This window comes from Streptococcus infantis, from assembly GCF_000963255.1.
Lineage (GTDB): Bacteria > Bacillota > Bacilli > Lactobacillales > Streptococcaceae > Streptococcus > Streptococcus nidrosiense.
Map to the genome: position 1 here is coordinate 56,351 of NZ_JYOV01000012.1, position 115,343 is coordinate 171,693.

Sequence of the window (115,343 nt, forward strand, 5' to 3'; positions counted from 1 at the left end):
TATGGTCGACGAGATGGTACTGGGGCAGAATTCTATGCACGTGGAATCTTTGAAAACTCCTACACTCCGGAAATGGATAGCTACTTTAACTTGAACTTTGTCTATGACGAGAGTGACAAAGACAGTTTCTACAACAAGACACCTGAGCGCTTTAAATCAGTCACAGATTTGAAAGAATATATGCACGGTAGTTTCGATGTCCTCTATACTTTAGATTATCTAGAAGCTGAGGCAAGTAGAGGATTGTCAGCAGCGGATAAGGCAGTCTACTTCAAGCAACTCTTGCCGAGTGCGACAAGTGGTTCAAGAACTCCTGTTTCTTATCCAAATCCATCGGTCAAACCAACTCACCAGAGTGAGGAAATCAATGCTTTAACTGAGGCGGATGCAAGCAAGCTAGGAGATGTTCATAGTTTGATTGACAACCACATCGTAGTAAATCGCTATATCATTAAAGGATTCACGGCTACAGGGAAAGTAGATGCCAATGGTTATTATACCGTTGATATGTTTGATACGATTTATGGTGTCAACGAAAATGACAAGGGGATGAGTGGTGATATCAGCTTTAGAAAACAAGCCTTTGAACTCATGGCAGCTCTTGGCTATTACGAAGGTTTCGTTCCTTATGTCTCTAATCAGTACAAGCAAGATGCAGAAAAAGAGAATCGTCCCTTGTCAGACCAGTACATCTTTGAAAAGATCTTGGCTGGTAAGACCTATGCTCAATTCAAGAAGGAACAAATGGATGAACGGATCGCGAATATCAGTAAATTAAAACCGATTACCATTGACTACAAAGGTAAGCAGGAAGTGATTTCCAGCCCTGAACGAATGAAGCAATTGATGGAAGAAGCGGTAAAAGAAGAACTTGCTCAGATCAAAGCAGGAAATATCAGCCAAAAACAATACCGTTTCATTGAAACTCCTGTTCAGACGTTGAAAAAAGCTGTATATAAAGCCTATCTCAAGGAATCAAATGAGTTTAGAAATTCCATCTATACTTCTTAAGGGAAAGATAAGTCTATCATTAGGAGTTCATAGCAATTTTGCTACTCGGTAAGATTAACTAGTTAGCTAGGTTCGAGACAGAAAAACACCTTTTGAATTGCAAGTTTTCGCAGTTCAAAAGGTGTTTTGTTTATGATGATAGATTGCTTTTTTCTTCAGAATAGCGTTGATAGAAGTCAACTTTCAGTTGGATAAAGTTTTCCAATTCGCGCAGGAGTTGAAGTAAGGTTGCGCGTGTTTCAAATTCTTCCCTTGTTTTAGGGAGATTGCGATTGCGAAATACTTGCAGGTAGCTTTCAATATCATTTAATAAATCGTTGGCAGGATTGGTCTGGCTGAGTTGATCCGCAATTTTAGCAAATAGCTGGGCAAGGATTAGGCTTTCGCTTGCGGCTAGATTACAGGTGTTGATTTGCTGGGCCATATTACGAAGAATGCGACTCTGTCTCTGTCTCATTTCGAAATAGTGGATATGATAGTCGGTCTGATGAAAGAGATGGTCAGAGTGATCAAGATAGACCAGTTTGAGAGCTTCTTCAAGAAGCTGATCCAATTCTTCAACGAGTTGGGCACGGTTACGACCATCGCCCTTTCCAAGATAATATTCAAAACGTTGTAAAATGTGTTTGAGTTTTTCTTCTACCTTGAGATGATAGAGATGGATTTCTTCTTGCCGAGAAGGCATGTAAAGATTGACAATCAAGGCAAATCCCGTACCGATCAGAAATAGGAGGAGCTCGTTCACTAGCAGATCTGGTGAGGTAGACTCTTGAACTAAGAGATGACTGACCAGGACACTACTCGGGGTAATGCCAATCTCCCAGCCAAATTTATAGGCAAGGGGAACATAGAGAGCCAAATAGAGACCGAAACTCCAGATATGGTAGCCAGTCAGGTGAAAGGAAAGGACACCAATGAAAAGAGCAAGAAGGGTAGAGAATAGACGATTGCGAGCTAGTTTTATAGTGCTTCTACGAGTATCAGACAAGCTCAAAAGGGCAATGATACCAGCTGACACTGCTGAAGATAAATCGAGAAAGTAGGCTAGAACACAGGCCAAACAGGTTGCCAGAACGAGTTTAAAAGTACGTTGGGTGATAGACATGAGACATTTCCTATAATGAATGATAGAAACCAGACAAAACAAGCCCTAAAAAGGCTTGTCTAGATTATTTTTTGTGAGCAGAGGAAAATTCTGCTACTGCTGTAAAGAGGACATCTGTTGAAGAGTTGAGGGCTGTTTCGCAAGAGTCTTGAATAACACCAATAACGAAACCAACACCCACAACCTGCATAGCAATATCGTTGGTAATCCCAAAGAGACTGCAGGCAACTGGGATAAGTAGGAGTGAACCTCCGGCGATTCCTGAAGCACCGCAGGCAGAGATGGCTGCAACGATACTGAGTACAAAGGCTGTTGCAAAATCAACTGAGATTCCTAGAGTATTGACAGCTGCTAGGGTTAAGATGTTGATGGTAACAGCAGCTCCAGCCATATTGATGGTTGATCCCAAGGGGATTGAGACAGAATAGGTATCTGGATTAAGACCTAGATCCTCACAGAGTTTCATATTAACAGGGATATTAGCAGCGGAACTTCGAGTGAAAAAGGCTGTAACGCCACTGATACGCAAGCATTTCCACACCAAGGGATATGGATTTTTCTTGATAAAGAGAAAAGCAATCAGAGGATTGATCACTAGGGCAACGAAAACCATAGTGGCAATCAAAAGTCCGAGTAGGATTCCGTAATTTGCTAAACTAGCGATACCTTGGTCTGAGATGGTTTTGAAGACCAAACCCAGGATACCAAAGGGCGCCAGGTTAATAATCCATTCGACAATTTTTGAAGTAACACTTGCCATTGTTTTGAGGAGCTCTTTACTCGTCTTGCTAGCTTCTCTCATGGCAATCCCGAAAACTACAGCCCAAGATAGAATCCCGATATAGTTAGCTTGAATAAGCGCATTGACAGGATTGTCTACGACTTTTAGTAGGAGATTGCTAAGGACTTGACCGATACCATCTGGAGGAGAAACTTCAGTGCTAGCGCTACTTAAGACAATCTGAACAGGAAAGAGAAAGCTGGTCATAACCGCCACAAGAGCCGCAGCAAAAGTTCCAAGTAAATAGAGGAAAATGACCGTTCTCATATTACTATCTTGGCCTTTTTGGTGTTGAGAGAGGGCGTTAGCAACGAGGGCAAAGACCAGGATAGGAGCAATAGCCTTAAGGCCTCCTACAAATAAATCTCCAAGTAAACCGATTCCGGAGACATTGGGAACGAATAGGCCGAGGATAGCTCCGATGGTCATTCCGATCCCTATTCTTTTGATCAAATTTGTTTTGTTCCAAGCACGAATGATTCTTTTCATAGAGGTCTCCTTTTTTGTGTATTGTTTATGATTATAGTATAAATATGCTTGAAAAGCAAGTGAGTTATAAGTTTCATTAGAATAAATGAATATTTATGAAAAGGATGGCTGGGAAGGATTTATGGTATAATGGATAGAAAAGGAGTTTTATATGCAAGAATTTTTTCAACGTTATTTGGATAAATTAGATCTAACAACTGTATTAGAAAATCTCTTGACCAAGGTGATTTCTCTTCTACTTCTTATCCTTCTATTTTATATAGCTAAAAAGTTCCTCCATGTTGCTGTAGGAAAGATTGTTAAACCGTCACTTAAGTTTTCAAATCGAGATGCAGGTAGACAAAAGACTATTTCTCGTTTGCTTGAAAATATTTTCAACTACACGCTTTATTTCTTCTTGATTTACTGTATCTTGTCTATTTTAGGGTTGCCTGTTTCTAGCTTGCTTGCAGGTGCGGGGATTGCTGGGGTGGCTATCGGTATGGGGGCACAAGGTTTTCTATCAGACGTCATCAATGGCTTCTTTATTCTCTTTGAACGCCAGTTGGATGTCGGAGATGAAGTTGTTTTGACCAATGGGCCTATTACTGTATCAGGAAAAGTAGTTAGTGTCGGAATTCGAACGACTCAACTGAGAAGTGACGACCAAGCCCTTCACTTTGTTCCTAACCGTAATATCACCGTCGTTAGCAATTTTTCAAGAAAAGACGAGGACTGAAATTTTACCTGATTTATGGTACAATAGAAAGAGTTTGGTAAAGGAGAAACGATGTTTTTAGATAAGCAGTTAGGAAATGGTTGTACCTGGATTAATCTAGATGTGGAAATCATCAAAAATCTTGAAGATTTATCTGAAATCTATGGATTGGATAAAGAAACCATCGAGTATGCGCTGGATAGAAACGAACGGGCCCACATGGATTATAACCGTGAAAATGGGACAGTGACCTTTATCTACAACGTTCTTGACTTAGAAAGGGACAAGGAATACTATGAAGCCATTCCTATGACCTTTATCGTGGAAAAGCAACGAATGATTACCATCAGCAATCATAAGAATGCTTATGTCATTGATCAGATGCTAGGCTATCTTGAAAATCATGAAATCATTTCAATCTACAAGTTTCTATTTGCCGGTTTAGAGCTTATCAGCAATGCTTATTATCCTGTCATTGAACAGATGGATAAAAGCAAGGATGAAATCAGTGCCTTGTTACGTCAAACAACCACTAAAAAAAATCTCTTTGCCCTCTCTGACTTGGAAACTGGTATGGTTTACTTGACAGCTGCGGCTAAACAAAATCGTCTCCTCTTGGAACATATCCAAGGACACGCGCTTTATCGGAACTTTAACGAAGTGGAGAGAGAGCAGTTTGATGATGCCATGATTGAAGCCCATCAGTTGGTGTCCATGACAGATTTGATTTCTCAAGTCTTGCAACAACTCTCAGCTTCTTACAACAACATCCTAAACAATAACCTGAATGATAGTTTGACAATTTTGACTATTATCTCAGTCTTGTTAGCAGTCCTTGCGGTTATTACAGGTTTTTTTGGAATGAATGTTCCTCTACCATTTACAGAAGAGCCCAATGCTTGGATTTATATCTTAATAGCTAGCTTGATTTTATGGGCAGCCTTATCTCAATGGCTGAAGAAAATTACTAGAAAATAAAAGAGAAGGAGCCAGAATGGCGATTGAAAATTACATGCCAGATTTTGCTGTGGAAGCAGTTTATGATCTGACAGTTCAAAGCCTGCAAAAACAGGGAATCAAAGCTGTTTTGGTGGATTTGGACAATACCCTGATTGCTTGGAATAATCCAGATGGAACAGTAGAGATGAAGCAATGGTTGCATGATCTGCGTGATGCTGGGATACGTATCATTGTGGTATCTAACAATACTCCCAAACGTGTCAAACGAGCAGTTGAAAAATTTGATATTGACTATGTTTACTGGGCACTGAAGCCCTTTACTTTAGGAATTAACCGTGCCATGAAACATTTCCACTATAAAAAGAACGAAGTGGTCATGGTAGGCGACCAGCTGATGACGGATATTCGAGCAGCCCACCGAGCAGGCATTCGCTCGATTTTGGTTAAACCCTTGGTTCAACACGACTCTATTAAGACTCAGATTAACCGAGCGCGTGAGCGTCGTGTCATGAGAAAAATCGCTGAAAAGTACGGCCCTATCACTTATAAAAAAGGAATCTAATTATGGAAGAAATTCTCTGTATTGGTTGTGGAGCAACCATTCAGACGGAAGATAAGACTGGTTTAGGTTTTACACCTCAGTCAGCACTTGAAAAAGGTTTGGAAACTGGAGAAGTTTATTGCCAGCGTTGTTTCCGTCTTCGTCATTATAATGAAATCACAGATGTGCAGTTGACGGATGATGATTTCCTAAAACTCTTGCACGAGGTTGGAGATAGCGATGCCTTGGTGGTCAATGTCATTGATATTTTTGACTTCAATGGCTCTGTTATCCCAGGTTTGCCACGCTTTGTGTCAGGTAATGATGTGCTTTTGGTTGGAAACAAAAAAGATATCCTACCTAAGTCAGTGAAACCAGGTAAGATTAGCCAGTGGCTGATGGAGCGTGCCCATGAAGAAGGACTTCGTCCAGTCGATGTCGTCTTGACTTCTGCCCAAAATAAGCATGCTATCAGAGAAGTAATTGATAAGATTGAGCACTACCGTAAGGGACGTGATGTTTACGTAGTTGGTGTGACCAATGTCGGGAAATCAACCCTCATCAACGCTATCATCCAGGAAATCACGGGTGACCAGAACGTCATCACAACGTCACGCTTCCCAGGAACAACTCTAGATAAGATTGAGATTCCACTTGATGACGGTTCTTATATCTATGATACGCCGGGGATTATCCACCGTCACCAGATGGCTCACTACTTGACTGCTAAAAACCTCAAGTATGTCAGCCCTAAAAAGGAAATCAAACCAAAAACCTATCAGCTAAACCCTGAACAAACCCTATTTTTAGGTGGATTGGGACGCTTTGACTTTATTGCAGGAGAAAAGCAAGGTTTTACAGCCTTCTTTGACAATGAACTCAAACTTCATCGTACCAAGCTAGAGGGAGCTAGTGCCTTTTACGACAAGCACCTGGGAACTCTCCTCACACCACCAAATAACAAGGAAAAAGAAGATTTTCCAAAACTAGTCCAACATGTATTTAACATCAAGGACAAGACAGACCTAGTCATCTCAGGACTAGGTTGGATCCGTGTAACAGGCACCGCCAAAGTCGCCGTCTGGGCACCAGAAGGCGTCGCCGTCGTCACACGAAAAGCAATTATTTAAAATAAAATCACCGAGCGAACAAAGTGAGCTCATAAAAAGATAGTTATTGCCGTGGTGTGATTGCCAATCTTTAGATTGGCAAGGGGCACAATTGAGACCTAGGCTCAATTGTGAGGTCAGGAAATCCATTTTTCAAAGATGAAATCATTGAAAAATTAGTTCCGACCGTCCCTCATCACCTAAAATAACTATCAAAAAAGGAAGAAAGAATATGTCACTAACATCAAAACAACGTGCCTTCCTCAACAGCCAGGCACACACCCTCAAACCCATCATCCAAATCGGGAAAAATGGTCTCAACGATCAAATCAAAACCAGCGTTCGTCAGGCTCTTGACGCTCGTGAATTGATCAAGGTTACTCTCTTGCAAAACACAGATGAAAATATCCACGAAGTAGCTGAAATCTTGGAAGAAGAAATTGGTGTGGATACAGTCCAAAAAATCGGACGTATCTTGATTTTGTATAAACAATCAAGCAAGAAAGAAAATCGCAAGATTTCTAAAAAAGTTAAAGAAATCTAAGAACGATACTCCCAAAAGCTGTTTTTACAGAAGAGTAAAGGAGATTAACCTATGGCAATTGAATTATTAACTCCCTTTACAAAAGTGGAGTTAGAGCCAGAAATCAAGGATAAAAAACGCAAACAAGTAGGTATTTTGGGTGGAAATTTTAATCCCGTTCATAATGCCCATCTGATCGTGGCAGACCAAGTGCGCCAACAGTTGGGATTGGACCAGGTTTTGCTCATGCCCGAATATCAACCACCTCACGTAGATAAAAAGGAAACCATTCCTGAACACCACCGTCTCAAAATGCTTGAGTTAGCGATTGATGGAATCGAGGGTCTAGCTATTGAAACCATCGAGCTAGAACGTAAGGGTATTTCTTACACATACGACACCATGAAGCTTCTAACAGAGAAGAATCCAGATACAGATTATTATTTCATTATCGGTGCAGATATGGTAGACTATCTGCCTAAGTGGTATAGAATTGACGAATTGGTCGATTTGGTTCAGTTTGTGGGGGTTCAGCGTCCACGTTACAAGGCAGGGACTTCTTATCCAGTTATCTGGGTGGATGTGCCCCTCATGGATATTTCATCCAGCATGGTGCGTGATTTCATCGCCCAAGGACGCACACCTAACTTTCTCTTGCCAAAGCCAGTGCTAGACTATATCGAGAAAGAAGGACTTTATTGATGGCATACCAGGACTATATCAACTGTTCCCGTGAAGAATTGTTAGAAAAAATGGCGGAGCTTCTACCTGAAAAACGCCTAACCCATTGTCTGGGTGTGGAGCGTGCAGCTATTGAGCTTGCAGAACGATTTGGAATTGATGTTGAGAAAGCTGGTCTAGCAGGCCTTCTTCATGACTATGCTAAAAAGCTATCAGATCAAGAGTTTCTAGACTTGATTGATCGATATCAACTAGATCCAGACCTCAAAAACTGGGGTAATAATGTTTGGCATGGTATGGTCGGTATCTACAAAATTCAGGAAGATTTGAACTTGCAAGACTCTGAAATTCTGCGTGCAATAGAAATTCATACAGTCGGAGCGAGTCAGATGACAGATTTTGACAAAGTTATCTATGTTGCAGACTACATCGAACATAATCGTGCCTTTCCAGGAGTAGATGAGGCGCGTGAAATTGCTGAACTATCGCTAAATAAGGCGGTGGCCTACGAGACAGCCCACACAGTAGAGCATTTAGCTCACCAAGGATTTCCCATCTATCCCCAAACCCTTGAAACCTATAACGCCTATGTGCACTATTTGAAAGAGGACTAAATGAAGACGGCTTTTATAATCATTGATGTTCAGAATATTTTAGTGGAAACTGGGTTTCAGACAAAAAGTCTATTGGAAAAAATTTCTTATTTACAAAACCAGGCTAGAAGCAAGAATATCGAAATTATCTATGTTCAACATATTGAGAGCCCTGAAGCCCAAACATCAGAAGATTGGCAGTTATCTGAGTTTTTAAGTCGAAAACCTAATGAAAAGGTCTTTCAGAAGAAGTATAACAGTATTTTCAAAGAAACTGGTTTAAAAGAATACTTGGATAAACAGGGGATTGAAAAATTAGTTTTATGTGGTATGCAGACAGAATATTGTGTGGATACCTCTGTCAAGGTTGCCTTTGAATATGGCTATCAGCTTATTATTCCAGAAGGAACTTGCACGACGTTTGATGGCGATGACATTCCAGCAGAAACGATAAATGAATTTTATGAGGGCATTTGGGAGGGGCGCTTTGCAGATGTCCTAGATTACAAACATATTTTCTAGAAAGAGGATTAAATGAACGAAAAAGAATTACTAGAACTAGTCGTGAAAGCGGCTGATGAGAAACGTGCTGAGGATATTCTTGCACTTGATGTACAAGAATTAACCAGTGTGACAGACTACTTTGTTATCACTAGCTCAATGAACAGTCGTCAGTTGGATGCTATCGCTGACAATATTCGTGAAAAAGTAGCGGAAGCAGGCTTTAAAGGCAGCCATGTCGAAGGTGATGCAGCTGGAGGCTGGGTCTTGCTAGACCTCGGCAGTGTCGTTGTGCATATCTTTTCAGAAGAAATGCGTGCCCACTATAACCTAGAAAAGCTATGGCATGAGGCTAATTCTGTAGATCTCTCAGAAACTTTATAGTCTTTTCCTTTATCTTTTATTACGGCGTTAACTCATTTTGCCTAACTCTAGTTATGCCTGCAATTCGTTGCCTAGTACTAAAAGCAAACGAAAAGACTATAGCGTTACAATTGAACTCAGTTGCAGTCAACTGGGTTTTATTTGCTTATTTTAGAAGAAAATTGATTGAAAGGTAAAGGGCGAGTGGTGTTTGCCATGGACGCTCTTGGTATCATGATTATGGCAACTTATGAAACTTTTGCGGCGGTATATGATGCGGTCATGGATGATAGTTTATACGACAAATGGACGGACTTTTCGCTACGCCATTTGCCTAAAACCAAGGACAGAAAGAAACTCTTGGAATTGGCTTGTGGGACAGGGATTCAGTCTGTGCGCTTTTCTCAAGCTGGCTTTGATGTGACTGGGCTTGATTTGAGTGCGGATATGTTGAAGATTGCTGAGAATAGAGCTACTTCAGCCAAGCAAAAGATTGATTTTATTGAAGGCAATATGCTGGATTTATCTAAGGCTGGTAAATACGATTTTGTCACTTGTTATTCGGACTCTATCTGCTACATGCAAGATGAAGTGGAGGTTGGAGACGTCTTTAAGGAAGTGTACAATGCCCTCAATGAAGATGGCGTCTTTATCTTTGATGTGCATTCGACTTACCAGACAGATGAGGTCTTCCCAGGTTATTCTTATCATGAAAATGCGGAAGACTTCGCTATGCTTTGGGATACCTATGAGGACGATGCTCCTCACTCTATCGTGCATGAACTGACCTTCTTTGTCAAGGAGACAGACGGTTCCTTTAGCCGTCATGATGAAGTCCATGAAGAGCGTACTTATGAAGTCTTAACCTATGATATTCTGCTGGAACAGGCTGGCTTTAAATCCTTTAAACTCTTTGCAGACTTTGAAGACAAGGAGCCAACAAAAACCAGTACCCGTTGGTTTTTTGTGGTGCAGAAGTAGGAGATGGATATGGTTCGATCAAAATATTCTTGGGAAGAAGTTTCGCAGTTTAATCGTATCCGTCAAAATGGAACGCTTTGGGAAAAAGATGGGCAGTACTTCTATGTTCAGGAAGAAGGGACCGTGTTTTCAGAGTTAGTCGTTTACGATATGTCTAAGAAACTTTTTGATATGTTAGTAAATGGAATAAAATCAGAGGATGATATCCGACATATGCTGATGTATGGAACATGGCCAATGACGGTTGCTGGATGCCATAGACCAACAATGTTGATAGCTTATCCTGAGTTACAAAAAAATTATAGCAACGAACAACTGGCAGAAATCCTTCCAGTAGGAGAAAAACAATGGCTTAACTGGAGAGGAAGATTGCCTGAGCGGTATCGTAGATTTCGTCATTAGATAGGGAGAACATCATGACTATCACAGGTATTATCGCGGAGTTCAATCCTTTTCATAATGGCCATAAATACTTGCTGGAACAGGCAGATGGCCTGAAAATTGTGGCCATGTCTGGGAATTTTGTTCAACGTGGCGAACCTGCTATTGTGGACAAGTGGACACGGGCTCAAATGGCACTAGAGAATGGTGCAGATTTAGTTGTAGAATTGCCCTTTTTAGTCAGTATTCAGGCGGCGGATTTTTTCGGCCAAGGTGCAGTGGCTATCTTGGCTCGTTTGGGAATTGATACCTTAGCCTTTGGGACAGAGGAAGTTCTGGATTATCAGAAAATTGCTGACCTATACTCAGAACGTGGTCAAGAGATGGAGAAATTTGTGGATAATTTACCTGATTCTCTTTCTTATCCCCAGAAAACCCAAGCTATGTGGAAGGAATTTGCAGGTCTTGATTTTTCTGGTGATACGCCCAATCATGTCCTTGCTCTTGCCTATGCCAAGGCAGTCGCGGGGCGCAACATCAAACTTCATCCAATTCAACGTCAGGGAGCGGGTTACCATTCGGTGGATAAGGATGTTGACTTTGCCTCAGCGACAGCTCTTCGTCAGCATCAAAATGATCAAAATTTCTTAGAACGTTTTATGCCTTCGGTTGCTCTTTTTGAAAATGCTAGCAAGGTAAACTGGGAAGATTATTATCCTTTGCTTCGCTATCAAATCTTGTCAAATCCAGATCTAACAACCATCTATCAGGTCAATCAAGAAATGGCGGTGCGCATCAAGGAGGCTATTAAGATGTCACAGAATTTGGAAGAATTGGTAGAGTCAGTTGCCACTAAACGCTATACCAAAGCACGTGTCAGACGCCTCTTGATCTATATCTTAGTGCAGGCAAGAGAAAGTAATCTGCCAGAAGCCATTCATGTCCTTGGATTTACTGAAAAAGGCAGGCAACACCTCAAGTTTCTGAAAGGGCAGGTTAGTCTAGTCAGCCGAATTGGCAAAGAACCCTGGGATGCCATAACCCAAAAGGCAGACCAAATTTATCAACTGGGACACCCAAGTATCGCAGAACAAAATTTTGGTCGAGTGCCAATTAAAATTGAATCAAACTGAGTCTACTTTGAGGTAGGCTTTTTTAGTTTTTTTCGAATAAAATAAATAGATAGAAAAGGAAAAATCTTGTACAAGTTCCTGACAATTTTATTCTTTTCGTGTATAATAATGGAAAAGAGGTAAAACGAGGTATGGTTATGGAAGCAGTTCTTTACTCAACATTCCGAAATCATTTAAAGGACTATATGAAGAAGGTAAACGATGAGTTTGAACCTTTGACAGTGGTCAACAAAAATCCTGACGAGGATATTGTCGTCCTTTCAAAGAGTGAGTGGGATAGTATTCAAGAAACCGTGAGAATTGCTCAGAATAAGGAGCTTTCTGACAAGGTCTTGCGAGGAATGTCCCAAGTTCGTGCAGGACATACTCAGGTTCATGTGATTGAGGAGTGATGGATGCTACTCAAGTTTACAGAAGATGCCTGGGCGGATTATTGCTACTGGCAAACTCAAGACAAGAAAACGCTAAAAAGAATCAACAAACTAATCAAGGATATTCAACGCGATCCTTTCACAGGCGTAGGTAAACCAGAACCGCTTAAATATGACTATCAAGGAGCTTGGTCACGTCGTATTGACGCAGAAAATCGCTTGATTTACATGATGGATGGTGATAGCATTGCTTTCTTATCCTTCAAAGACCATTATTAAGTCTACTGTCAAGTAGGCTTTTTAACTTATTTTTTTCTAAAAAAATCTTTAAAAATTTACTTAGGGAGAATAGCCTATTTTATTAGGGAAAATAAGGATTTTTAGCCTTAAAATGACCAAAATAACTTCAAATTAAGGTTTGTTAAAAATGATTTTTTATGGTAGAATGTATAAGAATGCATATCATTCGGATAAACAAATAAATTGAGGTAAAAACATGGAAATTATGGCGATTGTTATCGTTGTTTTTGCCGTCATCATTGGTTTAGTCATTGGATATGTCAGCATCTCAGTCAAGATGAAATCATCACAAGAAGCTGCAGAGCTGATGCTTTTAAATGCTGAACAAGAAGCAACTAATTTACGAGGACAAGCTGAGCGCGAAGCGGATTTATTACTCAATGAAGCTAAGAGCGAAAGCAAGTCTCTTAAAAAAGAAGCACTATTGGAGGCCAAAGAAGAAGCCAGAAAATACCGTGAAGAAGTGGACGCTGAATTTAAATCAGAACGTCAAGAACTCAAGCAAATCGAAAGTCGTTTGACCGAACGTGCTAGCAGTCTTGATCGTAAAGATGACAATTTGACGAACAAAGAAAAAACACTTGAACAAAAAGAACAAAGTATTTCTGATAGAGCAAAAAACCTTGATGTACGTGAAGAACAACTAGAAGAAATTGAGAAACAAAAGCAAGCTGAACTAGAGCGTATCGGAACTTTGACTCAGTCGGAAGCAAAAGACATTATCTTGGCTCAGACAGAGGAAAACTTGACTAAGGAAATTGCTAGTCGCATTCGTGAGGCTGAGCAAGAAGTTAAGGAACGTTCAGATAAACTGGCTAAGGATATCTTGGCCCAAGCCATGCAGAGAATTGCTGGTGAGTACGTGGCTGAGTCTACCAACTCTACGGTTCATCTGCCTGATGATACCATGAAAGGTCGTATCATTGGTCGTGAAGGGCGTAATATCCGTACTTTTGAAAGTTTGACAGGGGTTGATGTTATCATTGATGATACGCCAGAAGTGGTAACCTTGTCAGGTTTTGATCCTATCCGTCGCGAGATTGCCCGTATGACGATGGAAACCTTGCTTAAGGATGGACGTATCCACCCAGCTCGTATCGAAGAGTTGGTTGAGAAAAATCGTCAAGAGATTGATAATAAGATTCGTGAATATGGTGAAGCCGCAGCCTATGAAATTGGTGCACCAAACCTTCACCCAGACTTGATGAAGATCATGGGTCGCTTGCAGTTCCGTACTTCATACGGACAAAATGTCTTGCGTCATTCGATTGAAGTTGCTAAGTTGGCTGGTATCATGGCTAGCGAACTTGGTGAGAATGCTACCCTTGCTCGTCGCGCGGGATTCCTTCACGATATTGGTAAAGCCATTGACCGTGAGGTAGAAGGTAGCCACGTTGAGATTGGTACTGAGTTGGCTCGCAAGTACAAGGAGCATCCAGTCGTGATTAACACCATTGCCAGTCACCACGGAGATGTAGAACCTGAAAGTGTGATCGCAGTCATCGTTGCTGCAGCGGATGCCTTAAGCGCAGCCCGTCCAGGAGCTCGTAGCGAATCGCTTGAAAGCTACATCAAACGTCTCCATGATCTTGAAGAAATTGCTAATAGCTTTGAAGGGGTTCAAAATAGCTTTGCCCTTCAAGCTGGTCGTGAAATCCGCATCATGGTAAACCCAGGTCAAATCAAGGACGACAAGGTCACAATCTTGGCTCACAAAGTTCGTGAGAAAATCGAAAACAATCTCGATTATCCAGGAAATATTAAGGTAACCGTGATTCGTGAACTTCGTGCAGTTGATTATGCAAAATAAATAAGAAAGAGCAGTTGAAAAATTACTGCTTTTTTGTTACACTAGATAGAAAGATTGTAGCGAGCAGAAATGGCTTTAGATATATAATCTTACAGAAATTTTCAAGTCATTTCACAAACTATCCAAAGGAGATATAATGGCAGACCGAGGCTTACTAATCGTTTTTTCAGGTCCTTCAGGAGTTGGAAAAGGAACGGTTAGACGAGAAATTTTTGAGAGTTCTGAAAATCAATTTCAATATTCTGTATCTATGACAACGCGGGCACAACGTCCAGGTGAAGTAGATGGTGTTGATTATTTCTTCCGTACACGGGAAGAATTTGAAGAATTGATCCGTCAAGGGCAAATGTTAGAGTATGCAGAGTATGTGGGTAACTACTATGGAACTCCTCTGACTTATGTCAATGAAACGCTTGATAAGGGAATCGATGTCTTTCTTGAAATTGAAGTGCAGGGAGCTCTTCAGGTCAAGAAAAAAGTTCCAGATGCTGTCTTTATCTTTTTGACACCACCAGATTTGGAAGAATTGCAAGACCGTCTCGTAGGCCGAGGTACAGATAGCGCAGAAGTAATTGCTCAGCGTATCGAAAAAGCCAAGGAAGAAATTGCTTTGATGCGTGAGTATGACTACGCTATTGTAAATGACCATGTTCCTCTTGCCGCAGAACGTGTCAAACGTGTGATTGAAGCAGAACATTTCCGTGTAGACCGCGTGATTGGTCATTATCAGGATATGCTACCAAAGTCTCCGACTATTCGATAAACTATAGAAAACAGGTACAAACAAATGATGCTTAAACCCTCTATCGATACCTTGCTTGATAAGGTACCATCAAAATATTCACTCGTAATCTTGGAAGCAAAACGTGCTCACGAATTAGAAGCTGGAGCACCTCCAACTCAAGAATTTAAATCTGAGAAATCTACTCTTCGTGCCTTGGAAGAAATTGAATCAGGGAATGTAACCATCCATCCAGATCCAGAAGGAAAACGCGAAGCTGTTCGTCGTCGTATCGAAGAAGAAAGACGATTGAAAGAAGAAGAAGAAAAGAAAATCAAAGAGCAAATCGCGAAAGAAAAAGAAGAAGGTGAAAAAATTTAAGGTTGGGGGGACTCAATCTTATTTTTTCTATTGCAAGAATACTCAATTAATTAAAAGGATTTAAGAAGAGAAGGAGGTGAGGATATGGCTATTGCAAAAATCATTGTAGATGTTCCCTTGATGCAGACAGACCAGCCCTATAGCTACAAGATTCCAGAGGAATTTGAGGGGATGCTGGAAGTTGGCATGCGAGTTCATGTACCTTTTGGGAAGGCCAATCGCTTGATTCAAGGGATAGTACTTGGAATGGAACAAGAAAATGATGCGAAAGTGGCAGACGAGGACTTGAAAGAGATTGCCGAAGTGCTGGACTTTTCTCCTGTTTTAACGGAGGAACAACTCTGGCTAGCTGAAGAACTACGTAAGTCAGTTTTTTCATACAAGATTTCCATTCTAAAAGCTATGCTCCCTGGATTTTTGAACTCTAGCTATGATAAGATCCTCTATCCTCTGGAAGGCTTAAGTCAAGAAGATAGAGAACGCTTATTCGGTTCACAGGAGTCTCTAGCATTTTCATCTCTAGACTTAGAAAAGCAGGCTGAGATGATGCGATTGACTCGAAAAGGGCTTTTAAAACTAGAGTACCAGGCTGTGGATCAGAAGAAGGTTAAGACGCAGTCTTGGGTTGAAGTTCATCTTGAACAGTTAGAAAAGCTAGAAATTTCAAATCGTGCCAAGAAGAAATTGGAACTGCGAGAATACTTATTAGTACATCCTGAAAGTACTCCTTTGGCTACTTTGTTAGAACATTACTCACGAGACCAAGTTAACTTCTTTGTAGAACAGGGTGCTTTAACGATCCTTCAAAAAGAAGTCCAACGTTCAGCTGCTTACTTTGAAGGGATTGAGTCGAATCAAGCTCTAGAGTTAAACCCAGAGCAAAAAGAAGCCTGTGAGGCAGTTGTTGGAGCGATTGGAAAGAAACATCCTCCCTTTCTTCTTCAAGGAATCACTGGAAGTGGGAAAACGGAGGTTTACTTGCAGATTATCCAAGGAGCCTTGGATATGGGGAAAACAGCAATCGTTTTAGTCCCAGAAATCTCTCTGACACCTCAAATGACAGAGCGTTTTATTGCTCGTTTTGGTGATAAAGTTGCCATTCTCCACTCTGGCTTGTCCAATGGTGAAAAGTACGATGAATGGCGCAAGGTGGAGCGTGGAGATGCCCAGGTAGTCGTTGGGGCTCGATCTGCCGTTTTTGCACCTTTGAAAAATCTAGGGGTTATCATTATCGATGAAGAGCACGAGGCCAGCTACAAGCAAGACAGCAATCCTCGTTATCATGCTAGAGATGTGGCTATTTTACGAGCTCAGTACAATCAAGCTGCCTTAGTTCTTGGTTCTGCAACACCGAGTCTAGAAAGTCGTGCGCGTGCTGGAAAAGGTGTCTATCAACACTTACGTCTGACCCAACGTGCCAATCCTCTAGCAAGTATTCCTCAAGTTCAACTGATTGACTTCCGTGATTATATCGGGCAAAATGAAACATCAAACTTTACACCACCACTAATTGAGGCCGTTCAAGATCGACTGGATAAAAAAGAGCAGGTTGTTCTCATGCTCAATCGCCGTGGCTATTCTAGCTTTGTCATGTGTCGGGAATGTGGTACTGTGGATACCTGCCCTAATTGCGATATTTCCTTGACGCTTCACATGGATACCAAGACTATGAATTGTCATTATTGTGGTTTTTCTAAGGAAATTCCACATGTCTGTCCAAACTGTCAGAGTCGCAGCATTCGATACTATGGAACGGGAACTCAAAAGGCCTACGATGAGCTGGCTGAACTCTTTCCAGAGGCTCGCATTCTGCGAATGGATGTGGATACAACTCGTAAAAAAGGCAGTCACCAAGCTCTACTTGAACAATTTGGCAATGGTGAAGCGGACATATTGCTAGGAACCCAGATGATTGCCAAGGGCTTGGATTTTCCAAATGTGACCTTGGTTGGTGTTCTCAATGCGGATACAGCCTTGAATCTGCCTGATTTCCGTTCTTCTGAGAGAACCTTCCAACTCTTGACCCAGGTAGCTGGACGAGCAGGTCGAGCTGAGAAAGCAGGACAGGTCTTGATTCAGTCCTATAATCCTCAGCATTATGCCATTCGTTTTGCCAAGGATCAGGACTACGAAGGTTTCTATGCCTATGAAATGGGTATCAGACGTCAGTTGGGTTACCCGCCTTATTATTTCACTATTGGGATTACCTTGTCTCATAAAAAAGAGGAAGAGGTTCTTAGACGTGCTTATCAAGTCATGGGTATTTTGAGGTCTGGTTTGTCGGATGCTAGTAAAATCCTAGGACCGACCCCTAAACCTATCGCTCGTACTCATAACCTCTATCATTATCAGATTTTAATTAAATACCGTTTAGAAGATGAGCTGGGTCCAACCCTTAACCAGGTCTTGGCCTTGACACAGGAACGGGAAAATAGCGAACTTCGTCTCAGTATTGACCACGAACCGCAACAGTTTTTATAAGAAGGAGAAGATATGACAAAATTAATCTTTATGGGGACTCCCAATTTTTCAGCAACCGTTTTGAAGGGACTTTTGTCAGACGATCGCTATGAGATTCTAGCAGTTGTAACTCAGCCAGACCGTGCTGTCGGACGTAAAAAAGTTATCCAAGAAACCCCAGTTAAACAAGCTGCCAAAGAGGCAGGACTTCCTATTTACCAACCTGAAAAATTATCAGGTAGTCCAGAAATGGAAGCTATCATGAACTTGGGCGCTGATGGGATTGTAACAGCAGCTTTTGGACAATTTCTCCCAAGTAAACTCCTTGATAGCATGGATTTTGCAGTCAATGTTCATGCTTCGCTCCTTCCTAAACACCGTGGTGGTGCTCCTATCCATTATGCCTTGATTCAGGGTGATGAGGAGGCAGGAGTAACCATTATGGAAATGGTCAAGGAAATGGATGCAGGAGATATGATTTCTTGTCGTAGTATTCCGATTACCGATGAGGACAATGTCGGAACCTTGTTTGAGAAATTGGCGATTGTTGGTCGTGATTTGCTTTTGGATACTTTGCCTGCATACATTGCTGGCGAGATTCAGCCTCAACCACAGGACCCAAGCCAGGTTACATTTTCGCCTAATATCAAACCTGAAGAAGAAAAGTTGGACTGGAACAAGACCAATCGTCAACTCTTTAACCAAATTCGTGGGATGAATCCTTGGCCAGTTGCTCATACTTTTCTAAAGGGCGAACGCTTCAAAATCTATGAAGCTCTGCCTGTAGAAGGTGAGGGGAATCCAGGTGAGATTATCTCGATTGGTAAGAAAGAATTGATTGTCGCAACAGCAGAAGGAGCCCTGTCTTTCAAACAGGTTCAACCAGCAGGAAAACCTAAGATGGACATTGCTTCCTTCCTCAACGGTGTGGGACGAACTTTGGCAGTAGGAGAACGATTTGGTGACTAAAGTAGAAACGGCTAGAAGTTTAGCCCTAGAGGTATTGGAGGATGTCTTTATCCAACAAGCTTACTCCAACATCGCCTTAAATAAACATCTTAAGGGAAGTCAACTGTCAGCGGCAGATAAAGGCTTGGTGACAGAGCTTGTTTACGGAACCGTAGCTCGAAAACTCACTCTGGAATGGTACTTGTCTCATTTTATCCAAGACAGAGAGAAGCTAGATAGTTGGCTCTATGTTCTTCTTCTCATGAGTGTCTATCAACTCCAATATCTAGATAAGCTACCTGACCATGCAGTGGTCAATGAGGCAGTGGAAATTGCAAAATCTCGTAAGAAGGGTAGTGAAAAACTGGTCAATGCTGTTCTTCGTCGTATTTTGCGTGAGGGCTTGCCAGATATTGCCAGTATCAAGCGTAAAAATAAGCGTGATTCCATTGCCTACTCTTTACCAGTTTGGTTGATTTCGAAGCTCAAGGAAGAGTATGGAGAAGAGCGAGCGCAAGCGATTTTTGAGAGTCTATTGAAGCGTAATAAAGCCAGTATCCGTGTGACAGATTTGAGCCGAAAAGAGGAAATTAAAGCTCTGCTTGGTGCAAGTGATTCTCATTTATCTCCTGCTGGTCTGGTTAAGGAACAGGGGCATTTTGCTAGTCATGACTTGTTTTCAGAAGGACTTATTACTATCCAAGATGAGTCAAGTCAACTGGTTGCACCGACACTAGAGCTACAAGGTGACGAGCAGGTTTTAGATGCCTGTGCAGCCCCAGGTGGGAAAACAGCCCATATGGCATCCTATCTGACGACAGGTCAGGTAACGGCTCTAGATCTCTATGACCACAAACTCACTTTGATTCAAGAGAATGCTCAGCGTTTAGGTGTAGCGGACCGTGTCCAAACGCAAAAACTGGACGCTCGAAAGGTCCACGAGTTTTTTGGTAAGGATCAATTTGATAAAATTCTAGTCGACGCCCCTTGCTCAGGGATTGGTCTATTGCGTCGGAAACCAGATATCAAATACAACAAAGACACTGCTGATTTCGCGTCATTACAGGAAATTCAGTTGGAAATATTAGGTAGTGTTTGTCAAACGCTACGTAAAGGTGGTATAATAACGTATAGTACCTGTACTATTGTCTCGGAAGAGAACTTTCAAGTGGTTCAAGCTTTTTTAGAAAGTCATCCCGAGTTTGAGCAGGTTAAACTAGAACATGAATGTAAGGATATCCTAAAAGATGGCTGTATCCTCATTACTCCGGAATTATACGGAAGTGATGGATTCTTTATCAGCCAATTTCGCAAGATATCCAATTAGGAAGGAACTGACACAATGGAGATTTCATTATTAACAGATGTGGGTCAGAAACGTACAAATAATCAAGACTATGTCAATCTTTTTGTCAACCGTGCCGGTCGTACAATGATCATCTTGGCTGATGGGATGGGAGGACACCGTGCAGGTAATATTGCCAGCGAGATGGCAGTAACTGATTTAGGTGTTGCCTGGGTTGATACGCAGATTGACACCGTTAATGAAGTTCGTGAATGGTTTGCCCACCATCTAGAAGTTGAAAATCAAAAGATTTATCAAATGGGGCGTGATGAAGCCTACAAGGGAATGGGGACAACTCTAGAAGCCCTTGCAATCATTGATCATCAAGCTATTTACGCTCATATTGGAGATTCTCGTATCGGTCTCATTCGAGGAGAAGAGTACCGTCAACTGACAAGCGATCATTCCTTGGTTAACGAATTGCTCAAGGCGGGTCAATTGACACCTGAAGAAGCTGAGGCACATCCACAAAAGAATATCATCACACAGTCTATTGGGCAAAAAGATGAAATTCAACCTGACTTAGGAATTGTCAGCTTGGAAGCAGGTGACTATCTGGTCATGAATAGTGACGGTCTAACCAATATGATTTCAGGTAGTGAGATCTATGATATTGTGACTAGCGATATCTCTCTAGATGATAAGGCAGCCACTTTGGTACGCTTTGCCAACAATGCCGGAGGGCTTGATAATATTACAGTTGCCCTTGTTTCGATTGAGGAGGAGGCGGCACTATGATCCAGATCGGCAAGATTTTTGCCGGGCGGTATCGGATTATCAAACAAATTGGCCGTGGAGGTATGGCAGATGTCTACCTGGCCAAGGATTTGATTTTAGACGGGGAAGAGGTAGCTGTAAAGGTCCTGAGGACTAACTACCAGACTGACCCGATTGCTGTTGCGCGTTTTCAGCGTGAAGCGCGTGCAATGGCTGACTTAGATCATCCCCATATCGTTCGGATAACGGATATCGGCGAAGAGGACGGCCAACAGTACCTGGCTATGGAATATGTAGCTGGTCTTGATCTCAAGCGCTATATCAAAGAACACTATCCCCTCTCAAATGAAGAGGCTGTCCGTATCATGGGTCAGATTCTCTTAGCGATGCGCTTGGCACATACTAAAGGTATTGTCCATCGTGACTTAAAACCTCAAAACATTCTTTTAACTCCGGATGGGACGGCTAAGGTAACGGACTTTGGGATTGCCGTAGCCTTTGCAGAGACCAGTTTGACTCAGACCAACTCTATGTTGGGTTCTGTTCACTACTTGTCACCTGAGCAGGCTCGTGGTTCTAAAGCAACGTTCCAAAGTGACATCTATGCCATGGGGATTATTTTCTATGAAATGCTGACAGGGCATATCCCTTATGATGGCGATAGTGCAGTAACCATCGCTCTCCAGCATTTTCAAAAACCTCTTCCTTCGGTCATAGCTGAAAATCCATCTGTTCCCCAAGCTTTGGAGAATGTGGTCATCAAAGCAACTGCTAAAAAGCTAACAGATCGATACCAGTCGGTTTCAGAGATGTATGTTGATTTATCTAGCAGTCTATCTTATAACCGCAGAAATGAACCTAAACTTGTTTTTGATGATGCTACTAAGGCGGACACAAAGACATTGCCAAAGGTTTCTCAAACAACCTTGACCTCTATTCCTAAGGTTCAACCACAGACAGATAGCCATCAGGCAACTAAAGCTAGCCCAGAAGTAAGCGCTAAAAAATCTGTGGAAAAACCAGTGAAAAAACGTCGTTTTAAAGCACGTTATCTAGTTCTACTAGCAAGTTTCGTACTGGTTGCGGCTTCTCTGGTATGGATTTTATCCAGAACACCAGCTACTGTTGAGATTCCAAAAGTTGCAGGTCAAACTGTCGCTGAAGCAAAAGAAAATCTGAAAAAAGCGAATTTTGAAATTGGTGAGGAAAAAACGGAAGCTAGTGATACCGTAGAGGAAGGTCGGGTTATCCGAACAGATCCAGATGCTGGCTCAGCTCGCAAAGAAGGAACTAAGGTTAATCTCATTATTTCTTCAGGTCAACAATCCTTTAAGCTTGGAAATTATGTTGGTCGTAAATCTACAGATGTCATAGCAGAATTGAAAGGGAAAAAAGTTCCTGAAAATCTGATTAAGATTGAGGAAGAAGAATCCAACGAATTCGAAGCCGGTACAATCATGAAACAAAGTTTACCGGAGGGAACAACTTATGATCTTAGCAAGGCAACTTCTATCGTTTTGACTGTTGCTAAGAAGAAAAAGGTGACGACGATAACTATGCCAAACTACATTGGCTCAAACCTTGAATTTGCTAAAAATAATCTTAAAAGTATAGGTATTAGTGAAGATAGAATTGAAATTAAAGAAGTGGAGACAGCACAAGAAGGAATTAAAGAAGGTGAGATTGCGAAACAAAGTCCCGCGCCGGATGAAAAACTTGATTTAAGCAATCCGATAGTTAAACTATATATTTATAAACCTAAAAAAACTTCACCATCAATTAGTCAACCTTCGTCAGAACATAATTCTGGTCAAACTGACACAACAAACCCTACAAACCCTACGCAGGGTAACCATCCAACAACACCTACACAAGATGGAAATGGAAGTCAACGAAATTAATAAACTCCATATACATAATTCAATCTTTGTCACAGTTTTTGTGACAAAGATTTTTTTTCCTTCAAATTTATGATAAAATAAAAAGGAGTTTTAGAAGGAGGAAAACATGGACGAAGTCAAACAACTGAATGCAGTGATCGATGTCATTATGCTAGCAGGAACGATACTGCTTCGAAACGGATCTGAGATTTATCGTGTTGAAGATACCATGATTCGGATTGCTCATTCACAGGGTATTATGGATTGTAATGTTTTAGCCATGCCTGCCGCCATTTTTTTCTCCATTGAAAATACAAATATCTCTCGTATGAAGCGAGTGACCTCCTCTGCTTATAATATTGAGAAGGTATGTGATGTCAACCAGATTTCACGTCAGCTTGTATCAGGACAGCTGGATCTGGATACAGCCTTTATCCAACTAAAGGAATTAAATAGCAAACCATCTCCCTATACCAATTTTCAACTAACTGCTGCAGCGACCCTCAGTGCTCCTTTCTTTTCAATCATGTTCGGTGGGAATGTCTACGATGCCATCGGAGCAGGAGTGGCGACCTTGTTTGCTTTTACTTTCTCTCTCTATGTGGAAAAGTTTATTCGTATTCCTTTTATGACAGCTTTCGCAGGAGCTCTTGTCTTTGGTTTGATTGCACAATTTTGGGCGCGCTATTCTGGTTTGCCGTCGACAGCTGATCTGGTGATTGCGGGTGCGGTTATGCCTTTTGTACCTGGAATTGCCCTGACTAATGCTGTTCGAGATATTATGACCAATCACATTAACTCTGGTATGAGCAAGATGTTTGAATCCTTGCTGATTACCCTTGCCTTAGGGGCTGGAACATCAGTTGCCCTCGTACTCATGAACTAATATGACACTAACAACATTTTTATTGCAAGCTCTGGCAAGTTTGCTTGCCATTATCACCTTTTTAATCGTCTTAAATGTCCAGCGTTCCATGCTCATCCCTGGTGGAGTTTTGGGAATGTCTATTTGGCTACTCTATCTGATACTCAAGGAACCAACAAATGTTATTTTGGCAACCTTTATTGCTGCGGTGATTGGTTCTTGTGTCAGCCAGATTATGAGTATCCTCTATAAGACACCAGCAGTTGTTTTTGCTCTGGCAATATTGGCGCCACTAGTGCCAGGTTATCTGTCCTATCGAACCACTTCCTTCTTCGTTACAGGTGACTACAGTCATGCCATTTCTAGTGCCATGTTAGTCATGATGTTGGCTCTCGTTATCTCCATTGGAATGGCCAGTGGGACAGTTTTGTTGAAATTGTATCATTATCTCAAAAAGAATCGAGCTAGCTAAGACTCGATTTTTTGTAGCCCTAAAGTTCTGTTTGTTGGACTAGTCTAAAAATGAGATAAGGTTTTTAAAATGAACTTGATTTGGTGAATCAAGTCTTTTTTCGCTCATTTGACCTCAATTGTGATAAAATAGAGGTGAACGATTTTTTACAATGAATGATAAAAATAGAGGTAAATATGACAATCGGTATTGATAAGATTGGTTTTGCGACCAGTCAATACGTTTTGAAATTACAAGATTTAGCAGAAACCCGAGGAATTGATCCTGAAAAATTGAGTAAAGGACTTCTTTTAAAAGAATTGAGTATCGCTCCTTTAACAGAGGATATTGTTACCTTGGCTGCTAGTGCAGGAAATTCTATCCTGACTGAAGAAGATAAGCAAGAGATTGATATGGTTATCGTAGCGACAGAGTCTGGAGTCGATCAAAGTAAGGCGGCTGCAGTCTTTGTACACGGTTTATTAGGAATCCAACCATTTGCTCGTAGTTTTGAAATCAAGGAAGCTTGTTATGGTGCAACGGCGGCCCTTCACTATGCTAAGTTACACGTAGAAAATTCTCCAAAATCAAAAGTTTTGGTACTAGCCAGTGATATTGCAAGGTATGGTGTTGAAACTCCTGGAGAACCAACTCAAGGAGCCGGCTGTGTTGCTATGTTGATTAGCCAAAATCCACGAGTTATGGTATTCAACAACGATAACGTTGCGCAGACTCGTGATATTATGGACTTCTGGCGTCCAAATTACTCGACAACACCATTTGTAAATGGGGTTTACTCAACGCAGCAATATCTTGATAGCTTAAAAACGACTTGGGAAGAGTACCAAAAGCGTTATGACTGTAACTTGGACGATTTTGAAGCTGTATGTTTCCACTTGCCATATCCGAAACTAGCTCTCAAAGGATTGAAAAAAATCCTAGACAAATCCTTGCCTCAAGAGAAGAAGGACTTGCTTCAAAAGCACTTTGATGAATCTATTATTTATAGCCAAAAAGTTGGAAATATCTATACAGGTTCACTCTTCTTAGGTCTCTTGTCTCTTCTTGAAAATTCTAACAGCCTAAAAGCTGGAGATAAGATTGCCCTCTACAGCTATGGTAGTGGTGCTGTATCTGAGTTCTTTAGTGTGGAATTGGTTGAAGGCTATGAAAAACAATTGCAGAATAATCGCTTAGACTTGCTAGACCAACGTCAAGCTTTGAGTGTTGCTGACTATGAACGAATCTTCTTTGAGGAAGCAAACTTAGATGAGTCTGGATCTGCAACGATGTCAGGTTATGAAGGGCAAGACTATGCCCTTGTTGAGATTGTAGACCACCAACGTCGCTACAGCAAGGTTGAAAAATAATGAAAAAAAATTGGAATGGATTTGCTAAAAAATCAATTCAAGAGCGCCTAGAGTTCGTTAAGTCTCAGGCGCTTACTACTATTGAAGCCCAAGAAAGTCTTGAGCAGAATGAAAATCTCAGTCTAGCAGTTGCGGACCAATTAAGTGAAAATGTGGTAGGAACCTTCTCGCTTCCTTACTCAGTAGTTCCAGAAGTTCTGGTAAATGGTCAGGAGTATACCGTTCCCTATGTGACCGAAGAACCATCTGTAGTTGCTGCAGCCAGTTTTGCCAGTAAGATTATCAAACGTGCTGGAGGTTTTACAGCTCAGGTTCATCAACGCCAAATGATAGGTCAGGTTGCTCTTTATCAGGTTCCGGATAGAGAGCGAGCTTACCAGGCTATTTTGAGTCAAAAGTCGGAACTGATGGAACTGGCAAATCAAGCCTATCCCTCTATTGTCAAACGTGGTGGTGGAGCCAGAGAGCTAACAGTTGAAAAAATTTCTGGTGAGTCTGACTTTTTAGTGGTTTATCTCCATGTAGATACTCAGGAAGCAATGGGAGCTAATATGCTCAATACCATGCTTGAGGCCCTAAAACCTAGTCTAGAGGCTCTAAGTCAAGGGAAAAGTTTAATGGGAATTCTATCCAACTATGCCACAGATTCTCTAGTAACTGCAACTTGTCGCATCGCCTTTCGTTATTTGAGTCGCCAGAAGGATGAAGCGCGTGAACTAGCTGAAAAAATGGTTTTAGCTAGTCAGTTTGCCCAAGCAGATCCTTATCGTGCAGCGACTCACAACAAGGGAATCTTTAACGGAATTGATGCTCTCTTGATTGCGACAGGAAATGATTGGCGTGCTATCGAAGCAGGAGCGCATGCCTATGCCAGTCATGATGGTGCTTATCAAGGTCTCAGTCGTTGGAGGATAGATTTGGAAACAGAAGAGTTAATCGGAGAGATGACTATGCCGATGCCAGTTGCCACCAAGGGTGGTTCGATTGGTCTCAATCCTCGAGTCGTACTCAGTCATGAGTTGCTAGGTCATCCATCTGCCAAAGAATTGGCCCAAATTATCGTTTCGATTGGTCTTGCACAGAATTTTGCAGCCCTTAAGGCTTTGGTCAGTACAGGGATTCAGCATGGACACATGAAACTTCAGGCAAAATCGTTAGCACTTTTAGCAGGTGCGACTGAGGCAGAAGTACCTAAGCTAGTAGAAAACTTGATTGCTGAAAAAACCTTTAATTTAGAAAAAGCGCAAACGCTATTGAAACATTTAAGATCATAAGAAAAACTCAGACGAATCTAGTCTGAGTTTTTTGTTTATATTCAATGAAAATCAAAGAACAAACTAGGAAGCTAGCCGCAGGCTGCTCAAAACACTGTTTTGAGGTTGCAGATGGAAGCTGACGTGGTTTGAAGAGATTTTCGAAGAGTATTAAATACTTTTACCTGGTAAGAGGCTGACTGGTAAGAAATAACCAGTCGTGGCAACTTCTTTCCCCTCGATTTTTTGGAGTAGTAAATCAACTGTCAGGCGAGCAATTTCTTCCAAAGGTTGTTTAATGGTAGTAAGGTGAGGATAGAAATTCTCGATAAAATAAGTTCCATCATAACCAATAACCTTAAGTTGTTCTGGAACAGAGATACCAAGTTCCTGAGCAATCTTCATTACCAAGATGGCAGTCAAATCATCCGATGCGAAAATAGCATCTGGTTTTTGTTTGGTCAGGATACTTTTGATTTCCATTTCCTTGCGGAGGGGTGAAAAGTCACTGGAAATATTGATAATGGGAGCTTTTGGGAAGATAGAAGCAAAGCCTGCATGGCGAAGTCCAGTTGGTGAATTGGAGTTGTCATTACCTGTAATCATAATAACAGACTTAGCTCCAGTTTTCTCTAAAGTTTGAGCTGCAAGGACTCCACCAGCATAGTTATCAGAGGAAACGACAGGAATGTCCGGCGATAGGTTTCGGTCAAAAGAAATGATTGGTGCTGTGACGCGATTGTAGTCTTCAATTCCCAAGTTATGACTACCAGAGATGATTCCATCCACTTGGTTGGCTTCTAGCATTTCAAGATATTCACGTTCTTTTTCTGAATCGTGCTCACTGTTACAGATGATTGTCTTGTAGCCTTTTTTGAAGAGTTCGTGTTCCAATTTGTCAATCAATTCAGCATAGAAAACATGGCTGATTTTTGGGAAGATCAACCCAATTAACTTGGCTGATTTCCCTTGGAGGCTACGAGCAAGGTTGTTGGGTTTGTAGCCTAACTCCCGCATAGCTTCATTTACCTTTTGAATGGTTTTTTCTGACAGATAACCTTTTTTATTGATAACACGTGAAACAGTAGTAGGGCTGACGCCAGCTAATTTTGCGACATCAGTTAGTTTTGCGACCATATTCTAATTCGTAGTATGTTCCAGTTGGGTTTCCAGAATTAATGAGGATTCCATTTTGATCTTTGTGAGGGAAGACACGACCAGAAAATACTTTTTCTCCTTTATTGATGAAAATTTCAAAGACTGAATTATCGATGAAGATATTTACAGTAGTAGCTTGGTTGTCAATTGAACATGAGCGAGTAGTTCCGAATTCTTGAGCATATTGCTCACCTGCTTGACTGCGGTCAACAGTAACTTGACCCTTGACAAGGTCGAAATTGATAGAGAGTCCCTTACCTTCTTTATCAGCAAGAAGGATGATTTCACTTTGGCTATTAGCCTCTAAGTTCAGTTCAAGTTCGTAGGTGTTTTTAGTTTCAGAACGATTTGAAAATTCCTCTTCTGAAGCACGGAGTTCCTTGATAGCAGATACAGGATACTGATAGAGTTTGCCATCTTTAATAGTTAATTCTTTGATCGATGAGAAAGTTCCTTGGTGATCAAAGCGATCAGATGGATAAGAAACATCTGGTAAACCAAGCCAACTAACAGCAAGAGCGCGTCCATCAGGGGCATTGAAGGCTTGAGTGGCATATGCTTCGAAACCATAGTCTAGATTGTGTAGTTCAGAAACATCTACCATACGAGCATTTTCAGGATCAAAGGAAGCACCGATTTTATACATATTTGGATAGATGTTGTCATAGTTAAGAACCTTTTTATCCAAACCTTGTGGGCAGTAGAGAAGGACAGGCTGTTCTCCAACAAAGACGAGGTTCGGGCACTCCATCATATAGGCAGTACGGTCATTGTTGAAGTCCAAATCACCAACTTCTTGCCAGTTTGTATAATCGTTATCGACCGCTTTGTAGAGACGGACAAAACCTTTTTTCTCCAAGTCTTGACCACCAACGATAGCGTAGTATTGTCCTTTAAAGTTGAAAATCTGTGGATCGCGGAAGTGGTCGGTAGCATCAGCTGGTTGATCAATCAAGATCTTATCAATCTTTTTAATATTTCCATCCTTATCCATCAAGGCACCAATCTGATAAGGGTGGCGAACCCAATTTTCATCACGGACATTTCCTGTATAGAATAGGAACAATTGATCACCAAACTGCATAGCAGATCCTGAGTAAGCGCCGTGGCTATCCAGTGGAGTATCAGGTAAGATTTTTACACCTGTTTCAGTAAAGTGCACCAAATCGTCACTCTCAAGTTGAACCCAAGATTTCAAGCCGTGGGCTGCTCCAAAGGGGAAGTTTTGGTAAAAGACAACCCACTTGCCATCAAAGTAAGAAAAACCGTTTGGGTCGTTGAGGAGTCCTTCCTTTGGTTCAATGTGATAGCTGACATGCCATGGGGATTGCGCCATCTTTTCTTGGATTTCTTTTCTTTCTTCTTGTGTCCAATCTTCGTAACGTCTGTAACGACGTTCAGTAGTCCATTCCATTTCTATTTCCTCCATAAAATTCTACTATCTTTATAGTAAACGTTTCCTTATAAAAAAGCAAGTCTTTTACACTAAATCAACGAAAAAAATGTCAAACGTTTGACAGAATGTAGAAGCACTATTTTATGAAAAACAATGAAAAAAATGAAAGTTTTTGAAAATTTTAAAGTGGAAACCTTGAGTTTAGAGGGTATTTATTGCTGTATTGATGAAAAAAATAGCAAAAACAATCAAAAAATACAAATTAGCAAAATTTTTTCTGCAAAACGCTTGACATATTTTTTAAACGTGATAGAATAATATTCGTAGGGCGGATAAAATCGCTTTCAAACAAGAAAAAATTTTTATAAGGAGATTTTTGCAAATGACGAATACAGAAATTGCAAAAAAAGTCATCGAAGCCTTGGGCGGACGTGAGAATGTTAACAGTGTAGCCCACTGTGCGACTCGCCTTCGTGTTATGGTGAAAGATGAAGCGAAGATTAACAAAGATGCTATTGAGAACTTGGAAAAAGTTCAAGGTGCTTTCTTTAACTCAGGTCAATACCAAATCATTTTTGGTACAGGTACAGTTAACAAGATGTACGATGAAGTCGTAGCTCTTGGTTTGCCAACGACATCTAAGGATGAGATGAAGGCAGAAGCTGCTAAACAAGGAAATTGGTTCCAACGTGCCATCCGTACTTTCGGTGATGTTTTTGTACCAATTATTCCAGTTATCGTAGCAACTGGTCTCTTCATGGGTGTTCGTGGACTCTTGAATGCTCTTGGAATGACACTTCCAGAAGATGTGACAACTTACACTCAAATCTTGACTGACACAGCCTTCATCATCTTGCCAGGTTTGGTTGTTTGGTCAACCTTCCGTGTATTCGGTGGTAACCCAGCCGTTGGTATTGTTCTTGGTATGATGCTCGTATCTGGTTCACTTCCAAATGCCTGGGCTGTTGCTTCTGGTGGTGAAGTGACTGCTATGAATTTCTTCGGATTTATCCCAGTTGTTGGTTTGCAAGGTTCAGTTCTTCCAGCCTTCATCATCGGGGTTGTCGGAGCTAAGTTTGAAAAAGCTGTTCGTAAAGTGGTTCCAGATGTACTTGATCTCTTGGTAACACCATTCGTAACACTCCTCGTAATGTCAATTCTTGGTTTGTTTGTGATCGGACCAGTCTTCCACGTTGTTGAAAACTATATCCTTCTTGGAACAAAAGCTATCCTTAACTTGCCATTTGGTCTTGGTGGTTTCTTGATTGGTGGAGTTCACCAAGTTATCGTCGTATCAGGTGTTCACCACATCTTTAACTTGCTTGAAGTTCAATTGCTTGCTGCTGACCATGTTAACCCATTCAACGCTATCATCACAGCTGCCATGACTGCTCAAGGTGCTGCAACAGTAGCCGTTGGTGTGAAAACTAAAAATCCTAAACTTAAAACACTTGCTTTCCCAGCTGCTCTTTCTGCCTTCCTAGGTATTACTGAGCCTGCTATCTTCGGGGTTAACTTGCGTTTCCGTAAACCATTCTTCCTTTCATTGATCGCTGGTGCAGTCGGTGGTGGACTTGCTTCAATCCTTGGTCTTGCTGGTACTGGTAATGGTATCACAATCATCCCAGGTACAATGCTTTACATTGGTAACGGACAACTCCCACAATACCTTCTTATGGTAGCTGTATCATTCGCTCTTGGTTTTGCTCTTACTTACATGTTTGGTTATGAAGATGAAGCAGAAGTGACTTCAGAAGCTACAACTGAACGTTTGGCTGACGAAGCAGTAACTGGTACTGTTGTTGCACCTAGCGAAGGTGTCATCCAAACACCAATCGTTGGTGACGTAGTTGCCCTTTCAGACGTTAATGACCCAGTCTTCTCAAGTGGAGCTATGGGACAAGGTATTGCTGTTAAACCTAATCAAGATGTTGTTTACGCACCAGCTGATGCTGAAGTGACAATCGTTTTCCCAACAGGACATGCTTATGGTTTGAAAACTACAAACGGAGCTGAAATCTTGATCCACGTGGGTATCGACACTGTTTCAATGAACGGTGAAGGATTCGACCAAAAAGTTGCTCAAGGTGACAAGGTTAAAGCTGGAGATGTTCTTGGAACATTTGATTCAGCTAAGATTGCTGCTGCAGGCCTTGATAATACAACAATGGTTATAGTGACAAACACTGCAGACTTTGCTTCAGTAAATCCAGTTGCTTCTGGATCAGTTGCTAAGGGTGATGCAATCATCGAAGTTAAAGCTTAATACTCTTCGAAAATCAAATTCAAACTGCGTCATACTCGCTTTGCCGTATGTATGTGTTACTGACTTCGTCAGTTCTATCTACAACCTCAAAGCTGTACTTTGAGCAACCTGCAGCTCGATTCCTGGTTTGTTCTTTGATTTTCATTGAGTATACTACTGTCGATTTAATAAAACAAAAAAACGAACAAATGTCATGTTTGTTCGTTTTTGATTGAATGGTAAAATTTACAGAGGAAAAACTAAAATATAGAGCAACTTTCCTCCTTGAAATATGCTATAATAGAGAAAATAAAAACTAGAGGTTTATCATGACAAAATTATATGGAAGCTTGGAAGCGGGCGGTACAAAATTTGTCTGTGCTGTCGGTGATGAAAACTTTAACATTGTAGAGAAAACACAATTCCCAACAACAACTCCTATCGAGACAATCGATAAAACTATCGAGTTCTTTTCAAAATTTGATAATCTTGCAGGTCTTGCAATTGGTTCATTTGGTCCAATTGATATCGACAAAAATTCAAAGACTTATGGTTTTATTACAACTACACCGAAACCTCACTGGGCAAATGTTGATTTGCTTGGTGCTCTTCGGCGCGCTCTAAACGTGCCAATGTACTTCACAACAGACGTAAACAGTTCTGCCTACGGTGAGGTAGTTGCTCGTAATAATGCTGGTGGCCGTATCGAAAACTTGGTTTACTATACAATCGGTACAGGTATCGGTGCAGGCGTTATTCAACGTGGGGAGTTTATTGGTGGTGTTGGTCACCCTGAGATGGGGCATTATTATGTGGCTAGACACCCAATGGATATTGAAAAAGAATTCAACGGTGTTTGTCCATTCCACAAGGGCTGTTTGGAAGGCTTTGCAGCTGGTCCAAGTTTGGAAGCTCGTACAGGTGTACGTGGGGAAAATATTGAACTCAACAACCCTGTTTGGGATGTTCAAGCCTACTATATCGCTCAAGCCGCGGTTAATGCTACCGTAACTTTCCGACCAGATGTCATCGTCTTTGGTGGTGGGGTTATGGCTCAACAACACATGCTTGACCGTGTACGTGAGAAATTCACATCTCTTCTCAATGGTTACCTACCAGTTCCAGATGTACGTGACTATATCGTAACACCAGCTGTAGCAGGTAATGGTTCGGCTACACTTGGAAACTTCGTTCTTGCTAAGAGCGTTGCAAAATAAACATGAAAAATGAGGTCGGGAATTATCCCGGCCTCATTTTTTAGTCTTTTTCTATCTTTGTTTCCTGATGGAAAATATTTTGCCAAGTTTCGTGGCGGCGCCAGATGCTTGTGTGGATGGTATCACCAATCTGGTAGCGAATGAGTTTTGTCTTCTGACTAATGGACGTTAGGTGAAGCTCTTTAATGGCAGATGTCAGTTCTTTTTCGGACTTATAGGCATCCTTGTCCAGTTCTTGTCCGTCCTGGCGGATATAAATGAAGTCTTCTGCAAGTAACTCTTCTAGTTGATTTCCTTGGTCAATCAATTGCTCTCTCATGAGCAATTTTTTATAGACATTATCTAGGATTTCATCCTCAGTGATTGGTGCTGGTTCGATATGAATGTCTGTATCAAAGACACCAAAGCGTTCGGATAACATGGATTCAACCTGATCCGCAATTTCGTGGCTTTCGAAAACGGAGAGATCTGGATTCATCTCGAGAGTGATGTCCAGATAGATATTACTTCCGTAAGTACGACCGCGTTGAGATTTGACCTTGCTAATCTTAGGAATTTCCATGATAGCTTTTTGGTAATCTTCGAGCAAGTGTTCATCAAAACCATCAGAAAGGCTGAAGGATGACTCGATAAAGATATCATAGGCAGTCTTGAGGATAAAGAAGGTAATGACGATGGCAACCAATTTATCCACGAGAGGGAAGTTAAAACTGCTGGCTAGGATAGCGATAGTGGTTCCGAGTGAAGTGACTGCATCTGATAGATTGTCCTTGGCAGCCGCTTTAAGCGCCTTAGATTTGGACTGCTTGCTGAGGTGGGTGTTGTAGAGATAAACAGCAAACATAATCACAGCAGAGATCACTCCTAGAATCGCTCCCAGTGGGTCAATCACTGTTTCTTCGCGACTAATAATCTTTTGAATCGTATCTCGCAAGACATCAAAACCAACATAGAACATGATGATTGAAGTGATGAGGCTTGCCAAGTCCTCGATTTTCCAGTGACCGAAACGATGGTCTCTATCTGCTGGTTGGCGGGCCAAACGAATCCCAATGAGGAGGGCAACATTTCCGATGATATCAGAAACGTTGTTGAAACCATCCGCCACCAAACTGGATGAATGGAGCAAGTGTCCGGTTGCTAGCTTAGCTGCAGATAAGAATAGATAGGTCAAAATGCTGATAATGGCACCACGCTCAGCTAATTTTAAGTTTGAAACCGATTGATTCATCTAACTCCCTTTCTAGAACTATCGTATGTTTTCATTATACTGGTTTTCCAAGGAAAATTCAAATGGAGCGCGACTAATCCCACCCCAGCACTTGAAAACTCTTGAAATTCTGATATAATAGAACTACTCAAGGGAGTAGCTGGCGGGAAACCGCGATAGTGTCGTCATTCCGAATTATTTCCGGCACTATATTAAACAGCGAGACTTGTTTTTTTAAAAAACAGGTCTCTTTTTTTGTAAAAAGAGGCCAAAAAGGAGGAGACTGTTTTGTCAAAAGAACAAAATAAAGACTTGTTTTACACACAAATCTCAGAAGAAGTCCTAAAGAACTTGGACTCATCTATCGAGGGTTTGTCAACTGCTCAAGTTCAAGAACGCTTAGCGACTTATGGTCGTAATGAGTTGGAAGAGGGCGAAAAACGTAGCCTACTAGCTAAATTCCTTGATCAATTTAAGGATTTGATGATTATCATCTTGCTAGCAGCAGCCGCACTTTCTGTCATTACAGAAGGGATGGATGGTTTAACAGATGCCATTATCATCTTGGCCGTTGTTGTCTTGAATGCTGCCTTTGGGGTTTACCAAGAAGGGCAAGCAGAAGCAGCCATTGAAGCTCTGAAAAATATGTCTAGCCCGATGGCCCGTGTTCGTCGTGATGGTCATGTTATTGAGATTGACTCGAAAGAATTGGTACCTGGGGACATCGTCTTACTAGAAGCAGGAGATGTCGTGCCTGCAGATATGCGTTTGTTTGAAGCAGCTTCTCTTAAAATAGAAGAAGCAGCTCTTACAGGGGAGTCTGTCCCAGTTGAAAAAGATGTGACAGGACTTGTTGAAGCAGATGCAGGTATCGGGGATCGTGTCAATATGGGTTACCAAAACTCAAACGTAACATACGGTCGTGGGATTGGTGTCGTAACCAATACTGGTATGTATACAGAAGTTGGTAAGATTGCAGATATGTTGGCTAATGCCGACGAGACAGAGACACCATTGAAGCAAAGCTTGGAACAATTATCTAAGGCCTTGACTTACTTGATTGTTGTGATTGCTGTTATTACTTTCTTGGTTGGTGTATTCGTTCGTGGTGAACATCCGTTGGAAGGCTTGATGGTTGCGGTTGCTCTTGCGGTTGCTGCGATTCCAGAAGGTCTCCCTGCCATTGTAACCATCGTTCTATCTTTGGGAACAACAACCCTTGCCAAACGTAATTCGATTGTTCGTAAATTACCAGCGGTTGAAACTCTTGGTTCAACAGAAATCATCGCGTCTGATAAAACAGGTACCTTGACTATGAACCAAATGACTGTTGAAAAAGTTTATACCAACGGTCAATTGCAAAGTGCAGCAACAGAAATTGGAGCTAGCAACAATACCCTTCGTATTATGAACTTTGCCAATGATACAAAGGTAGACCCATCTGGCAAGTTGATTGGGGACCCAACGGAGACTGCCTTGGTACAGTTTGGTCTGGACCACAACTTTGACGTTCGTGAAATCTTGCAGGATGAGCCACGTGTGGCTGAATTGCCATTTGACTCTGATCGTAAGCTCATGTCTACCGTCCATAAGGAAGCAGACGGTTCTTACTTTATCGCTGTTAAGGGTGCCCCTGACCAATTGCTCAAGCGCGTGACTCGTATTGAGGTCAATGGGGAAGTTCGCCCAATCACAGAAGAAGATAAAAATGCTATCCTTGCTATCAATAAAGACTTGGCTAAACAAGCTCTTCGTGTCTTGATGATGGCTTATAAGACAAGCAATGAAATCCCAACCTTGGAATCTGAAATTGTTGAATCTGATCTCATTTTCTCTGGTTTGGTCGGCATGATTGACCCTGAGCGTCCAGAAGCAGCAGAAGCTGTTCGTGTCGCTAAGGAAGCGGGTATCCGTCCAATCATGATCACGGGTGACCACCAAGATACAGCGGAAGCTATTGCCAAACGTCTTGGAATCATCGATCCAAATGATACAGAAGACCATGTCTTCACGGGTGCTGAGTTGAATGAACTCACTGATGAAGAATTCCAAAAAGTCTTCAAGCAATACTCTGTATATGCACGTGTATCACCTGAGCACAAGGTTCGTATCGTGAAAGCATGGCAAAAAGAAGGTAAAGTTGTTGCCATGACTGGTGACGGGGTTAATGACGCGCCATCACTTAAGACAGCTGATATCGGTATCGGTATGGGGATTACTGGTACAGAGGTTTCTAAGGGAGCTTCTGACATGGTCCTTGCTGATGACAACTTCGCAACCATTATCGTAGCGGTTGAAGAAGGACGTAAGGTCTTCTCAAATATCCAAAAATCTATCCAATACCTCTTGTCTGCCAATATGGCTGAAGTCTTCACCATCTTCTTTGCAACCCTATTTGGTTGGGATGTGTTGCAACCAGTGCATCTTCTCTGGATTAACTTGGTAACAGATACTCTTCCAGCCATCGCTCTTGGTGTTGAACCAGCTGAGCCAGGCGTGATGACCCACAAACCTCGTGGACGTAAGTCTAACTTCTTTGATGGTGGTGTCTTCGGAGCTATCATGTATCAAGGTATCTTCCAAACCATGCTGGTTCTTGGTGTTTATGGTTGGGCAATTCTCTTCCCAGAGCATCAAGTTCAAAGTGAAATCCACGCAGATGCCCTTACAATGGCTTTTGCAACTCTTGGTTTGATCCAATTGCTCCATGCCTTTAACGTCAAGTCTGTTTACCAATCAATCTTTACGGTTGGACTCTTCAAGAACAAGACCTTTAACTGGTCAATCCCAGTTGCCTTCATCCTCTTGATGGCTACGATTGTGGTTCCAGGATTTAACAGCCTCTTCCATGTTTCACATTTGAGCTTGACTCAATGGATGGCGGTTATTGTAGGTTCACTCATGATTGTTGTTCTTGTTGAAATTGTCAAAGCAGTTCAGCGTGCACTTGGAAAAGATAAAAACGCCATTTAAGCATTGAAAAGTCATCTTCGGATGGCTTTTTTGCTTTTATATAAGATAAATGTCAATAGATTTTGTGCTATAATCAAGTAGAGAAAAAGATGGAGGAAAGAAGACTTGGAAAAGAAAATCGTAAGAGATATGATATTTTTATCGCAGGTATCCCAGCCTGCTAGTCAGGAGGATTTACCTCTAGCAAAGGATTTACAAGATACTCTAGAGGCCAATCGTGAGACCTGTGTTGGACTAGCGGCCAATATGATTGGGGTGCAAAAGCGCGTGATTATTTTTAATATCGGCATGATTCCCATGGTCATGTTTAATCCCGTTCTCAAGTCTTTTGAAGGGCCATATGAAACGGAGGAAGGATGTTTGTCTTTGACAGGAGTAAGACCGACAACTCGGTATGAAAAAATTACAGTAAGCTACAGAGATATTCATTGGAAAGAACAGACCATTACTCTGACAGGTTTTCCGGCTCAGATTTGTCAGCATGAACTAGATCATTTAGAAGGTCGTATTATTTAGGCTCAAATCCTTGGTGCTCCTAGAAAAATATGCTACACTAAGACTATGAAAATTCTAATCCCAACTGCAAAAGAAATGAACACTGAAATCCCAAGTTTAGAGGCAGAACCTTTGTCTCCTGAGAGTCAGGCTGTTCTAGATGAATTAGCTAGATATTCTGCCCAAGATTTAGAGAGTTTTTATAAAATCTCTGCCGAAAAGGCGCAAGAGGAGTATGACCATATCCAAGCCTTGAAAAATGGAACTGCAACAAACTATCCTGCCTTGCAACTCTTTGATGGGCTCATGTATCGCAACATCAAACGGGACAATCTCACCAAGGAGGAGCAAACCTATCTGGAGAAACACCTCATGATAACGTCAGCTCTTTACGGTGTGATTCCAGCCTTTGCACCGATTGCACCTCACAGACTAGACTTTTTGATGAAGCTTAAAATTGCTGGGAAAAGCCTGAAAAGTCACTGGAAGTCAGCTTATGAAGAGTCGGTGAAGGGTGAAGAACTAATCTTTTCACTCTTGTCTTCGGAGTTTGAAACTGTCTTTCCAAAAGATATCCGTGAAAAATTGATGACCTTTAAGTTTATGGAAGACAGAGATGGAAAACTTAAAGTCCACTCAACCATTTCAAAGAAAGCTAGAGGTACTTTCTTAACAGCCTTGATGGAAGGTCAGGTAACTTCGGTAGAAGAGATTAAAAAGCTCAGTTTTGCAGGTTTTACCTATCGAGACGACCTGTCTAGTGACAAGGAAATGGTCTTTGTAAAATAGATTGAAAATAGCGTCTGCTCTTGATTGAATCAGGGCAGGCTTTTTTATGATTTGATGCTTCTATTTTTAGTTCAGAATGGTAGGAATTTTCTCACAATTTTGGTATAATAGGACTATTAGAAAATTTCAAGGAGACAAACATGTCAGTTAAAATTGCTTTACTTGGATTTGGTACAGTAGCCAGTGGCGTACCATTCTTGCTAAAGGAAAATGGAGAAAAAATTGTTCAAGCAGCACATTCAGAAATTGAAGTAGCCAAAGTTTTGGTCAAAGACGATCAAGAGAAAGCACGCTTGCTTGAAGCAGGAAATGATTTTAATTTTGTAACAAATATTGACGAAATTTTGTCAGATAAAGACATCGCGATTGTTGTTGAGTTGATGGGACGTATCGAACCGGCAAAAACATTTATCACTCGTGCCTTAGAAGCAGGGAAACATGTCGTGACAGCCAACAAGGACCTTTTGGCTGTTCATGGTGCAGAATTGCTTGAGATTGCCAAAGCTCATAATGTTGCTCTTTATTATGAAGCAGCTGTTGCGGGAGGAATCCCAATCCTTCGTACCTTGGTTAACTCACTTGCATCAGATAAAATCACTCGTGTTCTTGGTGTTGTCAATGGAACATCTAACTTCATGATGACCAAAATGGTAGAAGAAGGCTGGTCTTATGCTGATGCCCTTGCTGAAGCTCAACGACTTGGCTTTGCTGAAAGTGATCCTACAAATGATGTTGATGGTATTGATGCAGCCTACAAGATGGTCATCCTCAGCCAGTTCGCCTTTGGAATGAATGTTAAATTTGAAGATGTTGCCCACCAAGGAATCCGCAATATCACTCCAGAAGATGTGGCAGTTGCCCAAGATCTTGGGTACGTGGTTAAATTAGTAGGTTCTATCGAAGAAACACCTTCTGGAATCGCTGCCGAGGTTACTCCAACCTTCCTTCCTAAAGCTCATCCACTTGCAAGTGTTAACGGTGTTATGAATGCGGTCTTTGTGGAATCTATCGGTATCGGCGAGTCTATGTACTATGGACCAGGTGCAGGTCAAAAACCAACTGCAACAAGTGTTGTAGCTGATATTGCCCGTATCGTTCGTCGTTTGAATGACGGCACCATTGGCAAAGCCTTTAACGAATACCATCGTGACCTTGTTTTGGCTCAGCCAGAAGATGTCAAAGCCAACTACTATTTCTCAATCCTGGCTCCAGATTCAAAAGGGCAAGTCTTGAAATTGGCAGAGCTCTTTAATGCGGAAGATATTTCCTTCAAGCAAATCCTTCAAGATGGTAAGCAAGAAGGCAAGGCTCGTGTTGTCATCATCAGCCATAAGATCAACAAGGCGCAACTTGAAAATATTACAGCAGCTTTGAAGGGTGTAGCTGAATTTGAACTTCTCAACACCTTCAAGGTTTTAGGAGACTAAGATGAAGATTATTGTACCTGCTACAAGTGCCAATGTGGGTCCTGGCTTTGACTCTGTTGGTGTAGCTGTAACCAAGTATCTAGAAATTCAGGTTTGTGAGGAACGTGAAGAATGGATGATTGAGCATCAACTAGGCAAATGGATTCCACGTGATGAACGTAATCTTTTGCTGAAGATTGCTTTACAAATTGTTCCAGACCTACAACCAAGACGTCTGAAAATGATCAGTGATATTCCACTTGCGCGTGGACTTGGTTCTTCTAGTTCAGTCATCGTTGCAGGAATTGAGTTGGCAAATCAATTAGGGAACCTAAAATTAACGGATCACGATAAGTTGCAATTGGCGACTAAGATTGAAGGACATCCTGATAATGTTGCACCTGCTATCTATGGAAATCTCGTCATTGCAAGCTCAGTCGAGGGTCAGGTTTCAGCAGTAGTGGCACCTTTTCCAGAGTGTGCCTTTCTAGCCTACATTCCAAATTATGAATTGCGTACTCGAGATAGTCGTGGTGTCTTGCCTAAGAAACTTTCTTATAAAGAAGCTGTTGCAGCAAGTTCTATCGCCAATGTGGCTATTGCAGCCCTACTGACTGGAGATATGGTCAAAGCAGGCCAGGCGATTGAGAGTGACCTTTTCCATGAGCGTTACCGTCAAGAACTGGTGAGAGAATTTGCGACGATCAAGAAAGTTGCTAAGAGAAACGGTGCTTATGCGACCTACTTGTCTGGTGCTGGGCCTACTGTCATGGTTCTAGCTGAGCCTGATAAGATGCCTAAAATTAAGGCTGAGCTTGAAAAGCAACCGTTCAAAGGCAAACTTCATGATTTGCAAGTAGATACACAAGGCGTTCGCGTCGAAGCAAAATAAACAGAGCAATGGGATGGGGAAACTCTCTATTAGAGGCTTCCTGTCCTTTTTTTGAAAATGAAACATGGGAACTGATACTCAATGAAAATCAAAGAGCAAACTAGGAAGCGAGCTGCAGGTTGCTCAAAGCACTGCTTTGAGGTTGTAGATAAGACTGACGATGTCAGTTACATATATCTACGGCAAGGCGAAGCTGACGTGGTTTGAAGAGATTTTCGAAGAGTATGAAATGTTTCCCGTGTTTATCGACCGATAGACGGTCAAGGAGGATTTGAAATGGCAGAAATATATCTAGCAGGTGGTTGTTTTTGGGGCTTAGAGGAATACTTTTCCCGTATTTCTGGAGTGTTGCAAACCAGTGTTGGCTATGCCAATGGTCAGGTAGAAACCACCAATTATCAACTGATCAAAGAAACAGATCACGCAGAGACTGTGCAAGTTGTCTACGATGAAAAGGCGGTCTCGCTCCGTGAGATTTTACTCTATTATTTCCGAGTCATTGACCCTTTATCTGTCAACCAACAAGGGAATGACCGTGGTCGTCAATACCGCACAGGGATTTATTACAAAGATGAAGAGGATTTACCGACTATCAATACAGTAGTTCGTGAACAAGAACTCCTCATCGGTTGTAAAATTGCAGTGGAAGTGGAGAAGCTTCGCCACTATATCTTAGCTGAAGACTATCACCAAGACTATCTCAAGAAAAATCCTGGTGGCTATTGCCACATTGATGTGAGAGATGCTGAGAAACCACTCATAGATGCCGCCAACTATGAAAAACCGAGTCAGGCAGTTTTAAGAGAAAATTTGTCAGAAGAGTCTTATAGAGTTACCCAAGAAGCTGCTACGGAAGCTCCCTTTAGCAATGCTTATGACCAAACTTTTGAGGAAGGAATTTATGTCGATATCACGACTGGTGAGCCCCTCTTCTTTGCCAAGGATAAGTTTGCCTCAGGCTGTGGTTGGCCAAGTTTTAGCCGTCCTATTTCCAAGGAACTCATTCATTACTACCAGGACTTGAGTCACGGTATGGAGCGTATCGAAGTTCGTTCACGTTCAGGAAATGCTCATTTGGGACATGTCTTTACAGATGGCCCTCGTGAACTAGGTGGTCTCCGTTACTGTATCAATTCTGCATCCTTACGTTTTATCGCTAAGGATGAAATGGAGGAAGCTGGCTACGGCTACCTGCTTCCATATTTGAGTAAGTAAAAAGATGGTGGTTTTTCCACCTTCTTCATTTTGGAAATAGAAGGGACACATGAAACACTTACTTTATTACTTTAAACCTTATATCAAGGAGTCTTTCCTAGCGCCCTTGTTTAAGTTGCTAGAAGCCGTTTTTGAACTCTTGGTTCCCATGGTGATAGCTGGGATTGTCGACCAATCTATCCCCAAAAAAGATCAGGGTCATCTCTGGATGCAAATGGGGCTCCTCTTTATTTTTGCGGTTATCGGTGTTTTGGTAGCCTTAGTTGCTCAGTTTTACTCAGCCAAGGCAGCAGTAGGATTTGCCAAGGAGTTGACCAATGACCTCTATCGTCATATTCTTTCCTTGCCCAAGGATAGTAGAGACCGTTTAACGACCTCGAGTTTGGTGACGCGTTTGACTTCAGATACCTATCAGATTCAGACAGGGATCAATCAATTTTTACGCCTATTTTTAAGGGCTCCTATTATTGTTTTTGGTGCCATTTTTATGGCTTATCGTCTCTCGCCTGAATTGACCTTCTGGTTTTTGGTCATGGTTGCCATTTTGTCCTTTGTCATTGTCGTGTTATCACGCTTGGTCAATCCTCTCTATAGTATTTTGAGAAAGAAAACAGACCAGCTGGTTCAGGAAACACGCCAACAGATACAAGGTATGCGTGTGATTCGTGCCTTTGGCCAAGAAAAACGAGAAATCGAGAACTTCCAAGTACTCAATCAAGTCTATACAGCTATTCAAATGAAAACAGGCTACTGGTCCAGTCTCTTGACCCCCTTGACCTATTTGATTGTCAATGGAACTTTGCTGGTGATTATCTGGAATGGTTATATTTCTATCCAGGGAGGCTGGCTCAGTCAGGGTGCCTTGATTGCTCTGATTAACTATCTTCTACAAATTTTGGTAGAGTTGATTAAACTAGCCATGCTCATTAATTCACTCAACCAGTCTTATATTTCTGCTAAGCGGATTAAAGAAGTCTTTGCAGAAAAGCCTGAAGATATACTGGCAGAAATTGCTCAAAAAGAAACTTCCTCGAACCAGCCCTTACGAGTTGAACACTTGAGCTTTACCTACCCAGATGCTGCCCAACCTTCTCTGAGAGATATTTCTTTTAGACTGAAAGAAGGGGAAATTCTTGGAATCATCGGGGGAACTGGTTCTGGTAAGTCAAGTTTGGTACAGGTCCTACTTGGCCTTTATACGGCAGATAAGGGAAGTATTTCCTTTTATCGAGATGGACGTAGTCCTCGCAATCTTTCTGAATGGCGGTCCTGGATGGCCTATGTTCCTCAAAAAGTTGAACTCTTTAAGGGAACCATTCGTTCTAACTTGACTCTGGGTATGGAAGAAACAGTCTCTGACCAAGAACTCTGGCAGGCTTTGGAAATTGCCCAGGCCAAGGATTTTGTCAGTGACAAGGAAGGTCAGCTGGACGCAGAGGTTCAAGCAGGCGGTCGTAATTTTTCAGGTGGGCAAAAGCAACGCTTGTCGATTGCCCGAGCAGTTTTGCATCGAGCACCATTTCTCATCTTGGATGATGCGACGTCAGCCCTTGATACCATCACCGAGTCCAATCTTCTGAAGGCCATTCAGGAGAACTTGCCAGATACTAGCTTAATCTTGATTTCCCAACGGACTTCGACCTTGAAGATTGCAGACCAGATTCTCCTTTTGGAGAAAGGTCAGCAATTAGCGCTTGGAAATCATGAGGAATTGATGGAGACTAGCCAAGTCTATCGTGAAATCAATGCATCCCAACATGGAAAGGAGGACTAGAATGAAAGGCAAACATGCAAGTCAAACCCTTAAACGATTAGCAAAAGATTTAGCTGGCCATCCTGTCCTTCTTTTCCTGGCTTTCTTGGGTACTATTGCTCAGGTAGCCCTATCAATCTATCTACCAATCTTGATTGGACAGGTGATTGATCAAGTTCTAGTCGATGGTTCATCTCAGCTATTTTGGCAGATTTTTCTCCAGATGATTTTGGTGGTCATTGGGAATACGCTGGTACAATGGGCCAATCCCCTCCTATACAACCGCCTCATTTTCTCCTATACCAGAGATTTACGCGAAAAAATCATTGAAAAGCTCCATCGTCTTCCGATTGCCCTTGTAGATAGACAAGGTAGTGGGGAAATGGTCAGCCGTGTAACGACAGATATCGAGCAGTTGGCAGCGGGTCTGAATATGATTTTTAACCAATTTTTCATCGGAGTTCTGATGATTTTGGTCAGCATCCTTGCTATGCTCCAAATCCATCTATTGATGACTCTCTTGGTTTTGCTCTTAACACCTCTGTCTATGGTCATTTCACGCTTTATCGCTAAGAAATCTTACCATCTCTTTCAAAAGCAGACAGAGACTAGAGGGATTCAGACTCAGTTGATAGAAGAATCGCTCACCCAACAGACGATTATCCAGTCTTTTAATGCCCAGGAAGAATTTATCGAGAGACTTCATGAGGCAAATGATAGCTATGCAGGTTATTCTCAGTCGGCTATCTTTTATTCTTCGACAGTCAATCCTTCAACCCGTTTTGTCAATGCCCTCATTTATGCCCTACTAGCTGGTGTTGGAGCCTCGCGCATCATGGCGGGTTCAACTTTGACGGTTGGTCGATTGGTAACCTTTTTAAACTATGTGCAGCAGTACACCAAGCCTTTTAATGATATCTCATCAGTCTTAGCAGAGCTGCAAAGCGCCTTAGCTTGTGCAGAACGTGTTTATGCTGTTCTAAAAAGTCCAGAGGTTACAGAAACTGGTCTTAAAGAATTGAACAGCGACCAAGTCAAGGGAGCTATTTCCTTTAAGCATGTTTCTTTTGGTTACAATCCTGAAAAAATCTTGATCAAGGATTTGTCTATTGATATTCCAGCTGGTAGCAAGGTTGCCATCGTTGGACCAACGGGTGCTGGTAAGTCTACCCTCATCAATCTCCTCATGCGTTTTTACCCGATTAACTCAGGAGATATTTTGCTAGATGATCGCTCCATTTATGACTATACCCGAGCATCTCTTCGACAGCAGTTTGGGATGGTACTTCAAGAAACTTGGCTCAAGCAGGGAACCATTCATGACAATATTGCTTTTGGCAATCCTGATGCTAGCCGAGAGCAGGTCATTGCAGCAGCCAAGGCAGCAAATGCGGATTTCTTTATCCAACAATTGCCACAGGGATATGATACCAAGCTTGAAAATGCAGGGGAATCCTTGTCTGTTGGTCAGGCTCAGATTTTAACCATTGCCCGCGTCTTTCTAGCCATTCCTAAGATTCTGATCTTAGACGAGGCGACTTCATCCATCGATACCCGGACAGAGGTGCTGGTTCAGGATGCATTTGCCAAACTCATGAAGGGGCGGACAAGCTTCATCATTGCCCACCGTTTATCGACCATTCAAGATGCTGATTTGATTCTTGTCTTGGTCGATGGAGATATTGTCGAATATGGCAATCACCAGGAACTGATGACTAGAAAAGGCAAATACTATCAAATGCAAGAAGCAGCGGCTTTTAGTCCAGAATAGACTTTACCTAGTTTCTTAAGCAAATACAAAATAAAAGTTGCCTTCGGGTGACTTTTTTGTTACAATAGCTAGAAAAATTATCTGGTATGAAAGCTAATACTCAATGAAAATCAAAGAGCAAACTAGGAAACTAGCCGCAGGTTGCTCAAAACACTGTTCTGAGGTTGTAGATGGAACTGACGTAGTCAGTATCCTACACATACGGCAAGGTGACGTTGACGCGGTTTGAAGAGATTTTAGAAGAGTATAATTTAGAAAAGGAGCCTATTGATGAAAGTCTTTCAGCATGTAAATATCGTGACTTGTGACCAAGATTTCCATGTTTACGTGGATGGTATCTTAGCTCTTGAAAATTCTCAAATCGTCTATGTCGGTCAGGAAAATCAAGAAATTTTCAAGCAAGCAGATCAAATCATAGACTATCAGGGTGCTTGGATTATGCCTGGTTTGGTTAACTGCCATACCCACTCTGCCATGACAGGCTTGAGGGGGATTCGTGATGATAGCAATCTACACGAATGGCTGGAGGACTATATCTGGCCAGCAGAAGCAGAATTCACACCAGAGATGACTACAAAAGCCGTCAAAGAGGCGCTGACAGAGATGCTCCAGTCAGGAACGACAACATTCAATGATATGTACAATCCGAATGGAGTAGAGATAGAGAAGATTTATGAAGCAGTCAAGGCATCCAAGATGCGTTGCTATTTTTCTCCAACTCTCTTTTCTTCAGACATGGAGACCACAGATGAGACTATAGCAAAAACTCGTGCTGTCATCGGGACAATCAAAGGCTATCAGGATCCCAATTTCAAGGTTATGGTGGCTCCTCATTCGCCCTACAGTTGTAGTCGAGAATTGTTAGAGGCTAGTTTGAACCTAGCAAAAAAAGAAGATATTCCACTTCATATTCATGTGGCAGAAACAAAAGAAGAGTCAGGGATTATCCTGAAACGTTATGGCAAACGTCCAATAGCCTTTCTAGATGAACTTGGCTATTTAGATCATCAGGCTGTATTTGCCCACGGTGTGGAGTTAAATGAAGCAGAAATTACCCGCTTGGCAGATTCGCAAGTCGCTATCGCCCACAATCCTATCAGCAACCTCAAACTAGCTTCAGGGATTGCACCAGTCATCCAACTTCAAAAGGCTGGAGTGCCAGTTGGTATCGCGACGGACTCGGTTGCTTCTAATAACAACCTTGATATGTTTGAGGAAGGACGCACGGCAGCCCTTTTACAGAAAATGAAGAGTGGAGATGCTAGCCAATTTCCAATTGAAACTGCCCTCAAGACTCTTACGATTGAAGGAGCTAAGGTGTTGGGAATGGAAGATGAGATTGGTAGTCTGGAAGTCGGCAAGCAAGCAGATTTTCTCGTTATCCAACCCCAAGGAAAAATCCATCTCCAACCTCAAGAAAACATGCTGTCTCACCTAGTATATGCTGTTAAATCCAGTGATGTTGATGATGTCTACATTGCAGGTGAGCAAGTCGTGAGAGCTGGGAAGGTACTAACAGTAGATTTGTAAGTGATACTCTTTCTAAATTTTTTAAAGCTAGGTCGGTGTTGTCTTGACTTCGTATGCTCTAACAAGTTTATTGAGTGAGTATTTATTGTGTAGGCCGTAAAGAAAAAAGAAGACCTTACAGAGTCTTCTTTTTGTTACATAATATTTAATTTGAACATTTTTGAGAAGGCTAATGACCTCTATCCTCTTTTAATCCTTGCACGAACTAGGTCAAGTATATCTGATAGTGTTTTGTCTATGATAATAAAAAGGGTGATAGCGTAATAAGTATTCTATACTAGATAGTAATCGATAACCCAACGCCATTTTTTTTGATAAAATTTTTGAAATCTTGTATAATAGATAGAACTGAAAGTATGAGGTTACGAACTATGAAAATGAAACAAATCAGTGATACGACTTTAAAAATCACCATGTCTTTAGAAGATTTGATGGATCGTGGAATGGAAATCGCAGACTTTCTCGTTCCACAAGAGAAAACAGAAGAATTTTTCTACGCAATCTTGGATGAGTTAGAGATGCCAGATAGTTTCTTGGATACAGGTATGCTTAGCTTCCGAGTGACTCCTAAGCCAGATAAGGTTGATGTCTTTGTAACCAAGTCTAAGATTGACCAGAATTTGGATTTTGACGATTTGGCAGATCTTCCTGATATGGATGAGTTAGCTAAAATGTCTCCAGATGAGTTTTTGAAAACCTTAGAGAAAACCATGGCAGAAAAAACGAAAGACGATATTGAAGCTATTCAATCTTTAGAACAGGTTGAAAAGGAAGAAGAAGCAGCGCTTAACGAAGCACTTGAAGTAGAAGAAGGAAAAAGAGAACCGTATATCTACTACATCTTAAGTTTTGACAATTTAGCTAGTTTGGTTTCTTTTGCTAAAATGGTTGACTACCAAATGGAAACTTCAGAACTCTATAAGATGAATGACCAGTACTATCTGACAGTCTTAGTTGATGTAGAAAATCAACCTAGCCTTTATCCAGCTTGGTTGTTGGCACGTATGCGAGAATTTGCGGATGATAGTGATATCAGTCGTTCTGTCCTCCAAGAATATGGGCAACTACTCATCAATCATGATGCTGTCCAAGGACTCCAAAAAGTTTAATCTAGAAAAAGAGGTTGGGACAAAAGATCCCGACCTCACTTTTTATTAGCAATCAAACTTTGACGCGGTAGTTGATTGAACTTTTTGTTCGTCTTTCAGACTCCAAAAATCTCCTAATCATCCTCGCGGGGCTGGGACTACGAAATCGAGACTTTGTCTATCGATTTCTGTCCCACCGCCTTTTGTTATCTTCTCTGTAAAATCTAGTTTTTAAAATATTGGATACAGTTTGTATTCAAAAAACCGACATATTATAATTTGAGGATAAAATTAAAGTTTTAGCATAATTTCATGAAAATTTTCTGAATCATCATCTAAACCTACAAGGACAAAAAAGTGGCTAAAAAATAAGCAAAGTAGTAGCTTTAATAGAAGAAATGGGGTAGAATGGTAGAAGTTGCTTTTCGGTAGCTTATAATCGAATTGACAGACAAATCTTTTAGGTGTAAATATTGTTACATCAACGATTTTGCTAAACTATTATATTTTTTTTGTTTTCAAAGTATAATTTATCTTATATTTGAAACTAGATGAATTTGAATCAGTTTTTAAAAAGAGCCCTCATATAGTTTTTGAATCCTAGCAAATGGTATTCCTATGCCTTCCAATCTTGCTAAAATTGATGAAAAACGATATGATAGAATGAAAAAAAGCGAGGTGAAATATGGACCAAAGACGGATTCAAACAGAAACACAGCAGATACTTGAAGATGTATTAGACAAGGCTTCTTTACAGGAGGGAGCACTATTTGTCTTGGGTTTGTCTTCGAGTGAAGTGCTGGGAGGACACATCGGAAAAGATTCGAGTCAGGAAATCGGTGAACTTATTGTCAAGACTATGTTGGAACTGTTGGCGGCTAAGGGAATTCACCTGGCTGTTCAAGGTTGTGAACATGTCAATCGGGCTTTAGTTGTTGAACGAGAAGTAGCTATAAAACATCAGTTGGAGATTGTGAGTGTACTCCCGACCTTACATGCAGGAGGTTCTGGTCAGTTGGCCGCCTTTCGCTATATGAAGGATCCCGTGGAGGTCGAATTTATCAGGGCAGATGCTGGTCTGGATATTGGTGATACAGCTATCGGTATGCATATCAAACATGTTCAGGTACCCATTCGACCAATCTTAAGAGAGATTGGTCAGGCTCATGTGACGGCACTTGCAAGTCGACCAAAACTCATTGGAGGGGCGCGTGCTCACTATCCAATAGATCATATTAGGAAGATATAAAATGAATACTAGAAAAATGCAGTTTGAGAGAGTCATTAAATACTCTATTCGGAAGTTCTCAGTTGGTGTCGGTTCTGCGGTTATCGGGACATTTCTTTTGGGGGCAAATAACTTTTTAGTTGAAACTGTTTCAGCTAACGAAGTGGCAACTCCCAACCAAGTTCATTACCGTTATTTGGCTGAACAAGAATTGACAGAAGCAGAAAAAGCCTTGATCCATCACGAACTTCCTTCTGATTTAAAGCAAGATGATGTTGTCTATCTTGTTTACAGAAAGAAAGAAATGAATTCTCAACAATTGCCGAACACTGGAAGCAAGGAGTTGGCGCTAGCAACTCTTGGATTTGCAACAGCGTCTATGGTTGTTGTGGTGATGTCTAAAAAGCACCGCAACAAAATGCTTGGCCTTCTCTTTATTGGAGCTCTAGGTGGCAGTTACTTTATCCCTCAGTCAGCTCAAGCATTTGAGAATAAAATCTTAGTGTCCTACAATCAAACGATTGCAGCAAGCAGTCAAGAGGACTTGGCAAAAGGTGTCATTCAAATCGAAGGATACGAATACGTCGGTTACTTTAAAGCATCAGACTTCCAAGAACAACCAGAGCAAATGACGACTGCTAAGGGAACTCAAGAAGCAGGCCACGAAGGCGAATCTTTGGTTCAACCAGAATTGCCAGCCTACACCGGCAAGATTACAGCCAAAGGAACCCAAGAAGAGGGTCACGAAGGCGAATCTTTGGTTCAACCAGAGTTGCCAGCCTACACCGGCGAGCTTACAGCTAAAGGCACGCAAGAAGCAGGCCACGAAGGTGAATCTTTGGTTCAACCAGAGTTGCCAGCCTACACAGGCGAGATTAGTGCTAAAGGAACTCAAGAAGAGGGTCATGAAGGCGAATCTTTGGTTCAACCAGAATTGCCAGCCTACACCGGCAAGATTACAGCCAAAGGAACTCAAGAAGAGGGTCATGAAGGCGAATCTTTGGTTCAACCAGAATTGCCAGCCTACACTGGCGAGATTACAGCCAAAGGCACCCAAGAAGCAGGCCATGAAGGCGAATCCCTGGTTCAACCAGAATCCCCAGCCTACACCGGCGAGCTTAGCGCAAAAGGTACTCAAGAAGTAGGTCATGAAGGTGAATCTTTGGTTCAACCAGAGTTGCCAGCCTACACCGGCGAGATTACAGCCAAAGGCACGCAAGAAGCAGGTCACCAAGGTGAGTCTTTGGTTCAGCCAGAGTTACCAGCCTACACCGGCGAGCTTAGTACCAAAGGCACCCAAGAAGAGGGTCATGAAGGCGAATCCTTAGTTCAACCAGAAGCTCCAGCTTATACAGGTGAGATTACAGCCAAAGGCACGCAAGAAGAAGGTCATGAAGGCGAATCTTTGGTTCAACCAGAATCCCCAGCTTATACCGGAGAGATTAGTGCCAAAGGCACGCAAGAAGCAGGTCACGAAGGTGAATCCCTAGTTCAGCCAGAATTACCAGAGTATACAGTAGCTGAAGCAACTATCACGGAAACTGAAACTGTAGAAGTTCCATATACAAAGGAGTATGTAGCTGATGATACTCGTTACACTGATGAAGAAACAGTGATTCAAAACGGTCAAGCAGGAAGTCAGCTAATTCACCGCGTTTATAAAACTGTTAATGGTCAAAAAGTTGGGGACCCAATCAGCACAAGTACAGAAACTGTTAAGGCTCCAGTAAACGAAAAAATTAGTCGTGGTACCAAGGCTATTGAAGGTCAAGTTGAAGAAGTTTCGTTTGAAGAAATTCCTTTCGAGACAAGAACAGAAGTAGACAGCACTCTTCCGAAGGGAACAGAAGTTGTTGCTCAAGCTGGTCAGAACGGTAAGAAAAAGATTACCAAAGTCTATAAGACTCTTAAAGGCGTGAAAACTGCAGATGCTCCAACGATTTCAGAGGAAGTTGTTGAAGCAGTTCAAGATCGTATCATCAAGAAAGGTGATCAAATCCTGACTGCGCCAACGTTGACACTTACTCAAATTGATAAAGAAGAGTTAGAGCGTAGTGCCAAGGCTCGTTACCAATTGGTCAAACCAACAGGTGTAACCATTAAATCTCTTGAAGTTGTTTTGAAAGATGGAGACACTAGCCTTCAAACAGTCAATATGTCTGAGGGAGATTTGACCGCTAATCTTACAAACTTGAAGTATTACAAGGACTACAAGATTGCGACCAAGATGGTTTACGATCGTGGAAATGGGAACGAAGAAGTAGTTCTTGCGGAAGAACCACTGAGACTTGATTTAAAGAAAATCGAGATTAAAGATATTCTAAGAACGGATTTGATCAAATATGAAAATCAAATCGAAATGGATGAAACTCGACTGACTTCAGTGCCAACCGACTTGTCAAACTATTATCTGAAAGTTACCTCTAATGACCATAAGACCAATCTACTAGCGGTTCAAAAAATCGAAGAGTCAACAATTGATGGAAAACAAGTCTACAAGGTAACAGCAGTAGCGGAGAACTTGGTTCAACGTAATGTCGATAATCGCTTTAATGAAACTTATACCTACTATATTGAAAAACCAAAAGCTAGTCAGGATGGTGTTTTCTACGACTTTGGAGAATTGATCCAAGCCATTCAGGCAAATCCTGCTGGTGAATTTAAACTGGGTCAAAGTATGAGTGCTCGTAACGTTGTTCCTCAAGGTAAATCTTACATTACTTCGGAGTTTACTGGTAAACTATTGAGTGATGGTGACAAACGTTTTGCTATCCATAATTTGGAACATCCCCTCTTCAATGTCATTAATGGTGGGACTATTAAGAACATTAACTTTGAAAATGTAGATATTAATCGTTCTGGTCAAAATCAAATTGCGACGGTTGGATTTAACCTTAAAAATAAAGGTCTGATTGAAGATGTTAAGGTGACTGGTTCGGTTACTGGTAACAATGATGTTGCAGGTATTGTCAATAAGATTGATGAAGATGGTAAGGTTGAAAATGTCGCCTTTATTGGTAAAATCAACTCTGTAGGAAATAACTCGACAGTTGGTGGTATTGCTGGTTCAAACTATATGGGCTTTGTCAATAGAGCCTATGTAGATGCGACTATTACGGCGCAAAATGCAAATGCAAGTATGCTAGTGCCATTTGTCACTTACATGCTAAATAGTTGGAAATCAGGTACAAAAGCAAGATTAACAAATTCTGTTGCCAAGGGTATCCTTGATGTTAAAAATACTAGAAACGTTGGTGGTATTGCCTCTAAAACATGGCCATATGGAGCTGTACAAGATAACGTAACATATGCTAAAGTAATCAAAGGTCATGAAATATTTGGTTCTAACGATGTTAACGATGAAGATGGTGGCCCACATATTAAAGACCTTTTTGGCGTAGTTGGCTATAGCTCAGCTGAGGATGGTACTGGTAAAGATACCAAGAGTCCTAAAAAACTCAAACATTTGACTAAGGAAGAAGCTGATAAGCGTGTTGCTGGTTACAATATTACAGCCGATAAATTCATAAGTGAACCTTATGGATTGAACAAGTTGAACAATGTAAGCACCCGTGAAGCAGCTTATGAGTCTATTCAAGACTACAATCCAGACTATAAACTTGCTTATAAGAATATTGAAAAAATACAACCATTCTATAACAAAGATTTTATCGTTAATCAAGCTAATAAACTAGATAAGAACCACAAGTTAAATACTAAAGAAGTTATTTCTGTTACTCCAATGAATGATAATAACTTTGTAACAGATTTAAGTGTTGCAAACAGAATTATTGTTCACTATGCTGATGGAACAAAAGATTACTTCAACCTATCTTCTAGTGATGAGGGTCTAAGTAATGTTAGAGAATACACCGTAACAGACTTAGGTATTAAATATACACCTAATATCGTTCAAAAAGATCATAGTGCTTTAATTAACGGTATCGTAAATATCTTAAACCCTATCGAGCTTCAATCTGATCCAATTTACCAAAAACTTGGCAGAACAGGACCTAATAAAGTAAATGCGATTAAAAATCTATTCTTAGAAGAAAGTTTCGACTATGTAAAAGCTAATCTTAATACATTAGTAACTAAACTAGTTGAAAATGAAGATCACCAACTTAATAATTCTCCCGCAGCTCAACAAATGATTCTTGATAAAGTTGAGAAAAATAAAGCTGCCCTATTATTAGGTTTAACATACTTAAACCGTTACTACGGCGTTAAATTTGGTGATGTTAATATTAAAGAATTAATGTTATTCAAACCTGATTTCTATGGTAAAAACGTTGATGTTCTTGATAGATTAATTGAAATTGGATCTAAAGAGAATAATATCAGTGGTTCAAGAACATACGATGCTTTCGGTGAGGTTCTAGCGAAATACACTAAATCTGGAGATTTAAATGGTTTCTTAGACTACAACAGAGGATTATTCACTAATATCGATAATATGAATGATTGGTTCATTGATGCGACTAAGGATAAGGTCTATGTAGTAGAAAAAGCTTCTCAAAATCCAGGCGTTGGCGAACATAAGTATCGTGCTTATGACAATTTGACTCGTGGTCTTCATAGAAAAATGATTCTACCTTTGTTGAATCTAGATAAGACAGAAATGTTCCTCATTTCTACTTACGATACGATGTCTTATGGTACAGCTAATAAGTACAATACTACTTTGGAAAAACTTAAACCGGAGATTGATTTAGCCGCACAACGTCAGATTAATTATCTTGATTTCTGGCATCGATTGGCCTTGGATAATGTGAAGAATAGATTGTTCAAAGATATCGTCTATCCAGTTTGGGAAGGATTCTATGTTTGGGGTCACGGTTGGCCAGGCTGGCCTGAACGCTATGGCCAATTCAAAAATAGTACGGAAGTATATGCCCCAATCCGTGAAATCTATGGACCTGTAGGAGAATACTACGGTGATAATGGAGCTGTTGCTGGAGCTTATGCAAGTATTTACGATAATCCAAATGATAATCGTGCTAAAGTAACTTTCGTTATGTCTAATATGATTAGCGAATACGGAGCTTCTGCGTTCACACACGAGACTACACACTTAAATGACCGTCTTGTTTACTTCGGTAATTTTGGTCGCCGTGAAGGTACAGATGTTGAAGCCTTTGCCCAAGGTATGCTTCAATCACCTGCTACACAAGGCCACCAAGGTGAATATGGAGCTCTAGGATTAAACATGGCATTTGAAAGACCTAACGATGGTAACCAATGGTATAATACGAATCCAAATGATCTTAAATCACGTGAAGCTATCGATAACTACATGAAAGGTTATAACGATACTTTGATGATGTTAGACAATCTTGAGGCTGATGCAGTTCTTGGACAAAATAGTCAAGAATTGAATAATGCTTGGTTCAAGAAAGTTGATAAGCAAATGAGAGGAAACTCTAAGAACCAATACGACAATGTTCGTGCTCTAAATGATACTGAAAAAGCTATTCAACTTCATTCCGTGAACGACCTAGTAGATAACAACTTTATGACTAACCGTGGACCAGGAAATGGTATCTATAAACCAGATGACTTTAGTTCTGCATATGTCAACGTTCCTATGATGACAGGTATCTATGGTGGTAACACAAGTGAAGGTGCTCCTGGAGGAATGTCATTTAAACATAATACATTCAGATTATGGGGTTACTACGGATATGAAAAAGGCTTCCTAGGCTATGCTACTAATAAGTATAAACAAGAGGCTAAGGCTGCAGGTAAGAACACCCTAGGTGATGACTTTATTATCAACAAGATTTCTGAAGGAAAATTCAACAATCTTGAAGATTGGAAGAAAGCTTACTATAAAGAAGTGAAAGACAAGGCTACAAATGGTTTGACAACCTTTGAAGTAAATGGAACTAGCATTTCATCTTACAGTGATCTTCTTCGCTTATTCAAGGAAGCTGCTGCTAAGGATGCTGCAACCTTAAAAACAGAGAAGAATGGTAATAAGTCTGTGTCTACAAATAATGTAACCAAACTCAAAGAAGCTGTTTACAAGAAACTTCTTCAACAAACAGATAGCTTTAAAACTTCTATCTTTAAATAATCCAAAACTCTCATCTGCTTAGCAGGTGGGAGTTTTTGTAATCAAGAAGCTTAATGATTTTCCAAACAGATTCTAAGTATTTTTAGCAAGGTAGGTATATAATAGAACTACAAAGTAAATATCTATATTCATATGGTAATGAGGAAGGTGATGAAGATGAAAAAATGGCAAGCAACTGTATTGGTCTGCGCTAGTCTGGTCTGTTTATCAGCTTGTAAAAATCAGATGGAGAGCCAAGCTGATAAGCAAAATGGAGACAAAAATGCACAAGTTAGTTCTCAAATGGCAAAACAAGGGGAAGCAGTTCCAGACTTTTCACTGACGGGAGTTGATGATAAAACCTATCGCCTATCAGATTATAAGGGCAAAAAGGTCTATCTCAAATTTTGGGCATCTTGGTGCTCTATTTGTCTAGCTAGTTTACCTGATACCGATGAGCTGGCAAAAGAAGCAAGTGATGACTATGTCATCTTGACAGTGGTTTCTCCTGGTCAAAAAGGAGAGCAAGCAGAAGAAGCCTTTAAAAAATGGTATCAAGGATTGGACTATAAAAATCTCCCTGTCCTTCTAGACCCTTCGGGAAAACTCTTAGCAAGTTACGGAGTTCGTTCTTATCCGACTCAGGCCTTTATCGATAAAGAAGGCAAACTAGTTAAGACCCAGCCAGGCTTTATGGATAAGGAAACTACTTTACAGACACTAAAAAACATAGATTAGAGGCTACTCATGAATGATAAATTAAAAATAATTGTATTCATAGGAATCATCATTTGCATTATTATTGGAATGTTATTCCTTTTGGAAAAAAGAAACGCTGTCTACACCGATACCTCTCAAATTGAGAAGGCAGCTGTTAGCCAGGGTCAAGGTGCTAAGAAAAAAACGGAGCCAGATAAAAATGCCGACTTACATGATATCTATCTAGCTGGAGGTTGTTTCTGGGGAGTCGAAGAGTATTTTTCACGAGTGGCAGGTGTGACAGATGCTGTTTCTGGCTATGCGAATGGCAGAGGAGAAACAACCCAGTATGAATTGATCGGCCAAACCGGGCATGCTGAGACTGTTCATGTGACCTATGATGCCAATCAAATTTCTCTAAAAGAAATCTTGCTCCATTATTTCCGCATTATCAATCCAACTAGTAAAAATAAGCAGGGAAATGATGTGGGGACTCAGTACAGAACGGGAGTTTACTATAAGGATGAGCAGGACCTAGAAGTCATCAATCAAGTCTTTGAACAAGTTGCTCAGAAGTACGACCAGCCTCTAGCAGTTGAAAAAGAAGCCTTAAGAAATTTTATCGTGGCTGAAGATTACCACCAAGACTATCTCCAGAAAAATCCTAATGGATATTGCCATATCAATGTCAATCAAGCAGCCTATCCTGTTATTGATGCGAGTAAATATCCAAAACCGAGTGACGATGAATTGAAAAAACTCCTCTCTCCTGAGGAGTATGCAGTGACTCAAAATAGTCAAACAGAACGTGCCTTTTCAAATCGTTACTGGGATAAATTTGAAGCAGGCCTTTATGTAGATGTAGCAACTGGAGAACCACTCTTTTCTTCGAAAGATAAATTTGAATCGGGTTGTGGTTGGCCTAGCTTTACCCAGCCTATCAGCCCAGATGTTGCAACTTACAAGGAAGATAAGTCTTATAATATGGTCAGAACAGAAGTCAGAAGCCGAACCGGGAATTCTCACCTAGGCCATGTCTTTACAGACGGACCTCAGGACAAGGGAGGGCTACGCTATTGTATCAATAGTCTATCCATCCGTTTTATTCCTAAGGAACAAATGGAAGAAAAGGGTTATGGTTATTTGTTAGATTATGTTGAGTGAACGTGATATTCTTAAAAAGAGTTTACTAAAAATGTTTTAATTCATAAAAAGTGTAGAATTTGGATTTTAGAAGCGGTTGGGCAATTTAATAGAACATGTTGGTAGTATTCTTGCAAATATTTCGATATTGAAAATAAGTAAGGCGAAAGTTATCCGTTTTTCAATGCTTGAAGCTATCTACTAATAACTAGGTCGCTAGCCAGATGATTTATTGGAATATCTACCAAATTAAAAATGTTCGATTTATCTCGAAAATATTTTGTAAAAAAATCAACAAAATATTATAATAAGATTATGAAAACGGAATAAAGGAGATGTCTTTAAGGACAAGAACAAAGCTGACATGGAAGATAGAAAAAAGCTACAAAAATTTGCCATTCGTAAACTGAGCATGGGAGTGGGCTCGGTATTGATTGGACTTGCCTTCATTGGAGGAACACTTGAACCGAAACTGGTTCAGGCTGATGAAACCAAGCAAGTTTCCTTTCATTACTTAGCAGAATCGGAGTTGACAGCTGCTGAACGTGAACTCATTCATCATGAATTGCCACAAGATTTGAGCCAAGATAACTATTATTTAGTTTATCGCAAGCAGGGACAAGCCGTCTTACCTCAAACTGGATCTATCAGCTTCCCCTTGGCTGGTGTTGGTCTTTTGACTGCTAGTTTGGTGGTTTTCCTATTTTCAAAGAAAAAACCTTCTAAGATAGTTGGAGTGTTATTGATTGCTTCTGTAGGTAAGAGTTTATTACTACCTTATCAAGTATTTGCTTTTGAACACAAGGACTTGCTAGCTTATGATCAGACTAAAACCCTTGTGTCTGCAGATGGTTTCTCTCAAGGGATTATTGACATTAAAGGCTATGACTATATTGGCTATTTATTAGAGTCGGATTTAAGAGGAACAGGGCAAGATCTAACATCTAGTGAAAATTCAGAAATTCCTGCAAAACCAGTAAATCAAGCAGCTATTCATGAAATTCCTGAATTCATAGGTGGTGTATCAGGCGAATCCTTAGTCGAGCCAACTAAACCAGCATTTGAAGGTGGTGTTAATGGTCCAGGAGCAGTAGCTGAAGCCTTGCCTGAGTATAAAGCAGAATTGACTAGTCAAAGTGGCGTGCCAGAAGTCCATGACAAATCAGACTTTACAGGTGGCGTATCAGGCGACTCCTTGGTTGAACCGTCTAAACCATCATTTGAAGGTGGAGTCAATGGTCCAGGAGCAGTAGCTGAAGCCTTGCCTGAGTATAAACAAGGATTTAGCAGTCAAAGTGGCGTGCCAGAAGTCCACGACAAACCAGACTTCACAGGTGGTGTATCAGGCGAATCTTTAGTCGAGCCGTCTAAACCAGCATTTGAGGGTGGCGTCAATGGCCCAGGAGCAGTAGCTGAAGCCTTGCCAGAGTATACTCCAGAATTGAGTAGTCAAAGTGGCATCCCAGAAGTCCACGACAAAGCAGACTTTACAGGCGGAGTATCCGGCGAATCCTTAGTTGAGCCAACAAAACCAACATTTGAAGGTGGAGTCAATGGCTCAGGTACAGTAGCCGAAGCCTTACCAGAGTATGAAGGAGGCGCAGTCCCAGTTGATACTCTGAAACAGGAGCACCCAGAGTTCACAGGCGGAGTATCCGGCGACTCCTTGGTTGAGCCAACAAAACCAACATTTGAGGGTGGTGTTAATGGCCAAGGAGCAGTAGCTGAAACCTTACCAGAGTATGAAGGTGGTGCAGTTCCAGTTGAAACTTTGAAACAGGAAATTCCAGAGTTTACAGGTAGTGTATCCGGCGACTCCTTGGTTGAGCCAACAAAACCAACATTTGAAGGTGGAGTCAATGGCCCAGGTACAGTATCCGAAGCCTTACCAGAGTATGAAGGTGGTGCAGTTCCAGTTGATACTCTGAAACAGGAACACCCAGAGTTTACAGGTGGTGTATCCGGCGATTCCTTAGTTGAGCCAACAAAACCAACATTTGAAGGTGGAGTCAATGGCCAAGGGGCAGTAGTCAAAGCCTTGCCAGCTTATGAAGGCGGCGCAGTTCCCGTTGATACTCTGAAACAGGAAATCCCTAGCTATAGTGGTGGTGTGAATGCTGCTGAAGCGCTGATTCAGGATACAAACCCGACTTTACATATTGAAGTCCGAAAAGAGTTGATTCCTAAACAAACCAGGGAAAAGATTGATCCAGACATGCTTGTCGGTGAAACAAGAATCGAGCAAGTCGGTCAAGATGGTGAGAAAGAGATTGTTACCAGCTATGAGGAAAAAGATGGGAAACGTATTTCAGAGCCGAAAGAAACAACACGGATTTTAAGAGAAGCGAAAGATCAGGTTATCATCCGCGGCAGTAAGGAAAAGGAAGAAATTAAACCTGAACCTGTCCTAACTCTTTCAAATATTACTGGAAATTCGATGGGTCGTTCAGCTCGCTTAAGTTATAATCTGAACAAGGCAGATGGCGTTACCGTCTCAAAAATTAGTGCCACTATCAAAGCCAAGGGGGTAGAGGATCAGACCATTGACTTAACGAGTGATCAGCTGGAAGCAACAGTTGACAATCTAAAACTTTATACGGATTACACCATATCTACAAGGCTGGTCTTTAATCGTGGTAAGGGTGAGGAGAGCGCTCTACTTGAGGACAAGAAGCTTCGTTTAGAACTTAAAAAGCTGGAAATAAAAGATATCAAGGAAACAAGTCTTATCAAGGTTAACAATGGCAGAGAGACTGAGATTCAACAATTTGCGGAAGCACCAAGGAATTTGGAAAACTACTATCTCAAGGTCAGCTCTAAAGATCATAAGACCAGCCGTTTAGCCATCAAGTCCATCCAAACTGAGAGAATAAACGGAAAAGAGTATTACAAGGTGACTGCTGAGGCAACTGACTTGATTCAACGTAATGCTCAGAAAACCTTTGAAGAAGGCTTTAGCTATTACCTGGCTAAGTCAAGTGCTGATACTCCTACGATTGCTGGTGTAAAAGATACGCTTATCAGGATATCCAAGATTATGATAGTCGCCATGATCAAGCCTATCGCAACCTTGAAAAATTACAGCCTTTCTACAATAAAGAATGGATCGTTAATCAAGGAAACAAACTGGATCTTGATCACAATCTAGCCAAGAAAGAGGTAGTCTCTGTTATTGCCATGAAGGGACAAGACTTTGTGACGGACCTGTCAGTGGCAGATCATATCATGGTTCATTATGCAGACAAGACCAAGGATGTATTTGCAATCACCTCACAAAATTCTGGCTTGACTGCCATCAAGGAATACAAGATTGCTGACTTGGATGTGCTGTATACTCCAGATATGCTGGTTAAGGACCGTTCAGCCCTAGCCAAGGACCTGACCTCAATCTTGAAAACAGTGGACTTACAGTCTGAAGGAGTTTATCAAGTTCTAGATGATCAAACCACCAGCCTTGATAAGAAGGTTGAGGCCGTGAAAAATTGGTATCTAGAAGAAAGCTTTGCAGAGGTCAAAGCGCAGCTGGGAACTCTGGTTGATAAGTTACTTACAAATCTAGACTACCAGTGGAATGATTCACCTGCTAGTACCGCTGCTCTGAAGCAAAAAGTTCAGGATCATCAGTCTGCTATCATGCTGGGACTTGCTTATCTTAATCGCTATTACGGTATCCGATTTGCCGATTACAATCTGAAAGAACTCATGCTCTTTAAACCAGATTTTTATGGCCAAAATGTGGATGTTTTGGATCGGTTGATTGAACTTGGTTCAAGAGAAAGCAACCTAAAAGGCGACCAGACTCATGAAACTTTTGCCAGAGTCTTAGCCAAGGATACAAAATCTGAAGATTTACATGCCTTCTTAGACTACAACAGACAGTTATTGACGACTGACAAGGATATGAATGACTGGTTTGTGAATGCCACTAAGGGCCATGTGTACATAGCAGAGCGAGCTTCGAAGAATCAAGAAATTGCAAATCGGAAGCATCGGGCTTATGACAATCTGAATAACTGGTTGCATCGCAATATGATTCTGCCTTTGTTGAATGTGAAGAAGGCACAGATGTTCCTGATTTCCAACTACAATACCATTACCTTCGGGTCAGCTGATAAATCTGGCAAAACCATAGACCAGATGAAAGCTGACATTGATCTAGTAGCGGACCGTCAGTTGACTTACTTGGACTTTTGGTATCGTCTTGCCGCTGATGATGTCAAAGACCGTATGGTTAAGAGTGACTTTAATGTAGCTACACCAGTTTGGGAAGGCTATCGCGTTGATGGACGTGGCTGGATAGAGCGTTATGGACATACTAGTGGTATGGCAGACTATGCGCCAATTCGTGAAGTATTTGGGCCAGCAGGTCGCTATTATAAGGACAATAAACTAGGAGCCTATGCCTCTATCTATCCTAAGATCAATGCCAGAGATGCTGTTCACTTTGTGGAAATTGATATGATGAGTGAGTATGGCTTGTCTGTCTACACCCATGAGACAACGCACGTCAACGATCGTATTGTCTATCTGGGTGGCTACAAACATCGTGAAGGAACCTATGTAGAAGCCTATGCTCAGGGCATGCTCCAGTCACCGGCTGAGGAAGGCCATCAGGGTGAATATGGCGCTCTCGGGCTCAACATGGCATACATGCGACCAAATGATGGGGATCAATGGTACAATCCTGATCCGACCAAGTTGCAAACACGCCAGCAGATTGACCACTACATGAAAGGTTATAACGAAGCCTTGATGCTTCTAGATTATCTGGAAGGAGAACGCGTTCTCGCTAAGAATGATCTGGCTTTGAAGAAGGCTTGGTTCAGCAAGATGACCAAGCAAATGCGCTATCAGGACCAAGATAATAAACTCCTTGCTCCAAACCAGTGGGACTATGTTCGTCCATTGACGGATGAGGAAGCCAAGACTCAGCTAAATTCTGTAGATGACCTAATCAAACATAACATCATCACCAATAGGCATTATCAGGGAACTTACAGACCAGAAGAACTCAAGACAGCTTATGTCAATGTCAAGATGGTAGATGCTATCTACGGTGGAAATACAAGTCAGGGAGCTCCTGGAGCCATCTCCTTCAAACATAATGCCTTCCGTATGTGGGGTTATTATGGTTACGAAAATGGTTTCCTAGGCTATGCTTCTAATAAATACAAGGATGAGGCCTTAAGCGAGGGACGTGACACCCTTGGGGATGATTTCATTATCCAGAAGGTTTCGAAAGGCAAGTTCCAGAACTTAGAAGAATGGAAGAAGGCCTGGTTTGACGCTATTATTACCAAGGCAAAACGAGGAATCCATAGTTTTGAAATTGATGGTCAGCAAATTGATTCTTATGAGAAATTGCAAGACTTGTTTGACCAAGCAGTAGAAACGGATTACCGAAACTTCAAGTATGGAGGCTCAGTTGCCAATTATACAGTAGCTCTGAAGAAAAAAGTCTTCCAAAAACTATTGCAGGTGACAGATGCCTTTTCATCCGAACTCTTTCCTAAAGGATAGATAAAAAGTCGGTGTGATAAAAGAGGATGCTATGTTCATATTTTCTTAGAAAGTCACATCTACTTTATCATTCTCAAAGAATAAAATTGCCAGATTTCCTGTTGGGGTCTGGCTTTTATGGTATACTTAGGATATGCATAGAAAAACAGTGATTGATTTTAGGGCTTTGGGAGAGCGATATACCTTTACCCAGCCTATCAAAGAGTTAAAAACCAGAGATTTAGCAGAAGTAACAGACTTGTTAGCTCAAGTGGAAAGCTACCAAAAGCAAGGCTATTATGTAGTTGGTTATGTTAGTTATGAAGCAGCACCTGCTTTTGAGGAGAAGTTGGCGGTTCACGAGGGTCCCTTGTTAGGAGAGTATCTCCTCTATTTCACTATTCATGACAGCGTTGAAAAATCTAGCATTCCTCTGACTTATGAGGAGGTGGCTTTGCCATCAAACTGGCAGGAAGTAACATCTGCAGAGGACTATGAAAAGGCGATTGCTCAGATTCACCATCATTTACGACAGGGCGATACTTATCAGGTAAATTATACTGTTCAACTCAAGCAGGAGTTGTCTGCCGATCCTTTTGCTATCTACAATCGTATGGTGGTAGAGCAGGAAGCAGGTTACAATGCCTATGTTGAACATGATGACATGGCAGTGATTTCCATGAGTCCAGAACTATTTTTTGAGCAAAATGGGCGTGAATTGACAACTCGTCCTATGAAGGGAACGACTAAACGTGGTCTGACTGATGCTGAAGATTTGAAAGAAGCAGCTTGGTTGGAGCAGGATCCCAAAAATCGTTCAGAAAATATGATGATAGTGGACCTCTTGCGCAATGACATGAATCGTCTGTCTGAGGTGGGAAGTGAGCATGTGGAACGTTTATGTCAGGTGGAACAGTATTCAACGGTTTGGCAGATGACTTCGACCATCAAGAGTCAGTTACGACCAGATATTGACCTAGTAGAAATCTTCCGTTCACTCTTTCCATGTGGTTCCATCACAGGAGCTCCCAAGATAGCGACTATGGAAATTATCAAGAATTTGGAACCACAAGCTAGAGGAGTTTACTGTGGAACTGTTGGACTCTTGCTTCCTAATGGACGACGGATTTTCAACGTAGCTATTCGAACCATTCAACTGCATCGAGAGCAAGCCATCTATGGAGTCGGTGGAGGCATCACTTGGGATAGCACTTGGGAGTCAGAATACCGTGAAGTCCAGCAAAAGGCTGCTGTTCTTTACCGAAAACAGCCTCGTTTTCAATTAATAACGACAGGGAAAATCAGCCAGAAGAAATTACTCTTTGAAAAAGAGCATCTAGAAAGACTACAAAAGGCTAGTCGTTACTTTGCCTTTCCATTTGATGAAGATAGTTTGAGACAAGAGATAGAGAAAGAGTGTCAAGCTTGTGACCTCCACCAAGACTATCGTTTGCGAATCAGTCTCAATAAGTCTGGAGAAATAGACATTGATCGACAAGTATTGACACCACTTAGTTCTGGCTTCTGTCAGGCTATACTTTGTCGGCAAGAATCTGATTTGCAGCAGGCCTTTACCTACTTTAAGACGACACACCGACCACATTTGACAACGGGAGAGCAGGAAATCATTTATCACACTGCTGATGGAAAATTGCTTGAAACCTCTATTGGCAATCTGGTCTTAAAAATTAATGGCAAGCTCTATACACCACCTAGCACTCTTGGTCTTTTACCAGGGATTTATCGTCAACACTTGCTTGAAAGCGGACAAGTAGAAGAGAAGATATTGACCATAGAAGATTTGAAGCGAGCAGATGTCATCTATGGCTGTAATGCAGTCAGGGGCTTGTATGAATTGTCAGTAAAGGAGAACTAATTGAAACTTATATTTTTACATGGCCTAGGTCAGTCAGCAGATAGTTGGAAAGAAGTTCAGGATTTACTGGCAGATTATCCTTCTGAAGCCATAGAGTTATTTCCTACTGGAGTTGGGACTTATCAAGAAGCCAAAGAGCGTATTTATCAGCACTTATCAGAGGAGACAGAACATTTTGTCTTAATCGGTTTGTCTTTAGGGGCTGCACTTGCATTGGAGCTTTCAAGTTATGAGATACCATATCTTCAGGCCTTGGTTTTGTCAGGATGTCCACTGAAATTAGCAGGTAACATTCCTTTTTACATTCAGTTGCTGATATTCAAATTGCTTCCTAAGAGGATATATGAGAAGCAGGGGGCAGATAAGGCTCTTATGGTTGGAGTTTCTGAGGAATTAAAAACACTTGATTTAAGAGAGATTGCACGGAATTGTCCCTATCCAAGCTTGTTAATTTGTGGTAGTCAGGATAAGCCTAATCTCAGTTCAATGAAAAGTATTCATGAACTGATGCCAGATTCTCAGTTTGAGATCATCTTTGACGGCCCTCATGTCTTGAATAAGGCAAAACCAAAAGAGTTTGCAGAATTAACCAGAAGTTTTCTTGAATTGCTGAAACAAGTTTGATAAAATAATATTGAGATTGATATTATAATTTTAGGAGAAAATCATGAACAAACGTCATTTAATAAAACTAGGCCTAGCTTCTTTACCTGTCCTAGCTTTGTTTTTACAACCTGTTGTGGCAGATGAAAGTATCCATTTTTCAAGCTGTAAGGAAGCTTGGGAGAATGGATATGCAGATATTCATAAGGGAGAACCAGGTTATTCTGCCACTCTGGATAAGGATCATGATGGAATCGCTTGTGAATCGAAGAATGCGCCTCAGGGAGTTTTAAAAGAGAAAAAGACGAGTGCATCTCAAGCTAACAACAATGTAGCACCTACCCTAAGTGTAGCAGCTGAAAGTGGCTGGGTTCGTCAGAATGGATCTTGGTACTATTTTTCTGAAAATGGGAAACCAGTAACAAATACTTGGCAGGGGGCCTACTACCTCAAGTCAGATGGAAGAATGGCTGAGAATGAGTGGGTATATGATAACTATTACCAAGCTTGGTATTACCTCAAATCAGATGGATCTTATGCCCGCAATACTTGGCAAGGAAGTTACTACCTCAAATCAGATGGTAAAATGGCTCAGGGTGAATGGATTTATGATTCTTACTACAAAGCCTGGTATTATCTGAAATCAGATGGATCTTATGCGCATAATACTTGGCAAGGTGCATACTACCTCAAGTCAAATGGTAAAATGGCTCAGAGTGAATGGGTCTATGACTCTTCTTACCAAGCCTGGTATTACTTGAAATCAGATGGATCTTATGCTCGCAATGCATGGCAAGGAAATTACTATTTGAAATCGGATGGTAAAATGGCTAAGAATGAGCGAGTGGATGGCGGACGCTATTATGTAGATGCTTCTGGTTTGTGGAAACCATAGAATAGAAAAAAATTCTGGAAAGTTAATGCAAACCTTTGCACTGATGGTCAGATTTTGTTATACTAGTACTGTAAGCATTTTCAATTAAGGATAAGGAGAAGACGATGAGTCAAAAGATTATTGGGATTGACCTTGGTGGAACTTCTATCAAGTTCGCTATTTTAACGCAAGAAGGAGAAATCCAAGAAAAATGGTCTATCAAGACTAACATTTTGGATGAAGGAAGCCATATCGTAGACGATATGATTGAAACTATTCAACATCGTCTGGGCTTGCTTGGATTGTCTGCTGAAGATTTCCGTGGAATTGGTATGGGATCACCTGGTGTGGTTGACCGCGAAAAAGGGACTGTTATCGGTGCCTACAACTTGAACTGGAAAACTCTTCAACCAATCAAAGAAAAAATGGAAAAAGCCTTGGGTATTCCATTCTTCATCGACAATGACGCTAACGTGGCAGCTCTTGGTGAGCGTTGGATGGGTGCTGGTGAAAACCAACCAGACGTTGTCTTTATGACACTTGGTACAGGTGTTGGTGGCGGTATCGTGGCAGAAGGAAAATTACTCCACGGTGTTGCTGGTGCTGCAGGTGAACTTGGACACATCACAGTTGACTTTGATCAACCAATCGCATGTACTTGTGGTAAAAAAGGCTGTCTTGAGACAGTAGCTTCAGCAACAGGGATTGTCAACTTGACTCGTCGTTATGCAGATGAATACGAAGGCGATGCAGAGTTGAAACGCTTGATTGATGACGGAGAAGAAGTAACAGCTAAAACTGTCTTTGATTTGGCAAAAGAAGGAGACGACCTTGCCTTGATCGTTTACCGTAACTTCTCACGTTACTTGGGTATTGCATGTGCTAACATTGGTTTAATCCTAAACCCATCAACAATCGTTATCGGTGGTGGTGTATCAGCTGCGGGAGAATTCCTTCTCCAAGGCGTGCAAAAGGTTTATGATGAAAATACCTTCCCACAAGTTCGCACAACAACTAAGTTGGCTCTTGCCACTCTAGGAAATGACGCTGGAGTTATCGGAGCAGCATCACTTGTATTGCAATAAATAAACATAAAAAGGAGAAAATTGCTTTCCGTAAGCGAGTGATTTTCCTCCTTTCTTTTTTTATGCTATACTAGTTAAGATAATGAATGAGGTGATAGCAAATGACAAAAGCAGATACGATTTTTAAAGAAAATATCGAGCGAATCTTGAATGAGGGTGTGTTTTCCGAGCAAGCTCGTCCCAAGTATAAGGATGGAACAGTGGCTAACTCCAAGTACATCACAGGTGCTTTTGCAGAGTACGATTTGTGTAAGGGGGAATTTCCCATCACAACCTTGCGACCAATCGCAATCAAATCAGCTATCAAAGAAGTACTTTGGATCTACCAAGACCAGACCAATAGTTTGGAAGTTCTCAATGATAAGTACAATGTTCACTACTGGAATGACTGGGAAGTTGGAGATACAGGGACAATCGGCGAACGTTATGGGGCTGTTGTTAAGAAGCATGATATCATTAACAAGATTCTCAAACAGTTAGAAGCCAATCCTTGGAACCGTCGCAATATCATTTCACTTTGGGATTATCAGGCTTTTGAGGAGACAGATGGACTTCTTCCATGCGCATTTCAGACTATGTTTGATGTCCGTCGTGTGGATGGTGAGATTTATCTGGATGCAACCTTGACCCAGCGTTCTAATGATATGCTAGTAGCTCACCACATCAATGCCATGCAGTATGTGGCTCTTCAAATGATGATTGCCAAACATTTTGGATGGAAGGTTGGGAAATTCTTCTACTTTATCAATAACCTTCACATCTATGACAATCAATTTGAACAAGCTCAGGAATTGCTTCGTCGTGAACCTTCAAATTGCCAACCACGTTTGGTCTTGAATGTACCAGACAAGACCAACTTCTTTGATATTAAAGCAGAGGATTTTGAGCTGGTTGATTATGATCCTGTGAAACCACAGTTGAAGTTTGACTTGGCAATTTAATACTCTCTGAAAATCTCTTCAAATCAGGCTAGATTCCTAGTTTCCTATTTTGTTTTTATTGAGTATAAAAGAATAGAAAAAAAGAAGTTGAGAAAAAATCTCAACTTCTTTTGTTGCTTAGTGTGATACGCGACGACGTGCTGCTTTCTTACGATTTTCTTCGATGAAAGCTGCTTTTTGTTCTTCTGGTTCGATCACTTTCTTTTTAACTGCGTATACTGCACCTGCAACTGCAGCGACAGTTCCTGCAATACCTGTTACAAGACCTTTAGCGAATCCTTTAGCCATGAGTATTCCTCCTTTAACTTATAAATCAGCCAGCTACCTCAAGAGGTCGCATTTTTCTGACTGACCTTTTTGTGATATAATAATAGTAACGAAAAAATGGGAATTTTTCAAGGAAAAAAGATGAAAACAAAAATAATTGTGATTGTTGGACCGACTGCAGTTGGAAAGACAGCTCTAGCCATTGAAGTTGCTAAGCATTTTAATGGCGAAGTTGTTAGTGGAGATAGCCAACAAGTCTATCGAGGACTAGATATTGGGACAGCCAAGGCTAGTCCGGAGGAGCAGGCAACTGTCCCTCATCATTTGATTGATGTGAGAGAAGTAACCGAGTCTTACTCGGCTTTTGATTTTGTTTCAGAAGCTAAGGCGGCCATTGAGGATATTCAAAGTCGTGGTAAACTTGCTATTATTGCTGGTGGGACAGGACTTTATATCCAAAGCCTGCTAGAAGGATATCATTTAGGTGGAGAGACACCACATGAGGACATTTTAGCCTATCGCGCTAGTCTAGAGCCTTTTTCGGATGAGGAGTTAGCCCATCTGGTGGATCAAGCAGGCCTTGAAATTCCCCAGTTTAATCGTCGTCGTGCTATGCGTGCCTTGGAAATTGCCCATTTTGGACAAGATTTGGAAAATCAAGAAAGTTTATATGAGCCTCTGATTATTTGCTTGGATGATGAGCGCAGTCAACTCTATGAGCGGATTAACCACCGAGTGGATTTGATGTTCGAAGCTGGACTTTTGGACGAAGCAAAGTGGCTCTTTGATCATTTTTCAAATGTGCAAGCTGCTAAAGGCATTGGCTACAAGGAACTCTTTCCCTATTTTCGAGGAGAGCAAAGTTTGGAGGAGGCTAGCGATAGTCTCAAGCAAGCGACACGCCGTTTTGCCAAGCGTCAGCTAACCTGGTTCCGTAATCGCATGCAGGTGACCTTTTATCAGATAGGAGAATCTGGTGTAAAAGAGCGAATTTTAAGCCAGATTGAGGAGTTTTTAAATGATTGAAACGGAGAAAAAAGAGGAGCGAGTCCTGCTGATTGGTGTTGAACTTCAGGGCATGGACAATTTTGACCTCTCCATGGAAGAGCTGGCGAGTCTGGCTAAGACGGCTGGTGCAGTTGTAGTCGATAGCTACAGACAAAAACGAGAAAAATACGACTCCAAGACCTTTGTAGGTTCTGGTAAGTTGGAAGAAATTGCTCAAATGGTGGATGCAGAAGAAATCACGACTGTCATCGTCAACAACCGTCTGACACCTCGACAAAATGTCAATTTAGAGGAAGTTTTGGGTGTTAAGGTAATTGACCGTATGCAGTTGATTTTAGATATCTTTGCCATGAGAGCTCGAAGCCATGAAGGGAAGCTCCAAGTTCATCTAGCCCAACTCAAGTATCTCCTGCCTCGTCTAGTTGGTCAAGGGATTATGCTTAGCCGTCAGGCAGGGGGAATTGGCTCCCGTGGTCCAGGTGAAAGTCAGTTGGAGCTCAATCGTCGTAGTGTTCGTAACCAAATCACAGATATCGAGCGTCAGCTCAAAGTCGTTGAGAAAAATCGGGCGACTGTCAGAGAAAAACGTCTGGAGTCAAGCACCTTTAAGATTGGTTTGATTGGCTACACCAATGCTGGTAAGTCAACCATCATGAACACTTTGACTAGCAAGACCCAGTATGAGGCAGATGAGCTCTTTGCGACTCTGGATGCGACAACTAAAAGCATTCATCTGGGGGGCAATCTTCAGGTTACCTTGACTGACACCGTTGGGTTTATTCAAGATTTGCCGACAGAGTTGGTGTCAAGTTTCAAGTCTACCTTGGAAGAAAGCAAGCATGTAGACCTCTTGGTTCATGTTATCGATGCCAGCAATCCTTACCATGAGGAACATGAAAAAACGGTCCTGTCTATCATGAAAGACTTGGACATGGAGGATATTCCTCGCCTAACCCTTTATAATAAAGCGGATTTGGTGGAGGATTTCACGCCTACCCAAACGCCGTATGCACTGATTTCTGCCAAATCTGAGAATAGTCGAGAACAGTTGCAGGCTTTATTGCTAGATAAGATCAAGGAAATTTTTGAACCCTTTACTTTGCGCGTGCCTTTTTCTAAGTCTTACAAGATTCATGATTTAGAAAGTGTTGCGATTCTTGAAGAACGGGACTACCAAGATGACGGTGAAGTCATCACAGGCTACATTTCTGAGAAAAATAAATGGAGATTAGAAGAATTTTATGACTGATATCAAATCATTAGCTCTCAAGTATGGTGGCTATACGAGTTTAGACAAGGTATATCTAGATCAGCTTTTAGCTGGTAGGTCTGAAGAGGAGCAACTAGCTCTAATCACACCTCCACCTAGCGTGGTTAATGCCTACTTTGCAGAACTCTACCAGAAAAAAAGTCCTCAAGCTGCGACGGATTATTTTGCAGAAGTCAGCCAGGAACTGAACCTCTACAATGCTGAGCCAAGTTTCACGGAAGAAAGCAAACCCTTTATTCGTCTGAATCTGTCAGGCAAATCTTTTGGTTTTTGCTATGAGAAAGAAGGTCTGGGTCGGATTTTCTCAGAAACTGAGGAAACAATCACAGCTGACTTGCTTTTTGAAATTGCGCAAATTTTCCCCCATCAGCTAGTTTTTGAGGAGTCTGGGAAAATTTACATGAAGGCAATCGGAGAAGAGGAAGTTGTTAACGTGGAAAATCTTACAGCTTTGACAGATTTGGAAAGCTTGGCAGATGGTCGCAAGCGTCTCAAAGGCTATAGTCAAGAAGATTTATTACAAGAAGCTAAAGCCTATACTGGTAAGCTTTATTATCGCTCAGAAAACCGCACCGCTATGTTATATATTGATTAATTAGAAAGTATCGAATGGATATTCAATTTTTAGGAACGGGGGCTGGTCAGCCCTCTAAAGCCCGCAACGTTTCAAGTCTCGCCCTGAAACTCTTGGATGAGATTAACGAAGTTTGGCTCTTTGACTGTGGCGAAGGAACGCAAAATCGCATTCTGGAAACCACGATTCGACCACGAAAAATCAGCAAAATCTTTATCACCCACTTACACGGAGACCATATCTTTGGCTTGCCAGGATTTCTTTCAAGTCGCGCTTTTCAAGCCAATGAAGAGCAGACAGATTTGGAAATCTATGGTCCCCAAGGTATTAAGTCATTTGTCTTGACTAGTTTACGTGTCTCTGGTTCTCGTCTACCCTATAAGATTCATTTTCATGAATTTGACCAAGATTCTCTTGGGAAAATCCTTGAAACGGATAAGTTTACTGTATATGCGGAAGAGTTGGATCACACTATTTTCTGTGTCGGCTATCGTATCATGCAAAAGGACCTAGAAGGGACCTTGGATGCTGAGAAACTCAAGGCTGCTGGTGTCCCATTCGGCCCTCTTTTTGGAAAAATTAAAAACGGTCAGGATGTCGTCTTAGAAGACGGCACCGAGATTAAGGCAGCAGATTATATTTCAGCACCGCGACCTGGTAAGATTATTACCATTTTGGGAGATACTCGAAAAACAGATGCTAGTGTGCGTCTTGGAGTCAATGCAGATGTTCTTGTCCATGAGTCCACTTATGGCAAGGGTGATGAGAAGATTGCCCGCAACCACGGTCACTCAACTAATATGCAGGCTGCACAAGTAGCGGCAGAAGCAGGAGCCAAACGACTTTTGCTCAACCATATCAGTGCACGCTTCCTTTCAAAAGACATTAGCCAGCTCAAGAAAGATGCGGCAACAATTTTTGAAAATGTCCATGTGGTTAAAGACCTAGAAGAAGTGGAAATCTAGGATCTCGAGAAAGGATAAATATGTCTACGATTCTCATTACGGGTGCTAGTGGTGGTCTAGCTCAAGAAATGGTCAAACTCTTGCCCAATGATCAATTGATTTTGCTGGGTAGAAATAGAGAAAAATTAGCTCAACTATACGGAAATCATCTACATGCAGAATTGGTCGAGATAGATATTACAGATGATCAAGCACTTCAAGTTCTTATAACGGAACTCTACCAGCGCTATGGCAAGATTGATGTTTTAATTAACAACGCTGGCTACGGGATTTTTGATGAATTTGACAAGATTTCTGATCAAGATATTCATCAGATGTTTGAGGTTAATACCTTTGCTCTCATGAATCTGTCTCGTTTGGTTGGAACTCTTATGAAGGAGACTCGAAAAGGACATATCATCAATATCGTTAGCATGGCAGGATTGATAGCGACTAGCAAGTCCAGTCTCTACTCAGCGACCAAATTTGCGGCCATCGGTTTTTCAAATGCTTTACGGCTTGAACTCATGCCTTATGGTGTCTATGTGACAACGGTCAATCCAGGTCCGATTCGTACAGGATTTTTTGACCAAGCTGACCCAGACGGCAGTTATCTAAAATCGGTTGACCGTTTCCTACTCGAGCCAGATGCAGTAGCTAGAAAGATTGTCAAAACCATAGGAAAAAACAAGCGGGAACTCAATCTTCCAATCCTGCTCAATCTAGCCCATAAGTTTTACACCTTCTTTCCCAAGTTGGCAGATAAGTTAGCTGGGGAAACCTTTAATTTTAAGTGATGAAGCTGTTCCCTTGAGGAATGGCTTTTTACTTTAATTAGGAGGAGTTGTACATCAAAAATAATCCCTGAAAATACTGGTAGTTTATCTCTATTGGATAGTTTTGGAGTATAATTGAGATAAGAAAGGTCATTAGAAAAATGAAGTCCCAAACCAGCTAACTTACCCTAGATAATGACCTATGTATAGTCGGAGGTCGACAATGGAATTATTGACAATTGACCAAATCATTTCCCTAACCCAAGTAGAAACACAAGGGCTGGACCCTGAGATAAGAGAAGGGATTGTCCTTAATAAAACAGATTTGCCAGTGTCTGAACTGGACCGTTTGAAAAGACAACTTCAAATCCAAGATTTGGATCCGATTTTTAGGAAGTATATTCTGGCCTATAACTGGGGGCAGATAGGTTTTTTAAGTTACCAGTTTGGATATGGGGACGGCACTAGTCTTACTTGGCTGATCAATCGCAATTTGGAATACCATGATTACTCAACTCTACAAGAAAGCAGCTTGATCATTATCGCAAATGGAGATCCCTACACTATTTTGCTGGATTGTCAATCTGGGGCGGTCTATGCTGTTGATGCAGAGATGACCTATGATGAAAAAATACGGCTGTCACCAGATTTTCTAGCATTTATTAGAGCTATGGGAACGGCTCAATCTGCAGTTTGGACGGGTTGTGAAAGTGACTTCATCCACTTGATGACTAGAATAGGCCATGCGTCCAGTTTGATATTCTGGCAGAGTCTGGTCGGATTTTATGATTGAAAATAGAAGGAGCAGGTTATGGAATTTATAGTAGCTGAGGAAGGAATTCCTCAAAATATCGGATGTCAGGGAGCCTTGATTGCCTATTATGGCAGTGAGATAGAATTTCATTATGAGACCGTACCGCCGCACGGGGATGAGATTTTTTCTGCCAAGTTGCCTTTGTTAGAACTTGAACTGCCCTTTTGGATCTATGGGAGAAATCTCATATTTTTAGACGCTTACTACCTTTTAGCTGAAACTGTTAAGAAAGGAACGTGGGATCCCATAACCAGTATACTCATCAACATTCATATGGGGAAATACGCCAGCCTAGACCACTGGTACAATAATATATATATTGAGCAAGACGTTCTTGAGTTGAAAAATGATTATGATGGACAAGTCCTGACTTTGAAAACTGTTGACAATCTTCATTGGCTTGCCCTAGACGCTGTACCAGAAGAAAGGAACTAAAAATGGCAAAGAAAAGAGTAACTTTACCCAAAGATTTTAACGAACTACTAACTGACGGCAATATTGACCAATTAAAGGCCGTGTATGACAAGTGTGAGCTAACTGCCCATAACGGGAGATATAGTTTAAGTACGGCTCTGCATTTTGGTGGGGTTCCTGATGAGCTGGTTATATGGCTTGTCGACCAGGGCTTAGATATTAATATCCCTGATTATTATGGAGCGACTCCTTTGTATCGTCAGGCAACCATGGGGAGAGATACTGTAAAACTCTTGCTTGAATTGGGAGCAGATATTGAAAAAAGCAATACTTATGGAAATACACCTCTACACATGGCAGCTGAGTTTTTTCATCCTAAGACCGTTGCGCTTCTTTTAGAAAAGGGAGCAAATGTCAACCCTAAAAATGATAGGGGACAAACTCCACTAGACTCAGTTCTCACTGTCTGTCGGGGAATCTATATTGCCCAAACAGCTGAAATCGCCACAATGCTGCTGGATGCTGGTGCTAAAAAAACGCCTGCTATGAAAGAAAAGGTCGAAAATATCGGTAAGGATTTTGAATTTCATAGAGAAGGAATCAATCCTGACTATCTAGAAGCAGCAGATAAAGGTTTAGCCAAACTTTACGGTTTGTTTGATGTCAAGCCAGTAGCCAAACGAATAAGCCATGATGGAGTTTCTCCGATTCTCGTAAAAGAAGGAACTTGGGAGGAGCAATATGAGGAACTTTGGTCCTTCTTAATCTCTTCAAGTGGCGCAGCAAAAACTATTCAGGGAGAAGTTATCCGTATCCCAGGTCGAGTTCGAGATGAACTGGATCGCAATGGTGGGGCCAACTGGGACAGGGACTATAGAAAAATGCTTCAGGCTCTCCCTCAATACTTGTCTCTGGGAAATCCCCTTTCAGACCAAGAATTGGAAGAAAGCAAGCAAGTCATTACGCAAATCCATAGCAAAGAAAGCGATGATGAAGCTATTCTAGACCGTTTATGTCAGCTAGCTATTGCTTGGATTAAGCAAAATCCTGAACCCCTTCTCCTAGAAAAAACAAGTTATAAGCGGTAAAAAGCATTGGAAGACAGATAAAATAAAGAAATCATGGTGAAATGATGCAACTAATTGACCAAGTTAAAAAAATAGAAACTTATATTTGTGAGTATTTTGAAGACTGGGATTTGGATGATCCTGTGGAAGAGGAATACCTGGCTGATTATCAGAATATTTCTGGTACTTCCGAGGAAGAGCTTCAAGCCTTTGAGGAAAGATTTGGTATTCGTCTACCTAGTGACTTCAAAGCGCTTTATAACTACAAAAATGGGAGTAAATACTTCTCTATTTTACCTTGTGTGATTGACCAGAGAGAGCTGCCTTTTTCTCTAATGAGTTTGCAGGAAATGGAAAGTTGTAAAAAATACTTTCAAAATAGAGATGCTCTGTTAACAGAATTTCCCGACTATTTTTCTAGTCAAGACCTGGAAAATATGCGTGATAGTAGAATAAAACCCTATCTTTTTAATAAAAAATGGCTTCCTTTTGCCCAGTATTGTGACTCTTGTTATCTTATGCTGGATTTTGATCCAGACCGAGAGGGGCAGGAAGGGCAGATTATTTGCTACATCCATGATCCTGATGAAATTATCTATGTAGCAGAAAGTCTTACGGAGTTGATTGAAGGGATAGTGGATGAGATCAAATGAATGGACAAATGTATCAGATAGCCTGTATCGTGGCAGCAGCTAGGAAGGCTTTAAAAACTAATCAGGCAATCTTGTATCATCCTGACCAATATATCAATAAGATTTGCTTTCAAATTTTGCCGTCAGAAAAGGGGGAAGTTATAGAACTATCTGTATCTGATTGGTTTGAAAATCTTAAGGAAAAAGGTTTGAAGGACTTAAAATTATTTTGCCCTATCTCAGTAAATGACAGAGGTATTTTAGGTTTCTCCAATACGACACAGAGTTCAATTCTCTGTTTTTATAAAGATGGGAAGGCAAGTTATTTCCTACCAAATTGGGACGTTGCTTCCCCAGGAAGGGGCTGGGATGTTACCTACACCGAGTATGAATGGGAAAGGTCTTCTCAAGATATTCCCCACTATGAAAATAATATGGAAGAATTTAAGGACATATTGGCTCGTATAGAAGATCTAGCAAATAAAATTGAATGTGAGAACTTTGCAAAAGTCTTTCACTCTGCTAGAAACCATTTACTTACCCTTGATGCTACTAAGGTGCTGGCGGAGCCTCAAATTCCGCCACAAAATCAAAATATATTTAGAGTTGCAAGTGCAGCGGATGTTTTTGGAGGAATGGGCTCCTGGAATGATGAACCTGGATGGCTGGTACAAGATAAGGGACTGGGTCAAGTGTACGATGAACTTTCGGATCAGTTGCTAAGAAATATTCGATTAGCCATTCTATTTGCCATCAATGAATGGTGATTGTTTATACTCTTCAAAAATCAAATTCAAACCACGTCAGCTTCGCCTTGCCGTACTCGAGTACAGCTTTGGCTAGCTTCCTAGTTTGCTCTTTGATTTTCATTGAGTATTAGGAGGAAGAAAATGGGGAAGTTAAAGTTAAGCCTATTGAACAAATGGGAACTAGACAAGGACTACAATAGTGTTTTCAATTCTGTCATGTTACAGGATGGCAGAGCCTTTGTCTTGACCAGTGAGAAGGAAGCTTTCAATCGCTACTGTCTGCTTGAAGTATCGCCTTTGGGTGTGAAGGAGATAGATGCTTGGGATTGTGACCATGTTTGGGAGGAAGAGCCTCTACTCTTTACAGATGGACAAAATATTGGCATCATCAAGGCTGGTAAGGAAATAGTCTATTATACTGGTGATTTTTCTCATCCAGAAATCATTGCCATAAAGGATCCGCAAAGTATACTTCCTAAAAAGGCACAAGAGAGATATTTTCAAATAGTTTCAGATAGCAACCAGATCCCCGTGTGTTTTGAAAATCGAGTTTATACCAATCAGGCAAGAAATTTTGCTCTTTTAGAATTTGATAGAGAGAAAAAGCAGGCGAAGTGGACCACTTATTCGCATATTGATAAAAAATATTTAAACCACCACGACAGGAGCTCGGACGCTAGTCCTAAAATCGATAGTATGAAATGTTGGCAGCAAGACCTCTATGCCTTTAGCTCTGGAGAAAGTCAAACCTCTGTCAATAAATGGGGCATGGACTATTATGCCCTTGTTAAAATCTCTAGTGATGGTCGTATTATCGAAAAGTTATTAGAATCTGAACATTTAAAGGCTTCAGGCAGAAAAGCTGGTGTAAATGGAATTTTTACGGATTCGCCTTATCTTATCCTGAGCCCCCTATTTAAGAATGATGACTGGAAGGGCAAGCAAAAGCTATTTTCTCTGGCAACAAGAGAATTGTGCGAAATAGCCATGCCTAGAGGAATGAGTAAACATAAGGTTCAAAATATAACAGACAACTATTGTTTAACCTTTCTGTACGACAGAGGATTAAAAGAACTTGCCCTTTGTCAGATTGACTAGGCTGTGAGGCTGATTTTGAGAGCTTTTTTATTGATAGGTGCTGAAATTTCTTGATTAGTCTACAGTATCTATTTTGTGCTGTTTTTTGTGAAATTTGACCAAGTATTGCAAATAAACAGTTAAAATAGTATACTAGAACTAGCAATCATGAAAACGTTTGCACTTTTGTTGATGATGATTATTTAGGAGACAAGACATGGAATTAACAGCCATTTATCATAGACCAGAATCAGAGTATGCTTATCTGTACAAAGAAGGTCAGCTACATATCCGAATTAGAAGCAAGAAGGATGATGTCCAGAAGGTCATTTTACATTATGGTGATCCTTTTATTTTCATTGAGGATAAGTATGAAGCTAAGAATGAAATGACCAAAGTAACCTCAGACGCCTTGTTTGATTATTGGCAGGTTACGGTTTCTGTTGATTTTGCACGGATTCAGTATCTCTTTGAACTTCTTGATAAGGAAGGTCAGGCTATTTTCTACGGTGATAAGGGTTGTGTGGACCATACTCAAGAAAACTTGGATGCTGAAGGTAATGGTTTCAAGCTTCCTTACATTCACGAAATCGACGGTTGCCAAGTTCCTAGTTGGGTTTCAAATACTGTTTGGTATCAGATTTTTCCAGAACGCTTTGCCAATGGGAATCCTAAATTGACTCCTGATGGAGCTCGAGCGTGGAATGCTGAGATTGCGCCTGATAGGGATGATTTTTTTGGTGGAGATTTGCAAGGGATTATCGACCATCTGGACTATCTCAAAGGCCTAGGAATCACTGGGCTCTATCTCTGTCCGATTTTTGAAGCTACAACCAATCACAAATATGATACCACGGATTATTTTGCAATTGACCGTCACTTTGGAGACAAGGAAGTCTTTCGTAATCTAGTAGAGGAAGCCCATAAACGGGGCATCAAAATCATGTTAGATGCAGTGTTTAACCATATCGGAGATCAGTCAGCCCAATGGCAAGATGTTCTGAAGAATGGAGAAAATTCAGCTTATAAGGATTGGTTCCATATTCAAGAGTTTCCAGTTACTGAGGATAAACTTAAGAACCCAAGAGAACTACCTTATCATACTTTTGCCTTTGCCAGCTATATGCCTAAGTTAAATACAGCTAACCCTGAAGTCAAAGACTATCTTTTGAGGGTTGCAACCTACTGGATTGAAAATTTTGATATCGATGCTTGGCGTTTGGACGTTGCAAATGAAATTGACCACCAGTTCTGGAGAGATTTCAGAAAGGCAGTTCTTGCTAAAAAGCCTGATTTGTACATCTTGGGTGAAATCTGGCATACTTCTCAGCCTTGGCTAAAAGGGGATGAGTTCCATGCTGTTATGAACTATCCACTCTCTGAAAGTATCAAGGATTATTTCTTGCGTCAGCGTAAAAAGACGGAGCAGTTCATTTCAGAAATCAATAGCCAGTCAATGTACTATAAGCAACAAATCTCAGAAGTGATGTTTAACCTTCTGGATTCTCACGATACTGAGCGTATCCTCACAACTGCTAAAGGCAATCTCCAACATGTCAAGGCTGCTCTAGCTTTCCTCTACCTTCAAAAAGGGACCCCTTGTATCTATTACGGAACAGAGTTGGCCCTAATTGGTGGACCAGACCCTGACTGCCGTCGTGTCATGCCTTGGGAGCGTGTGTCTGAAGACAATGACATGCTGAATTTCATGAAGAAATTAATCCGAGTCCGTAAGGAAGCGGCAAGTATTATCCAGCATGGCTCCTATAGCTTGCAAGAAGTGAAACCAGATGTTCTTGCTCTGAAATGGAGCTATGAGGGAAAAGAAGTTCAGGCTATCTTTAACCAGTCTCCTGAGAATTTTGTTTTAGATAGAGATTCAGTTGATTTAGCTAGTCATTGCCAGCTTGAAGATGGACATCAAGTCATCTTACCAGATGGATTTGTAGTTTATTTAGATTCGATTTAAACCGGTTTTTAACTCCAACACATGCTTGTTTTAAACCAGAAAGGAAAGACCGATGGAAAAACTTCAAGTTTCTGAAGAATGGTTGCAAAAATACCAAGAAATCAAACATATTTTGACCTCGTCTGTCAATTACGCAGCGTGTTTCGAGATGAAAGAAATAGACGGCAAGGAAGTCTTTGTCTTAGATATGGGGGAAGTGACCTTCCCAAGTGGAGAAATTTTAGTTAGGGATCCCTTGGTCTGGCTCCGTAGGAATGAAAAACCCTATTTAGAGACCGTTCCAAAAGGAACATTTCCTCTCAAAACCTTGGTAGTTAAAATCGAAGAAGATCATTATAGGTATGTTGCAACAAGAGTTCAATTTACAGATAAACTTCCAGTTGTTTACTATGAAGCTTTAACTGGTACTGAAAACCTGGATTCTGTTGAAGAAGATTCTTATTTTGGATTTTCAGTCGATGCAGGCTTGGCAACTATTGTGGATGTTGAGACAAAAAATGCCTACTGTGATTTTGAAGAAAAATGGTATCAAGAAAATCCTGAAAAAAACATCTATGATGATTTCTTTGAGGAAATTTTTGCTCAAAATGCCATAGAACATCCCCTATATCAACGAGAAGGCGGTGATTGGATTAACTTTAAAATACCACATACAGACCTGACTATTCCAATGATTCAATCTGGTTTTGGAGATGGAAATTATCCTGTTTACTTTGGCTATGACAAGGATCATCAACTATGTGATGTGGTTATTGAGTATATCTATGTAGGATAAGGAGTTGGATAATGGCACTCAAGGAAGTTTATGATTATTTTCGTCACTATGATAAGGAAACTTATCAAGTTGTCGCCTGCATGGGCAATGAACCATTGGAAGAAGATGTTCAGGATTATGAAAATCAATACGGCATTCGTCTGCCAGAAGATTTTAGAGAATTTACCATGTCATCTTTGGGAGGTCTCTTTATGGAGGTCAGAGAAGAGCTATGGCCAAGAGCCAAGGCTTACGATGTAGCTCCTTTTTGGACCTTCTGCCGAGGTATCAAGGTCTTGGGAATTGCAAATGGCATCCCAGACTTCCTAGACATTCGAATAAAAACCAAGGAATTACATGATTTAGGATTTGTTGACTATATTCCATTTCTGTCTATCATCGGGGATGGAGATGTGATTTTCTGCTTTGATAAGGACAATCATATAGTAGCTCTAGATTGGTATAATAGTGGCGAAACTGAAGATCTTGAATGTGATTTTTCAGAGCTTTTGCTTAAACAAATTGCCGAGCTTGAAGAACGTAAAAATGAGATGATCAAGCTTTTGGAAAAGGGGAAATCTAGTCAATAATCTAATAGGAAATATCAGTTTGATAGACCGTAAAAGAGGTTGGGACAAAAGATCCCGACCTCACTTTTTATTAGCAATCAAACTTTGACGCGGTAGCTGATTGAACTTTCTGTTCGTCTTTTATACTCTTCGAAAATCTCTTCAAACCACGTCAGCGTCGCCTTGCCGTATATATGTTACTGACTTCGTCAGTTCTATCTACAACCTCAAAGCAGTGCTTTGAGCAACCTGTGGCTAGCTTCCTAGTTTGCTCTTTGATTTTCATTGAGTATTAGACTCCAAAAAGCACCTAATCATTCTCGCGGGGCTGGGACTACGAAATCGAGACTTTGTCTATCTATTTCTGTCCCACCGCCTTTTTTAGTAAAATCATTCACTAAATGTACATTCAGATTTTCAAAACTTTCTACAAATTATAGAAAAAAGAATCAAAAGTATGATTTTTATGCTGCCAGTATTGAAGTTTCTTATATTATTTTATAAAATAGAAACAAAATACTACCGAAAAAGTAGAGCGCTTACATAAAATTGGAAGCGGTTACGAATATAAGGAGGATCTTATGGGAAAAGATCATTGGAATCGAAAAAGAGTGTATAGTATCCGAAAATTTACCGTTGGAACTTGCTCTGTAGTCATCGGTACTTGCTCAGTCTTATTTGGAGCAAGTGTAGCTGGTGCAAATCCAGTAGCTGCGGAAGAAACTCCGATTACAGTTGCTACAGAAAAAGTAGAGGACGAATCTAAAAAAGAGAACCTTGTTGAAACGGCAAATTCAGTTGCTGATGAAGCGGTTGCTCCAAGCCATGAAGCTGAAAAAGCACAGGACGATCAAACTCTACAATCAGACTCTGACAAAAAAGAGGATTCCATGCTAGATAAGAAACCTCAAGTAATTACTCAAGATCAATCTGCTCAAACGGAAAAACCGGACCTAAAACCGGCTACCAGCGAGGAGGTAAATCAATTGGTTGAGGACCGTAAAGTAGAATTTAACCAAAACTGGCATTTTAAACTTAATGCCAATGCTAAAGACGCTATCAAACCAGATGCAGATGTATCAAGCTGGAAGAAATTAGACCTTCCTCATGACTGGAGTATCTACAATGACTTCGATCATGATTCTCCTGCCCAAAATGAGGGTGGACAACTCAACGGTGGGGATGCTTGGTATCGCAAGACCTTTAAACTAGATGAAAAAGACCTTAACAAGAATGTTCGCCTAGTCTTTGATGGAGTTTATATGGATTCGCAAGTCTATGTAAACGGTCAGCTAGTTGGTCACTATCCAAATGGTTACAACCAATTCTCTTATGACATCACTGATTATCTCAATAAAGATGGTCGTGAGAATGTCGTAGCTGTACATGCGGTCAACAAACAACCAAGTAGCCGTTGGTACTCAGGAAGTGGTATTTACCGCGATGTTACCCTTCAAGTCACAGATAAGGTTCATGCTGAGAAAAACGGAACAACGATCTTAACACCAGACCTTGAAAAACAACAAAATGGTAAGGTTGATACTCATGTAACAAGTAAGATTGTCAATACAGATGACAAAGATCATGAAATTGTTGCTGAATACCAAATTATCGAAAGAAATGGTCAAGCAGTGACGGACGTTGTTCGTACAGATAGCCAAGTCTTGAAAGCTCATCAATCAACTAGTTTGAATGCTATTTTGCAAGTTGAGAAACCAAAACTCTGGACAGTTCTTAACGATAAACCAGCTCTTTATGAATTGGTGACTCGTGTTTATCGTGATGGTCAATTGGTCGATGCTAAGAAGGACTTGTTTGGTTACCGTTACTATAACTGGACACCAAATGAAGGCTTCTCTTTGAATGGTGAACGCATTAAATTCCATGGAGTTTCTCTTCACCACGATCACGGAGCTCTAGGGGCTGAAGAAAATTATAAGGCAGAATACCGTCGTCTGAAACAGATGAAGGATATGGGTGTGAACTCTATCCGTACAACCCACAACCCAGCTAGTGAGCAAACGTTGCAGATCGCTGCAGAACTAGGTTTGTTGGTGCAAGAAGAAGCCTTCGATACTTGGTACGGTGGGAAGAAACAGTATGACTACGGACGTTTCTTTGACAAAGACGCCACTCACCCAGATGCTAAAAAAGGTGAAAAATGGTCTGATTTTGACCTACGTACAATGGTCGAGAGAGGCAAGAACAACCCTGCTATCGTCATGTGGTCTATCGGTAATGAAATCGGTGAGGCAGACGGTAAAGCTCGTTCTCTAGCAACGGTTAAACGCTTGGTGCAAGTGATCAAGGCTGTTGATAAAACACGCTATGTCACTATGGGAGCAGACAAGTTCCGTTTTGGTGATGGTAGTGGTGATCATGAAAAGATTGCCAACGAACTTGATGCGGTTGGATTTAACTATTCAGAAGACAACTACAAGAAGCTTCGTGCGAAACATCCAAATTGGTTGATTTATGGTTCAGAAACTTCTTCAGCAACTCGTACTCGTGGTAGCTATTTCCGTCCAGAAAGTGAGCTAGTTCATAGCAACCAAGCTTATCGTCATTATGAGCAATCAGATTATGGTAATGACCGTGTTGGTTGGGGTAAAACAGCCACTGCATCTTGGACTTTTGACCGAGACAATGCTGGTTATGCTGGTCAGTTTATCTGGACAGGTACCGACTATATCGGCGAGCCTACTCCATGGCACAACCAAAACAACACACCAGTTAAGAGTTCTTACTTTGGTATCGTAGATACAGCTGGCATTCCTAAGAATGACTATTACTTGTATCAAAGCCAATGGGTTTCTGCTCAGAAGAAACCAATGGTTCACCTCCTTCCTCACTGGAACTGGGAAGATCCTACTCTGAAAGCGAATGTAGCTGATGCAGATGGTAAGATTCCTGTTCGTGCATTTTCAAATGCTGCCAGTGTGGAACTGTTCTTGAATGGCGAGTCTCTAGGTAAGAAAACCTTTAACAAGAAACAAACTAGTGATGGCCGTACTTACCAAGAAGGTGCCAATGCCAAGGAACTTTACCTTGAGTGGAAGGTTGCTTATCAACCTGGAACCTTGGAAGCAGTAGCTCGCGATGAGGCTGGTAATGAAATTGCTCGTGATAAGGTTACGACTGCTGGTGAACCTGCAGGTGTTCGCCTAGTCAAAGAAGAAAATGCTATCGCAGCAGACGGAAAAGATCTCACTTATATTTACTACGAAATCGTTGACAGTGCTGGTAATGTAGTTCCAACTGCCAATAACCTTGTGCGCTTCCAGTTGCATGGACAAGGTCAGATTGTCGGTGTGGATAACGGTGAACAAGCAAGCCGTGAACGTTACAAAGAACAAGCCGATGGTTCATGGGTTCGTAAGGCCTTCAATGGTAAGGGTATTGTCATTGTCAAATCAACTGAGCAAGCTGGTAAATTTACCTTGACTGCTCATTCTGATCTCTTGAAATCTGATCAAACTACTATCTTTACAGGTAAGAAAGACCAAGCTGAAAAAACTGTCTTGGGTACAGAAGTTGCTAAAGTCCGTACTGTTATCGGTCAAGCACCGAAAATGCCTAAGAAGGTAGCCTTTATCTATAGTGATGGTAGCCGTACAAAACTTCCAGTAGAATGGTCAGCAGTTGATGTCAATGAACCAGGAATTGTGACTGTTAAGGGTGTAGCAGATGGACGAGACGTCGAAGCGCGTGTTGAAGTCTTGGCTCTCGAAGCAGAATTGCCTGTAGTCAAGAGAATCGCTCCAAATACAGACCTAAGTTCAGTTGACAAATCTGTTTCCTACGTATTGTCAGATGGTACTGTAGCAAGCTATGATGTTAATAAGTGGGAAATTGCAGCTGAAGATCAAGCTAAACTAGCAATCCCAGGCTCTCGCATCCCAGCAAAAGGTATTTTAGAAGATGAAGAAATCGCTGCGACCTTGGTAGTGGCAGAAGGGGAAGCTGCTAATCCAGTAGTTCCAAGTGTAACTGTAGCAGATCAAGCGGTTGAAGGTCTTTCAACTGACCAACCTGTAAAATATCACAAGCTTGCTTATGGAGTAGCTTTGCCAGAGGTTAAAGCTACAGCTGAAAATGCTCAAGTGACAGTTATTCAAGCTAACGAAGCAAATGGTATGCGTGCAAGCATCCATGTCCAACCAAACGATGGTGGCCCACTACAAACTTATGCTATCCAATTCCTACAAGAAGCTCCACAAATTGAACGTTTGAGCCTAGAAGTTGAAAATGCAGCTACTTTGAAAGAAGACCAAACTGTCGGTATCAAGGTCTTGGCTCACTATCAAGACGGTACACAAGCAGTCTTGAAAGCTGATAAGGTTACCTACTCAACTACAGGTGAAGGAGATGTAGCCGTTCGTAAAGGTATGCTTGAATTGCATAAACCAGGTCAAGTAACTCTGAAAGCTCAATTTGAAGGAGCAGAAGGTCAGATTGACTTGAACATTCAAGCAAATACTGAAAGTAAAGTTGTCCAAGCCATCCGTCCAGTTAGTGTCGTGACAGGTTTGAACCAAGAACCAAGTCTACCTGCTACTGTAACTGTAGAGTATGACAAAGGATTTCCGAAGGTTCACAAGGTGACTTGGCAAGCAGTTGCTAAGGAAGACCTTGCTAAATACCATAGTTTTGATATCTTAGGTAAAGTTGAAGGAATCGAGAAAGAAGCTCATGCTAAGGTATCTGTCGAAGGTATCATTGCTGTCGAAGAAGTGAGTGTAACAACTCCAGTTGCAGAAGCTCCTCAACTTCCAGAGAGCGTTCGTACTTACCACTCAAATGGCCAAGTCTCTTCAGCTAAAGTAACTTGGGACGCAATTGAACCAAGCCAATACGCACAAGAAGGCAAGTTTACTGTGACAGGACATGTCGAAGGTACTCAACTACCAACTAAACTTCATGTTCGTGTGTCTGCTCAGACAGAAACTGGTGCTAATATTTCTGACCAGTGGACTGGTTCAGAATTGCCACTTGCCTTTGCATCAGACTCAAATCCAAGTGACTCAGTAGCCAATGTCAATGACAAATTGATTTCTTATAACAATCAACCAGCAAACCGCTGGACAAACTGGAACCGTACAAGTGAAGCATCCGTGGGAATTCTCTTTGGTGACTCTGGTATCATGTCTAAACGATCAGTTGATAACCTCAATGTAGCCTTCCACGAAGACCACGGTGTTGGTGCACCTAAATCCTATGTCATCGAATACTATGTCGGTTCAGCAACTCCAACAGTTCCTAAGAATCCAAGCTTCGTAGCACGCGAAGACCATGTCTTTAATGACGATAAAAACTGGAAAGAAGTAACAAATCTCAAGGCTCCAGATCAAGTCAGAGCTGGAGAAATGACCCACTTTAGCTTTGATAAAGTCAACACTTACGCAGTTCGTATCCGCATGGTTAGACCAGATGGTAAATGGGGAACTTCTATTACAGAAATGCAAATCTTCTCTAAACAAGTAGCTGCAGCTAAGAATGCTCAAGCACAAATTCAAGTAGATGGAAAAGATTTGCCAAACTTTAACCCAGGCTTGACTGACTACTATCTAGAAGCAAGCCAAGGAAAAGCTCCAGCTGTTACAGCAAGTGTCACTGAAAATGGTATTGCAACAGTTGTACCAAGCGTAGGTGAAGGAGATCCAGTCCGTGTTGTTGTCAAGGCTGAAAACGGAGATATCCTAGGTGAATACCGCCTACACTTCACAAATGACAAAGATTTGCTCGCAAGTAAACCTGTTGCTGTTGCCAAATCATCTCGCTTGGTTGCTAAAGGACAAACCCTTGAATTACCAGCAAAAGTTCCTGTTTACTTCACAGGAAAATCTGACTATGAAGTGAAAGACTTGGCTGTTGACTGGGAAGCAATCCCGGCAGAGAATCTAACAAAAGCAGGTGAATTTACAGTTCATGGTCGCGTTTTGGGTACTGATTTAACTGCTGAAGTAGCTGTTCGTGTAACAGACAAACTCGGAGAAAATCTTTCAGACAACCCTGACTTCGATGATGATAGCAACCGTTCATTTGCCTCAGCAACTAACGATATTGATCCAAACTCTCATGACCGTGTAGACTATGTCAACGATGGTTCAGATGATGAAACCCGCCGTTGGACCAACTGGTCTCCAACTCCATCTGATAATCCGGAAGTTTCAGTAGGGGTTATCTTCAGAGAAAATGGTAAGATTGTTGAACGTACAGTAGCTGAAGGAAGCATTCGCTTCTTTGCAGATGGTGGAACAGATGCACCTTCTAAACTCGTCCTAGAACGCTATGTGGGACCAGAATTTGATTCACCAGAATATTACTCTAACTACCAACCATACGATCCAGAACATCCATTCAACACTCCTTCTAACTGGGAGAAAGTTGAATACCGTGCGGATCAAGAAGTTCAAGCAGGAACTGACATCCATGTAACCTTTGCACCAGTCAAAGCTAAAGCTATGAGATGGCGCATGGACAGAAAAGCAGACAAGAAGGGTGTGGCTATCACTGAAATGGCCTTTATCGCACCAAGTGAAGCACCAAAAGACAATACAGCTTCTAAACTTCTAGTAGATGGTAAAGAGCTTGCTGACTTCTCTGAAGCTCGTGTGGATTACCAAGTAACCTATAGTGGAAACCGTCCTAAAGTGACCGTTGAAGCTGGTGAAAACGTAGCGGCAACAGTTGTCGATAGTGGTGACGATAAACTTCCAGTCTTGGTACGTCTCGTTTCAGAAAGTGGTAAACACGTCAAGGAATACCGTATCCAATTGACCAAAGAAAAGGTTGAAACTGGAAAAGTTGCCCCAGCTGTTCAGGAAGAGCTTCCTAGCCTAGAAGTGGTAGAAGAAACTCTCAGCTTCAAGACAGTGAAGAAAGAAGATCCAACTCTACCAGAAGGTGAAACTCGTGTGACTCAAGCAGGTCGTGAAGGTAAAGAACGTATCCTGACTGAAGTAGCACTAGATGGAAGCCGTACTGAAAAACTTCGCGAAACTATTGACGCACCGCAAGATGAGATTGTCTTAGTCGGAACTAAGAAAGAAGTATCTGGTAAAACAGATCCAGCTATCCATGAAGTTCCAGAATTTACAGGTGGTGTCAATGGAGCAGAAGCAGCTGTTCATGAAGTCCCAGAGTACCCAGGAGTCATTGGCACAGCAGGTGATGAGCCAGCACCAGTAGTAGAGGTTCCAGAATTTACAGGCGGTGTCAATGGGGCAGAAGCTGCTGTTCATGAAGTACCAGAGTATACTGGTCATGTAAATGGTTCAGAAGGAACTACCCATCAAGTTCCACACTTTGAAGGTGGCGTTCCTGGTGGAGAAGGGACTAGTCACCAAGTTCCAGAATTTACTGGACGTGTGAATGGTTCAGCCCCAACTACAGGTGAAACACCAGCATACAGAGATGAGCAGTCACAAGTAGCTCTTGCTATGTCACAAGACAAGACCTACCAAGCGCCTGCAAGTCATCAAAATATCCTCCCTGAAACAGGTACTAAGGAAAATGCAACCCTTGCAACAGCAGGTGTTGTAGGAGCACTACTTGGTCTCTTTGCAATGGGAAAGAAAAAAGAAGACGAATAAGATGATGTAAAAGCATCTAAGTCATAGAGATTGGACCAAGAGACTAATCTCGACAATAAAAAGCGGACAAAACTAGTTTTCTGATTTACAGAGGCTGGTCTTGTCCGCTTTTTTATCTAAACAGTTAATTGCAAAAGAAGACCAAAGATGATATTTGACAAAAAACTAAAATAACAAACTAGAGGAATTGCATCAGAAACATGGTGAGTAAGGAATGGATATACTGAATTGGATTCAGCATATCTGAGGACTTTGAAAATCTCTCTAAAGTCTACAGGGATAAGCTTTCTTTCTCTCCTCAAAAGAGTTATAATAAAGATGAAAATAGGGATAGAAGAGGAGGAGATAGGATGGCTTATATTGAAATGAAAAACAGCTATAAGAGGTATCATACTGGTGATACAGAAATCGTGGCCAATCGAGATGTCAGCTTCGAGATTGAAAAGGGAGAACTAGTCATTATCCTTGGGTCATCTGGTGCAGGGAAGTCAACCGTTTTAAATATTCTTGGTGGTATGGATACAAACGATGAAGGGCAAGTCTGGATTGATGGGACCAATATCTCGAATTTCACTTCTCATCAGAGAACTAACTATCGTAGAGATGACGTTGGCTTTGTCTTTCAGTTTTACAATTTGGTTTCTAACTTGACTGCTAAGGAAAATGTTGAGCTAGCTTCAGAAATTGTTGCCGATGCCTTGGATCCTGAGCAGGTTCTCAAGGATGTAGGATTAGGGCACCGTCTTAATAACTTTCCAGCTCAGCTGTCAGGCGGTGAGCAACAACGGGTATCCATTGCTCGAGCCGTGGCTAAAAATCCTAAAATTCTCCTTTGTGATGAACCAACGGGAGCTTTGGATTACCAGACGGGTAAGCAGGTTCTAAAGATTCTTCAAGATATGTCACGTAAGAAGGGGGCTACTGTTATCATCGTGACCCATAATGCCTCCCTAGCTCCTATAGCTGATCGGGTAATTCAGATGCATGATGCCAGTGTCAAGAGTGTTATCCTCAATCCTCAACCCCAGGATATTGATGATTTGGAGTACTAAAATGAAAAGAAAGACATATTGGAAGGACCTGCTCCAGTCTTTCACAGGTTCAAAAGGACGGTTTTTATCCATCCTAACTCTGATGATGTTAGGTTCTTTAGCCGTGGTTGGTCTCAAAGTAGCCAGTCCCAATATGGAGCGAACAGCTTGGACTTATCTGAAAGATACTAATGTGGCAGATATGACCGTCATAGCAGATTACGGTCTAGATCAGGCAGACCAGGAAGAATTGCAAACTCTATCAGGAGCAGATGTTGAATTTGGCTATATGACAGATTTGACTTTGGCAAACAGTGAAGATGCCATACGGATCTTTTCAAATACTGAAAAGATTTCAAAATTTCAAGTAACGGAAGGTCGTTTGCCTGAAAAAGAAGATGAGTTGGCCTTGGCGGATTTTTGGAAAGATCGTTATCAGATTGGTCAAGTCATTCAGTTGAGCCAAAAGAAGGGCAGCAATTCTCAGTTGAAGCGGGATAGTTATACCATTACAGGCTTCGTCCACTCTCCAGATATTTTCTCAAAAACGGATATGGGGAGTTCAGCCAGTGGTAATGGGAACTTAGCAGCCTATGGTGTCGTAACTGAAGCAAATTTCAAGAGCTCTGTTTACACGATTGCCCGCCTACGTTTTGCTAGCCTAACAGATGTCAATCCCTTCTCTAGTGATTACGAAAAGAAGCTAGAGGAAGAAGAAGCAACTCTCAAGGAACTAGTTGCTGATAATGGACAAGCGCGGCTAGAGAAAATGAAGAAGGATGCCCAAGAGTCCCTTGATGAGGGCAAGAAACAACTAGACGAGGCAGAGACCAACTTGACAGCTGGCAAGAAACGCCTACAAGAAATCGAAACGCGTCTACAAGCTCAAGAAAATCAAGTGAGCCAACTACCAGAACCACAAAAAAGTCAAGCCTCTAGTCAGTTAGAAGAAGCAAAAAAGCAACTGAAGCAGGAACAGGAAAAGCTGAGCCAAGCCGAAACAGATCTTACTAACGAAAAGGCTAAATGGCAGACCAGTCAGGATGAAGTCAATGCTCTGACAGAGCCAACCTATCATGTCTACAATCGCAAGAGTTCTCCTACTGGTCAAGGTTATCTCATGTATAGTAATTCGGCCATGAGTATTCGTGCCGTAGGGAATATTTTTCCAGTTGTTCTCTATGCTGTAGCAGCCATGGTTACCTTTACCACCATGACACGATTTGTAGACGAGGAAAGGACCAATGCTGGTATCTTTAAGGCTTTAGGCTACCATAGCAAGGATATCATCGCTAAGTTTGTGATTTATGGTCTGGTTGCTGGCACTCTTGGAACCCTTCTAGGAATTTTGCTTGGTCACTACATCCTAGCACCTACTATTTCGCATATCATTACTAAGCGAATGATTGTTGGAGAGAGTCAGCAGTATTTCTATTGGACCTATAGTTGCTTAGCTCTGGGTCTAAGCTTAGTGGCTAGTGTCCTACCTGCCTACCTTGTATCTCGCAGAGAGTTGCATGAAGAAGCAGCGCAATTATTACTACCCAAGCCACCAGTCAAGGGTTCTAAAATTCTCTTGGAGCGGATAACCTTTATCTGGTCACGTTTGAGTTTTACTCAGAAGGTGACAGCCCGCAACATTTTCCGTTATAAGCAGCGTATGCTGATGACCATTTTTGGAGTTGCTGGTTCAGTAGCCCTCCTCTTTGCAGGACTTGGGATTCAATCCTCTGTGGTTGGAGTGGCAGACAGGCAGTTTAAGGATCTGCAACAATACCAGATGGTTCTCTCTGTCAATTCTCGAGCTTCTGATTCTGACAAGGCTAAGCTAGAGGAAAAACTGAAAAGTGATGAAGTTGAAAACTATCGTTTAATTTCTTCCAAACAGATTGAGGAAGACTATGCCGGTAAAGCTGGCGTTCAGACCGTGACCATCATGGTAACGGATCAAGATGACCTAGCTCCCTTTGTTCTCTTGGAAAAAAATGGGGAAAAACTGAACTTATCAAACGGAGTCATTTTGACAGAAAAATTAGCCCAGTTAGCTGGAGTTTCTGTTGGTGACAACTTTACAATCGATGGGAAAACCTTTAAAGTAGGTGCTATCACCGAGCACTATGTAGGCCATTTTGTCTATATGAATCAGGCGACCTATGAGAAAATTTATGGTCAAACTCCTAAGATGAATACCTATCTAGTCCAACTAAAGGATAAAAGTGAAGTCAATACCGAGAGAGTTGCAGGAGAATTTATGGATCAGGCGGCTGTCAGTGGCCTCGTTCAAAATGCCTCCACCATTCAGCTCTTTGAAAGTTTTGCCAATTCTTTGAATCATACCATGGCGATTTTGGTGCTGGTATCGGTGCTACTGGCTATTGTGATTCTCTATAATTTGACCAATATCAATGTTGCTGAACGGATTAGGGAACTCTCAACCATCAAGGTTCTTGGTTTTCATAACAAAGAAGTGACCCTTTATATCTATCGGGAGACCATCATATTGTCACTAATCGGAATGATTGTAGGTTTGGTATCAGGCTATTATCTCCATCAATTTCTCATTCAGATGATTGCACCTGGAACCTTCCGTTTTCAACCGAAGGTCGGCTGGGAAGTGTATCTCATCCCAATTCTAGCTGTTAGTGTCATCTTGACTATCCTAGGCTTTTTTGTCAATCATTATCTCCGAAAGGTAGATATGCTTGAAGCCCTCAAGTCTGTAGAATAGTTGGTCGAGGACAAAAACAAATAAGAAAGCCCTTTGTGGCTTTTTTATTTTCATAAAAATGGTAAAATAGTAAGAGTAGAAATGGAGTTCTAGATATGAAACGAATTGATCAATTTGAAAATAAGAAAGTATTAGTCCTAGGATTGGCAAAATCTGGTGAATCTGCAGCTCGTCTTTTGGACAAGCTAGGTGCCATTGTGACAGTGAATGATGGCAAGCCTTTTGAGGAAAATCCAGCTGCGCAAAGTCTCTTGGAAGAGGGTATCAAGGTTGTCACTGGTGGACATCCATTGGAATTGTTGGACGAAGATTTTGCCTTGATGGTAAAAAATCCAGGAATCCCTTATAGCAATCCTATGATTGAAAAAGCTCTAGAGAAAGGCATTCCGGTTTTGACTGAGGTTGAATTAGCCTACTTGATCTCAGAAGCACCAATCGTAGGTATTACAGGTTCAAATGGTAAGACAACGACCACCACTATGATTGGAGAAGTTCTGACTGCTGCAGGGCAAAATGGTCTCTTATCAGGTAACATCGGATATCCTGCTAGTCAGGTGGCTCAAACTGCGACAGATAAGGATACTCTTGTCATGGAGCTATCTTCTTTCCAATTAATGGGAATCCAGGAATTCCATCCTGAAATTGCTGTTATTACCAACCTGATGCCAACCCATATTGACTATCACGGTTCTTTTGAGGACTATGTGGCAGCCAAGTGGAATATTCAAAGCAATATGACAGCGGCTGATTACTTAGTATTGAACTTCAACCAGGAATTAGCTAAAGAGCTTGCTACAAAGACAAACGCGACTGTAGTACCATTCTCAACCCTTGAAAAGGTTGACGGTGCTTATCTTGAAGATGGTTATCTATACTTCCGTGGTGAAAAAGTCATGGCAGCTGATGAAATCGGTGTTCCGGGTAGCCACAATGTGGAAAATGCTCTTGCCACCATTGCTGTTGCTAAACTTCGTGGTGTTGACAATGAAACCATCAAGGAAACCTTGTCAGCCTTTGGAGGAGTTAAACACCGTCTCCAATTCGTAGATGAAATAAAGGGTGTGAAATTCTACAATGATAGTAAGTCAACCAATATCTTAGCAACTCAAAAAGCCTTGTCTGGATTTGACAATAGCAAGGTTATCTTGATTGCTGGTGGTTTGGACCGTGGTAATGAGTTTGACGAATTGGTTCCAGATATTACTGGACTTAAGAAAATGGTTATTCTCGGCCAGTCTGCAGAACGTGTCAAGCGTGCAGCGGACAAGGCTGGTGTGGCTTATGTGGATGCAACAGATATTGCTGACGCAACTCGCAAGGCTTTTGAACTTGCGGAAGAAGGAGATGTGGTTCTCCTCAGTCCTGCTAATGCTAGCTGGGATATGTATGCTAACTTTGAAGTACGTGGAGATCTTTTTATCGACACTGTAGCGGAGTTAAAGGGATAATATGAAAAAAATAGTATTTACAGGTGGGGGAACGGTTGGACACGTTACCCTCAACCTTTTGTTAATGCCTAAGTTCATCGAAGATGGCTGGGAAGTCCACTATATTGGTGATAAGAACGGAATTGAGCATCATGAAATCCTCAAGTCAGGTTTGGACGTCACCTTCCATTCTATTGCAACTGGGAAATTGCGCCGATATTTCTCATGGCAAAATATGGTTGACGTCTTTAAGGTTGCTTTTGGAATCTTTCAATCGCTCTTTATCATGCTTCGACTTCGTCCTCAGGCCCTCTTTTCTAAGGGGGGATTTGTATCTGTTCCTCCTGTTATTGCGGCGCGAGTATGTAGAGTACCAGTTTTTATCCACGAGTCTGACCTCTCTATGGGTTTGGCCAATAAAATCGCCTATAAGTTTGCGACCAAGATGTACTCTACTTTTGAGCAAGCATCTAGTCTCACTAAGGTAGAGCACGTTGGAGCCGTGACCAAGGTTTCTGGTCCAATTATGGAAGAACCCGAAGAAATGGTGGATATCCGAACTTACTTCGATAGTAAGTTACCAACCCTTCTCTTTGTAGGTGGTTCTGCTGGAGCGCGTGTCTTTAACCAATTAGTTACAGACCACAAGGAAGAGCTGACTAGTCGCTATAATATCATCAACTTGACAGGTGATGCTAGTTTAAATGAACTAAGTTCAAACCTCTATCGTGTTGACTATGTGACTGACCTCTATCAACCGCTCATGAATATGGCTGATGTGGTCATTACTCGTGGTGGTGCCAATACCATCTTTGAACTCCTTGCTATGGCTAAATTGCATGTCATTGTGCCACTGGGGCGTGAAGCTAGCCGTGGAGACCAGATTGAAAATGCAGCTTACTTTGTGAAAAAAGGCTATGCAGAGGAGTTGCAAGAGAGCGATTTGACCTTGTCTACTTTAGAAGAAAAGGTAAGCAAGCTTTTGACCCACAAAGAAGACTACCAGAGCACGATGAAAAATTCTCATGAATTAAAATCTGTGGCGGATTTTTATGCGCTACTAAAAAAAGATCTATCATAAGGAAAATCGATGTCAAAGGATAAGAAACAAGAGCCAACTCAAGGCAAGGAATTGTCAGAGTGGCAAAAACGAAATCAAGAATATCTTCAAAAAAAGGCTGAAGAAGAGGCCCAACTAGCCAAAGAAAAGGCCCAAGCAGATGCCAATAAAAAAGAAGTTTCAAAAGCTCTCGAAGAAGAAGCCACCTTATCAGAGTGGCAGAAGCAGAACCGTGAATATCTGCGCAAAAAAGCTGAAGAAGAGATCAAGGAAGAACAAGAGTCAGACTTATCTGAAGATACTGAGGCAGAAGAGGATTCAGATTCTAATCCTGAAGAGCAGAAGGAGAGTGCAGAAGACCAGTCCTCTCCTGAGAATGAGGAGGAAACTACTGAGACAGAACAAGTAGAAGAAGAGGACGAAACATCTGAAGAAAAATCTGAAGAAACAAAAGTAGAAGAAAAGAGATCTAAGTCTAAGAAAAAGATTGCTAAGCCTTCTATTCCAAGTGTTCATATCTGGCGTGCTGTTACGATTCTAATCCCAAGTTTGCTTGTCTTGATCTTTTCCATCTATCTTTTGACGCCATACTCAACTTTGAAAAACATAGAAGTCACTGGTACGGTAGAGACCAATGCAGACCAAATCAAAGAGGCTTCAGGGATTCGTGATAGTGACTATACCTTTGATCTACTCCTCAATAAAGACAAACATGCTGAGATGATTAAGTCCAATCACTGGATTGAATCTGCGAGCATTCACTATCAATTCCCGACCAATTTTACCATCCAGGTCAAGGAATACGGGATTGTAGCCTATTATGTTTCTGGAGAGGATCATTATCCGATTCTTTCTAGTGGGACGGTGGAAACCAGTCCAGTTAGTCTAGTCAGTCTTCCTGAAACCTATATGTCCGTACTCTTTAACGATGAGCAGCAAGTCAAAACCTTGATTGAACAACTGGCTGAAGTCAGCCCAGAGATTAAGCAAGCTATCAAAACGATTGAATTGGCTCCAAGCAGTGTAACCAGTGATCTGCTCAAAATTACCATGTATGATACGGATGAGGTTTTGGTTCCTTTATCAGAACTAGGTAAAAAATTGCCTTACTATAGCAAGATTAAACCTCAATTAACAGTTCCAAGCGGTATTGATATGGAAGTTGGGATCTATAGTTATAGCTTGACGGATAAGGCTTTAGAAGAAGCGAGAATCAAAGCTAAAGAAGAGGAAAAGAAGAAGCAGGAAGAAGAAAAGAAAAAACAAGAAGAGCAAGGGAATCAAACTCAGAATCAAACACAAACTCAAAATCAAACAACCCAACAATCACAGAGTCGATAAACTTGAGAACATTCTATCTGCTTGATTGTGAGTCTTGGCTTTAAAGTTCTTCGTATACCAGTTTTTACTTGACAAGTCCCGCTTTAAATAATAGAATAGTAAAAAACCTTTAAAGCAGTCCAGAGAGGCAGCTAAGGTTAGACGGTGAAAGGGTGGATTCTACCCATTTTTCGTGGAACCTTGCTGTTGGCAGGTTCCTTTTTTGTAGTCTTTTTGACGGAAGCTGGGCTGATAAGAAAGATAAGAGGAGAAACGCATGCGTGAAAGTCGCCCAGTCATAGCTCTGGATTTTCCAAGTTTTGAAGAAGCCAAGGAGTTCTTAGCCCTATTTCCAGCAGAGGAAAAGCTCTATGTCAAAGTAGGAATGGAAATCTACTATGCTGTAGGACCTGAAGTTGTCCGTTATTTGAAGTCATTAGGACATAGTGTCTTTTTGGATCTCAAACTGCATGATATTCCCAATACAGTCAAATCAACCATGAAAATTTTATCGAACCTGGGAGTTGATATGACCAATGTGCAGGCAGCAGGTGGGGTTGAGATGATGCAAGCAGCGCGTGAAGGATTGGGAGACAAGGGGATTCTCATAGCTGTTACCCAATTAACCTCAACCTCGGAGGAACAAATGCAAGAATGTCAAAATATCCAAACCAGCCTCCAAGAGTCGGTTATCCACTATGCCCAGAAAACAGCTGAAGCTGGTCTAGATGGAGTCGTTTGCTCGGCCCAAGAAGCCAAGCTTATCAAACAAGCAACTCATGAAGACTTTATCTGTCTGACACCAGGGATTCGCCCAAGAGGGACAGAAGCAGGGGATCAGAAACGGGTAGTAACCCCAGGAGAAGCTTACCAGATTGGCAGTGACTACATCGTAGTTGGACGCCCAATCACTCAAGCAACTGATCCAGTCGCAGCTTATCATGCTATCAAGGATGAGTGGAACCAAGACTGAAATTAAAGAAATAGATTATAAAAACAAAAGGAGTAGACCATGACACTTGCTAAAGATATTGCTAGCCATCTATTGAAAATTCAAGCCGTTTACCTCAAACCAGAAGAACCTTTTACTTGGGCATCAGGTATCAAGTCACCGATTTATACGGACAATCGTGTGACGCTTGCTTATCCAGATACTCGTAGCTTGATTGAAAATGGTTTTGTGGAAGCTATTAAGGCAGAATTCCCAGAAGTAGAAGTGATTGCAGGAACAGCGACTGCAGGTATTCCTCATGGTGCCATCATCGCTGATAAGATGAACTTGCCATTTGCCTATATCCGTAGCAAACCAAAAGACCATGGTGCTGGAAATCAAATCGAAGGCCGTGTAGCCCAAGGACAAAAGATGGTCGTTGTCGAAGATTTGATTTCAACTGGCGGTTCAGTTCTTGAAGCCGTAGCAGCTGCTAAACGTGAAGGAGCTGATGTTCTTGGAGTTGTGGCTATTTTCAGCTATCAATTACCAAAAGCAGATAAGAACTTTGCCGATGCTGGTGTCAAACTAGTAACCCTTTCAAACTACAGCGAGCTCATCCACCTAGCACAAGAAGAAGGCTACATCACACCAGAAGGACTCGACCTCCTAAAACGCTTTAAAGAAGACCAAGAAAATTGGCAAAATGCTTAAGACATAGAAAATCAGGTAGTCCAAATGAACTGCTCCCTGTCAAGTTGACAATGAATAATAAAAGATTAAGCACGGGCCTTGTTCCTCATTTCAAGAGGGGAAAGGCCCGTGTTGCGCCCTTGAAAACGAAAAGTAGATATCGGCGACAAGTTCCTCAAAAGTCTTATACTTCTTCAACTTGTCACTCTTTGTTTTAAAGTATTCCAAGAAGCGTTTAATTGCAGAATTATCAATACATATATCAGTTCTAGATATCGAGCAGTGGTGATCATCCAGTATTTTCGTGGTGTATACTATGATTCACAATCCCTATGAATCAGCGAGGTTGCGCTTACATTAGGCTTTATAGATTTTCCATAACTAAGGGATTATCATTTGCAGCTCCTTCATTGAATTTAGTGATGTTGATGATATGAGTCTGGTATGATATAATGTTTTCGCCCCCTCAATTTAAGGAAGGGAGGTGTTACATATGTTAGAAACTTTACTCACAGTGTTTCTAGCTCCGTTACTGATTAACGTCTTATCTGAGCTTTTCAAGTTATGGATTAAGAAACGTAAGAAGTAATGGTTAACCCTTTTAGAGGGTAGCAAAAAACCCCATCGATGGCACGGTGGGGCTTTTTTAGTTACATATGCTGTAACCTTACTCACATTGTAGATTAATTTTAACACATAACCCCTGATATTTCAAGCCTTTATTTCACTTTTTTGTAGAACTCACTAGGTAAGCCTGGATTACTAACACTTGTAGTTTAAGTCTATACAACTTAAATAAAACATGAGCTACTGAGTTCCATTATACAATAAAGAAATCAACTCTTTCCTAAGGAATTTCCACCCGCATTTTGGGCTTTTGTGCTAAAATAGACTTATAAATTTAAAATAAGGAATGTTTATGAAATCGGGTAATGGTTTTTGGAAAGGATGCCTCTATTTTTGGGGAGTTTTGTTTTTGCTGGGTCTTCTGATTCAGTATGCGCTACCTCTAGCGATTTGTGTTCTGCTGGGTTATGGTGGTTACCTGTTTTACAGACGTTGGCGCTATCCTCTTTTGAAGGATCGTACTCTCGATGATCAGATTGAACTTTTAAAAGCTCGGATTCGTCAGGCTGATAAAAATATTCAGCAACTAGAGGGAGCCTTGGCTGAAAAGGGTTCAGAATCTTATAAAAATATGGCTAATCAAGTATTAATTGAATTGCGAGAAATTCATCAGGAAGCAGATCGTCTCAAGTTCTATATCGGTGATGATGTGTATAACCGCATTGATAAAAAGGTTCGTACAGTTCGAGCAAACATCAATATTCAGTTAGAACATTTGGAAAGAGAAAGTCAAGTGGATCTTGAAAAAGCAGAGCCAGAGGAATTAGCCCCTGAATTATCCCAGACCTTGGCCAATATTGCTATTGACCATCAGGCCATTTTAGACAAGATTGCTACTTCTGCTGAGGGGGATAAGGAAGAGTTGACTGCCATTCATAGTTTGAAGATGGAGAAATTCCAAACGATTTTAGAAGGCTATTTAAAGATTAAGGCCAATCCTAAAAACTATAATCGAGCAGAAGAACGTTTGCAACAAGCTAAAGCAGCTATCGAACAATTTGACCTCGAGCTGGACCAAGTGTTAAGAGAGCTTAATGAAACAGATATGCGTGATTTCGATATCAGTCTGCGTATCCTAGAAAAAGATCGTAGAGAATAGGTTAGAAATAAAGGAGTAACCATGACAGAATTTAATTTTGATATTGACCAGATTGCCAATAATGCGGTAGCTAAGGTGGACAAGACAACTCAAATCATCGAGACCAATACTGGCTCAGACAAGACCTTGACCTTCCTTGAGAAGTTGAGCCTTGAACAGCAAGAAGGAATCAAGGCGCGCGTGCCCCAGTTAGTAGATCAGTTTGTCACCAATCAAAATGCCCTTTTGGATTTTGGACAATCTGCTGTAGAAGGTGTGAATAATACGGTCAATCGTATCTTGTCAGAACAAAAGAAACTGCAGATTCCCCAAGTGGATGATCTACTTAAGAATACCAACCGTGAGTTGCAAGGCTTTGTCGTCAAATACAAGAACGCTGAAATAGCTGAGTTAGAAGAAAAGCCAAACTTTTTGCAACGATTGTTTAACAAGAGCAAGAACACGCTACAAGAATTTTACTTTGACTCAAAAACGGTGGAGCAAAAACTCGATGGCATGGCTGCCGCAGTGGTTAAGCAAGAAGATGTCTTAGCTCGAAATATCGTCTCTGCTGAGATGTTGATTGAAGACAATACCAAATCCATTGAAAATCTAGTGGGAGTGATCTCCTTTATCGAAGCCAGCCAGACAGAAGCTGGCAATCGCGCTGCAGAACTGAAAGCTCAAGCTGATCAACTCGATACAAGTACGGTAGAATACCAAACCAAGTCTCAAGAATTGGCCCGCATGGCTGAAGTGGTCAATACCCTCGAACAACAACACACAGAGTATGTCAGCCGTCTTTATGTAGCCTGGGCAACAACACCTCAGATGCGTAATCTTGTGAAGGTGTCATCTGATATGCGCCAAAAATTGGGTATGCTTCGTCGCAATACCATCCCGACAATGAAACTTTCGATTGCCCAACTTGGTATTTTGCAACAATCAATGAAATCAGGTGTCGTGGCAGATGCCATTGTCAATGCTAACAACTCAGCCCTTCAGATGCTAGCTGAAACCAGTAAGGAAGTGATTCCGCAGATGGAACGAATTGCCCAAAGCCCGACAGTAGCTGTCGAATCGGTTACCAAATTGGCTGAAAGTCTGGTCGCTCAAAACCAAGGTATCGTCGCTGCTATTGAATTGGGCCGCCAGAAACGTGCCCAACTAGAAACAAGCATCGTCAAGTCCGCAGAAATGATCAATGATTCTGTCAAACTACGCGATGAGAAAATCGTCCAAGCCCTTTTAGACCAAGGAAAGGCTGCTCAGAAAGAAGTACAGGAATAACACACAAATCCCCTGTAAGCCTAGCTTGCAAGGGATTTTTCTTTGTCTAGGAGTACCTTGCCCTTCCTCGACAGTTACCAGCAAGCAAGTTTACTCTAAAATAGAGATAAAACCATGGTAAGCCTTTTCCCAACAAGGCTTTTATGCTACAATAGAAGGAAGTAAAGGTGTTGTTTTTCAATCTTATCAACACCTTGGATGAATGAAAAGGAAGAGTCCCTATGGTTTTCAGATTTAAGCAAATAACTAGCTTGCATATATATATATATATATAAATAAACTCACGTTTTCATACCCATTTTCAAAACCTACCAATGTTTTTGGTAGGCTTTTTGCGTTGTAGAAATGGGGTGTGAAAATGGCTTACACTTTATCAAAAGAATTAGAACAAGAACTCATCGTTTCAGCGCCTGAGTTACGGCCTAGTTATGCTGCCATCGTAGAATACCTAGAAGCTATCAACCAGAAAGAAGCATCTGGAAGCAATTCTCAGGAACTCCAGAACCAGCTTGCTATTCAGCTGAGACGTTTAGAAGATTTGGTGCAGGGCTATATCCAAATAAAGAAGAATCCCCATCACTACCTAGATGCAGATAAAGACCTGACAGCAGCCTATCAAGCCATAAAAGGTACGGAGCAAGCCCTTCTGGAAAAATTGCAACATCTCAACCAAGTAGCCTTGCAGGATTTCCATATCAGCCAGAGACTCTCTCCTAAAGACGAGACTGCTATCCCTGTAGCAGGTAAACCCAAAACCAAACAGGAATTGGCTATCGAGCGGGATTTGATTAATCAGCTGACAAAGGGAGAAAGTCAGTGGGTGTATCGACCTGAGTTAAATACAGAAGACCTCCTATGGGGAAACTTTTTTGCCAAGCTGGAAGCCAATAATGTCCGCATTTTGCAAGACCATCCCCTTACAAATTCAGAGAAAAATCAAATCAAAAACCAGCTCAATTTTGTCAACTTCTATGAAGCAGCCAAGTGGATAGCAGGGGAAAATGGCATTGCCAAGGTGCAGGTTCAACGTGAAGATGCCAGTCTAGGCACCATTCGCTTGGAAGTTTTGTGGAGAAACAATGTCGCAGGTGGCAAATCCAGCTATGAGGTTGTCAACCAAGTCATCACAGGCGGAGAAGGGATTCGCCAGCGTCGTGGGGATGTGACTTTGTTAATCAATGGTCTGCCAATGATTCAGATCGAACTAAAAAGCCGTTCTCATCCTTACATGGATGCCTTCCGTCAGATTAAAAAATACGACCAAGAAGGACAGTTCAGAGGCATTTTTTCAAGTCTTCAGATGTTTGTCGTCTCTAATGTCACAGAAACTCGCTACATCGCAGCTGCCAAAGCCAACAAGCTAAATGAGCGCTTCTTGACCAAGTGGGTCGATAGTGAAAATAGACCTCAACCTCAACTATTTGACTTTGCAGAGTCTGTCTTGTCGATACCTAGAGCCCACGAGATGGTCATGCAGTATTCTGTCATCGATGATGACAAGAAGGCCTTGATTTTATTGCGTCCCTATCAGGTACATGCTATTGAAGCTATCCGTGAAGCTAGTCGCAAGCGCCAATCAGGCTATATTTGGCATACGACTGGTTCAGGAAAGACCTTGACATCCTATAAGGTTTCGCGCAATCTGCTTCAGATACCATCCATTGAGAAGACAATCTTTGTGATTGATAGGACAGACCTCGACCAGCAGACGACCAGTTCTTTTCAGTCTTACGCAGAGAACGATATGATTGATATCGACGAGACCGATGATACACAGGAATTGGTTAAAAATCTAGCTTCTGATGACCGCCGTGTCGTTGTGACGACCATCCAGAAAATCAATGCTATGATTCGTCAGTTTGATGAAGGCCGTCACCAAAAGGTTTACAATCGTATCAAGCAACTCAAACTAGCCTTTGTCGTCGATGAATGCCATCGCGCAGTGACTCCTGAACGCCAGCGCCACCTAGAGCACTTCTTTACCAATTCTCTCTGGTATGGGTTTACAGGAACGCCTATCTTTACAGAAAATAAACGTGAACAAAAAGGAGACCTTGCTCAGACGACCGAAGAGCAGTACGGTGACTGTCTCCACCAATATACCGTCAAAGAAGCCATCCATGACAAGGCGGTTCTTGGCTTTAATGTGGAGTATCAGACAACCATGCCTGGTTGGGCAGAAGATGAGATTGACGAGGAGCGTTATGATGACGAAGGCCACATGCTTGCAGTTTTAGATGCTATTCTCAATCGCTCAAGACGCAAACTCGGTTTCCAAAATGGAGTAGGAAAAACTTATGAAGCCATTTTGACCGTCAAAAGCATTGCCCGTGCGCAGGCCTATTATAATCTGATTAAGCAAGTCAAAAATGGAGAAAAGTCTTTAAGCATTTCGGAAAATGTTAAAAAGATCTTGCCAGACTTTCCTAAGGTTGCCATTACCTACTCTGTGACAGAGAATGAAGCAGACTCCTATGTCAACCAAGCCTATATGGAGGAGAGCTTAGAAGACTACAATGCCATGTTTGGCACCCACTTTGGCCTAGCAACTATTGCTTCCTACAATAGCGACCTTAACGACCGTCTGGCCCGTAAGAAAGAACGCTTTGCCTTCCGTGAGGAACAGTTGGACCTGGTTATCGTGGTGGACCGCTTGTTGACAGGCTTTGATGCCCCTTGTCTATCGACCCTGTTCATGGATCGCCAGCCCATGAAACCCCAGCATATCATTCAGGCCTTTTCACGAACCAATCGCCTCTTTGATGAAGGCAAGAAATTCGGCCAAATCGTTACCTTCCAAACGCCTGACCGCTTTAAAGAAAAAGTGGATGAAGCTCTGAGCCTCTACTCAAATGGTGGCGAAACCAGTGTCTTAGCCCCAGAATGGCAGGAGGAGAAGGCCAAGTTTATGGAGAAGGTTCATCAACTACTGGCTATCGCTCCAAGTCCAGAGCAGGTGCCTGATTTGGATACAGCGACAGATGCAGAATTAAAACGCTTTGCCAAGGCCTTCCAAGAATTTGACAAGCTCCTATCTTCTATACAAGTCTATTCGGACTATGATGAGAAAGTCATTCTCAGAGAAATTGGACTCAGCCTAGAAGACATCGAGAACTTTGCCGGCCAATATCACAATGTCATCGAAGAACTCCGCAGACGTAGACCAGAAGACCAAGGAGATGAAGGCGTTCTCGTAGATATAGAGTATGAACTCGAATCCATCCGCACCGACGAGATAAACTATCACTATATCCTCTCTCTTATCCAAGCCCTAATCGAAAATCGGGAAAACCTCATCGGTAAAAAGGAAAAGAGCCTAGTAGATAACTATATTGAAGATTTGAACAAATCCAATCCCAAGTTATCCAGCCTCATCTCCAAACTCTGGCAGAATGTCCAAGCTGATGCCAAGAGTTATCAGGGACAGTCTGTAACCCATAAGTTGGATGAGATGATTGAGCTAACTACCCAGCAAAAGATTCGTGAAACGGCAGATTATTGGCAGATAGGAGAGGATGAACTCCAGTTCGTAGTGGACAACTACCGCATCGGACGAGATAAGCAAAATGGTGAAAAAGCCATCACAGAATCTCAGGACTACCTCGCCTATAAGGAAGCCCATGGAGACGAGGCACTACCAAAACTCAAATACAAAAAAGCCCTCAAAGAGGCCTATATGCGCATGATTTCAGAGGATATCTTACCGCTAAGGGGGAGATAGGTTTATTTGATGTTCTGATTTGCTAGATGTTTAACTTTATCTTGTCAAATCAGACCTTCTATTGTTTCAAAATAGGCAAAATTGAATAATAGAATGGTATATCTGTCTATCTAAAGTGTAAAAATGGCCAAAATTGAACAATAGGAATGAAAGGTGGACGTCCTAAAGTGCAAAAATAGGTAAAATTGAAGAATAGAAATCAAAAAAATAAAATCTAAAGTGTAGAAATACGAAAGTTGAGTAATAGAAAGGGGGGATATAGTGGAAAAATTATTTATTATTGGAAATGGTTTTGATATAGCACATGATTTAAAGACGAATTATCTATATTTCAAGAAGTTCGTTTATCAGCAGGCTTATGGGAAAGATGATTTGTTAGAGTCGTTGCAAACATCAAAGGGAATTTGCGACTTTTTTAGGGAAAAGGATATTGAAATTCAAGAACAACATCGATATGCTAAGGAAGATGGGTTGAGAGACATATATGGATATTCTCTATCCAAAATTAGAAATGGTCAGTTAGATAAACATGAACGGTATCAATTTATTTATCGACACATGATGCAATTAATGGGATTAGAGAATTTTTGGTCTCAGTTTGAGCATGATTTAGGTTGGATAAATGAGGTGAAAATTATACTGTCATCTTGTGGCCTAGAAGATTTAGAAACAGATGCTGAGGAGCTGGCAATGATTCTTGAAAAATTTCTAATAGAAGACATTGAAAACTTATTTCGGGAATGGGTTCAATGTTTTATTCTTGAATGGAATAATATGCCTTCTAATCTAAAAAAACTAAAACGAAAGAAATCTGTTGAACACAATAAAAATGCCTACTTTTTAACTTTTAATTATAGTATGTTGTTAGAGGATTTCTACGGTATAAATTCTGAACAAATATGTCATATACATGGAAGCATTTTTGAAAATAAGCTAATATTTGGACATAATCGTGAAATCGATTCTTATGATGAATCTATACAAAATGATCCAACTGCGGTACGTGACTTTCTTTATAATTTAGTTGATTTGACTAGAAAGCCTGTCCATCAGCAACTTAGAAAACATGAATACTTTTTCAAAAGTTTAAGTTCTATTAAAGAAATCTACTTCATTGGTTTTGGTATTCGGGATGAGAATGGAGTGGATGCTCCGTACTTTAAAGAAATCTTTAAACAAGCACCGGATGTGAGTATTTATATAGACCAGTTTGATAAGGAGAATGAATATACTATTAAGAAAATACTTAAGGCATGGGGTGCTCATAAAGCTTATCAATTGCAATTTATAGATACAAATAAAGATGAAATAGTTGGAGGAGATATATGACAAAGAAACCAAGTTATCGCTTTGCGGGTTATACTGAACCTTGGGAAGAGAAGAAGTTGGGTGAGTATGCAAAATATAGAAGGGGTTCTTTTCCGCAACCTTACGGGAAAAAAGAATGGTATGGAGGAGAAGATTCTATGCCATTTGTACAAGTTATTGATGTTACGGATAATCTTACTTTGGTTAATGATACAAAGCAAAAAATTAGTAAGCAAGCTCAACCAAAGAGTGTTTTAGCCCCAAAAGGAACTGTGATTGTAACATTACAGGGGAGTATAGGACGAGTTGCAATTACACATTATGATACTTATGTAGACCGTACTTTATTAATTTTTGAGAGTTATAATTTTCCTACGCATGTAGGTTTTTGGGCATATACCATTCAAAATAAATTTGAGATTGAAAGAAAAAAAGCTCCGGGTGGAACTATAAAAACCATCACAAAAGAAGCATTATCTAGCTTTGAGATTTCCCTCCCCTCCCTCCCCGAACAAACCACCATCGGTTCTTTCTTCCAAGATATTGACCAGCTCATTAGCCTTCAACAGCGTAAGTTAGAGGTGCTCAAAGAGCAGAAGAAAACCTACCTCAAACTCCTCTTCCCAGCCAAAGGACAAAAGAAGCCAGCCCTTCGCTTTGCAGGATTTGAAGATGAGTGGAAAGAAGTGAAGTTGGGGGAAATTGGTGAAATTCAAACGGGTAATACTCCGCCTACTAATGAAGAAGATAATTACGAAAAGAATGGATTTCCATGGGTCACACCTACTGATATTAATTCATTGGTGCTTCATACGACCTCAAAACAATTATCAGAAGTAGGTAAATCCAAAGCTAGAATTGCTAAGTCTGGTTCAATATTGGTAACATGTATTGCGAGTATTGGGAAAAATACATTAGTTAGAACTGATTCGGCTTTTAATCAACAAATTAATTCATTGACGCCTAGTGAAAAATATTCATCGTATTTTTTATTAACACAGTCTGAAATTTGGTCAAGATACATGCTCAGTGTAGCAGGTGCAGGAACAATGCAAATTATTAATAAAAGTGACTTTTCAAATATTAAGACTATGGTACCTTCTCTCCCTGAACAAGAAGCCATCGGCTCTTTCTTCCAAGACCTAGACAAGGCTATTGCCAAGCAAGAGGAAAAAGTCAACCAGCTCAAAGAAAGCAAACAAACCCTACTCAGAAAAATGTTTATCTAAGATACAAAGACCGCAAAAAGCCCAGTAAAAATAGGAAACTGGCACAGTCTTCGATGAAGACCAGACAGTTTATCTTTTTTACCCAGCTTTTAGGTCGTGTTCAATTCATAAGATACCAAGACCATAAAAAGCTACACTAAACGAATGAAAGTTGAAATTGATAGGAGACCCTATGTCACAAACAGATTTATCAAGAGAACTCTACCAATCCCTCTGGAATGCGGCAGATATCCTGCGTGGCCAGATGGAAGCCAATGAATACAAGTCCTACCTCTTGGGCTTGATTTTCTACAAGTACCTATCCGACAACATCCTCCAAGCCGTCTGTGATAACTTGGACGAGACTTTTGAGTCCTTACAGCAAGCGCAGCTTCTCTATGAGGAAAACTTTGCGGATGCAGATGTCCGTGAAGACCTCATTGAGGTCTTAAATGACGAGCTGGGCTATGTGATTGAGCCTTCTCTAACCTTTACCAAGCTGGTTCAGTCTATCCATGAAGGAACCTTCCAGCTAGAATCCCTAGCCCAAAGTTTCCGTGATATCGAGCAGGCCAATGAAAAATTTGAAAATCTTTTCGAAGATATCGACCTCTATGCTAAAAAGCTAGGCAACACCCCACAAAAGCAAAACAAGACCATCTCTGAGGTTATGAAGCAACTCAACGACCTCAATGTGTCTGGTCATGCTGGTGATATCTTGGGTGATGCTTATGAGTACTTGATTGGCCAGTTTGCCAGTGATTCTGGGAAAAAGGCTGGGGAGTTTTATACACCTCAAGCAGTCTCTCACCTCATGACTCAGATTGTCTTTGCAGGGCGCGAGCATCAAAAGGGGATGTCGGTTTACGACCCGACCATGGGTTCTGGTTCTCTCTTGCTCAATGCCAAGCGCTACAGTAAGCAAGCTTCGACAATTTCTTACTACGGTCAAGAATTGATTACTTCGACCTTTAACCTTGCTCGTATGAATATGATGCTTCATGGGGTTGCGATTGAGAACTATCACCTCAGCAATCACGATACCCTAGACGAAGATTGGCCGACTACGGAGCCGACAGACTTTGATGGGGTTTTGATGAACCCACCCTATTCATTGAAGTGGTCAGCAGATAGTGGATTCTTGCAAGATCCTCGCTTTTCAAGTTATGGAGTTCTGGCACCTAAGTCCAAAGCAGATTTTGCCTTCCTCCTTCACGGTTTTTACCACCTCAAGCATAATGGTGTCATGGCCATCGTCCTTCCTCACGGAGTTCTTTTCCGAGGAGCAGCCGAGCAAAAGATTCGTCAGCATCTGCTAGAAGAAGGCGCTATTGATACAGTTATTGGCTTGCCAGCAAATATCTTCTACAACACCTCTATTCCGACAACCATTATTATCCTTAAAAAGAATCGCACCAATAAGGACGTCTTCTTTATCGATGCCTCAAAAGAGTTTGAAAAAGGGAAAAATCAAAACAATATGACCGAAGACCATATTGCCAAGATTTTGGAGACCTATCAAAAACGCGAGAATGTCGAGAAGTTTGCCCATTTAGCCAGCTTTGAAGAGATTGTAGAAAATGACTACAATCTCAACATTCCACGCTATGTCGATACCTTTGAGGAAGAACCAGTTGTTCCCCTCGCTGACCTCGCCGACCAGCTCGCAGAGATTGATAAAGAGATTGGACAAGTAGAAGCCAGACTCGCACAAATGCGCAGCCAACTAGTAGGCACAACACCAGAAGCCCAAGCAGAATTAACCGCCTATCTCGAAAAATTGAATGAGATTTAGGGAGTAGGGGAAGAATGAAAACATCTCGTATAGATTGTACGAGGTGTTTTTGCATTTTGATGATAAAAAGATTGTAGGACAAGCAGAGTTTGAATAAAATCTACTGCAATAAAAAGTATTTAACAAAAATGAACTGCTCTCTGGTAAGAGGGCAATGAACAAATAACAGATTGAGTAGTGATTTTCCGTTATTTTCGTGATGTGTACTGTAATCGACTGATTTCGGACTTCATTTTGACATATGAAAACTCCCCTATAGTTTCTAGTGAATTTATGTTTTTTCACTGTCCACTATAAGGGGAGTATATTACATTAATTACCTGATTTCTTTTTATTCTCGGAAAGTATTAGTCCACTTTTCCACCTTCAAAAACAAGGTCATCTGCTTTAGCAGCGTCACCGTAAGTTGGGTGAAGTGTTTTTTCATAAGCTTTGTGGAAGAAGTTTTCTTTACCTAATTTTTCGATTTCTTGGTTGATGTAGTCAAGTAGTTCTTGGTTACCTTTTTGAACTGCTGGTGCAATAGTATCTGGATCACCTAGAGAAGAAATTCCTACCTCATATCCTTTATTTTCAAGCGCCCAAGCTAGAACTTCAGTATTGTCAGTAGAGAAGGCATCTCCACGTCCGTCAAGAAGGGCTTGGTAGGCATCGCTATATTGATCGTATTTTTGAAGTTTTACTTCTGGGTGATTTTTCTCAAAGTAAGTTTCAGCAGTCGTTCCTTTTGTAACGATTAAGGTTTTGCCTTCAAGTTCTTTAACGTCTTTGATAACTTTATCTTTTGGTGACACAACACCGAGAGAAACTTTCATGTAAGGAAGGGCAAAGTCAACTTGTTTTTTACGTTCGTCAGTAACTGTGAAGTTGGCAAGTGTGATATCAACCTTGTTTGAAATCAAGTATTCAGCACGGTTAGCTGCATCCACTGATACATATTTCGGTTTGACACCAAGGTCTTGTGCTAATTGGTTACCAAGTTCGATATCGTAACCTTGGTAAGAACCATCGTTGTCAACATAACCAAACGGTTTTTTATCTCCGAATACCGCGATTCGAAGTTCGCCACTTTTCTTAATTTCATCAATGGTGCGAGCTTTGGCAGTTGCCTTTGTAGATGAAGCATCAGAGCTTCCGCCTGAACTACAAGCTGTGACAAAGATAAGCGCAAATGCTAGAGCAAAAACAGTTAGAATTGGTTTAAGTAGTTTCATAATAATCTCCTTTATTGATTATAGATATGAGCCAAACTGGCTAAAGTCAAAGACGTTTAAAAATTCTTGTGCTCGTTTTGTTTGTGGATTTGTGAAGAATTCTTGAGCAGTTCCTTCTTCAGCAATCTTACCTTGGTCAAGGAAGATGATACGGTCCGCAATGGCTTTGGCAAACTGCATTTCATGGGTTACCAGAATCATGGTACGCCCTTCCTGTGCCAAGTCATTGATCAGTTCCAAAACCTCACGTACCATTTCTGGATCCAGTGAAGCCGTTACCTCGTCAAAAAGAATGATTTCTGGATGCATGAGAAGGGCACGAACGATAGCAACCCGTTGCTTTTGTCCACCAGATAATTGGCGAGCAAAGCTATGTTGTTTATCTAGAAGTCCGACACGTTCTAGTAGTTGCAGAGCTTCTTCGGTAACTTCTTTTTTGTCTCTCCCTTGAGCCTTGATAGGACCTAGGATAAGGTTTTGAAGGACATCCAAGTGAGGAAAGAGTTCATAACTTTGAAAGACCATGCCGATTTTTTGGCGAACCAAGTGAAAATCTTTTTTATTTTCAACGATGGACTGGCCATCCAGCAGGATATCTCCTCCTTGAATACTTTCTAAACCATTGAGGCAACGAAGTAGGGTACTTTTCCCACAACCAGACGGCCCTAGGATGACGACCACTTCCCCCTTTTTAACATCTAGGGAAAGTCCTTGGAGGATAGGATTGTCTCCGAAGGATTTTTTTAGTTCCTTGATTTCTAAAATAGTTTCAGACATTTAGTTCCTCCAATGTTTTTCTAAGTGAGTAGATAGTTTGGAAATAGGGAAGCAAACCGCGAAATACAAGACTAGGATGGTTCCATAAATCCAAAAGGAAGCGGTTGGGATAGTCAAACGATTGCTATCTATAATTTGTTGTCCAACTTTGGTAACTTCAACAACCCCAATCAAAACAACCAAGGAAGTCGTTTTAATCATCCGAGTGACAAGGTTGATGGCTTGTGGGAGCAATCTTCTTAAGACCTGAGGGATGATGATGTAGTAGTAGAGTTGAAATTTAGTTAAGCCAAGTGCTTGTCCACTCTCAAATTGATGTTTAGGCAGGGAAGTGATAGCTCCACGAACTAAGTCACCCATCTCAGCTGTTCCCCAGAGGGTGAAAACGATAATAGCAGAAGTCTCACCAGAAATATTGATATTAAAGTTTCGAGCTAAACCAAAGTAAACGATGAAAAGGAGCACCAGCTGGGGCATGATCCGGATAAATTCTAGATAAAAACGAGTCAAGAAACGAATCACTCTAGAATGAGAAGTCATGATAATTCCCATCACCGTTCCGAAAATCATGGATAAGAGGACAGACAGGATAGAAATCCCAATTGTGACTCCCAATCCCTGTAAAATTCTCAGGAGATTATTTCCCTGAAAGAGTACTTGCATTCCCGAATCCTGCATGACGGAGTCTCCTTTCTATCCAGCTAAAGACTAGTGAAATTGGTAGAAGCATGATGAGGTAAGCAACCACCAACATAGCCAGCGCAATATCTGTCTCATAATAGAGTCCAATCAAATCCTTAGCAACGTACATAAGGTCAGCAAGGGCAACTGCTGAAAAGACAGAAGTTTCCTTGATCAGGAAAATAACATTGGCACTAAAGGATGGTAGAGCCACCGCAGTCGCTTGTGGAAGAACCACGTAGCGAAAGACCTGAAATGGTGTGAGGCCAATGGCTAAACCTATTTCATGCTGGGTTTGACTGACGGCTTCTAGCCCGCTTCGGAAGGATTCTGCCATGTAGGAACCACCTAAGAAGATGAGCCCGACTGTTGCACAGACTTCTGAAGAAAGAACAATCCCTATTCGAGGTAGACCAAAGTAGAGAAAGAAAAGTTGTATCAAAAGGGGTGTATTTCGTGACAATTCTATATAGGCTGTTGCCAACTGTGAGAAAACAGGAAGGCGGTAATGCCGGATGACGCTGACGATGAGCCCTAGCAAAAAAGAACCTAGAATTCCCCAAACTGCAATATGCAAGGTCAGAAAGAATGCCTTTTGATAGAGTGGTAGATATTGTTCAACAATGGACCAATCCAAAAGTAGAACCTCCCATCTAGGAAAATGATACAGTTATTGTAGCATTAAAAGAGAGCTTTGGATAATATGTATTTTTTATTGTGGCGATAAAAAATATTTATAGCGGCGATAAATTTTAAAAATGTGATTTCTTTGGTTGACAAATGTAGATTTTGAGAGTATACTGATAATTGTAATTGACAAATGTAGATTTTGGAGGTGTACTGATGCAGATTTCGGATGCAGAATGGCAGGTCATGAAGATTATCTGGATGCAGGGAGAACAGACTAGTACTGATCTGATAAAAGTATTAGAGAAAAGGTTCAGTTGGTCCAAATCCACGATCCAGACACTCTTGGCCCGTTTGGTGGAGAAAGAATGTTTGACTCGGGAAAAACAGGGCAAGTCCTTTGTCTATTCGGCCCTTTTAACGCTAGATGATAGTAGGGGCTTAATGGTTCAGGATATCAAAGACAAGCTTTGTTCTCGAAGAATAAAGCTCTTGCTAGCTGATTTGATTGAAGAATGTGACTTTACCCTAGCTGACTTGGAAGGTTTGGAAGAAGTGATTTCAAAGAAAAAAGCAAGTGCTGTAACAGAAGTAAGATGTAATTGTATGTAAAGGAGACGCTATGTTAAATCTATTTGTATCTATTGTTGTTTTAGGAATGATTGCTTTTATCCTCTTTTGGTTTTTCAAAAAACCGCAAGAAGATGCTAAGAGAGCCCAACAAAAGAATGGCTATCAAGAAATTCGAGTGGAGGTCATGGGAGGATATACTCCAGAAACCATTATCCTCAAAAAATCGCAACCTGCTCGCATTATTTTTGATCGAAAAGATCCTTCACCTTGCTTGGACCAAATCGTATTTCCAGACTTTGGTGTGCATGCAGACCTACCTATGGGAGACCAATATGTGGTGGAAATCACTCCTGAAGAAGCCGGAGAATATGGTTTCTCTTGTGGCATGAACATGATGCACGGTAAGATGATTGTAGAATAGGAGAAGGATATGACTGAAATTGTAAAAGCAAGTCTTGAAAATGGTGTTCAAAAAATCCGTATCACGGCAGACAAAGGCTACCATCCAGCCCATATTCAACTACAAAAAGGAATTCCTGCTGAGATTACCTTTCACCGTGTGACACCGTCAAACTGTTATAAAGAAATTCTCTTCGAAGAAGAAGGAATTCTAGAACCAATCGCTCAAGATGAGGAAAAGATCATTCGTTTTACTCCTCAAGACTTGGGTGAACATGAATTTTCATGTGGCATGAAGATGCAAAAGGGGACCTACACCGTTGTTGAAAAAACTAAAAAGTCTCTCAGTCTTTTACAGCGTTTTTGGATTACTAGTATCTTTACTGTGCCTCTTGTGATTCTCATGATTGGGATGTCTACAGGAGGAATTAGTCACCAAGTCATGCGTTGGGGCACCTTTTTAGCCACAACACCCATTATGCTGGTAGCTGGAGTTCCATATATCAGAAGCGCCTGGGCTAGTTTTAAAAAGCACAATTCCAACATGGATACCTTGGTTGCTCTGGGAACCCTAGTGGCCTATTTCTATAGCTTAGTTGCCCTCTTCACTGGTCTGCCCGTTTACTTTGAAAGTGCTGCATTTATCCTCTTCTTCATTCTTTTGGGAGCAGTTTTTGAGGAAAAAATGCGAAAAAATACTTCGCAGGCAGTCGAAAAATTATTAGACCTACAAGCAAAAACAGCAGAGATTTTGCGTGATGATGTTTATGTTCAAATACCTCTAGAACAAGTCAAAGTTGGGGATCTCATTCGCGTTCGACCAGGTGAAAAAATAGCTGTTGATGGGATTGTCTTAGAAGGTGAAACGAGTATTGATGAATCAATGGTGACTGGGGAAAGTATTCCAGTCGATAAATCAGTTGGAGATGCTGTCATTGGTTCAACCATCAATAATAGTGGTACGATCATCTTTAGAGCTGAAAAAGTTGGTTCTGAGACTATGTTGGCTCAGATTGTGGACTTTGTGAAAAAAGCGCAAACCAGTCGTGCTCCGATTCAAGATTTGACAGACAAGATTTCTGGTATTTTCGTACCAGCAGTTGTCATTTTAGGCCTCCTTACTTTTTGGATCTGGTTTGTCTTGCTTGGTGAAAGCTTTGTGACTTCCCTTCTTTACGGAGTTGCTGTCTTGATTATTGCTTGCCCTTGTGCTCTTGGACTTGCGACACCGACAGCACTTATGGTAGGAACAGGACGAAGTGCTAAGATGGGGGTTCTCCTCAAAAATGGTACAGTTTTACAGGAAATTCAAAAAGTTCAAACAGTTGTTTTTGATAAGACTGGAACCTTGACCGAAGGGAAGCCAGTAGTGACAGATGTTATTGGTGATGAAAGAGAAGTGATCAGCTTGGCTGCTTCACTGGAAGATGTATCTCAACACCCGCTAGCTCAAGCTATTGTTAATCGTGCATCTGAACTAGGAATTAGCCTTTACCCAGTGGAAAACTTCCAAGCCTTGCATGGAAAAGGTGTGACTGGGATTATTAATGGTAAACAAGTCTTGCTTGGGAATGCCAAACTTTTAGCTGATCTTGACATTCCGAGTGACTATCAAGAACGATTTGATTTACTTGAGAAAGAAGCAAAAACAGTTGTCTTCCTATCCGTGGATGGTCAGTTAAAAGGCTTAATTGCCTTGCAGGATGTCCCTAAGGAAAATGCTCGAGAAGCTATTGCCAAATTGAAAAAACGTGGTCTTAAAACGGTCATGCTTACCGGAGATAATGCTGGAGTAGCCCATGCGATTGCAGAGCAAATTGGAATCGAAGAAGTGATCGCAAATGTCTTGCCAGAGGAAAAGGCACATGAAATTCACAAGCTTCAAAAGAATGGCAAATTGGCCTTTGTTGGAGATGGTATCAATGATGCGCCAGCCCTCAGTGTAGCGGATGTCGGAATTGCTATGGGCTCTGGGACAGATATTGCCATTGAATCAGCAGATCTTGTCCTCACAACCAACAATTTACTAGGATTGGCACGTGCTTTTGATATGAGTAAGAAGACCTTTAATCGTATTCTACTCAATCTTTTCTGGGCTTCTATCTATAACCTCATTGGTATTCCGATTGCAGCAGGAGTCTTTTCAAGTCTTGGTTTGGTGCTCAATCCAGAACTTGCAGGATTGGCCATGGCCTTTAGTTCAGTCTCTGTTTTAATCAGCTCTCTTATGCTTAATTTTACTAAAGTCGATTAATACTCTTCGAAAATCAAATTCAAACCATGTCAGCTTCACCTTGCCGTACTCAAGTACAGCCTGTGGCTAGCTTCCTAGTTTGCTCTTTGATTTTCATTGAGTATAAAAAGGCGGTTTTAACCGCTTTTTTGCTATTCTAAAACAGATTTTCAAAACGTTTTCAATCTGTACTGTAATAGAGAATGAAGTTTTCTGAGCACATTCTTATGAAACTATAAGTAAATGTGATAAATTAGGAGTGTAAATTTACTGAATCG

92 protein-coding genes and 2 pseudogenes (1 of these 94 cut by a window edge) are annotated in these 115,343 nt (G+C 41.2%); 84 read left to right on the forward strand and 10 right to left on the reverse strand.

Annotation, left to right across the window (positions count from 1 at the left end; genetic code table 11):
- Positions 1-1,011 carry the final stretch of a ZmpA/ZmpB/ZmpC family metallo-endopeptidase gene (locus tag TZ96_RS09945; RefSeq protein ID WP_052696561.1) on the forward strand. It extends 3,738 nt beyond the left edge of the window, so 1,011 of the gene's 4,749 nt are visible here — the last part of the coding sequence; its start codon lies beyond the left edge, outside the window; it ends in the stop codon at positions 1,009-1,011.
- A gap of 130 nt (positions 1,012-1,141) precedes the next feature.
- Here the strand turns inward: TZ96_RS09945 and TZ96_RS05070 are convergent, their stop codons facing one another.
- Positions 1,142-2,116, reverse strand: a complete 975-nt coding sequence (locus TZ96_RS05070; protein WP_045763158.1) for an aromatic acid exporter family protein — start codon at positions 2,114-2,116, stop codon at positions 1,142-1,144.
- 64 nt (positions 2,117-2,180) lie between these two features.
- A complete protein-coding gene (gene sstT, locus TZ96_RS05075) occupies positions 2,181-3,386 on the reverse strand; it encodes a serine/threonine transporter SstT (RefSeq protein WP_045763159.1) in 1,206 nt (401 codons plus the stop codon).
- A gap of 151 nt (positions 3,387-3,537) precedes the next feature.
- Here sstT and TZ96_RS05080 point away from each other — a divergent pair, with 151 nt between their 5' ends.
- The 26 genes from TZ96_RS05080 to TZ96_RS05205 all read left to right on the forward strand — a co-directional run bounded on the left by TZ96_RS05080 (position 3,538) and on the right by TZ96_RS05205 (position 26,742).
- Complete coding sequence (locus TZ96_RS05080; RefSeq protein ID WP_045763160.1) at positions 3,538-4,104, forward strand: mechanosensitive ion channel family protein; 567 nt, start codon at positions 3,538-3,540, stop codon at positions 4,102-4,104.
- A gap of 51 nt (positions 4,105-4,155) precedes the next feature.
- Positions 4,156-5,061, forward strand: a complete 906-nt coding sequence (locus TZ96_RS05085) for a magnesium transporter CorA family protein (RefSeq protein WP_045763161.1) — start codon at positions 4,156-4,158, stop codon at positions 5,059-5,061.
- Between the two features lie 16 nt (positions 5,062-5,077).
- On the forward strand, positions 5,078-5,605 hold the full coding sequence (locus TZ96_RS05090) for a YqeG family HAD IIIA-type phosphatase (RefSeq protein ID WP_045763162.1): 528 nt from the start codon (positions 5,078-5,080) through the stop codon (positions 5,603-5,605).
- A gap of 2 nt (positions 5,606-5,607) precedes the next feature.
- On the forward strand, positions 5,608-6,714 hold the full coding sequence (gene yqeH, locus TZ96_RS05095; protein WP_045763163.1) for a ribosome biogenesis GTPase YqeH: 1,107 nt from the start codon (positions 5,608-5,610) through the stop codon (positions 6,712-6,714).
- A gap of 211 nt (positions 6,715-6,925) precedes the next feature.
- Positions 6,926-7,237: a ribosome assembly RNA-binding protein YhbY gene (yhbY, locus tag TZ96_RS05100; protein ID WP_000060171.1), complete on the forward strand. Its 312-nt coding sequence runs from the start codon at positions 6,926-6,928 to the stop codon at positions 7,235-7,237.
- 51 nt (positions 7,238-7,288) lie between these two features.
- Positions 7,289-7,918: a nicotinate-nucleotide adenylyltransferase gene (locus TZ96_RS05105; protein WP_045763164.1), complete on the forward strand. Its 630-nt coding sequence runs from the start codon at positions 7,289-7,291 to the stop codon at positions 7,916-7,918.
- Positions 7,918-8,511, forward strand: coding sequence for a bis(5'-nucleosyl)-tetraphosphatase (symmetrical) YqeK (gene yqeK, locus TZ96_RS05110; RefSeq protein ID WP_045763165.1), 594 nt, complete (start codon positions 7,918-7,920; stop codon positions 8,509-8,511). Before TZ96_RS05105 ends, yqeK begins: the two co-directional genes overlap by 1 nt.
- Positions 8,512-9,012: a cysteine hydrolase family protein gene (locus TZ96_RS05115; RefSeq protein WP_045763166.1), complete on the forward strand. Its 501-nt coding sequence runs from the start codon at positions 8,512-8,514 to the stop codon at positions 9,010-9,012.
- 12 nt (positions 9,013-9,024) lie between these two features.
- On the forward strand, positions 9,025-9,375 hold the full coding sequence (gene rsfS, locus TZ96_RS05120; protein ID WP_045763167.1) for a ribosome silencing factor: 351 nt from the start codon (positions 9,025-9,027) through the stop codon (positions 9,373-9,375).
- Between the two features lie 219 nt (positions 9,376-9,594).
- Positions 9,595-10,335 (forward strand): class I SAM-dependent DNA methyltransferase, encoded by a 741-nt coding sequence (locus tag TZ96_RS05125; RefSeq protein WP_045763259.1) that lies wholly within the window; start codon positions 9,595-9,597, stop codon positions 10,333-10,335.
- A gap of 9 nt (positions 10,336-10,344) precedes the next feature.
- Positions 10,345-10,737, forward strand: coding sequence for a hypothetical protein (locus TZ96_RS05130; RefSeq protein ID WP_006153606.1), 393 nt, complete (start codon positions 10,345-10,347; stop codon positions 10,735-10,737).
- A gap of 14 nt (positions 10,738-10,751) precedes the next feature.
- Positions 10,752-11,849: a nucleotidyltransferase gene (locus TZ96_RS05135; RefSeq protein WP_045763168.1), complete on the forward strand. Its 1,098-nt coding sequence runs from the start codon at positions 10,752-10,754 to the stop codon at positions 11,847-11,849.
- Between the two features lie 137 nt (positions 11,850-11,986).
- Positions 11,987-12,241 carry a type II toxin-antitoxin system Phd/YefM family antitoxin gene (locus TZ96_RS05140; RefSeq protein ID WP_198921493.1) on the forward strand — a complete coding sequence of 85 codons (255 nt, stop codon included), beginning with the start codon at positions 11,987-11,989 and terminating at the stop codon, positions 12,239-12,241.
- 3 nt (positions 12,242-12,244) lie between these two features.
- Positions 12,245-12,499, forward strand: a complete 255-nt coding sequence (locus tag TZ96_RS05145) for a Txe/YoeB family addiction module toxin (RefSeq protein WP_045763170.1) — start codon at positions 12,245-12,247, stop codon at positions 12,497-12,499.
- Positions 12,500-12,716: 217 nt separating this feature from the next.
- The gene (locus TZ96_RS05150) at positions 12,717-14,330 is read left to right on the forward strand and encodes a ribonuclease Y (RefSeq protein WP_045763171.1); all 1,614 of its coding nucleotides are present in this window, start codon (positions 12,717-12,719) and stop codon (positions 14,328-14,330) included.
- A 136-nt stretch (positions 14,331-14,466) separates the two neighbouring features.
- Complete coding sequence (gene gmk / locus TZ96_RS05155) at positions 14,467-15,093, forward strand: guanylate kinase (RefSeq protein WP_000775049.1); 627 nt, start codon at positions 14,467-14,469, stop codon at positions 15,091-15,093.
- Positions 15,094-15,117: 24 nt separating this feature from the next.
- Positions 15,118-15,432 carry a DNA-directed RNA polymerase subunit omega gene (gene rpoZ / locus TZ96_RS05160; protein WP_045763172.1) on the forward strand — a complete coding sequence of 105 codons (315 nt, stop codon included), beginning with the start codon at positions 15,118-15,120 and terminating at the stop codon, positions 15,430-15,432.
- Between the two features lie 84 nt (positions 15,433-15,516).
- The gene (locus TZ96_RS05165) at positions 15,517-17,913 is read left to right on the forward strand and encodes a primosomal protein N' (RefSeq protein WP_045763173.1); all 2,397 of its coding nucleotides are present in this window, start codon (positions 15,517-15,519) and stop codon (positions 17,911-17,913) included.
- Between the two features lie 12 nt (positions 17,914-17,925).
- Positions 17,926-18,861, forward strand: coding sequence for a methionyl-tRNA formyltransferase (fmt, locus tag TZ96_RS05170; RefSeq protein ID WP_045763174.1), 936 nt, complete (start codon positions 17,926-17,928; stop codon positions 18,859-18,861).
- Complete coding sequence (gene rsmB, locus TZ96_RS05175; protein ID WP_045763260.1) at positions 18,854-20,167, forward strand: 16S rRNA (cytosine(967)-C(5))-methyltransferase RsmB; 1,314 nt, start codon at positions 18,854-18,856, stop codon at positions 20,165-20,167. The genes fmt and rsmB overlap by 8 nt, the downstream gene beginning before the upstream one ends.
- Positions 20,168-20,182: 15 nt before the next feature.
- The gene (locus tag TZ96_RS05180; protein WP_045763175.1) at positions 20,183-20,923 is read left to right on the forward strand and encodes a Stp1/IreP family PP2C-type Ser/Thr phosphatase; all 741 of its coding nucleotides are present in this window, start codon (positions 20,183-20,185) and stop codon (positions 20,921-20,923) included.
- Positions 20,920-22,803, forward strand: coding sequence for a Stk1 family PASTA domain-containing Ser/Thr kinase (gene pknB, locus TZ96_RS05185; RefSeq protein ID WP_045763176.1), 1,884 nt, complete (start codon positions 20,920-20,922; stop codon positions 22,801-22,803). The genes TZ96_RS05180 and pknB overlap by 4 nt, the downstream gene beginning before the upstream one ends.
- A 106-nt stretch (positions 22,804-22,909) precedes the next feature.
- Entirely contained in the window at positions 22,910-23,668 is a 759-nt protein-coding gene (locus TZ96_RS05190; RefSeq protein ID WP_045763177.1) for a threonine/serine exporter family protein, read from the forward strand.
- A gap of 1 nt (position 23,669) precedes the next feature.
- Positions 23,670-24,119, forward strand: coding sequence for a threonine/serine exporter family protein (locus tag TZ96_RS05195; protein WP_045763178.1), 450 nt, complete (start codon positions 23,670-23,672; stop codon positions 24,117-24,119).
- Positions 24,120-24,295: 176 nt separating this feature from the next.
- Positions 24,296-25,468, forward strand: a complete 1,173-nt coding sequence (locus TZ96_RS05200) for a hydroxymethylglutaryl-CoA synthase (RefSeq protein ID WP_045763179.1) — start codon at positions 24,296-24,298, stop codon at positions 25,466-25,468.
- Entirely contained in the window at positions 25,468-26,742 is a 1,275-nt protein-coding gene (locus TZ96_RS05205; RefSeq protein ID WP_045763180.1) for a hydroxymethylglutaryl-CoA reductase, degradative, read from the forward strand. Before TZ96_RS05200 ends, TZ96_RS05205 begins: the two co-directional genes overlap by 1 nt.
- Before the next feature lie 150 nt (positions 26,743-26,892).
- Here TZ96_RS05205 and TZ96_RS05210 read toward each other — a convergent pair whose 3' ends face one another.
- Together TZ96_RS05210 and TZ96_RS05215 are read right to left on the reverse strand one after the other, a co-directional pair.
- Positions 26,893-27,858 (reverse strand): LacI family DNA-binding transcriptional regulator, encoded by a 966-nt coding sequence (locus TZ96_RS05210; protein WP_045763181.1) that lies wholly within the window; start codon positions 27,856-27,858, stop codon positions 26,893-26,895.
- A complete protein-coding gene (locus TZ96_RS05215; protein WP_045763182.1) occupies positions 27,839-29,293 on the reverse strand; it encodes a sucrose-6-phosphate hydrolase in 1,455 nt (484 codons plus the stop codon). The genes TZ96_RS05210 and TZ96_RS05215 overlap by 20 nt, the downstream gene beginning before the upstream one ends.
- 135 nt (positions 29,294-29,428) lie before the next feature.
- Between TZ96_RS05215 and TZ96_RS10775 the strand changes: the two genes are divergently transcribed.
- The 3 genes from TZ96_RS10775 (at position 29,429) to scrK (ending at position 32,737) form a co-directional block, all read left to right on the forward strand.
- Positions 29,429-29,593 carry a hypothetical protein gene (locus TZ96_RS10775; protein WP_158001790.1) on the forward strand — a complete coding sequence of 55 codons (165 nt, stop codon included), beginning with the start codon at positions 29,429-29,431 and terminating at the stop codon, positions 29,591-29,593.
- A 64-nt stretch (positions 29,594-29,657) separates the two neighbouring features.
- Positions 29,658-31,541 (forward strand): sucrose-specific PTS transporter subunit IIBC, encoded by a 1,884-nt coding sequence (locus TZ96_RS05220; protein ID WP_045763183.1) that lies wholly within the window; start codon positions 29,658-29,660, stop codon positions 31,539-31,541.
- A gap of 308 nt (positions 31,542-31,849) precedes the next feature.
- On the forward strand, positions 31,850-32,737 hold the full coding sequence (gene scrK / locus TZ96_RS05225) for a fructokinase ScrK (RefSeq protein WP_045763184.1): 888 nt from the start codon (positions 31,850-31,852) through the stop codon (positions 32,735-32,737).
- Between the two features lie 40 nt (positions 32,738-32,777).
- Here scrK and TZ96_RS05230 read toward each other — a convergent pair whose 3' ends face one another.
- Entirely contained in the window at positions 32,778-33,968 is a 1,191-nt protein-coding gene (locus TZ96_RS05230; protein ID WP_045763185.1) for a cation diffusion facilitator family transporter, read from the reverse strand.
- Between the two features lie 267 nt (positions 33,969-34,235).
- Between TZ96_RS05230 and TZ96_RS05235 the strand changes: the two genes are divergently transcribed.
- The 22 genes from TZ96_RS05235 (at position 34,236) to TZ96_RS05330 (ending at position 67,865) form a co-directional block, all read left to right on the forward strand.
- Positions 34,236-36,920: a cation-translocating P-type ATPase gene (locus TZ96_RS05235; protein ID WP_045763186.1), complete on the forward strand. Its 2,685-nt coding sequence runs from the start codon at positions 34,236-34,238 to the stop codon at positions 36,918-36,920.
- 105 nt (positions 36,921-37,025) lie between these two features.
- Complete coding sequence (locus TZ96_RS05240; protein ID WP_000412242.1) at positions 37,026-37,436, forward strand: peptide deformylase; 411 nt, start codon at positions 37,026-37,028, stop codon at positions 37,434-37,436.
- Between the two features lie 45 nt (positions 37,437-37,481).
- On the forward strand, positions 37,482-38,204 hold the full coding sequence (gene yaaA, locus TZ96_RS05245) for a peroxide stress protein YaaA (protein ID WP_045763187.1): 723 nt from the start codon (positions 37,482-37,484) through the stop codon (positions 38,202-38,204).
- A gap of 140 nt (positions 38,205-38,344) precedes the next feature.
- Positions 38,345-39,631 carry a homoserine dehydrogenase gene (locus TZ96_RS05250; RefSeq protein ID WP_045763188.1) on the forward strand — a complete coding sequence of 429 codons (1,287 nt, stop codon included), beginning with the start codon at positions 38,345-38,347 and terminating at the stop codon, positions 39,629-39,631.
- A gap of 1 nt (position 39,632) precedes the next feature.
- Positions 39,633-40,502 (forward strand): homoserine kinase, encoded by an 870-nt coding sequence (thrB, locus tag TZ96_RS05255; protein WP_045763189.1) that lies wholly within the window; start codon positions 39,633-39,635, stop codon positions 40,500-40,502.
- A 276-nt stretch (positions 40,503-40,778) separates the two neighbouring features.
- Positions 40,779-41,717 (forward strand): peptide-methionine (R)-S-oxide reductase MsrB, encoded by a 939-nt coding sequence (msrB, locus tag TZ96_RS05260; protein WP_045763190.1) that lies wholly within the window; start codon positions 40,779-40,781, stop codon positions 41,715-41,717.
- Between the two features lie 49 nt (positions 41,718-41,766).
- Entirely contained in the window at positions 41,767-43,491 is a 1,725-nt protein-coding gene (locus TZ96_RS05265) for an ABC transporter ATP-binding protein (protein ID WP_045763191.1), read from the forward strand.
- Position 43,492: 1 nt separating this feature from the next.
- Positions 43,493-45,241, forward strand: coding sequence for an ABC transporter ATP-binding protein (locus TZ96_RS05270; protein ID WP_045763192.1), 1,749 nt, complete (start codon positions 43,493-43,495; stop codon positions 45,239-45,241).
- 103 nt (positions 45,242-45,344) lie between these two features.
- Positions 45,345-45,470 (forward strand): hypothetical protein, encoded by a 126-nt coding sequence (locus tag TZ96_RS11055; RefSeq protein WP_277813590.1) that lies wholly within the window; start codon positions 45,345-45,347, stop codon positions 45,468-45,470.
- A 41-nt stretch (positions 45,471-45,511) separates the two neighbouring features.
- Positions 45,512-46,771, forward strand: coding sequence for a TRZ/ATZ family protein (locus TZ96_RS05275; protein ID WP_045763193.1), 1,260 nt, complete (start codon positions 45,512-45,514; stop codon positions 46,769-46,771).
- Between the two features lie 371 nt (positions 46,772-47,142).
- Complete coding sequence (mecA, locus tag TZ96_RS05280) at positions 47,143-47,880, forward strand: adaptor protein MecA (RefSeq protein ID WP_045763194.1); 738 nt, start codon at positions 47,143-47,145, stop codon at positions 47,878-47,880.
- 664 nt (positions 47,881-48,544) lie between these two features.
- Entirely contained in the window at positions 48,545-49,108 is a 564-nt protein-coding gene (locus TZ96_RS05285) for a TIGR01440 family protein (RefSeq protein WP_045763195.1), read from the forward strand.
- 1 nt (position 49,109) lies between these two features.
- Positions 49,110-55,166, forward strand: coding sequence for a ZmpA/ZmpB/ZmpC family metallo-endopeptidase (locus TZ96_RS05290; RefSeq protein ID WP_045763196.1), 6,057 nt, complete (start codon positions 49,110-49,112; stop codon positions 55,164-55,166).
- Between the two features lie 156 nt (positions 55,167-55,322).
- Positions 55,323-55,883, forward strand: a complete 561-nt coding sequence (locus TZ96_RS05295; protein WP_045763261.1) for a redoxin family protein — start codon at positions 55,323-55,325, stop codon at positions 55,881-55,883.
- A gap of 9 nt (positions 55,884-55,892) precedes the next feature.
- Complete coding sequence (msrB, locus tag TZ96_RS05300) at positions 55,893-57,008, forward strand: peptide-methionine (R)-S-oxide reductase MsrB (RefSeq protein WP_045763197.1); 1,116 nt, start codon at positions 55,893-55,895, stop codon at positions 57,006-57,008.
- 343 nt (positions 57,009-57,351) lie between these two features.
- The gene (locus tag TZ96_RS10780) at positions 57,352-60,135 is read left to right on the forward strand and encodes an SIALI-17 repeat-containing surface protein (protein WP_158001791.1); all 2,784 of its coding nucleotides are present in this window, start codon (positions 57,352-57,354) and stop codon (positions 60,133-60,135) included.
- A gap of 29 nt (positions 60,136-60,164) precedes the next feature.
- Positions 60,165-62,507 (forward strand): ZmpA/ZmpB/ZmpC family metallo-endopeptidase, encoded by a 2,343-nt coding sequence (locus TZ96_RS10785; protein ID WP_158001792.1) that lies wholly within the window; start codon positions 60,165-60,167, stop codon positions 62,505-62,507.
- A 133-nt stretch (positions 62,508-62,640) separates the two neighbouring features.
- Complete coding sequence (gene pabB, locus TZ96_RS05310) at positions 62,641-64,362, forward strand: aminodeoxychorismate synthase component I (RefSeq protein WP_045763198.1); 1,722 nt, start codon at positions 62,641-62,643, stop codon at positions 64,360-64,362.
- Positions 64,363-64,986, forward strand: a complete 624-nt coding sequence (locus tag TZ96_RS05315; RefSeq protein ID WP_045763199.1) for an alpha/beta fold hydrolase — start codon at positions 64,363-64,365, stop codon at positions 64,984-64,986.
- Between the two features lie 43 nt (positions 64,987-65,029).
- The gene (locus TZ96_RS05320) at positions 65,030-65,860 is read left to right on the forward strand and encodes an excalibur calcium-binding domain-containing protein (protein ID WP_080936304.1); all 831 of its coding nucleotides are present in this window, start codon (positions 65,030-65,032) and stop codon (positions 65,858-65,860) included.
- 104 nt (positions 65,861-65,964) lie between these two features.
- The gene (locus tag TZ96_RS05325) at positions 65,965-66,924 is read left to right on the forward strand and encodes an ROK family glucokinase (protein WP_045763200.1); all 960 of its coding nucleotides are present in this window, start codon (positions 65,965-65,967) and stop codon (positions 66,922-66,924) included.
- A 101-nt stretch (positions 66,925-67,025) separates the two neighbouring features.
- On the forward strand, positions 67,026-67,865 hold the full coding sequence (locus tag TZ96_RS05330) for a thymidylate synthase (protein ID WP_045763201.1): 840 nt from the start codon (positions 67,026-67,028) through the stop codon (positions 67,863-67,865).
- Positions 67,866-67,982: 117 nt separating this feature from the next.
- Here TZ96_RS05330 and TZ96_RS05335 read toward each other — a convergent pair whose 3' ends face one another.
- On the reverse strand, positions 67,983-68,153 hold the full coding sequence (locus TZ96_RS05335; protein ID WP_001051776.1) for a DUF3042 family protein: 171 nt from the start codon (positions 68,151-68,153) through the stop codon (positions 67,983-67,985).
- 120 nt (positions 68,154-68,273) lie between these two features.
- Between TZ96_RS05335 and miaA the strand changes: the two genes are divergently transcribed.
- The 29 genes and pseudogenes from miaA (at position 68,274) to TZ96_RS05480 (ending at position 108,561) form a co-directional block, all read left to right on the forward strand.
- Entirely contained in the window at positions 68,274-69,158 is an 885-nt protein-coding gene (gene miaA, locus TZ96_RS05340; protein ID WP_045763202.1) for a tRNA (adenosine(37)-N6)-dimethylallyltransferase MiaA, read from the forward strand.
- Positions 69,151-70,389: a GTPase HflX gene (gene hflX / locus TZ96_RS05345; RefSeq protein WP_045763203.1), complete on the forward strand. Its 1,239-nt coding sequence runs from the start codon at positions 69,151-69,153 to the stop codon at positions 70,387-70,389. The genes miaA and hflX overlap by 8 nt, the downstream gene beginning before the upstream one ends.
- Positions 70,382-71,005, forward strand: a complete 624-nt coding sequence (locus TZ96_RS05350; RefSeq protein WP_045763204.1) for a cystathionine beta-lyase — start codon at positions 70,382-70,384, stop codon at positions 71,003-71,005. Before hflX ends, TZ96_RS05350 begins: the two co-directional genes overlap by 8 nt.
- Positions 71,006-71,019: 14 nt before the next feature.
- Positions 71,020-71,949, forward strand: a complete 930-nt coding sequence (gene rnz, locus TZ96_RS05355) for a ribonuclease Z (protein WP_045763205.1) — start codon at positions 71,020-71,022, stop codon at positions 71,947-71,949.
- Between the two features lie 20 nt (positions 71,950-71,969).
- Entirely contained in the window at positions 71,970-72,725 is a 756-nt protein-coding gene (locus TZ96_RS05360; RefSeq protein ID WP_045763206.1) for an SDR family NAD(P)-dependent oxidoreductase, read from the forward strand.
- A 202-nt stretch (positions 72,726-72,927) separates the two neighbouring features.
- Entirely contained in the window at positions 72,928-73,497 is a 570-nt protein-coding gene (locus TZ96_RS05365) for a hypothetical protein (RefSeq protein WP_045763207.1), read from the forward strand.
- 18 nt (positions 73,498-73,515) lie between these two features.
- On the forward strand, positions 73,516-73,953 hold the full coding sequence (locus tag TZ96_RS05370) for a hypothetical protein (protein WP_045763208.1): 438 nt from the start codon (positions 73,516-73,518) through the stop codon (positions 73,951-73,953).
- A gap of 2 nt (positions 73,954-73,955) precedes the next feature.
- Positions 73,956-75,020: an ankyrin repeat domain-containing protein gene (locus tag TZ96_RS05375; protein WP_045763209.1), complete on the forward strand. Its 1,065-nt coding sequence runs from the start codon at positions 73,956-73,958 to the stop codon at positions 75,018-75,020.
- Between the two features lie 44 nt (positions 75,021-75,064).
- Positions 75,065-75,652 carry an SMI1/KNR4 family protein gene (locus TZ96_RS05380; RefSeq protein ID WP_045763210.1) on the forward strand — a complete coding sequence of 196 codons (588 nt, stop codon included), beginning with the start codon at positions 75,065-75,067 and terminating at the stop codon, positions 75,650-75,652.
- A complete protein-coding gene (locus TZ96_RS05385) occupies positions 75,649-76,398 on the forward strand; it encodes a hypothetical protein (protein ID WP_045763211.1) in 750 nt (249 codons plus the stop codon). Before TZ96_RS05380 ends, TZ96_RS05385 begins: the two co-directional genes overlap by 4 nt.
- A 123-nt stretch (positions 76,399-76,521) precedes the next feature.
- Entirely contained in the window at positions 76,522-77,478 is a 957-nt protein-coding gene (locus TZ96_RS05390) for a hypothetical protein (protein ID WP_045763212.1), read from the forward strand.
- Between the two features lie 196 nt (positions 77,479-77,674).
- The gene (locus TZ96_RS05395; protein ID WP_045763213.1) at positions 77,675-79,426 is read left to right on the forward strand and encodes a glycoside hydrolase family 13 protein; all 1,752 of its coding nucleotides are present in this window, start codon (positions 77,675-77,677) and stop codon (positions 79,424-79,426) included.
- A 52-nt stretch (positions 79,427-79,478) separates the two neighbouring features.
- A complete protein-coding gene (locus tag TZ96_RS05400) occupies positions 79,479-80,201 on the forward strand; it encodes a DUF4241 domain-containing protein (RefSeq protein WP_000413612.1) in 723 nt (240 codons plus the stop codon).
- A gap of 11 nt (positions 80,202-80,212) precedes the next feature.
- Positions 80,213-80,770 (forward strand): SMI1/KNR4 family protein, encoded by a 558-nt coding sequence (locus tag TZ96_RS05405; RefSeq protein ID WP_045763214.1) that lies wholly within the window; start codon positions 80,213-80,215, stop codon positions 80,768-80,770.
- A gap of 560 nt (positions 80,771-81,330) precedes the next feature.
- Positions 81,331-81,499: pseudogene (locus tag TZ96_RS11115) on the forward strand (YSIRK-type signal peptide-containing protein); the annotation flags it as partial.
- A gap of 185 nt (positions 81,500-81,684) precedes the next feature.
- Positions 81,685-88,344, forward strand: a pseudogene (gene bgaA / locus TZ96_RS05415) (LPXTG-anchored adhesin/beta-galactosidase BgaA); the annotation flags it as partial.
- A gap of 350 nt (positions 88,345-88,694) precedes the next feature.
- Positions 88,695-89,396: an ABC transporter ATP-binding protein gene (locus tag TZ96_RS05420; protein ID WP_045763216.1), complete on the forward strand. Its 702-nt coding sequence runs from the start codon at positions 88,695-88,697 to the stop codon at positions 89,394-89,396.
- 1 nt (position 89,397) lies between these two features.
- Complete coding sequence (locus TZ96_RS05425; protein WP_045763217.1) at positions 89,398-92,103, forward strand: FtsX-like permease family protein; 2,706 nt, start codon at positions 89,398-89,400, stop codon at positions 92,101-92,103.
- A 95-nt stretch (positions 92,104-92,198) separates the two neighbouring features.
- The gene (gene murD, locus TZ96_RS05430; RefSeq protein ID WP_045763218.1) at positions 92,199-93,551 is read left to right on the forward strand and encodes a UDP-N-acetylmuramoyl-L-alanine--D-glutamate ligase; all 1,353 of its coding nucleotides are present in this window, start codon (positions 92,199-92,201) and stop codon (positions 93,549-93,551) included.
- A gap of 1 nt (position 93,552) precedes the next feature.
- Complete coding sequence (locus TZ96_RS05435; protein WP_045763219.1) at positions 93,553-94,611, forward strand: UDP-N-acetylglucosamine--N-acetylmuramyl-(pentapeptide) pyrophosphoryl-undecaprenol N-acetylglucosamine transferase; 1,059 nt, start codon at positions 93,553-93,555, stop codon at positions 94,609-94,611.
- Between the two features lie 9 nt (positions 94,612-94,620).
- Entirely contained in the window at positions 94,621-95,931 is a 1,311-nt protein-coding gene (locus TZ96_RS05440; RefSeq protein WP_045763220.1) for an FtsQ-type POTRA domain-containing protein, read from the forward strand.
- 256 nt (positions 95,932-96,187) lie between these two features.
- Positions 96,188-96,883, forward strand: a complete 696-nt coding sequence (pyrF, locus tag TZ96_RS05445; RefSeq protein WP_045763221.1) for an orotidine-5'-phosphate decarboxylase — start codon at positions 96,188-96,190, stop codon at positions 96,881-96,883.
- A gap of 39 nt (positions 96,884-96,922) precedes the next feature.
- The gene (pyrE, locus tag TZ96_RS05450) at positions 96,923-97,555 is read left to right on the forward strand and encodes an orotate phosphoribosyltransferase (RefSeq protein WP_045763222.1); all 633 of its coding nucleotides are present in this window, start codon (positions 96,923-96,925) and stop codon (positions 97,553-97,555) included.
- Positions 97,556-98,453: 898 nt separating this feature from the next.
- Positions 98,454-99,260, forward strand: a complete 807-nt coding sequence (locus tag TZ96_RS05455) for a membrane protein (RefSeq protein ID WP_045763223.1) — start codon at positions 98,454-98,456, stop codon at positions 99,258-99,260.
- A gap of 21 nt (positions 99,261-99,281) precedes the next feature.
- On the forward strand, positions 99,282-100,529 hold the full coding sequence (locus TZ96_RS05460; protein WP_045763224.1) for a toxic anion resistance protein: 1,248 nt from the start codon (positions 99,282-99,284) through the stop codon (positions 100,527-100,529).
- Between the two features lie 358 nt (positions 100,530-100,887).
- Entirely contained in the window at positions 100,888-104,250 is a 3,363-nt protein-coding gene (locus TZ96_RS05465) for a type I restriction endonuclease subunit R (RefSeq protein WP_080936305.1), read from the forward strand.
- 261 nt (positions 104,251-104,511) lie between these two features.
- Positions 104,512-105,579 (forward strand): AbiH family protein, encoded by a 1,068-nt coding sequence (locus tag TZ96_RS05470; RefSeq protein ID WP_045763225.1) that lies wholly within the window; start codon positions 104,512-104,514, stop codon positions 105,577-105,579.
- Entirely contained in the window at positions 105,576-106,787 is a 1,212-nt protein-coding gene (locus TZ96_RS10980) for a restriction endonuclease subunit S (protein ID WP_075230467.1), read from the forward strand. Before TZ96_RS05470 ends, TZ96_RS10980 begins: the two co-directional genes overlap by 4 nt.
- Before the next feature lie 172 nt (positions 106,788-106,959).
- Complete coding sequence (locus TZ96_RS05480) at positions 106,960-108,561, forward strand: type I restriction-modification system subunit M (RefSeq protein ID WP_045763226.1); 1,602 nt, start codon at positions 106,960-106,962, stop codon at positions 108,559-108,561.
- A gap of 347 nt (positions 108,562-108,908) precedes the next feature.
- On the opposite strand, the gene TZ96_RS05485 is transcribed toward TZ96_RS05480, so the two are convergent.
- The 4 genes from TZ96_RS05485 to TZ96_RS05500 are packed head-to-tail and all read right to left on the reverse strand — an operon-like array spanning position 108,909 to position 111,870.
- On the reverse strand, positions 108,909-109,775 hold the full coding sequence (locus tag TZ96_RS05485) for a cysteine ABC transporter substrate-binding protein (RefSeq protein WP_045763227.1): 867 nt from the start codon (positions 109,773-109,775) through the stop codon (positions 108,909-108,911).
- A gap of 18 nt (positions 109,776-109,793) precedes the next feature.
- Positions 109,794-110,552 carry an amino acid ABC transporter ATP-binding protein gene (locus tag TZ96_RS05490; protein WP_045763228.1) on the reverse strand — a complete coding sequence of 253 codons (759 nt, stop codon included), beginning with the start codon at positions 110,550-110,552 and terminating at the stop codon, positions 109,794-109,796.
- On the reverse strand, positions 110,553-111,230 hold the full coding sequence (locus TZ96_RS05495) for an amino acid ABC transporter permease (RefSeq protein ID WP_045763229.1): 678 nt from the start codon (positions 111,228-111,230) through the stop codon (positions 110,553-110,555).
- Positions 111,190-111,870: an amino acid ABC transporter permease gene (locus tag TZ96_RS05500; protein WP_000384100.1), complete on the reverse strand. Its 681-nt coding sequence runs from the start codon at positions 111,868-111,870 to the stop codon at positions 111,190-111,192. The genes TZ96_RS05495 and TZ96_RS05500 overlap by 41 nt, the downstream gene beginning before the upstream one ends.
- Positions 111,871-112,076: 206 nt before the next feature.
- Between TZ96_RS05500 and TZ96_RS05505 the strand changes: the two genes are divergently transcribed.
- From TZ96_RS05505 to TZ96_RS05515, 3 genes are read left to right on the forward strand one after another with little or no spacing between them, the layout of a single operon-like run.
- Positions 112,077-112,472 carry a CopY/TcrY family copper transport repressor gene (locus tag TZ96_RS05505; protein ID WP_045763230.1) on the forward strand — a complete coding sequence of 132 codons (396 nt, stop codon included), beginning with the start codon at positions 112,077-112,079 and terminating at the stop codon, positions 112,470-112,472.
- 10 nt (positions 112,473-112,482) lie between these two features.
- Positions 112,483-112,854, forward strand: a complete 372-nt coding sequence (locus tag TZ96_RS05510; RefSeq protein WP_000933322.1) for a cupredoxin domain-containing protein — start codon at positions 112,483-112,485, stop codon at positions 112,852-112,854.
- A 9-nt stretch (positions 112,855-112,863) separates the two neighbouring features.
- Complete coding sequence (locus TZ96_RS05515; protein WP_045763231.1) at positions 112,864-115,086, forward strand: heavy metal translocating P-type ATPase; 2,223 nt, start codon at positions 112,864-112,866, stop codon at positions 115,084-115,086.
- The last annotated feature ends 257 nt before the right edge of the window (positions 115,087-115,343 follow it).

Coding starts and splice junctions, on each gene's coding strand:
- TZ96_RS05070 (WP_045763158.1), bottom strand. CDS start 2,116: ATGTCTATCACCCAACGTACTTTTAAACTCGTTCTGGCAACCTGTTTG.
- sstT (WP_045763159.1), bottom strand. CDS start 3,386: ATGAAAAGAATCATTCGTGCTTGGAACAAAACAAATTTGATCAAAAGA.
- TZ96_RS05080 (WP_045763160.1), top strand. CDS start 3,538: ATGCAAGAATTTTTTCAACGTTATTTGGATAAATTAGATCTAACAACT.
- TZ96_RS05085 (WP_045763161.1), top strand. CDS start 4,156: ATGTTTTTAGATAAGCAGTTAGGAAATGGTTGTACCTGGATTAATCTA.
- TZ96_RS05090 (WP_045763162.1), top strand. CDS start 5,078: ATGGCGATTGAAAATTACATGCCAGATTTTGCTGTGGAAGCAGTTTAT.
- yqeH (WP_045763163.1), top strand. CDS start 5,608: ATGGAAGAAATTCTCTGTATTGGTTGTGGAGCAACCATTCAGACGGAA.
- yhbY (WP_000060171.1), top strand. CDS start 6,926: ATGTCACTAACATCAAAACAACGTGCCTTCCTCAACAGCCAGGCACAC.
- TZ96_RS05105 (WP_045763164.1), top strand. CDS start 7,289: ATGGCAATTGAATTATTAACTCCCTTTACAAAAGTGGAGTTAGAGCCA.
- yqeK (WP_045763165.1), top strand. CDS start 7,918: ATGGCATACCAGGACTATATCAACTGTTCCCGTGAAGAATTGTTAGAA.
- TZ96_RS05115 (WP_045763166.1), top strand. CDS start 8,512: ATGAAGACGGCTTTTATAATCATTGATGTTCAGAATATTTTAGTGGAA.
- rsfS (WP_045763167.1), top strand. CDS start 9,025: ATGAACGAAAAAGAATTACTAGAACTAGTCGTGAAAGCGGCTGATGAG.
- TZ96_RS05125 (WP_045763259.1), top strand. CDS start 9,595: ATGGCAACTTATGAAACTTTTGCGGCGGTATATGATGCGGTCATGGAT.
- TZ96_RS05130 (WP_006153606.1), top strand. CDS start 10,345: ATGGTTCGATCAAAATATTCTTGGGAAGAAGTTTCGCAGTTTAATCGT.
- TZ96_RS05135 (WP_045763168.1), top strand. CDS start 10,752: ATGACTATCACAGGTATTATCGCGGAGTTCAATCCTTTTCATAATGGC.
- TZ96_RS05140 (WP_198921493.1), top strand. CDS start 11,987: ATGGAAGCAGTTCTTTACTCAACATTCCGAAATCATTTAAAGGACTAT.
- TZ96_RS05145 (WP_045763170.1), top strand. CDS start 12,245: ATGCTACTCAAGTTTACAGAAGATGCCTGGGCGGATTATTGCTACTGG.
- TZ96_RS05150 (WP_045763171.1), top strand. CDS start 12,717: ATGGAAATTATGGCGATTGTTATCGTTGTTTTTGCCGTCATCATTGGT.
- gmk (WP_000775049.1), top strand. CDS start 14,467: ATGGCAGACCGAGGCTTACTAATCGTTTTTTCAGGTCCTTCAGGAGTT.
- rpoZ (WP_045763172.1), top strand. CDS start 15,118: ATGATGCTTAAACCCTCTATCGATACCTTGCTTGATAAGGTACCATCA.
- TZ96_RS05165 (WP_045763173.1), top strand. CDS start 15,517: ATGGCTATTGCAAAAATCATTGTAGATGTTCCCTTGATGCAGACAGAC.
- fmt (WP_045763174.1), top strand. CDS start 17,926: ATGACAAAATTAATCTTTATGGGGACTCCCAATTTTTCAGCAACCGTT.
- TZ96_RS05180 (WP_045763175.1), top strand. CDS start 20,183: ATGGAGATTTCATTATTAACAGATGTGGGTCAGAAACGTACAAATAAT.
- pknB (WP_045763176.1), top strand. CDS start 20,920: ATGATCCAGATCGGCAAGATTTTTGCCGGGCGGTATCGGATTATCAAA.
- TZ96_RS05190 (WP_045763177.1), top strand. CDS start 22,910: ATGGACGAAGTCAAACAACTGAATGCAGTGATCGATGTCATTATGCTA.
- TZ96_RS05195 (WP_045763178.1), top strand. CDS start 23,670: ATGACACTAACAACATTTTTATTGCAAGCTCTGGCAAGTTTGCTTGCC.
- TZ96_RS05200 (WP_045763179.1), top strand. CDS start 24,296: ATGACAATCGGTATTGATAAGATTGGTTTTGCGACCAGTCAATACGTT.
- TZ96_RS05205 (WP_045763180.1), top strand. CDS start 25,468: ATGAAAAAAAATTGGAATGGATTTGCTAAAAAATCAATTCAAGAGCGC.
- TZ96_RS05210 (WP_045763181.1), bottom strand. CDS start 27,858: ATGGTCGCAAAACTAACTGATGTCGCAAAATTAGCTGGCGTCAGCCCT.
- TZ96_RS05215 (WP_045763182.1), bottom strand. CDS start 29,293: ATGGAATGGACTACTGAACGTCGTTACAGACGTTACGAAGATTGGACA.
- TZ96_RS10775 (WP_158001790.1), top strand. CDS start 29,429: ATGAAAAAAATGAAAGTTTTTGAAAATTTTAAAGTGGAAACCTTGAGT.
- TZ96_RS05220 (WP_045763183.1), top strand. CDS start 29,658: ATGACGAATACAGAAATTGCAAAAAAAGTCATCGAAGCCTTGGGCGGA.
- scrK (WP_045763184.1), top strand. CDS start 31,850: ATGACAAAATTATATGGAAGCTTGGAAGCGGGCGGTACAAAATTTGTC.
- TZ96_RS05230 (WP_045763185.1), bottom strand. CDS start 33,968: ATGAATCAATCGGTTTCAAACTTAAAATTAGCTGAGCGTGGTGCCATT.
- yaaA (WP_045763187.1), top strand. CDS start 37,482: ATGAAAATTCTAATCCCAACTGCAAAAGAAATGAACACTGAAATCCCA.
- TZ96_RS05250 (WP_045763188.1), top strand. CDS start 38,345: ATGTCAGTTAAAATTGCTTTACTTGGATTTGGTACAGTAGCCAGTGGC.
- thrB (WP_045763189.1), top strand. CDS start 39,633: ATGAAGATTATTGTACCTGCTACAAGTGCCAATGTGGGTCCTGGCTTT.
- msrB (WP_045763190.1), top strand. CDS start 40,779: ATGGCAGAAATATATCTAGCAGGTGGTTGTTTTTGGGGCTTAGAGGAA.
- TZ96_RS05265 (WP_045763191.1), top strand. CDS start 41,767: ATGAAACACTTACTTTATTACTTTAAACCTTATATCAAGGAGTCTTTC.
- TZ96_RS05270 (WP_045763192.1), top strand. CDS start 43,493: ATGAAAGGCAAACATGCAAGTCAAACCCTTAAACGATTAGCAAAAGAT.
- TZ96_RS11055 (WP_277813590.1), top strand. CDS start 45,345: ATGAAAATCAAAGAGCAAACTAGGAAACTAGCCGCAGGTTGCTCAAAA.
- TZ96_RS05275 (WP_045763193.1), top strand. CDS start 45,512: ATGAAAGTCTTTCAGCATGTAAATATCGTGACTTGTGACCAAGATTTC.
- mecA (WP_045763194.1), top strand. CDS start 47,143: ATGAAAATGAAACAAATCAGTGATACGACTTTAAAAATCACCATGTCT.
- TZ96_RS05285 (WP_045763195.1), top strand. CDS start 48,545: ATGGACCAAAGACGGATTCAAACAGAAACACAGCAGATACTTGAAGAT.
- TZ96_RS05290 (WP_045763196.1), top strand. CDS start 49,110: ATGAATACTAGAAAAATGCAGTTTGAGAGAGTCATTAAATACTCTATT.
- TZ96_RS05295 (WP_045763261.1), top strand. CDS start 55,323: ATGAAAAAATGGCAAGCAACTGTATTGGTCTGCGCTAGTCTGGTCTGT.
- msrB (WP_045763197.1), top strand. CDS start 55,893: ATGAATGATAAATTAAAAATAATTGTATTCATAGGAATCATCATTTGC.
- TZ96_RS10780 (WP_158001791.1), top strand. CDS start 57,352: ATGGAAGATAGAAAAAAGCTACAAAAATTTGCCATTCGTAAACTGAGC.
- TZ96_RS10785 (WP_158001792.1), top strand. CDS start 60,165: ATGAAGGGACAAGACTTTGTGACGGACCTGTCAGTGGCAGATCATATC.
- pabB (WP_045763198.1), top strand. CDS start 62,641: ATGCATAGAAAAACAGTGATTGATTTTAGGGCTTTGGGAGAGCGATAT.
- TZ96_RS05320 (WP_080936304.1), top strand. CDS start 65,030: ATGAACAAACGTCATTTAATAAAACTAGGCCTAGCTTCTTTACCTGTC.
- TZ96_RS05325 (WP_045763200.1), top strand. CDS start 65,965: ATGAGTCAAAAGATTATTGGGATTGACCTTGGTGGAACTTCTATCAAG.
- TZ96_RS05330 (WP_045763201.1), top strand. CDS start 67,026: ATGACAAAAGCAGATACGATTTTTAAAGAAAATATCGAGCGAATCTTG.
- TZ96_RS05335 (WP_001051776.1), bottom strand. CDS start 68,153: ATGGCTAAAGGATTCGCTAAAGGTCTTGTAACAGGTATTGCAGGAACT.
- miaA (WP_045763202.1), top strand. CDS start 68,274: ATGAAAACAAAAATAATTGTGATTGTTGGACCGACTGCAGTTGGAAAG.
- hflX (WP_045763203.1), top strand. CDS start 69,151: ATGATTGAAACGGAGAAAAAAGAGGAGCGAGTCCTGCTGATTGGTGTT.
- TZ96_RS05350 (WP_045763204.1), top strand. CDS start 70,382: ATGACTGATATCAAATCATTAGCTCTCAAGTATGGTGGCTATACGAGT.
- rnz (WP_045763205.1), top strand. CDS start 71,020: ATGGATATTCAATTTTTAGGAACGGGGGCTGGTCAGCCCTCTAAAGCC.
- TZ96_RS05360 (WP_045763206.1), top strand. CDS start 71,970: ATGTCTACGATTCTCATTACGGGTGCTAGTGGTGGTCTAGCTCAAGAA.
- TZ96_RS05365 (WP_045763207.1), top strand. CDS start 72,928: ATGGAATTATTGACAATTGACCAAATCATTTCCCTAACCCAAGTAGAA.
- TZ96_RS05370 (WP_045763208.1), top strand. CDS start 73,516: ATGGAATTTATAGTAGCTGAGGAAGGAATTCCTCAAAATATCGGATGT.
- TZ96_RS05375 (WP_045763209.1), top strand. CDS start 73,956: ATGGCAAAGAAAAGAGTAACTTTACCCAAAGATTTTAACGAACTACTA.
- TZ96_RS05380 (WP_045763210.1), top strand. CDS start 75,065: ATGCAACTAATTGACCAAGTTAAAAAAATAGAAACTTATATTTGTGAG.
- TZ96_RS05385 (WP_045763211.1), top strand. CDS start 75,649: ATGAATGGACAAATGTATCAGATAGCCTGTATCGTGGCAGCAGCTAGG.
- TZ96_RS05390 (WP_045763212.1), top strand. CDS start 76,522: ATGGGGAAGTTAAAGTTAAGCCTATTGAACAAATGGGAACTAGACAAG.
- TZ96_RS05395 (WP_045763213.1), top strand. CDS start 77,675: ATGGAATTAACAGCCATTTATCATAGACCAGAATCAGAGTATGCTTAT.
- TZ96_RS05400 (WP_000413612.1), top strand. CDS start 79,479: ATGGAAAAACTTCAAGTTTCTGAAGAATGGTTGCAAAAATACCAAGAA.
- TZ96_RS05405 (WP_045763214.1), top strand. CDS start 80,213: ATGGCACTCAAGGAAGTTTATGATTATTTTCGTCACTATGATAAGGAA.
- TZ96_RS05420 (WP_045763216.1), top strand. CDS start 88,695: ATGGCTTATATTGAAATGAAAAACAGCTATAAGAGGTATCATACTGGT.
- TZ96_RS05425 (WP_045763217.1), top strand. CDS start 89,398: ATGAAAAGAAAGACATATTGGAAGGACCTGCTCCAGTCTTTCACAGGT.
- murD (WP_045763218.1), top strand. CDS start 92,199: ATGAAACGAATTGATCAATTTGAAAATAAGAAAGTATTAGTCCTAGGA.
- TZ96_RS05435 (WP_045763219.1), top strand. CDS start 93,553: ATGAAAAAAATAGTATTTACAGGTGGGGGAACGGTTGGACACGTTACC.
- TZ96_RS05440 (WP_045763220.1), top strand. CDS start 94,621: ATGTCAAAGGATAAGAAACAAGAGCCAACTCAAGGCAAGGAATTGTCA.
- pyrF (WP_045763221.1), top strand. CDS start 96,188: ATGCGTGAAAGTCGCCCAGTCATAGCTCTGGATTTTCCAAGTTTTGAA.
- pyrE (WP_045763222.1), top strand. CDS start 96,923: ATGACACTTGCTAAAGATATTGCTAGCCATCTATTGAAAATTCAAGCC.
- TZ96_RS05455 (WP_045763223.1), top strand. CDS start 98,454: ATGAAATCGGGTAATGGTTTTTGGAAAGGATGCCTCTATTTTTGGGGA.
- TZ96_RS05460 (WP_045763224.1), top strand. CDS start 99,282: ATGACAGAATTTAATTTTGATATTGACCAGATTGCCAATAATGCGGTA.
- TZ96_RS05465 (WP_080936305.1), top strand. CDS start 100,888: ATGGCTTACACTTTATCAAAAGAATTAGAACAAGAACTCATCGTTTCA.
- TZ96_RS10980 (WP_075230467.1), top strand. CDS start 105,576: ATGACAAAGAAACCAAGTTATCGCTTTGCGGGTTATACTGAACCTTGG.
- TZ96_RS05480 (WP_045763226.1), top strand. CDS start 106,960: ATGTCACAAACAGATTTATCAAGAGAACTCTACCAATCCCTCTGGAAT.
- TZ96_RS05485 (WP_045763227.1), bottom strand. CDS start 109,775: ATGAAACTACTTAAACCAATTCTAACTGTTTTTGCTCTAGCATTTGCG.
- TZ96_RS05490 (WP_045763228.1), bottom strand. CDS start 110,552: ATGTCTGAAACTATTTTAGAAATCAAGGAACTAAAAAAATCCTTCGGA.
- TZ96_RS05495 (WP_045763229.1), bottom strand. CDS start 111,230: ATGCAGGATTCGGGAATGCAAGTACTCTTTCAGGGAAATAATCTCCTG.
- TZ96_RS05505 (WP_045763230.1), top strand. CDS start 112,077: ATGCAGATTTCGGATGCAGAATGGCAGGTCATGAAGATTATCTGGATG.
- TZ96_RS05510 (WP_000933322.1), top strand. CDS start 112,483: ATGTTAAATCTATTTGTATCTATTGTTGTTTTAGGAATGATTGCTTTT.
- TZ96_RS05515 (WP_045763231.1), top strand. CDS start 112,864: ATGACTGAAATTGTAAAAGCAAGTCTTGAAAATGGTGTTCAAAAAATC.